Annotated in this window: 94 protein-coding genes and 2 tRNA genes (1 of these 96 cut by a window edge); 44 read left to right on the top strand and 52 right to left on the bottom strand. The window is 45.3% G+C overall.

Annotated elements, in window-relative coordinates:
• On the top strand, window positions 1-515 hold the final stretch of the coding sequence (locus tag ACO0KW_RS03300; RefSeq protein ID WP_423050606.1) for a hypothetical protein. The gene continues 754 nt to the left of window position 1, outside the view; the window shows 515 of its 1,269 coding nt (coding positions 755-1,269); its start codon lies off the left edge, out of view; it ends in the stop codon at window positions 513-515.
• A gap of 301 nt (window positions 516-816) precedes the next feature.
• On the opposite strand, the gene ACO0KW_RS03295 is transcribed toward ACO0KW_RS03300, so the two are convergent.
• Window positions 817-3,531: a M1 family metallopeptidase gene (locus tag ACO0KW_RS03295; protein WP_423050604.1), complete on the bottom strand. Its 2,715-nt coding sequence runs from the start codon at window positions 3,529-3,531 to the stop codon at window positions 817-819.
• A gap of 404 nt (window positions 3,532-3,935) precedes the next feature.
• On the opposite strand from ACO0KW_RS03295, the gene ACO0KW_RS03290 reads away from it, so the two are divergent.
• Window positions 3,936-6,632, top strand: coding sequence for a TonB-dependent receptor plug domain-containing protein (locus ACO0KW_RS03290; protein ID WP_423050602.1), 2,697 nt, complete (start codon window positions 3,936-3,938; stop codon window positions 6,630-6,632).
• A gap of 293 nt (window positions 6,633-6,925) precedes the next feature.
• Window positions 6,926-7,744 (top strand): hypothetical protein, encoded by an 819-nt coding sequence (locus ACO0KW_RS03285; RefSeq protein ID WP_423050600.1) that lies wholly within the window; start codon window positions 6,926-6,928, stop codon window positions 7,742-7,744.
• Between the two features lie 191 nt (window positions 7,745-7,935).
• Here ACO0KW_RS03285 and ACO0KW_RS03280 read toward each other — a convergent pair whose 3' ends face one another.
• The 3 genes from ACO0KW_RS03280 to ACO0KW_RS03270 form a co-directional block, all read right to left on the bottom strand.
• Window positions 7,936-9,291 carry a c-type cytochrome gene (locus ACO0KW_RS03280; protein WP_423050598.1) on the bottom strand — a complete coding sequence of 452 codons (1,356 nt, stop codon included), beginning with the start codon at window positions 9,289-9,291 and terminating at the stop codon, window positions 7,936-7,938.
• On the bottom strand, window positions 9,288-10,001 hold the full coding sequence (locus tag ACO0KW_RS03275; RefSeq protein WP_423050596.1) for a c-type cytochrome: 714 nt from the start codon (window positions 9,999-10,001) through the stop codon (window positions 9,288-9,290). Before ACO0KW_RS03275 ends, ACO0KW_RS03280 begins: the two co-directional genes overlap by 4 nt.
• 154 nt (window positions 10,002-10,155) lie before the next feature.
• Entirely contained in the window at window positions 10,156-12,396 is a 2,241-nt protein-coding gene (locus ACO0KW_RS03270; protein ID WP_423050594.1) for a carboxy terminal-processing peptidase, read from the bottom strand.
• 607 nt (window positions 12,397-13,003) lie between these two features.
• Here ACO0KW_RS03270 and ACO0KW_RS03265 point away from each other — a divergent pair.
• From ACO0KW_RS03265 to ACO0KW_RS03255, 3 genes are all read left to right on the top strand, one after another.
• Window positions 13,004-14,926 (top strand): PrkA family serine protein kinase, encoded by a 1,923-nt coding sequence (locus tag ACO0KW_RS03265; protein WP_423050592.1) that lies wholly within the window; start codon window positions 13,004-13,006, stop codon window positions 14,924-14,926.
• 228 nt (window positions 14,927-15,154) lie between these two features.
• Window positions 15,155-16,423: a YeaH/YhbH family protein gene (locus ACO0KW_RS03260; RefSeq protein ID WP_423050590.1), complete on the top strand. Its 1,269-nt coding sequence runs from the start codon at window positions 15,155-15,157 to the stop codon at window positions 16,421-16,423.
• A gap of 48 nt (window positions 16,424-16,471) precedes the next feature.
• Window positions 16,472-18,028, top strand: a complete 1,557-nt coding sequence (locus tag ACO0KW_RS03255; protein WP_423051945.1) for a SpoVR family protein — start codon at window positions 16,472-16,474, stop codon at window positions 18,026-18,028.
• Between the two features lie 195 nt (window positions 18,029-18,223).
• On the opposite strand, the gene ACO0KW_RS03250 is transcribed toward ACO0KW_RS03255, so the two are convergent.
• The 3 genes from ACO0KW_RS03250 to ACO0KW_RS03240 all read right to left on the bottom strand — a co-directional run bounded on the left by ACO0KW_RS03250 (window position 18,224) and on the right by ACO0KW_RS03240 (window position 24,515).
• Window positions 18,224-18,769: a hypothetical protein gene (locus ACO0KW_RS03250; RefSeq protein ID WP_423050588.1), complete on the bottom strand. Its 546-nt coding sequence runs from the start codon at window positions 18,767-18,769 to the stop codon at window positions 18,224-18,226.
• A gap of 519 nt (window positions 18,770-19,288) precedes the next feature.
• Window positions 19,289-20,518: an EAL domain-containing response regulator gene (locus ACO0KW_RS03245; protein WP_423050586.1), complete on the bottom strand. Its 1,230-nt coding sequence runs from the start codon at window positions 20,516-20,518 to the stop codon at window positions 19,289-19,291.
• Between the two features lie 61 nt (window positions 20,519-20,579).
• Window positions 20,580-24,515, bottom strand: a complete 3,936-nt coding sequence (locus ACO0KW_RS03240; protein WP_423050584.1) for a PAS domain S-box protein — start codon at window positions 24,513-24,515, stop codon at window positions 20,580-20,582.
• Between the two features lie 430 nt (window positions 24,516-24,945).
• On the opposite strand from ACO0KW_RS03240, the gene ACO0KW_RS03235 reads away from it, so the two are divergent.
• From ACO0KW_RS03235 to ACO0KW_RS03220, 4 genes are all read left to right on the top strand, one after another.
• The gene (locus ACO0KW_RS03235) at window positions 24,946-25,431 is read left to right on the top strand and encodes a Csu type fimbrial protein (protein WP_423050582.1); all 486 of its coding nucleotides are present in this window, start codon (window positions 24,946-24,948) and stop codon (window positions 25,429-25,431) included.
• 85 nt (window positions 25,432-25,516) lie between these two features.
• The gene (locus tag ACO0KW_RS03230; protein WP_423050580.1) at window positions 25,517-26,248 is read left to right on the top strand and encodes a fimbrial biogenesis chaperone; all 732 of its coding nucleotides are present in this window, start codon (window positions 25,517-25,519) and stop codon (window positions 26,246-26,248) included.
• Between the two features lie 178 nt (window positions 26,249-26,426).
• Window positions 26,427-28,736 carry a fimbria/pilus outer membrane usher protein gene (locus ACO0KW_RS03225; protein WP_423050578.1) on the top strand — a complete coding sequence of 770 codons (2,310 nt, stop codon included), beginning with the start codon at window positions 26,427-26,429 and terminating at the stop codon, window positions 28,734-28,736.
• Window positions 28,733-29,251, top strand: a complete 519-nt coding sequence (locus tag ACO0KW_RS03220) for a Csu type fimbrial protein (protein ID WP_423050576.1) — start codon at window positions 28,733-28,735, stop codon at window positions 29,249-29,251. The genes ACO0KW_RS03225 and ACO0KW_RS03220 overlap by 4 nt, the downstream gene beginning before the upstream one ends.
• Window positions 29,252-29,447: 196 nt before the next feature.
• On the opposite strand, the gene ACO0KW_RS03215 is transcribed toward ACO0KW_RS03220, so the two are convergent.
• The 9 genes from ACO0KW_RS03215 to ACO0KW_RS03175 form a co-directional block, all read right to left on the bottom strand.
• Entirely contained in the window at window positions 29,448-30,311 is an 864-nt protein-coding gene (locus ACO0KW_RS03215) for an alpha/beta hydrolase (RefSeq protein WP_423050574.1), read from the bottom strand.
• A gap of 149 nt (window positions 30,312-30,460) precedes the next feature.
• Window positions 30,461-30,931, bottom strand: a complete 471-nt coding sequence (locus tag ACO0KW_RS03210) for a hypothetical protein (protein WP_423050572.1) — start codon at window positions 30,929-30,931, stop codon at window positions 30,461-30,463.
• Window positions 30,932-30,970: 39 nt separating this feature from the next.
• On the bottom strand, window positions 30,971-31,369 hold the full coding sequence (locus ACO0KW_RS03205) for a GFA family protein (RefSeq protein WP_423050570.1): 399 nt from the start codon (window positions 31,367-31,369) through the stop codon (window positions 30,971-30,973).
• 56 nt (window positions 31,370-31,425) lie between these two features.
• Entirely contained in the window at window positions 31,426-31,971 is a 546-nt protein-coding gene (locus ACO0KW_RS03200; protein WP_423050568.1) for a nucleotidyltransferase family protein, read from the bottom strand.
• A 369-nt stretch (window positions 31,972-32,340) separates the two neighbouring features.
• Window positions 32,341-32,532, bottom strand: a complete 192-nt coding sequence (locus tag ACO0KW_RS03195) for a KOW motif-containing protein (RefSeq protein WP_423050566.1) — start codon at window positions 32,530-32,532, stop codon at window positions 32,341-32,343.
• Window positions 32,533-32,573: 41 nt separating this feature from the next.
• Window positions 32,574-33,017 carry a GNAT family N-acetyltransferase gene (locus tag ACO0KW_RS03190; protein ID WP_423050564.1) on the bottom strand — a complete coding sequence of 148 codons (444 nt, stop codon included), beginning with the start codon at window positions 33,015-33,017 and terminating at the stop codon, window positions 32,574-32,576.
• A gap of 128 nt (window positions 33,018-33,145) precedes the next feature.
• Window positions 33,146-33,571, bottom strand: coding sequence for a hypothetical protein (locus tag ACO0KW_RS03185; protein WP_423050562.1), 426 nt, complete (start codon window positions 33,569-33,571; stop codon window positions 33,146-33,148).
• Between the two features lie 110 nt (window positions 33,572-33,681).
• A complete protein-coding gene (locus ACO0KW_RS03180; protein ID WP_423050560.1) occupies window positions 33,682-35,202 on the bottom strand; it encodes a HAMP domain-containing sensor histidine kinase in 1,521 nt (506 codons plus the stop codon).
• Between the two features lie 7 nt (window positions 35,203-35,209).
• Complete coding sequence (locus ACO0KW_RS03175; protein WP_423050558.1) at window positions 35,210-35,890, bottom strand: response regulator transcription factor; 681 nt, start codon at window positions 35,888-35,890, stop codon at window positions 35,210-35,212.
• Between the two features lie 395 nt (window positions 35,891-36,285).
• Here ACO0KW_RS03175 and ACO0KW_RS03170 point away from each other — a divergent pair, with 395 nt between their 5' ends.
• Complete coding sequence (locus ACO0KW_RS03170) at window positions 36,286-36,936, top strand: energy transducer TonB (RefSeq protein WP_423050556.1); 651 nt, start codon at window positions 36,286-36,288, stop codon at window positions 36,934-36,936.
• Between the two features lie 48 nt (window positions 36,937-36,984).
• A complete protein-coding gene (locus ACO0KW_RS03165) occupies window positions 36,985-38,856 on the top strand; it encodes a vWA domain-containing protein (RefSeq protein ID WP_423050554.1) in 1,872 nt (623 codons plus the stop codon).
• A 194-nt stretch (window positions 38,857-39,050) separates the two neighbouring features.
• On the opposite strand, the gene ACO0KW_RS03160 is transcribed toward ACO0KW_RS03165, so the two are convergent.
• Both ACO0KW_RS03160 and ACO0KW_RS03155 read right to left on the bottom strand, forming a co-directional pair.
• A complete protein-coding gene (locus ACO0KW_RS03160) occupies window positions 39,051-40,100 on the bottom strand; it encodes a hypothetical protein (protein ID WP_423050552.1) in 1,050 nt (349 codons plus the stop codon).
• A gap of 84 nt (window positions 40,101-40,184) precedes the next feature.
• On the bottom strand, window positions 40,185-40,616 hold the full coding sequence (locus ACO0KW_RS03155; protein ID WP_423050550.1) for a diacylglycerol kinase: 432 nt from the start codon (window positions 40,614-40,616) through the stop codon (window positions 40,185-40,187).
• Window positions 40,617-40,880: 264 nt separating this feature from the next.
• On the opposite strand from ACO0KW_RS03155, the gene ACO0KW_RS03150 reads away from it, so the two are divergent.
• On the top strand, window positions 40,881-42,848 hold the full coding sequence (locus ACO0KW_RS03150; RefSeq protein ID WP_423050548.1) for a GAF domain-containing protein: 1,968 nt from the start codon (window positions 40,881-40,883) through the stop codon (window positions 42,846-42,848).
• On the opposite strand, the gene ACO0KW_RS03145 is transcribed toward ACO0KW_RS03150, so the two are convergent.
• A complete protein-coding gene (locus tag ACO0KW_RS03145; RefSeq protein WP_423050546.1) occupies window positions 42,845-44,359 on the bottom strand; it encodes a DUF3369 domain-containing protein in 1,515 nt (504 codons plus the stop codon). The genes ACO0KW_RS03150 and ACO0KW_RS03145 overlap by 4 nt on opposite strands.
• A gap of 445 nt (window positions 44,360-44,804) precedes the next feature.
• On the opposite strand from ACO0KW_RS03145, the gene ACO0KW_RS03140 reads away from it, so the two are divergent.
• Window positions 44,805-45,593: an IclR family transcriptional regulator gene (locus ACO0KW_RS03140; protein ID WP_423050544.1), complete on the top strand. Its 789-nt coding sequence runs from the start codon at window positions 44,805-44,807 to the stop codon at window positions 45,591-45,593.
• 19 nt (window positions 45,594-45,612) lie between these two features.
• On the opposite strand, the gene lepB is transcribed toward ACO0KW_RS03140, so the two are convergent.
• The 4 genes from lepB to tkt form a co-directional block, all read right to left on the bottom strand.
• Window positions 45,613-46,305, bottom strand: a complete 693-nt coding sequence (gene lepB / locus ACO0KW_RS03135) for a signal peptidase I (protein ID WP_423050542.1) — start codon at window positions 46,303-46,305, stop codon at window positions 45,613-45,615.
• Between the two features lie 90 nt (window positions 46,306-46,395).
• Complete coding sequence (gene gap / locus ACO0KW_RS03130) at window positions 46,396-47,409, bottom strand: type I glyceraldehyde-3-phosphate dehydrogenase (protein WP_423050540.1); 1,014 nt, start codon at window positions 47,407-47,409, stop codon at window positions 46,396-46,398.
• Between the two features lie 157 nt (window positions 47,410-47,566).
• Window positions 47,567-48,151 carry a GNAT family N-acetyltransferase gene (locus ACO0KW_RS03125; protein ID WP_423050538.1) on the bottom strand — a complete coding sequence of 195 codons (585 nt, stop codon included), beginning with the start codon at window positions 48,149-48,151 and terminating at the stop codon, window positions 47,567-47,569.
• 54 nt (window positions 48,152-48,205) lie between these two features.
• Window positions 48,206-50,209 (bottom strand): transketolase, encoded by a 2,004-nt coding sequence (tkt, locus tag ACO0KW_RS03120; RefSeq protein ID WP_423050536.1) that lies wholly within the window; start codon window positions 50,207-50,209, stop codon window positions 48,206-48,208.
• A gap of 197 nt (window positions 50,210-50,406) precedes the next feature.
• Between tkt and speE the strand changes: the two genes are divergently transcribed.
• The 9 genes from speE to ACO0KW_RS03075 all read left to right on the top strand — a co-directional run bounded on the left by speE (window position 50,407) and on the right by ACO0KW_RS03075 (window position 59,025).
• Complete coding sequence (gene speE, locus ACO0KW_RS03115; protein WP_423050534.1) at window positions 50,407-51,645, top strand: polyamine aminopropyltransferase; 1,239 nt, start codon at window positions 50,407-50,409, stop codon at window positions 51,643-51,645.
• A 157-nt stretch (window positions 51,646-51,802) separates the two neighbouring features.
• Window positions 51,803-52,252, top strand: coding sequence for a hypothetical protein (locus ACO0KW_RS03110; RefSeq protein WP_423050532.1), 450 nt, complete (start codon window positions 51,803-51,805; stop codon window positions 52,250-52,252).
• A 5-nt stretch (window positions 52,253-52,257) separates the two neighbouring features.
• On the top strand, window positions 52,258-53,388 hold the full coding sequence (locus ACO0KW_RS03105; protein ID WP_423050530.1) for a glutathionylspermidine synthase family protein: 1,131 nt from the start codon (window positions 52,258-52,260) through the stop codon (window positions 53,386-53,388).
• Window positions 53,389-53,482: 94 nt separating this feature from the next.
• Window positions 53,483-53,890 carry a DUF350 domain-containing protein gene (locus ACO0KW_RS03100; protein ID WP_423050528.1) on the top strand — a complete coding sequence of 136 codons (408 nt, stop codon included), beginning with the start codon at window positions 53,483-53,485 and terminating at the stop codon, window positions 53,888-53,890.
• Window positions 53,891-53,987: 97 nt separating this feature from the next.
• Window positions 53,988-54,716, top strand: a complete 729-nt coding sequence (locus ACO0KW_RS03095) for a 16S rRNA (uracil(1498)-N(3))-methyltransferase (RefSeq protein WP_423050526.1) — start codon at window positions 53,988-53,990, stop codon at window positions 54,714-54,716.
• 131 nt (window positions 54,717-54,847) lie between these two features.
• Window positions 54,848-56,224, top strand: a complete 1,377-nt coding sequence (locus tag ACO0KW_RS03090) for a peptidylprolyl isomerase (protein ID WP_423050524.1) — start codon at window positions 54,848-54,850, stop codon at window positions 56,222-56,224.
• Window positions 56,225-56,402: 178 nt separating this feature from the next.
• Window positions 56,403-56,834, top strand: coding sequence for a YidB family protein (locus tag ACO0KW_RS03085; RefSeq protein ID WP_423050522.1), 432 nt, complete (start codon window positions 56,403-56,405; stop codon window positions 56,832-56,834).
• A 219-nt stretch (window positions 56,835-57,053) separates the two neighbouring features.
• On the top strand, window positions 57,054-58,196 hold the full coding sequence (locus ACO0KW_RS03080; RefSeq protein WP_423050520.1) for a methyltransferase: 1,143 nt from the start codon (window positions 57,054-57,056) through the stop codon (window positions 58,194-58,196).
• Window positions 58,197-58,494: 298 nt separating this feature from the next.
• Entirely contained in the window at window positions 58,495-59,025 is a 531-nt protein-coding gene (locus tag ACO0KW_RS03075) for an isochorismatase family protein (RefSeq protein ID WP_423050518.1), read from the top strand.
• 215 nt (window positions 59,026-59,240) lie between these two features.
• Here the strand turns inward: ACO0KW_RS03075 and ACO0KW_RS03070 are convergent, their stop codons facing one another.
• Complete coding sequence (locus ACO0KW_RS03070; RefSeq protein WP_423050516.1) at window positions 59,241-61,424, bottom strand: M4 family metallopeptidase; 2,184 nt, start codon at window positions 61,422-61,424, stop codon at window positions 59,241-59,243.
• A gap of 590 nt (window positions 61,425-62,014) precedes the next feature.
• A complete protein-coding gene (locus ACO0KW_RS03065) occupies window positions 62,015-64,324 on the bottom strand; it encodes an NADP-dependent malic enzyme (protein WP_423050514.1) in 2,310 nt (769 codons plus the stop codon).
• Window positions 64,325-65,019: 695 nt separating this feature from the next.
• Between ACO0KW_RS03065 and ACO0KW_RS03060 the strand changes: the two genes are divergently transcribed.
• From ACO0KW_RS03060 to ACO0KW_RS03045, 4 genes are all read left to right on the top strand, one after another.
• A complete protein-coding gene (locus ACO0KW_RS03060; RefSeq protein ID WP_423050512.1) occupies window positions 65,020-65,511 on the top strand; it encodes a DUF6882 domain-containing protein in 492 nt (163 codons plus the stop codon).
• 83 nt (window positions 65,512-65,594) lie between these two features.
• On the top strand, window positions 65,595-66,563 hold the full coding sequence (gene thiL, locus ACO0KW_RS03055) for a thiamine-phosphate kinase (protein WP_423050510.1): 969 nt from the start codon (window positions 65,595-65,597) through the stop codon (window positions 66,561-66,563).
• Window positions 66,564-66,568: 5 nt separating this feature from the next.
• A complete protein-coding gene (locus tag ACO0KW_RS03050) occupies window positions 66,569-67,081 on the top strand; it encodes a phosphatidylglycerophosphatase A (protein WP_423050508.1) in 513 nt (170 codons plus the stop codon).
• A gap of 125 nt (window positions 67,082-67,206) precedes the next feature.
• On the top strand, window positions 67,207-67,692 hold the full coding sequence (locus ACO0KW_RS03045) for a CinA family protein (RefSeq protein ID WP_423050506.1): 486 nt from the start codon (window positions 67,207-67,209) through the stop codon (window positions 67,690-67,692).
• 140 nt (window positions 67,693-67,832) lie between these two features.
• On the opposite strand, the gene pyrF is transcribed toward ACO0KW_RS03045, so the two are convergent.
• A complete protein-coding gene (gene pyrF / locus ACO0KW_RS03040) occupies window positions 67,833-68,651 on the bottom strand; it encodes an orotidine-5'-phosphate decarboxylase (protein WP_423050504.1) in 819 nt (272 codons plus the stop codon).
• 143 nt (window positions 68,652-68,794) lie between these two features.
• Window positions 68,795-69,970 (bottom strand): acyl-CoA dehydrogenase, encoded by a 1,176-nt coding sequence (locus ACO0KW_RS03035; RefSeq protein ID WP_423050502.1) that lies wholly within the window; start codon window positions 69,968-69,970, stop codon window positions 68,795-68,797.
• 346 nt (window positions 69,971-70,316) lie between these two features.
• On the opposite strand from ACO0KW_RS03035, the gene ACO0KW_RS03030 reads away from it, so the two are divergent.
• Together ACO0KW_RS03030 and ACO0KW_RS03025 are read left to right on the top strand one after the other, a co-directional pair.
• On the top strand, window positions 70,317-70,670 hold the full coding sequence (locus ACO0KW_RS03030; RefSeq protein WP_423050500.1) for a hypothetical protein: 354 nt from the start codon (window positions 70,317-70,319) through the stop codon (window positions 70,668-70,670).
• Window positions 70,671-71,924: 1,254 nt separating this feature from the next.
• Window positions 71,925-73,112 (top strand): hypothetical protein, encoded by a 1,188-nt coding sequence (locus ACO0KW_RS03025; protein WP_423050498.1) that lies wholly within the window; start codon window positions 71,925-71,927, stop codon window positions 73,110-73,112.
• Here ACO0KW_RS03025 and ACO0KW_RS03020 read toward each other — a convergent pair whose 3' ends face one another.
• The 4 genes from ACO0KW_RS03020 to ACO0KW_RS03005 all read right to left on the bottom strand — a co-directional run bounded on the left by ACO0KW_RS03020 (window position 73,113) and on the right by ACO0KW_RS03005 (window position 75,967).
• Window positions 73,113-74,747, bottom strand: a complete 1,635-nt coding sequence (locus ACO0KW_RS03020) for an N-6 DNA methylase (protein ID WP_423050496.1) — start codon at window positions 74,745-74,747, stop codon at window positions 73,113-73,115. It lies immediately after the preceding gene.
• Complete coding sequence (locus ACO0KW_RS03015; protein WP_423050494.1) at window positions 74,744-74,923, bottom strand: hypothetical protein; 180 nt, start codon at window positions 74,921-74,923, stop codon at window positions 74,744-74,746. Before ACO0KW_RS03015 ends, ACO0KW_RS03020 begins: the two co-directional genes overlap by 4 nt.
• Window positions 74,924-75,030: 107 nt before the next feature.
• Window positions 75,031-75,393 (bottom strand): H-NS family nucleoid-associated regulatory protein, encoded by a 363-nt coding sequence (locus tag ACO0KW_RS03010; RefSeq protein ID WP_423050492.1) that lies wholly within the window; start codon window positions 75,391-75,393, stop codon window positions 75,031-75,033.
• A gap of 94 nt (window positions 75,394-75,487) precedes the next feature.
• Entirely contained in the window at window positions 75,488-75,967 is a 480-nt protein-coding gene (locus ACO0KW_RS03005) for a hypothetical protein (protein WP_423050490.1), read from the bottom strand.
• A 61-nt stretch (window positions 75,968-76,028) separates the two neighbouring features.
• On the opposite strand from ACO0KW_RS03005, the gene ACO0KW_RS03000 reads away from it, so the two are divergent.
• Together ACO0KW_RS03000 and ACO0KW_RS02995 are read left to right on the top strand one after the other, a co-directional pair.
• Window positions 76,029-76,103: transfer RNA gene (locus tag ACO0KW_RS03000), tRNA-Arg, on the top strand.
• Between the two features lie 529 nt (window positions 76,104-76,632).
• On the top strand, window positions 76,633-78,549 hold the full coding sequence (locus ACO0KW_RS02995) for an ATP-binding cassette domain-containing protein (protein ID WP_423050488.1): 1,917 nt from the start codon (window positions 76,633-76,635) through the stop codon (window positions 78,547-78,549).
• A 95-nt stretch (window positions 78,550-78,644) separates the two neighbouring features.
• On the opposite strand, the gene murJ is transcribed toward ACO0KW_RS02995, so the two are convergent.
• On the bottom strand, window positions 78,645-80,195 hold the full coding sequence (gene murJ / locus ACO0KW_RS02990) for a murein biosynthesis integral membrane protein MurJ (RefSeq protein WP_423050486.1): 1,551 nt from the start codon (window positions 80,193-80,195) through the stop codon (window positions 78,645-78,647).
• 191 nt (window positions 80,196-80,386) lie between these two features.
• Between murJ and ACO0KW_RS02985 the strand changes: the two genes are divergently transcribed.
• Both ACO0KW_RS02985 and ACO0KW_RS02980 read left to right on the top strand, forming a co-directional pair.
• Window positions 80,387-80,477: transfer RNA gene (locus ACO0KW_RS02985), tRNA-Ser, on the top strand.
• Window positions 80,478-80,876: 399 nt separating this feature from the next.
• The gene (locus ACO0KW_RS02980; protein ID WP_423050484.1) at window positions 80,877-82,715 is read left to right on the top strand and encodes a M61 family metallopeptidase; all 1,839 of its coding nucleotides are present in this window, start codon (window positions 80,877-80,879) and stop codon (window positions 82,713-82,715) included.
• 211 nt (window positions 82,716-82,926) lie between these two features.
• On the opposite strand, the gene ACO0KW_RS02975 is transcribed toward ACO0KW_RS02980, so the two are convergent.
• Window positions 82,927-84,546, bottom strand: coding sequence for a M1 family aminopeptidase (locus tag ACO0KW_RS02975; RefSeq protein WP_423050482.1), 1,620 nt, complete (start codon window positions 84,544-84,546; stop codon window positions 82,927-82,929).
• A gap of 291 nt (window positions 84,547-84,837) precedes the next feature.
• Between ACO0KW_RS02975 and ACO0KW_RS02970 the strand changes: the two genes are divergently transcribed.
• Window positions 84,838-85,476, top strand: a complete 639-nt coding sequence (locus ACO0KW_RS02970) for a response regulator (protein WP_423050480.1) — start codon at window positions 84,838-84,840, stop codon at window positions 85,474-85,476.
• Between the two features lie 52 nt (window positions 85,477-85,528).
• On the opposite strand, the gene maiA is transcribed toward ACO0KW_RS02970, so the two are convergent.
• On the bottom strand, window positions 85,529-86,185 hold the full coding sequence (maiA, locus tag ACO0KW_RS02965) for a maleylacetoacetate isomerase (RefSeq protein ID WP_423050478.1): 657 nt from the start codon (window positions 86,183-86,185) through the stop codon (window positions 85,529-85,531).
• Between the two features lie 25 nt (window positions 86,186-86,210).
• Window positions 86,211-88,712 (bottom strand): DUF349 domain-containing protein, encoded by a 2,502-nt coding sequence (locus ACO0KW_RS02960; RefSeq protein WP_423050476.1) that lies wholly within the window; start codon window positions 88,710-88,712, stop codon window positions 86,211-86,213.
• Window positions 88,713-88,946: 234 nt separating this feature from the next.
• Here ACO0KW_RS02960 and ACO0KW_RS02955 point away from each other — a divergent pair, with 234 nt between their 5' ends.
• Window positions 88,947-89,393: a hypothetical protein gene (locus ACO0KW_RS02955; protein WP_423050474.1), complete on the top strand. Its 447-nt coding sequence runs from the start codon at window positions 88,947-88,949 to the stop codon at window positions 89,391-89,393.
• A 40-nt stretch (window positions 89,394-89,433) separates the two neighbouring features.
• On the opposite strand, the gene ACO0KW_RS02950 is transcribed toward ACO0KW_RS02955, so the two are convergent.
• Entirely contained in the window at window positions 89,434-90,096 is a 663-nt protein-coding gene (locus ACO0KW_RS02950; protein WP_423050472.1) for a DUF1345 domain-containing protein, read from the bottom strand.
• 205 nt (window positions 90,097-90,301) lie between these two features.
• Between ACO0KW_RS02950 and ACO0KW_RS02945 the strand changes: the two genes are divergently transcribed.
• The 3 genes from ACO0KW_RS02945 (at window position 90,302) to ACO0KW_RS02935 (ending at window position 92,593) form a co-directional block, all read left to right on the top strand.
• On the top strand, window positions 90,302-90,634 hold the full coding sequence (locus tag ACO0KW_RS02945) for a hypothetical protein (protein ID WP_423050470.1): 333 nt from the start codon (window positions 90,302-90,304) through the stop codon (window positions 90,632-90,634).
• Window positions 90,631-91,497, top strand: coding sequence for an HDOD domain-containing protein (locus ACO0KW_RS02940; protein WP_423050468.1), 867 nt, complete (start codon window positions 90,631-90,633; stop codon window positions 91,495-91,497). The genes ACO0KW_RS02945 and ACO0KW_RS02940 overlap by 4 nt, the downstream gene beginning before the upstream one ends.
• 115 nt (window positions 91,498-91,612) lie before the next feature.
• A complete protein-coding gene (locus ACO0KW_RS02935; RefSeq protein WP_423050466.1) occupies window positions 91,613-92,593 on the top strand; it encodes a GGDEF domain-containing protein in 981 nt (326 codons plus the stop codon).
• A 136-nt stretch (window positions 92,594-92,729) separates the two neighbouring features.
• Here the strand turns inward: ACO0KW_RS02935 and ACO0KW_RS02930 are convergent, their stop codons facing one another.
• Window positions 92,730-94,076, bottom strand: coding sequence for a porin (locus ACO0KW_RS02930; protein ID WP_423050464.1), 1,347 nt, complete (start codon window positions 94,074-94,076; stop codon window positions 92,730-92,732).
• A 410-nt stretch (window positions 94,077-94,486) separates the two neighbouring features.
• Between ACO0KW_RS02930 and ACO0KW_RS02925 the strand changes: the two genes are divergently transcribed.
• A complete protein-coding gene (locus ACO0KW_RS02925; protein ID WP_423050462.1) occupies window positions 94,487-95,722 on the top strand; it encodes an SGNH/GDSL hydrolase family protein in 1,236 nt (411 codons plus the stop codon).
• 92 nt (window positions 95,723-95,814) lie between these two features.
• Here ACO0KW_RS02925 and ACO0KW_RS02920 read toward each other — a convergent pair whose 3' ends face one another.
• Genes ACO0KW_RS02920 through ACO0KW_RS02905 form a run of 4 tightly spaced genes read right to left on the bottom strand, consistent with a single transcriptional unit; the run spans window position 95,815 to window position 98,273 of the window.
• The gene (locus ACO0KW_RS02920; RefSeq protein ID WP_423050460.1) at window positions 95,815-96,279 is read right to left on the bottom strand and encodes a DoxX family protein; all 465 of its coding nucleotides are present in this window, start codon (window positions 96,277-96,279) and stop codon (window positions 95,815-95,817) included.
• A gap of 30 nt (window positions 96,280-96,309) precedes the next feature.
• The gene (locus tag ACO0KW_RS02915) at window positions 96,310-97,104 is read right to left on the bottom strand and encodes a putative DNA-binding domain-containing protein (RefSeq protein ID WP_423050458.1); all 795 of its coding nucleotides are present in this window, start codon (window positions 97,102-97,104) and stop codon (window positions 96,310-96,312) included.
• A 4-nt stretch (window positions 97,105-97,108) separates the two neighbouring features.
• Window positions 97,109-97,948 carry a DUF692 domain-containing protein gene (locus tag ACO0KW_RS02910; protein ID WP_423050456.1) on the bottom strand — a complete coding sequence of 280 codons (840 nt, stop codon included), beginning with the start codon at window positions 97,946-97,948 and terminating at the stop codon, window positions 97,109-97,111.
• Between the two features lie 52 nt (window positions 97,949-98,000).
• On the bottom strand, window positions 98,001-98,273 hold the full coding sequence (locus tag ACO0KW_RS02905; protein ID WP_423050454.1) for a DUF2282 domain-containing protein: 273 nt from the start codon (window positions 98,271-98,273) through the stop codon (window positions 98,001-98,003).
• A gap of 226 nt (window positions 98,274-98,499) precedes the next feature.
• On the opposite strand from ACO0KW_RS02905, the gene ACO0KW_RS02900 reads away from it, so the two are divergent.
• The gene (locus ACO0KW_RS02900; protein ID WP_423050452.1) at window positions 98,500-98,718 is read left to right on the top strand and encodes an RNA-binding S4 domain-containing protein; all 219 of its coding nucleotides are present in this window, start codon (window positions 98,500-98,502) and stop codon (window positions 98,716-98,718) included.
• A 65-nt stretch (window positions 98,719-98,783) separates the two neighbouring features.
• Here ACO0KW_RS02900 and ACO0KW_RS02895 read toward each other — a convergent pair whose 3' ends face one another.
• From ACO0KW_RS02895 to edd, 7 genes are all read right to left on the bottom strand, one after another.
• Window positions 98,784-99,224, bottom strand: coding sequence for a hemerythrin domain-containing protein (locus ACO0KW_RS02895; protein WP_423050450.1), 441 nt, complete (start codon window positions 99,222-99,224; stop codon window positions 98,784-98,786).
• Window positions 99,225-99,514: 290 nt separating this feature from the next.
• Window positions 99,515-99,718 carry a YjfB family protein gene (locus ACO0KW_RS02890; protein ID WP_186944117.1) on the bottom strand — a complete coding sequence of 68 codons (204 nt, stop codon included), beginning with the start codon at window positions 99,716-99,718 and terminating at the stop codon, window positions 99,515-99,517.
• Window positions 99,719-99,832: 114 nt separating this feature from the next.
• Window positions 99,833-100,372, bottom strand: coding sequence for a molybdopterin-guanine dinucleotide biosynthesis protein B (gene mobB / locus ACO0KW_RS02885; protein ID WP_423050446.1), 540 nt, complete (start codon window positions 100,370-100,372; stop codon window positions 99,833-99,835).
• A 132-nt stretch (window positions 100,373-100,504) separates the two neighbouring features.
• Window positions 100,505-103,261: a phosphoenolpyruvate carboxylase gene (gene ppc / locus ACO0KW_RS02880; protein ID WP_423050444.1), complete on the bottom strand. Its 2,757-nt coding sequence runs from the start codon at window positions 103,259-103,261 to the stop codon at window positions 100,505-100,507.
• A 294-nt stretch (window positions 103,262-103,555) separates the two neighbouring features.
• A complete protein-coding gene (pgi, locus tag ACO0KW_RS02875; protein ID WP_423051943.1) occupies window positions 103,556-105,169 on the bottom strand; it encodes a glucose-6-phosphate isomerase in 1,614 nt (537 codons plus the stop codon).
• 53 nt (window positions 105,170-105,222) lie between these two features.
• Window positions 105,223-105,861, bottom strand: a complete 639-nt coding sequence (eda, locus tag ACO0KW_RS02870) for a bifunctional 4-hydroxy-2-oxoglutarate aldolase/2-dehydro-3-deoxy-phosphogluconate aldolase (RefSeq protein ID WP_423050442.1) — start codon at window positions 105,859-105,861, stop codon at window positions 105,223-105,225.
• A gap of 61 nt (window positions 105,862-105,922) precedes the next feature.
• Entirely contained in the window at window positions 105,923-107,770 is a 1,848-nt protein-coding gene (edd, locus tag ACO0KW_RS02865; protein ID WP_423050440.1) for a phosphogluconate dehydratase, read from the bottom strand.
• Window positions 107,771-108,092: 322 nt separating this feature from the next.
• Here edd and zwf point away from each other — a divergent pair, with 322 nt between their 5' ends.
• The 4 genes from zwf (at window position 108,093) to ACO0KW_RS02845 (ending at window position 112,334) form a co-directional block, all read left to right on the top strand.
• Window positions 108,093-109,550 (top strand): glucose-6-phosphate dehydrogenase, encoded by a 1,458-nt coding sequence (gene zwf, locus ACO0KW_RS02860; RefSeq protein ID WP_423050438.1) that lies wholly within the window; start codon window positions 108,093-108,095, stop codon window positions 109,548-109,550.
• Window positions 109,537-110,322, top strand: coding sequence for a 6-phosphogluconolactonase (pgl, locus tag ACO0KW_RS02855; RefSeq protein ID WP_423050436.1), 786 nt, complete (start codon window positions 109,537-109,539; stop codon window positions 110,320-110,322). Before zwf ends, pgl begins: the two co-directional genes overlap by 14 nt.
• 134 nt (window positions 110,323-110,456) lie before the next feature.
• Window positions 110,457-111,359 (top strand): SIS domain-containing protein, encoded by a 903-nt coding sequence (locus ACO0KW_RS02850; RefSeq protein ID WP_423050434.1) that lies wholly within the window; start codon window positions 110,457-110,459, stop codon window positions 111,357-111,359.
• Window positions 111,360-111,494: 135 nt separating this feature from the next.
• Window positions 111,495-112,334 (top strand): HDOD domain-containing protein, encoded by an 840-nt coding sequence (locus ACO0KW_RS02845; RefSeq protein WP_423050432.1) that lies wholly within the window; start codon window positions 111,495-111,497, stop codon window positions 112,332-112,334.
• Between the two features lie 41 nt (window positions 112,335-112,375).
• Here the strand turns inward: ACO0KW_RS02845 and ACO0KW_RS02840 are convergent, their stop codons facing one another.
• From ACO0KW_RS02840 to ACO0KW_RS02825, 4 genes are all read right to left on the bottom strand, one after another.
• Window positions 112,376-112,828, bottom strand: a complete 453-nt coding sequence (locus tag ACO0KW_RS02840) for a flagellar basal body-associated FliL family protein (RefSeq protein WP_423050430.1) — start codon at window positions 112,826-112,828, stop codon at window positions 112,376-112,378.
• A gap of 15 nt (window positions 112,829-112,843) precedes the next feature.
• On the bottom strand, window positions 112,844-113,473 hold the full coding sequence (locus ACO0KW_RS02835; protein ID WP_423050428.1) for a lysophospholipid acyltransferase family protein: 630 nt from the start codon (window positions 113,471-113,473) through the stop codon (window positions 112,844-112,846).
• 338 nt (window positions 113,474-113,811) lie between these two features.
• The gene (locus tag ACO0KW_RS02830; protein WP_423050426.1) at window positions 113,812-114,426 is read right to left on the bottom strand and encodes an AAA family ATPase; all 615 of its coding nucleotides are present in this window, start codon (window positions 114,424-114,426) and stop codon (window positions 113,812-113,814) included.
• Between the two features lie 81 nt (window positions 114,427-114,507).
• Complete coding sequence (locus tag ACO0KW_RS02825) at window positions 114,508-115,233, bottom strand: pseudouridine synthase (RefSeq protein ID WP_423050424.1); 726 nt, start codon at window positions 115,231-115,233, stop codon at window positions 114,508-114,510.
• Window positions 115,234-115,343 lie beyond the last annotated feature (110 nt).

Here is a 115,343-nt window from a genome sequence, read left to right as displayed (position 1 = left end):
CGTTAGGTAAAGTAGATCGTGGTGACTTGTACAGCATTGCTGCGCGCTTACTGAATATGAAATCGGATCAGCAGTCCGACCCTGCTTTGGAAAAGTACAGAGAACATTTACTCGCTGAAACCACACGGATTTTCGCTTGGTGTACGCCACCCTCATTGCTGCCTTATCCTTTACTGGCATCGACTACTATTTTTAACAGCGAAATAAATTTTCCTGGATATGCCATGGTTAACCCGGTCATCCCCATTTTGGTCAGTGACGAATGCCCAGGTTGCATTATCATCGCACCTTGGCAGCTATGGCCAAAAGCAGTATTCGATGAATGGAATGAGATGCTCCGCAATAAATTTGGCAGCGGCGCTAAAATGCACAACCAAGCGCCCAAGAAACACAATCCAGAAAGACCAACTCCGAAGGAACTATCTTCAGACTTAAATGCAAGAGCACAAGCAATCATTGATGCCAATCGCTCGCAACCCAGAAAAAGCTTTTGGAAACGACTTTTTGGTCGGTAATGTCGACTTAGACTCCTAGAACGATAATCGCGACGAATTACACCGATCTCATATTTGATCTCATATTTGATCTCATATTTGATCTCATATTTGATCTCATATTTGATCTCATATTTGATCTCATATTTGATCTCATATTTGATCTCATATTTGATCCCATATTTGATCCCATATTTGATCCCATATTGACGAATAGAATATCCTGCCTCAATCGTTCGCTGCGCACTGTCACACATAAAAAACGCCGCAGAACTTAAGTCTGCGGCGGTTCTTATTGAAGCAAGCTAACTTACCTACGTAATTACTTCGCTTGGCTATCCAACCAGACGCGAATCGCAGGCATGCGCTCTTGCCTGACTTTGATGCGATAGTTAATTCCTGCGATCACCGTCTCCAGTTCACGCCGTGCGCTTGGGTCTAAATGGGCATTTGCATAGGCGTTCAGTTTATCGATCATCTTGGGATCGGTCGATGTACTGCCAAGTCCTGGAAAGAAACGGCTGCGTGATGTGGCATCAACTCTCTCATTGACTTTCGCCATATTGGCAATCGCAAAATCAAATGCTAAGTCAGCATGATTGCTCGCAACTTGACGTATCATACCGGCGCTAACCGTAAGGCCTGGTTCTTCGGTCAGTGCTAAATCCAACGCACGTTGTGCTAGTGCCTTGTCTTCGCTAGAAGCTAACAATGAATAAAGACTCTGGCGTATCAACGAAGACTTTTCCGCAGCCGCTTTGGCATGCAAAACATCCCACGTTTTTTGATCGGCATTTTCTGCAACGATGCTGAGGATTATTATACGTAAAGCGGCTGGTGCTGCGCTTGGGTCACTGTCCATGAGATGAAAACGTCGTTGCGCTTCAGCTAGTACACCTGGTTCTCCGAGAGAACCTAATACCCCAATCAGATTGGTGCGGAAGCTTGAAATATACTCGGCTTCACCTGCTTTTGCGTCCCAGCCCAGATTTTGCATGATGGGTGTTAAACGTTGCAGAGCAAATTGTTTGAACGCTTTTTGACGCGTAGTATCGTCTTTCAGGATATCTCGTACACTCGCAAAATTTCCAGCGATATTATCCCAAACCTGAGTACTTGCCGTCACTGGCGTTACTTTCGCCAAGTCCAGATAGGCAGTGATGTCTTGCTGACCTACCAAGCCTAAAGACCAGCTATCGGACAAAATACCGACTTGATCTATCGCAGCAACCTGTGAAAAATTCTGCGCCAATTGTGCAAATACTTTAGGCGCGTACAAAGTACGGTAGTAACCTTGTTGTCCCGCATTCACCACCACCGTGCCACAGGCTGGCAATTGCAAACTGCCCTTGCCATTGACCACCAAGGTATTGCCGATGATTTTTGTACCGGCGATTTGTGCTACGACAGGGACGCGCCAGTGCAGAGGCTTCTTATTCGGTAGATCTTTAGAAAACTCCCCCTGACGCAAGCTCACGATCGCTTTGCCATTTTTGCACACCACATCATCGACATAAATCAAAGGTACGCCAGCTTGTTCAGTAAAATCTTTGGCAATCGCAACGATAGGTTTGCGCGCAGCTTTTTCGACCTGCACCCACAAATCACGAGATTGCGTGTTGCTGTAAGCATGCTTCTTCATATAGGCACGTACCGCATCACGCCAAGCGTCAGCTCCCACGTAATTCTCTAACATGCGAATCACCGCTTCACCTTTTTGATAAGTGATGGTGTCAAAGGCTTGACTAGCTTGATCGACAGTCTTGATTTTTTGCACCACAGAATGCGTCGTCGCCAGTGCATCGCGACCTATCGCCTGTTCACGTACCGAGATTGCATTAAATTCTGGCAGCCATTCTGGATGCAAGCGCATCATAGTACGGTTTTCCATCCACGAGGCAAAACCTTCGTTCAGCCACAAATCGTCCCACCATTGCATCGTTACTAGATTGCCAAACCATTGATGGGCGGTTTCATGGGCGGCCGTAACAAAGGCTAATTCTTTGTTCGCGTGAGTAGAGATACTCGGGTCTAACAGGATGGAGCTTTCGAAAGTAAAGATCGCACCCCAGTTTTCCATCGCGCTAAAAAATTGGCTGCTGCCAGGTGCCGCGATGTTGTCTAATTTTGGCAAAGGGTAGCGCGTACCAAAGTAGTCATTAAATTCACGCAAAATTCCTTTTGATTCTTCCAACACGTATCGCGCCTGATCGAGACTTCCGCGTTTCGCGATAACGCCAATTTCTGTGCCTTCGGCCATCACCGTTGCGCGCTCAAAATCACCGACACTCAAGAACAGTAAATACGTCGACATCTTAGGCGAGGTTCCAAACTTCACCAGACTAGTGCCATTACCCAGATCTGTCTTTGATAGCACTGGCATATTACTCACCGCCATTTGTTTACTTGGCACTATCACTTCCAGATTAAACGTCGCTTTAAAAATCGGTTCATCCCATGACGGGATCACGCGCCGTGCATCTGAATTTTCAAACTGTGTGTAGAGTGCACGTTGTTTGCCTTCAGCGTTTTCATAGTCGAGTGAAAACAAACCGACGGCCTGTGTCCCGATTAGGCCATCGTAGTCCAATTCCAGTTTGTATTCGCCTTTCTTCAATGGCTTTGAGAAATGAAAGCTCGCTGTTTGTGCTTCTTTGTCGAGCGTGACTTTGGCGTCGTCGAATTGCGTTTTGGTTTTCAGTTCAATCAAACGTACTTTTTTAAAACTGAGATCGGTCGCATTCAAAGTAATGCTATCGCTCGCTTGCAACAGCGATAAAGTAATTGTGGCTTTACCAGAAAAACTGGCATTCTGCGCGTTTGGCGTTAAAGCGATATCGTAATGGCTAGGCCGTATACCGCGTGGTAATTGGCTTGTGACCTTGCTGTAGTTAATTGAAGGTGCATCTTGATGTCGGTGCAATGATTGCGTCACTTGTTGCTTTGCTTTGGCTACATCTTCTGCAGCCCATGTGGCCAATGGCAAACTACCGCTGACGAATGTCGCGATTGCCAGTGAAATCAAACTTGGTTTCATTATTTTCCCTCACATCTGTTCTTTATAACACTTACGCCTTGAATCTTGCGATGGATCGCAACTGTTGGCGTGTGTTCTGATTTTTATAATGGTAAAGAATTTCGCATTCTTTATAGCTATTTATTAATTGCCAACTCTTAGTCTACACGAAGGCGAAATTAGTTCCGCATTGTGAAGAGATTTACATTTTATTTTGCGTAAAATTTGTTTCCGGCTTTGCTCCCTAAATCCACTCACAATTACTCCGACAAGCTTGGCGGCGACATGTTAACAAAATCTCACATTTCAGCAACTGACAGCCGTTTTGTATAAATTCAGCAGAATTTGGCATGCTTGACTTGACGACTAGTACCACACTCTGCCCCTGAACCGGATGGCCGGGAAAATTATCATCAGGAGTAAACATGCTACAACGACGTCCGATAGCACAAGCTATCGCCCTATTATTTTCTGGTTTTGCAGTGATGCCAGTGAGTGCCCAACAAAGCGACGATAAAACTACCAGTAACACTAACCAAAACGCAACCCAGCGGGTCGAAGTAACCGGCAGCCGGATCAAACGTGTCGATGCAGAAACTGCTTCAGCGGTACAAGTCATCAGCAAAGAAGAAATTATTCGTAGCGGCGCGGTTACCTTGACCGATGTCTTACGCACGATACCTGCAGGTAACGCCGGCGGTTACAACACTGAAGGACCACCAACCCAAGCTTTCGGCGCAGCGGGCATTTCTTTGCGCGGCTTAGGTGTTGGCTCAACCCTGGTATTAGTCAATGGCCGTCGCACCGCCCCGTATGGCTTCGGTACAGCATCTTTTGTTGATACGAATTCGATACCTGTCGATGCCATCGAACGTATAGAAACTTTGCTCGATGGTGCCTCCGCAATTTATGGTGCCGACGCGATCGCGGGCGTCATCAACATCATTTTACGCAAAGATTATCAAGGCAAAGAAGTTTATGGAAGCCTCGGCACCAGTGGCTATCGTGATGCAAAATCCCGTTCTGCTGGCATCAGTTGGGGACAAGGAAATCTGGCCCAGGATGGTTATAACTGGATGATCAATTATGGCCATCATGAACAAGATCCCGTCTTAGCCAATGCACGACCTCGGACGAAAGATGCTGATTTCCGTCGTTTCAATATGACAGATTCTCGCTCTAGTTTCTATCGCAATGTGTATCAAACGGGCGGCTATTATGGAGGCAGTTTTATTGCGCCATTAGCTGGTTGCATCCCAGTCAATGACCCAGCAACGCCCGCATTGAATGGTCGCTGCGTTTTGGACAATACAAAAAATGTCAATGTCGTTTCCGCCTCAACCAATGATGCCGTGTACGCAACCGCTAATTTAGCGCTGGGATCCGATTGGCAATTATTCAGTGATGCCTCATTTAGCCGAGTCAAATATGCGGCCAATACTTACAGCTATGGTACGTCCGCCTACGCTGCTTACACCTATGATTTAGTCGATGTAAAAGGTGAATTCGGCAATGCCCCAGGATCCCCAATTGCCTATCTGGTGCTGCCCGTTGGCCATCCACAAAACCCTTTAATGGATAAGCCTGTAGCGGTACGCTATAACTTTGACGACATTCAAAATCGCATTCATTCTGCCAATGACAACTCGCGTTTGACATTAGGGATACGCGGCAATCTCGGTGAATGGGATACAGAAATTGGCGTGATGGTAGCGAAAGCCAAAGGAGCAATTCGTTACCGAGGCTATATTCAAGATGCAGTGCTGACGGGTGAGGTGTTAGACAAAAACGGCTACGTGAATAAGAGCTTCATTTTAGGCGATGCCGCCGCGAATGATGCTGCGCTGATGGCACGACTCTATCCAGCCATGCGTAATGTATCCGATACCAGCACCGCATTAATTGATGTAAAAGCCAGCCGGGAACTGTGGCAATTGCCTGGGGGGCGGGTTGGTGTGTCCGTGGGTGGCGAATTCCGCCAAGAAAAATTCAGCTCGGTTCCTGATGACTTATTTTCTTCCGGTGCGATTCAATTATTTTCGATTACCGGCTCCGTTGGGCAGCGTAATGTCGCCGCGATGTACGGGGAAATTGTGGCTCCCGTCTTGAAAGAGTTGGAGCTCAACGCTGCCGCTCGCGTCGATCGATACAATGATTTTGGTGCAGCAACAACACCGAAACTGGGCATCAAATGGAAAGTTTTGCCGCAATGGGCTGTGCGTTCGACATTTGCACATGGTTTCCGCGCGCCGACTTTGCCAGAAATGAATTCAGGCACCATCGCCGGTTACATGAAGGTACAAGATCCTAAATTCTGCCCGACACTGAGCTCTGACAATCCGCAATGTGATAGATACGTGCAATATGAAATTGGTCAAAATCCCAATCTAAAAGCAGAAAAGTCCAAGAGTTATACCTTGGGAACGGTCATTGAGCCGACTACGGGCTGGTCACTTGCACTCGATTACTACGCGATACAACGACGCGATGAAGTATCACAAATCAGTGCGAAGTATTTGTTAGATCACGAGAGCGCGTATCCAAATCTGGTGATTCGTCACGCTGGTACAAATGTCATCGACAAACTTCTATTACTCACTTCCAATCTGGCGCAGACCGAAGTTCGTGGGATTGATCTGGATGCACGCGGCGAAGTCAACATGGCTGACTACGGAAAGCTACGTCTGAACGCGAGCTTGAATAAAGTACTAAGCTATAAATCAGCGGAAAATTCCAGCGTCGACAAAGTCGATTACGCCGGTTATTACACAGTCCCTAAAAATCGTGCTCGCTTTGGCTTAGGCTGGGAACAAGGCAATATGAATATGGGCTTTAGTTGGAACTATGTTGCAGGCTATTCTTTAAAAGCGACACCAGAATCGAATTGTACTTATCAAGAAAAAAATCCTTCGTATTGCCAAATTAAGCCTTGGCTGACGACCGATGCCTATCTAACTTATCGCTATCAGAAAAATCTTAATCTCAGCTTGACGGTGCAAAATCTGGCTAACAAAGAAGCCCCATTTGACGCATCGATGATCGCCTATCTGCAAGGTTTTAATGCCGCCTTTCACAATCAATTGGGGCGTTTTGTGCAAATTAGCGCTAAGTATAGTTTTTAAGTCTTCGAGCTTAAGGATGAAAAATCATCAACTCACAACGCTGAGGCGCTAAGCCGCTATGCCGCTGACTCGCAAAGAATCAAGAAAGCTCATAGAAAGTCTCGACGAGCGCTTACATCGTTTCCTTGCATATTTTATCGCTGCTTCGACTTCTCAGCGTTGTGCCTCTTTATTTCTTACTTAGTCCACACGGAACCAGCACCGACACATTCAGTGCCGGTCTTTTTGTTTATCGATCTATGTCACATCTACACAAAAATAATTCACCACTATCTACAACGCTAGCAAATCAGATGGCATTTGCCACCGCGTTGATTTTAAGTGCCTGTAACACCGCGCCACAAAATCAGCTTATTCCTAACCCAGCGCACAATGACAGTATGCGCACAGAATGCCCTGGTGTCATACGTGCATACACCGAATTGCCTGATCCGACTACTTTGTCTGCACTAAAAATTCGTGCCGAGCAGGCATTGGCAAACCACGGACTGCGCGTTCTGTGGGAACTACACAGTCCCCACGGACAAGGATTGGCATTCACCGAAGAACTTAGAGATAGACAGCGTTTAACCCGCTTACTCGATGCCATACTGCCAGCCTTTACTCGCTATCCGTCCAATTTTTTTCAGCGCATGCAAGTGCGTGACATTGTCCTCGTCAAAGATTTTCATGTCGGTGATCAGTTTCGTTTAGCCATGCCTGCTCCAGAAAGCGACAGCTTAGTTTATGCCGATAATGGTCATCCACAACTTTGCATGGTCGGCATGGAAATGCGCGCGCATCATGAGTTTTATCATTTGATCGAACATCGTTTAAATAAAGATTTCTATTTTCGCGATCCTGCCTGGCTAGCTTTAAATCCGACAAATACCAATTATGGTCAAGGCGGTGCAACAGCTTATGGCAAACAATTTCAAAACCTCGGTCATCCACGCGCTGGGTTGGTGAGTCTGTACGCCGGTTATGGCCCTGAGGAAGATAAGGCTGAAGTATTTGGCTGGATGATGACACCTGGCTATACAGAACGTCTGAATGACTGGGCTCAGCAAGATAGCTCGCTAGCGGAAAAACGCCAGTGGATGCAGAAGTTATTAACTAGTCCATCGCGCTGACTTTTCAACTTCGTTTGCGCTCTCGAGTGAAGTGAAATGACTGAACATCTGAAATGACTGCGTTCGCTTCTGAGCTCTTAGAGACACGGGTATCTACGCAAACTCAATAGCTCAACAAAGACGCATATACTCCCTTCTTCCGCAAGCGGGAGACGAGAGTATTCCCCATCTCGACTTGGGTATTTTCGTCCTTAATCCAGAGCCGCCGTGCGATAGGGATTGATCTCTGAAGCGCCAATTACACTGCCCTGATTCCCCCAAGCATTACGAATATAGGTCAATACCAATGCTACTTCAGTATCGTCGAGAAATGGTGCGAAGGGTGGCATGCTATACGGGCGTGGATTGGCTCGAGTTGCAGGAGAAAAACCACCCGCCAAAATCACTCTGACGGCGTTACTGATATTCGGCATCTGTATTGATCGATTTCCGATCAATGCAGGATAAATTCCAGTCTTGCCCTCACCCTGTTTGCCGTGACAATCTATACATTGCGCGCGATAGATGGTTTCACCACGCAGCATAATGTCTTGCATCTGCTCTTTGCTCACACTTGATCGCGCCAGCGCCTGATCAAACATATCGGGAGTATTTTGTTTCTGTTGCGGTAAAGCGTGCAAATAACTAGCAATCGCCTGGGCGTCTTGATCTGTCAAATACTGCAGACTTTCTTTGACAACTTCTGCCATTGGACCATTCACACTAGAAGATGCATTCACGCCATGCTGCAAGAGCTGCGCGATGTCGGTTGTTGTGACAGACAGATTTAATTCTTCCTTCGCTGTGAAGGAAGGTGCGTACCACAGCAAACCTGCCATCTCGCCACCGGAAAAATCATCACTGCCGCGATTCGCACCTAAACTATTGCGCGAACTATGACAAGCACTGCAATGTCCCAAACCACGCACTAAGTAAGCGCCGCGATTCCACTCTAGACTTTGTGACGACTGTGCAGGCAAAACTCCCGGCTCAAAATAAAAAGCGCGCCAAATCGCCAGTGTGCCCCGCAAACTATACGGAAAACCTAATTGATGCGACGCATTTTTCTGTGTTACTGGCGCCTGAGTCTGCAAATACGCAAACATTGCATCGGCATCAGTTCGTGTGACATGGGTGTAATTCGGAAAAGGAAAAGCCGGGTACAACAAGCGCCCATCTTTACCCTGACCGTTATGCATTGCATTCCAAAAATCTTCTGCCGTCCAACTACCTATGCCGGTCTGTTTGTCTGGCGTGATATTAGGTGTAATAAACTGACCGAACTCCGATTGCATGATTCTGCCACCTGCAAATGATGCGCCACCACGTGCGGTGTGACAAGCCATACAGTCGCCGAGCTTTACTAAATACGCACCACGTTCAAGCACAGACTCGTTAACCAGATTTGAACTACCTAAACCTGTCGGTGCAAGTTCACTCGTGTTGGAGGCAGACTGATAGGTATCTCCTACGCGATAACCATACCATGCCAGTAACAGGATAGTAACGACTGCCAAGGTGAGGAATAACAAAATAAACTTACCGATTTTTTTGGCAGAAATCTTCATGGCAGCACACTCCCGCAAGCAAGTGGCAATTTGAAGTCTTGTGTCGCGAGTGGTGCTTTGGTATCGACTGGTAAGTTCTGAATCGCGAGCCAAGCAGAAACCGCAGCGATATCGATGGCATCCAATTGTTTTGCCACGCCTTGCATACAATCAGGTGCTGTAGCATGTCGACTACCGGTCTGCCAGGCACCTAATTGGGCAACCAGATAATCACGCGGCAAGCCCAATAGACCAGGAATAAAAGGTGCGAGGCCAGTCATTTTGTCACCATGACACGCGATGCACGCTGGCAATTTCTTACTCGTATCACCCAGTTTTACTAACACACGACCTCGCTCCATCGCTGCGGCGGATATCTGACTCGGCTGTGGTGCGGCATACGGCGGATTTAGGCTGGCAAAGTATTCCGCAATTTCTTGCAAATAACTTTCATTCAAATGCGTGACCATATACGTCATCATCGGGTAAGTACGCTTAGCATCCCGAAAATTACGCAGTTGATTTAGCAAATAACCAGCAGGCTTACCAGCGATACGTGGATAAAAACCATCCGTAGTGGCACGGCCTTCTTGACCATGGCAGGCAACGCAGGCCTTCACGCGTTGCGCCAAAGTATCTGGCACAGATTGGGCAGCAGCTATATTGAAAGTGCCGAATACAAACAAGACACTCCATAATCCTGTTCGACTATTTTTTAAAAAATTTTTCATCGTCTTCTTTAATGTCAAAGACGCTTGCCGTTTGCGCCGATCCCATCGATCCGATAGAAAAGCACATCCTGCAAGCGTCTTTAAATTGCGCTAGGAGCAAAGCAACAACCTACAATTGTTGCCAGAAACTTTCTCCTTTATTTATCCCAACTAGCTATTCCATATCCTTCGCTTTAGCACTCGTACTTGCTTTTGAAATCGTTTTGTCAGCTAAACGCTTACTCGACTTTATCAATTCAATTTCATCACTCAAGATATGCGCCGCTTCGATCAAGAAGACATCTTTCGCTTCCTTACTAGCTTTTTCCGCTGCTAATTCCGATGCTAAGCTGCGTTCGCTGCCTTGCAAACCATCATCTTGTGCAGACAATTTGCTGGCATCATTTTTTCCACCGACCTTGACTTTGCCGTCTAAAGAAGCACGAACTGCTTCACGCTCTTTATTTTTCTTTTCACGCAGATCACGCTCAGTGCGGCGTTCTTCTTCATTCAAAGAAATCACTTTCTTCTCTTTTTGTTTTTGGAACTCGGCTATATCTTCTTTGATGAATTGAAATTCCTTATCCTTCGCAATGCGCATTTCGTGACGTACTTGCAGCATTGCTTGCACATCTTTCAAATTGCCCACGGCATGATAATTTGCTGGCTTAATCTGCACCCAAGGCAAGGCATTGTCATAGCTCGATTCGCCATAACTATCCGCATCCACAAAACTAGGATAGGCAATATCGGGCGTCACGCCACGCAATTGTGTAGTGCCACCATTGACACGGAAGAACTGCGCAATCGTCATCTTCAAATCACCATATTGCGGCTTATCGCTACGTGCCATTTGATCGAGGCTAATCACCGTTTGTACTGTCCCTTTTCCGAAACTGTTTTCACCAATAATTAGGCCACGACCGTAATCCTGAATCGCAGCAGCAAAAATTTCTGAAGCCGACGCAGAGCCACGGTTAATCATCACACCAAGCGGGCCATCCCAAGCCACCACACCAGCGCTATCGCTTTCGATATGCACTTTACCTTGCGAATTGCGCTGCTGTACCACAGGACCTTTACCAATGAATAAGCTAGTCAATTCCACTGCTTCATTCAAGGAGCCACCGCCGTTATCGCGCAAGTCGATTAAGACGCTATCGACTTTTTCTTTTTTCAACTCCACTAGCAACTTCGCCACATCGCGGGTTGCACTCTTAAAGTCTTTATCGCCGCGACGGCGCGCATCGAAGTCCTGATAAAAAGTCGGCAAGGCAATCACGCCAATTCTGCGTGTTCCTTCAGCGGTTTTCACTTCCTGAATAGTTTTTTTCGCCGCTTGTTGTTCCAGAGTGATTTTATTACGCACCAACACAACTGATTTGTGCGCACCATCGGGACCCGCATCGGCTGGCAAAACATCTAATAACACGGTCGTATCTTTAGGGCCACGAATCAGTTTCACGACATCATCTAAACGCCAGCCCATCACGTCGACCAGCGTACTACCAACGCCTTGGGCTACACCGACAATACGATCACCCACTTTCAACTTACCAGATAAGGCCGCCGGACTACCGGGAACAAGCTCACGCACTGTCGCCATTTCATCACGGTCTTGCAATGTTGCACCGATACCCGTCATCGACAAACGCATAGAGATATCAAAATCTTCTGCCGCCTTAGGTCCGAGATAATTCGTATGTGGCTCAACCGACATCGCATAGGCATTCATGAAAAGTTGGAAGACATCCTCACTCTTCAATTTATTCATCCGCGTTAAAGTGGTTTCATAACGCTTGTCCAAGGTGGATTTAATCGCGGCAGCATCTTTGCCAGCCAGTTTCAAACGCAGCCAGTCATTCTTAACGCGTTGACGCCATACATCGCGCATTTGTGCTTCGCTTTGTGGCCATGGTTCTTTATCACGCTGATAGCGATAGGCCTCTTTTTCAGAGAAATCAAAATTGGAATTCAGAAGCTCACGTGCATAAGTCAAACGTTCGCGGAAACGTTGGTGATACAAGTTAAACATTGCGAAAGGTGTCGTCAAATCCTGACCCAAAATCGCATCGTCCATCTTGTCACGCGCAGCGGAAAACCGATCGATATCCGATTGGATGAAAAAAATCCGGTCGCCATCCAAGGATTTCAAATAACGATCAAAGATTTTTTCTGACATCGCATCATCCAAAGGCACTGCTTTGTAATGGAAGCGTGTAAAAAATTCTGCTGTCATATTCGCGGCCTGGATTTGCTGCGGCAACGGTTGGAAATTTAGTGCGGTCTTTGGATTACTGGCAGCGGCACTATTATCGGCAAGTGGCGTAATCTGCGATGAGCCAGAATCTGCAAGCGCAAAATGGGTAGAAACCGCTAATGCCGCAATCGCTAAGCCGATCAATGTTTTCTTCATGTTCATTCTCCAATTATTCGTATTGCTATGAGCATTCATCATGTCTATGCGAAAAGTCTATAAACATGCTCTAAAAATCAATACTTTTAAATAGCAAAATACGAATATATCTCAATTTTTACTGCGCAGGCATCCAAAACGAACAGCATCTGGATCTTTGCATTACGTGTAGCCAGCATATCACTTGTTTACCTTTAATACAGCCCGTGAGCCCTGACTAACCCTCTTTTTTGGCGCATTTTTTGTAACGATTTGTTGTTCTGACCACCATCGGTATTTTAAGTTCCAAGCTGAAGTTCGCAGCACTTAGGCGCAAAAATAATAAAGTTATTCTGAATCCGTGTCATCGCGAGATATGGGTCAGCGCGTTATTCACATAAATGCACAGGCTTTTCCACTCTTTTCATCGTATGAATGTCACAAAATTTTGCCTGCAGATTTTTATTTTTCGCCTACACTAAATCTAACTGCTAGTTTTCCTCTCGGCAACGAGCTAGAAGAAAAACTCATTGCAAGTAATCGATCAACCCAAAATCGCAACGCAAATAGCAACCGAAATCGCAACTGAAATCGCAACGCAGAATGTGCACGCTTACAGGAGATCAAAATGACTATTTTTGACAACTATGCAGCCCGCTACGAAAAGACCCGCGAAGAAGAATATTCGTTGCAAGAATTTTTGGATCTCTGCAAAAAAGACCCACTCGTCTATGCCTCAGCGCCAGAACGCATGCTCGCGGCCATCGGTGAACCAGAGCAAATCGATACTCGCAACGACTCGCGACGTTCGCGCATCTTCTCCAATAAAATCATTAAAATCTATCCTGCCTTCCGCGAATTCTACGGTATGGAAGAAGTGATAGAACAAGTGGTCGCCTACTTCCGCCACGCTGCACAAGGGCTAGAAGAGCGCAAGCAAGTGCTGTATCTGCTCGGGCCAGTCGGCGGCGGTAAGTCTTCCATTGCGGAACGACTTAAATATTTGATGGAAAAAATTCCCTTCTATTGCATCAAAGGTTCCCCCGTCAATGAATCACCACTGGGTCTGTTTAACGAAGAAGAAGACGGTACGATTTTAGAAGAAGATTTTGGCATCCCTCGCCGCTATCTCAGGACGATCCCTAGTCCCTGGGCAGTCAAACGTTTGCATGAATTTGGCGGCGACATTAATCAATTCCGCGTCGTGCGGCGCTATCCCTCGGTCTTGAAACAAATCGCCGTGTCCAAAACCGAGCCTGGCGATGAGAATAATCAAGATATTTCCTCATTAGTCGGCAAAGTCGATATCCGCAAACTCGAAGATTATTCACAAGACGATCCCGATGCTTACAGCTACTCCGGTGGACTCTGTCTGGCGAATCAAGGATTGATGGAATTTGTCGAGATGTTCAAAGCACCGATTAAAGTGCTACATCCTTTATTGACTGCGACGCAGGAAGGGAATTTCAAAGGCACGGAAGGTTTCGGCGCGATTCCATTCGAAGGCATCATCTTGGCGCATTCGAACGAATCGGAATGGAAGACCTTTAAAAATAACAAAAACAACGAGGCGTTCTTAGATCGTATCTACATCGTCAAAGTACCCTACTGTCTGCGCGTTTCGGACGAAATTAAAATTTACGAAAAACTGATACGCAGCTCGTCTTTGTCCAAAGCACCTTGCGCACCAGGCACCTTCAAAATGATGGCGCAATTCTCGATTTTGTCGCGCTTAGTCGAGCCAGAAAATTCCAGCATCTTTAGCAAAATGCTGGTGTATGACGGCGACAATCTCAAAGACACCGATCCCAAAGCCAAATCGCGGCAAGAGTATGTTGACTATGCTGGTGTCGATGAAGGCATGAACGGCATCTCTACCCGTTTTGCTTTTAAAATTTTGTCTAAGGTCTTTAACTTCGACAATACCGAAGTCGCCGCCAATCCAGTGCATCTACTCTACGTATTGGAACAACAAATCGAGCGCGAGCAGTTCGCACCAGAATTGGAGCAAAAATATCTGTCCTATATCAAAGAATATCTGGCTGCGCGTTATGCCGAATTCATAGGCAAAGAAATCCAAACCGCCTATCTTGAAAGTTATTCTGAATACGGACAAAACATTTTCGATCGCTATGTCACCTTCGCTGACTTCTGGATACAGGATCAAGAATTCCGCGATCCCGACACTGGCGAAAGCTTTGACCGCGAAGCTTTGAATAGCGAGCTGGAAAAGATCGAAAAACCAGCGGGCATCTCGAATCCCAAAGACTTCCGCAACGAGATCGTCAATTTCGTTTTGCGCGCCAGAGCACAAAATGGTGGCAAAAATCCGACCTGGACCAGCTACGAAAAACTACGCACAGTCATCGAGAAAAAGATGTTCTCCAATACCGAAGAGCTCTTGCCGGTCATTTCATTCAATGCTAAAGCCAGCAGTGATGACGCCAACAAGCATCAGGAGTTCGTCAACCGCATGGTGGCAAAAGGCTATACCGCGAAACAGGTTAGATTGCTGTGCGAATGGTATTTAAGGGTGAGGAAATCGTCTTAGAGAAATATTGGGCAGGTACAAAATAGCCCCTCTCCCGCAAGCGGGAGAGGGGTTGGGGTGAGGGAGGTTGAGCAAGACTGAATTTATTCTCAATGACTAAAGTTTCAGCGACTGAAGCTTGCAGGCAATGGGGAAACGGATATCTGAATCCCCCTCATCCCCAACCCTTCTCCCGCCTGCGGGAGAAGGGAGAATGCCAAGCAAACAGAACTTGTTCGGGAGCACAACGTGGTACATCTAATCGACAGACGAGTTCAAGGTAAAAACAAATCCGCCCCGAATCGCGAGCGTTTTTTGCGTCGCTATAAAGGTCAGATCAAAGACGCAGTCACACGCGCGATCAAAGGTCGCTCTATCACCGATATGGACAGCGGTGAAAAAATCGCGATCCCCGTCAAAGACGTCAACGAACCCAACTTCGGTCACGCTCACGGCGGCGTATGGGAAAGCGTCAACCCCGGCAATCAAGAATACCAAACCGGCGATCAGATAGAACGTCCCAAAGGCGGCGCGGGTAAAGGCAAAGGTCAGGCTGGCAATAGCGAAGAGATCAGCGAAGACGAATTTGTATTCCAAATCAGTCGCGAAGAATTTCTGAATTATTTTTTTGAGGATTTAGAACTGCCCAATTTAGTCAAAACCCAGCTCACAGCCATCACCGATTTTAAAAATCAACGCGCAGGCTATAGCACCACGGGCACAGCGTCATCATTACACGTATTACGTTCATTACGCGGTGCTTTAGGCAGACGCATCGCAGTGGGCGGCAAATCCAGTAAGCGTTTAAAAAAAGCCGAAGAAGAACTCGCTGAATTATTAGCTGAAACCAGTGATAACCAAGACCCCAGAATTCTCACACTGCGCCAAGAGATACATCATTTACGCACACGATTACTGGCGATTCCTTTTATCGACCCTTTCGATCTGCGCTACAGTAATCGCATCAAAGTGCCCAAGCCCAGCACGCAAGCTGTGATGTTTTGCCTGCTCGATGTATCCGGCTCTATGGATGAAAAGAAAAAAGACATCGCCAAGCGTTTCTTTATTTTGCTTTATCTATTCCTGCAACGCGCTTATGAAAAGATCGAAGTTGTCTTTATTCGCCATCACACCGCAGCCCTCGAAGTCGATGAGAAAGAGTTCTTCCATTCGCGCGAATCAGGCGGCACCATCGTCTCCTCTGCCCTGCGCTTATTAACCGAGGTGATACAAAGCCGCTATGCCTCCAGCGACTGGAACGCCTATGTCGCGCAAGCATCCGATGGCGACAATTGGGACAATGATTCTGTCATCTGCAAACAAATCTTAATGAACACCATCATGCCCGTGGTGCAGTACTACGCCTACGTCGAAATCACCGAGGGCGAGCCGCAAAATCTGTGGCATGAATACACGCAAGTCAAAGAACAAAAGCCCCACTTCGCTATGCAAAAAATCGAGGAGCCAGCCGACATCTATCCTGTGTTTAGAGAACTCTTTAAAAAACAAAGCAAATGAGGCTGAGAGGACATCCGTATGAATTGCCACAATGCCAATCAGGAAACCATGAGGGATGCCGAATTGAATAAGGTCACGGTCAAGACGCACAATCCCCGACGCTTACCCGATCAATCCGAATGGACCTTCGAACTGATAGAACAAGCTCACGAAGAAGTCGCACGTGTGGCTAAAAATTTCCAGTTAGATACTTACCCCAATCAATTAGAAATCATCACCGCCGAACAAATGATGGATGCCTACGCCTCAGTCGGCATGCCGGTGTCCTACAACCACTGGTCTTTCGGAAAACACTTTTTGTCCACAGAAAAAAGCTACAAGCGCGGTCACATGGGACTGGCGTATGAGATCGTCATCAACTCCAATCCCTGCATCGCCTACCTGATGGAAGAAAACAGCCTCACTATGCAAACCCTGGTGATCGCCCACGCCGCTTACGGGCACAACTCCTTCTTCAAAGGCAATTACCTGTTCCGCACCTGGACTGATGCTGACGCCATCATCGACTACATGGTCTTCGCCAAGCAATACATCAGCGACTGCGAACAACGCTATGGCATAGAAGCGGTCGAGCTCTTAGTCGATTCTTGCCACGCTCTACAAAACTATGGCGTTGACCGCTACAAACGTCCCGCCAAAATTTCGCTCGCCGAAGAAAAAGAAAGGCAAGAAGAACGTGAGCGCTACCTGCAATCACAAGTCAATGATCTATGGCGCACCGTTCCTCGGCGCGAAGATGTGGTCAGTGAAGAAGAAGTACGCCGCTTCCCCGACGAGCCACAAGAAAATCTACTCTACTTCATCGAAAAATATTCGCCACTATTAGCGCCGTGGGAAAGAGAAATCGTTCGCATCATCCGCAAGATCTCACAATATTTTTATCCGCAAAGACAAACGCAAGTGATGAACGAAGGCTGGGCGACGTTTTGGCATTACACCATTTTGTATCAGCTGTTTGAAGAAGGCATCGTCGGCGATGGCTTCATGATGGAGTTTTTACAAAGCCACACCAATGTCATCTACCAACCGCCCGTCAGCAGCAAATACTACAACGGCATCACCCCCTACGCGCTAGGCTTCGCCATGATGAGCGACATCCGCCGCATCTGCGAACATCCGACTGAAGAAGACAAGCAATGGTTCCCTGATATCGCAGGCGCAGACTGGCTAAAAACCCTGCACTTCGCCATGCGCAATTTCAAAGACGAAAGCTTCATCGCCCAATATCTGTCACCCAAACTGATACGCGATTTTCATTTCTTCGCAATCTTAGATGACGACAGCAAAAAGACTTTAAGCGTCTCCGCCATCCACGACGAAGCCGGCTACCGCAGCATACGCCAACAACTGGCAGGCCAATACAATCTAGGCAACCGCGAACCGAATATCCAAGTCTGGTCAGTCGACCTACAAGGCGACCGCGCCCTCACCCTACGCCACAACCAATACTTGCGCAGACCATTAAATAATCAAACATCAGAAGTCTTAAAACACGTAGCGCGACTATGGGGATTTGACGTGTATCTAGAAACCGTGGATAGCAATAATCAGATTATTGCTACGCAGGAGTGTAAGTTGGAGAAACGTAAGGGGCGGAGGGGGTGAAGATTCAACAGGCTTTGTTCGACCATTTGAATTTATGAAAATCCATCGCAAAAAACACCTCTATAAATATTTCATCTTTATGCTCCTCAATCGATTCCACATAACGAACCAATCCTTTGCGAAGATCTCCATCTTAAATTGAGAACACATCCGTAATCTTAGGTGCCATTTTGCAAGACTAATCGTAATCACCAGCTAAGATAAACGTAAGGTCTCATTCTCAAACCATTCGATGAATTGACCGATTGCCTCGTCAACATCCGATAAATTCGCATACAAAGCGATCTTTTTTTCATCTGGTAATGATCGATTCAAAATCTGAACAAGGTTCCCTGGTCGACAAAAGATAAACGACTTACCATCGCGATCAAACTGCTCGCCCCAACTCGTCAGAAAGTTAAATTCGCCATACTTGTCCCAATCACTGCGGCACTCCTCCACAGTTCTTGTGTCTTCCAGATCCAAGTCACCATGATAGCCATACAAATGAGCGTCCAAGTGATTCCACAAGTCTGTATTTTCCAGATTCTCAAATTCGACACGCCAGAGATCAGGAAGGAAATTTCTTAAGCTCTTAAACTCACTATAAGAATCAAACAAACCACAATGTTCTTCAGAATAATCGCCAATCGATACGCCCTGACACCACACTTGCATCCGTCCCCAAACACTCGATGGTCGAACCAAATGCGGTTCAACCATTGCCTCAATACCGAATTTTTCTTTCGATCCAAATAGCATGTTTAGCTAGCCTCTTACTTAAGCGTTACAGGTGCGATTAGCATCATGTATTCGCACGCAAGTCATCTCTCACTCTCGGTCATATTCAACAGAACATGGCAAACCGCATTCTAAATCAGCTTCTCAAACTAACCTCATTAAATTTCACTAATTGAAACATCGCCGTTATGCCGTTGCTTTAAATAAGCGCACGAAATTGCCCGATCCACAGGTAATGCTGTTCAGTTAAGCCTAATTCCATGTATCGTCATTCCCGCGGAGGCGGGAATCGAGCGGCGTAAAAGCCTAAAGACACTGGATCCCTGCCTTCGCAGGGATGACGCCTCGATATTTTGAGCTAAACTGAACAGCATTACCGATCCTCAGGTGTTTTTCAGTGTTGACACCGAATTGATTTTCAATTTGATGTATCAGATTTTTTCAAAAAATCCAAAAAAGCGTACCGTGCCGTCATGGCTCAGGGCGGCAACTAAAGTCGAAGCAGAAATCTCAGGAAAGAACCCAATAGCAAGTGGCAAATTAACAAACCACTTGTGCAGTCTGACATAGCTCAGGCCTACGTGCTTCCCATGAGAGCAACCACGATGGTATCTCGCCAACCGGTAGTGCTTTTGAAATGAAATAGCCTTGGGCGACGTCGCAGGCTCTATCTTTTAAGAAGTCCCAATCCGCCCTATCTTCAACTCCCTCTGCAACAGCTTCCATGTGCAATTGCTTCGCCAGACCCAAACTCGCATCGAAGGCGGCGCAACGGGTTGCGTCGATGTGGGCACCATGAACGAATCGCTGATCAATCTTTAATTCGTCGAAAGAAATTGCCGTCAATTGACTGAGCGAGGAATTGCCCGTCCCAAAGTCATCGATCGACAAGCGAAATCGATTGATATGCAAGCGCGTTAGTATCTCTAAAGGTATTCTCAAGTCTTCTGCGCGGTAGCTCTCTGTTACTTCAAGCTCCAGCATCTGTGGTTCAAGACGTGCTGCCAACGTCATCGACAAGATTTGATCCAGAAAGCGCAATGAGGCGAGATTTTTCATGGAGATATTGACAGCAACGCGCCATAAATAGCCAGCATCTTGCCACTCTCGCGCTTGTTTCAAGGCGCTCTGCAGCACTTGCAAGGTCATGTCGTTGACCATATCAAACTCTTCAGCAACACTAATAAATTGGTCAGGAAAAAGTAGGCCTTCGCTTGGGCTATTCCACCGCACTAAGGTTTCGAATCCGACCACTGCGCCGGTCTGCAGATTGACCTTAGGTTGATAATAATTGATTAGTTCACCATCGGCGATGGCGGCGCGTAATGTCTCTGGTTTCACTTTCGAAAGCGGTGCAATTTCTTCGCTCGGTACCGAGGTCGACCATGTCTCAAAGATGTCATGCAATGCGACGCGGTTGATCGGCTTCATGAGGATACCTATGCAACGAAGATGATGCGCCGCTAATAGCGTTTGAATGGATTGCAAGACCCGTAAATCCTCCCCGCTGACTAAGATGATCGCGCCATTGTATTGGTAGCCCACAAGATGTCGTATGAATTCGATGCCGTCCATACCGGGCATGCTGATGTCTAGCAAAATGACCTGCGGCTGCGCTGCGCCTTGACCCAGGATCGCCAAGGCATCGGCGCCATTGTCGCAAAGATCAATGCACGCATATCCCAATTGCGTCAGTAGCGTGCGAATAATTTTCAACATCAACACATCGTCGTCAAGCGCCAAGATTCTGATCTTTAATTTGTCTATCACTTTAGTTTCCCTATGTGCCTGAATACGCTTTATTAGATGAAATCAATGCCTGTATTTGTTCTTAATATTCGCGAAGAAAAATTTCGACCTTAGCGAGCTCCTTCTTAAGTGCAGCGATGAGTTCGGTTTGCACGATTGAGGGCTCTGCTTTGCCGGACGTCTCAATTGCTTGGCAGATATCGCCCAATGCCATCGCACCGATAGACCGTGAGGATGACTTCAATTTATGGGCTAAGGCCGCAGCCTCTAACCCTGACCCTGACTGCGCTTTTATACAAATCTCAGAGCCGATCAATACAGCGCTGGCACGAAAATCTTGTAAAAATTCGCGCACCAAGTCTTCATCATTCCCAATCAGTGCTCTTAAGACGCCCACATCGATAACGCTGTACGCAGCGCGTTCATCAAGCGTTCCTGCGCTCATTCCAAGAATAATCGGTACTGATATAACTACAGGCCGCCACTTTTCCAACATCATTTTCAAACTCTGCAATTGCACAGGCTTACTTAAAAAATCATCCATACCAATTGCCATACAACGCTCAGACTCACCTTTTAAGGCGTTCGCAGTAAATGCGATGATAGGAACATGGGCATTCCCCATTTCCTCCGCGCGAATCGCTAAGGTCAGCTCATATCCATCCATTTTCGGCATGTGTAGATCAGCGAAAACAATTCCGTAATCACCACTACGCCAGTGATGTAAGGCTTCTTCACCGTTATTGGCAATATCCGCGGTCTGCCCCAGCAACATCAGTTGTTGCAAAATGACTTTTTGATTGATTTCATTGTCCTCTGCCACCAAAATTAAGCTGCCTTTCAAACGCGCTTCTTCCCGACTCAGTTGCTTAGGGGCTGCTTGCATTTCTTTAAATGCCGATTCTCGTATTTCGACAGAGCTGAGATTGGCAGCGATGGCAACCGCATCGAGGAAAGCCTTCTCGGTGAGAATATTGGCATCGACGATGACTAAATCATAGTTTTCTGGTCGCGGACGGCGGCGGCGGCCTCTGCCGATTAAGAGAAAGTGAACAGGAAATTGGGGACATTGATTGGCAATCTTACGTAATTGCGTGAGTTCACTTTGTCCATAAATTGTGTTATTCGACTTTTCATGCTCTGCCTCATCAAGATCGACCATATCGATCACAATAACCCGCAGTTGTTCCGACCCTTGTGCGATCCATGCATTCGCGGCGGCAATTGTTTTTTCGCGCTGCACCTGCACCTTATGGAAACGCAGGTAGTCGCTCAGATCGTCAGCAAATCGGTCTAGATCACTCAACACCAGACACTGAAGATGATCCAACTTAGGTAAAATCGAACCAGACTGCTTGCCGCTCTCGCCACTTTCCAGCTCAGTCAATTCTGTTTGCGTAGGCAAGCCAAAAGGAATCAGTACAGAAAATTGACTGCCTTGATTCACTTCGCTATCAACCCGAATCGATCCGTGCATGAGTTCAACCAATTGACTCGTGATCGCCAAGCCAAGCCCAGTGCCGCCAAAACGTCGTGTGGTCGAGGTGTCTGCTTGAATAAAGGCACTGAATAGTTTGTCCCTGGTAGCAGCATTGATCCCGATTCCATTGTCGGTGATCTGAAATGAGATGACCGTGCGATCAGGCGAGCTTTCCGCTAGTAAAGCTCGAACCGATACTTTGCCTATACGCGGTAGTCCGGCAGAAAATTTGATGGCATTGTTTGCGAGATTGATCAAGATTTGGCGCAGTCGACCGGGATCACCAATCACCAAGGCAGGAATTAATGGGTCTACAAACAAAGTGAGTTCAACGGACTTTTTAAAAGCCAGATGTCCCATGTTTTCGCAGGCTCTCTCAATCACATCGGGAATCGATAGAGGAATAGCCTCGACTTCCAGTTTATTCGCTTCAATTTTTGAGAAGTCCAGAATGTCATTGATGACGGTCAGCAGCGCATAAGCTGATTCATGAATAATATTCGTCATCTCTAACTGTGCTTGATTGAGTTTGCTCTGTTGGAGCACATCGATCATGCCAATCACGCCATTCATCGGCGTGCGAATTTCATGACTCATCGTTGCCAAAAATTCGGATTTGGCAAAATTAGCGCGATCAGCAGCGTCGCGCGCTTTTTCAAGCTCCACATTCTTTTCTTGCAAAATAGCTGCAAGGCGTTTTCCTTCCGTAATATCCCGTGCGACTGCTACCACGCCTTTCAATTTCCAGTCTACATCGTAAAGCGTACTGGCATTATAGGACACGACGGTTTCCACACCATGTTTGGCATGCGCGGTGAGTTCAAAATCCCGCACCATTTTTTCTGTCAATACCTTTTGTATGCCAACTTCAGCGCGCAGAGGATCGGTGAAATAGTTTTTGAATGGTGTACCAATCAAGTCGCTTTTTTCATAGCCTGTCAACAATTCCATTTGATGATTCACATCGGTAATCTCGCCTTTGAGATCGGTCGTGATCATGGCATCGATATTGGTTTCGATCAGTGAGCGTGTATAGAACTGCAGGTCTTTTAGATTCTGGTCCATTACCCGTTGTGCTTCCTCCATTGAGGCGCGTGCGGAAATATTCCGCAGAATACCTGTGAAGTATCGCTCACCACCAATCGACATTTCGCTTATTTCGATTTCGAGAGGAAATTCAATACCATCAACGCGCCGCGCCACATAGGTTTTTGGTATCGTCGGCAAATTCATGCCTAACTGGTCGGCTTGAGTGAATGAGGGAAAACCAGGAACCAAGGCTTCTATGGTCGTTTGCTTTAGATTTGCTTCGCTCTCGCCAAATAAATGCAACATCGCAGGATTCACCGTGTTGATCTTGCCATCAGATAGGCGAACCGTAACGATGCCATCGGCCACCGTATTGAGGATGGTTTGCATCATGATGGTGTTATCGAGATCTTTCTGACGCGCAGCATATTCTTCCGTCACATCTCGAAACACCAACACTGCGCCGACGACACGACTGTCCTTATCCCGGATAGGCGCGCAACTGTCTTCGATCGCGTACTCTTCACCAGATCGTGCGATTAATAAGGTGTGATTGGCTAAGCCTTGTATCGTGCCCGCTTCTAAGGTTTCCCGTACTGGAATAGTCGCAGCTTGTCGCGTGGTCTGATTGATAATATGAAAAACTTCCTCGATCGGGCGACCTCTCGCTTCGGTCAGACTCCAACCAGTAAGTTTCTCTGCCATCGGATTTAAGAGAGTGATGCAGGTCTGATCATCGGTCGCGATCACCGCATCGCCTATCGAATTGAGTGTCACAGCGAGTTTTTCTTCGCTGATACGCAAATTCAAATAGCTGTCACTCAATTCTTGATTGGTGAGGCGCTGCAAGTCGAGCATGCGTTGCGTTTCGAGATGGAATTTGTTCTGTTCACGTTGCTTCCATTCCTTATAGGCGATATAAGTAAACATCAGCACCAAACCCATGATGAGTGCACTTGCACCGATGATGATGATGAACAAAAGGCGCATCGTTGATTGAAATGCCTGCTCCTCTTGCCTGAGTACCCGATTCTGCTCTTGAACGAACTTCGTTATTTCAATCCGTATTTTGTCCATCAAGCGTCTGCCGTAACCATCACTTAAGCCTGAAATCGCCCCCTTCGTATCGCCTAAACTTCTTAGTTTGATGGTTCTAGCCGACTCCGCCATTTTCTCATCGATCAATGGCGCGAGATTATCCAGGCTAACATGACTGACCTTGGTAATATTGGCTTTTCGCAAAGCCTTAAAATCCTTAATAATATTCGGCAGCACCGCGTTGTAGGGCTGCAAATACAATTCATCGCCAGTAATGATATAACCACGCTGGCCTGTCTCTGAGTCCCTCAATTTGGATAATAATTCTTCGGCGTCGTTAATCAAATCCGCCGTGCGTTCCCGCGAAGCGCCCAAAGCTTCAATGTCTTTGAAAGTTGAAATCGTCAGAGCGATCCCAACCGATACAAGTATCAAAGGGAATAGCAACCACAAAACAATGTTTCTTTTCATCTTCTTCATTTTCATCGCTAAGAACAGTTCTGTTAATTCTCACAATCTATATTGAGTGGGCGCTGTCCATCTGTGCGTTTTGACACAGATGGAAGATAGGAGGGAATTGAAATGACTGATTTCTCAATAATCGTGCATCGCGCTGGTCACCCTTCGGTTCACACCTATATTTGCATGGCCCTTGTTGCGAAAGCTCGCCAAGATAACCATTACGCTTATACGAACACTCATCGCTATCCTTACAGAGGCGATGTATTTCCGCGACTTGGTTCGATAGCGAACAGAATGAAAGATTTAGCTCGGAGAAAATACGATCAGAATGTGTGTTGATGCTGATCACACTCAACTTGAAGTAAAACAATCAAAAGGTGAAAAAATGCAAGCTCGACTTCTTCGGATAAACAAATCTGTCTTCACGAATAAATTCAATATGCGTATTGTCTACTTACTCTCGCTATTCATCGGCCTCAATCAACAGGCTTTCGCCGCGACGGCCACGGGCGTGATGACGGTGACGGCGACGATCACTTCAACATGTGCGGTTGGTGCTTCGAGTTTGGCGTTTACCAGTGCGACTAGCGCTGCGATTGCTGCTGGGAACGTGGACGCGATTGGCACCGTATCCGTTAACTGTACGACAGGTTCGCCTTACACCATAGGCCTCGATGCTGGCACTGGGGTAGGCGCTACGATCGCTAGTCGAAAAATGAGCGCGGGCGCGCAACTACTCTCGTACACGGTGTATACCTCCGCCGCACGCACCACAGTATGGGGTGATGGTACGGGCGCAGAAAAAGTTTCTGGGATAGGTAACGGTGCGGTTCAATCAATCTCCGCCTACGGACGCATCTTTGCAGGGCAAGTTGTACCCGCTGCTGCCTATGCTGATACGGTCAATGTGACGGTAACCTATTAGTACTCTGCTTGCTCTGCGCATATTTCACGATTGGCTCAATCGCAGTTGCAGGGCAAATTCTAAAAATTTTCGAAGGTAAAAAACAATGTCTATTCAATCTCGCTTGTGGTGTGTCCTCGCACTGTTACTTCCTATCCTACCGGTCTCGGCAGGGTCCATACAATTAACGCCAGTGAGTCTCAAATTATCACCCAAGAGCAATATTGCGGTGCTGACGGTGATAAATACCGGTACCGAGGAATCGGTCATGCAGGTGAGCTTAAATAAATGGACGCTTCATGAAGGTCAATATCAATATCAACAGACACAAGACTTGGTCATTACACCAGCAACCTTTCGATTAGCACCAGGTGGAAAACAAATTGTCCGGGTTGGTCTGCGCAATCACAAAAAAGTAACCGAAGAAATCGCTTATCGCATGTTGGTCGAAGAAGTGCCAAAACCAAGTACTACTAACTATCCACAAATGCAATTGGTGGTACGGCATGATTTGCCAGTCTTTGTTGCCCCAAATGAGGTGAAAGCCGTTTTAGACATGAGCTTGATTTGCAAAGCCAATGTGCCCAACTTACGAGTGACAAACATCGGCAATATTCACTCACAGATAAAACAAATCTCAATAAAAGATAGTACAAAAAAACAAGAGCTAGGAAAATGGAATAGCGCAGAATATCTGCTGGTAGGCGCGCAAAAATCTTGGGATGTGAAGGCACAATTTGGATCCAAAAACTATCCATTGGATCAAAAGACCTATGCCGTTACCGCCTTGACTGATGTCGGCTCGTTTACAGCAAATGTCGACAACACATGTCTTTAATTTTTACTTGATTGGTCGCCTTATTGGTCACCTTAATGGTTTCCTTAATGGTTACCGCAATAGTCGCCTCAAAAAGCGACTTAATGGAGACCTATACAGGCGACTGAACAGGCCAGAAATCAGAAAGCTTTATGGCCTTTTCTTAACTTCTATTTTTCTCTCAATTTCGGGTGCTTTGATGTTGCCAGCCGCGGCAGCGTCGAATATAGCCTTCAATAATGCAATTCAATCGAACTCTGCGATGCAGACCGTTTTGTTGGCGGTAATCATTAATGGCTTGTCGGTTGACTCTGGCGCGCTATTTCTAACTGACGGTCAAGGACGTTTGTTGGCGCCACGATCTTTTCTCAATCGTTACAATTTTAATCCTATCGATGACGCCTTAGAAATCGTCGAGGGAATCGACTATTTCGATCTAGAAAAAATCCACGGTTTGCGGTTTACTTGGAATCATGAACGGGAAGAAATTACGATCGTGGCGAGTCCCGATGCCTTTTCCAAAAACAAACTCAATATCGGTGCTGTAAACAAAAATCGCCAATCACCTAGTCTATATTCTCCTGGCGCATTTCTGAACTATGACTTTTCATTCGCCAGAAGCGCTGGCGTGATGTCGAAACAAGCCCTGATCGACGTCGGTGTTTTTGGTGGAACGGGTTTATGGACTTCTAGCGTCAGTTTGAATGACCTCGCTTTAAAGCGTTTAATGACCACCTATTCCGTCGATGATACCGACAAGTTGAGAACGCTCAAACTCGGCGACGCGGTGAATAATACGGGCACATGGGGTCGTGCCTTACTGTTTGGCGGCATACAGTACAGCACGAATTTTGCGATCCGTCCAGACTTCATTTCAGTCGCTATGCCTAGTATTTCTGGGAAAGCTATATTGCCGTCAACCGTCGATGTCTACGTCAACAATACTCTCCGCACCCGACAAAAAGTCGACGCGGGTCCATTTTCTATACAAAATCTCCCACTCATAACGGGAACAGGTGAAGTGCAGCTAGTCGTCAGAGACCTGCTTGGACGTGAACAGGTGATCACGCAGTCATTTTTTTCCAGTCCCAATCTGCTGCGCGTCGGCTTAGTCGAGGACGCGTATGAATTAGGTTGGGTGAGAAAAAATTATGGGCAGGCCAGCAATGACTACTCGAATCCATTTTTTGCCGCTACTTACCGAAAAGGTGTAAGTGATACGTGGACAGGTGAAGCTAGGATAGAAGTGCAAAAGCAAGTGCTGACCAGTGGAGCCAGTCTCGCGACCACACTGCCGACGATCAATAGCACGATCGAAACCAATCTAGTTGTGAGTCGCGATAGTAGCGGCCAAGCTGGCGCCGCAACATTGACGGGTAGCGCCGTTGGTACAAGCTTTAGTTATCTTGGGCGTCGGTGGTCCGCGAATACCAAAGTCCAATGGAATTCGATGGGATTTCGTCAGCTCGGTAGTGATACCAATCATCTCATTCAGCGGGTAACGAACGCGCAGTTTAATGTGCCTTGGGGTGGCGGCATTATGGCGCTCAATTATTTTCAACAAAAAAATTATGGATCATCTTCGTTGAAACTAATTAACTTAGCTTATTCGCGCAGTATCAGTAAAGAGATATACGCTTCAGCAATGGTCGTTAAAACTTTCGGTGAAGTGTCATCTCTTTCAGTTGGACTGGGAGTGACCATTATTTTGGACGCGCGCCACTTTGCCAGTGCCACTACCCGCTTGTCAAAAGGGGCAAATACTTTGTATGCCGATGTACAGCAGTCAACACCACATGATCATGGGATCGGTTACCGTTTGGCAGCGCTGTCCGGCTCAGGTGTGACGAGACAGGAAGCTAGCCTCAATATGAATCAATCTTTTGGCGGTTTCCAGGCGGATGTGGTGAATCAATATGGCACCTTAAGCACGCGAATCGGATTGCAAGGCGGTGTCAATTACCTGGCTGGCGATATTTATTTTTCCCGTGGATTTGATGATGCGTTTGCAGTCGTGCGAACTGAAGGTTTGAAGGGGATTCCGATTTATCTCGAAAACCAAGAAGTCGCGCGAACCGATAGCCATGGTAAAGCGATTGTGAGTAATTTACAGTCCTATCAAAGAAATCACATTCGCATTGATCCCTTGAGTTTACCCATCGATGCCTCGGTAGAACAGATGGAAAAGACCGTCATCCCCAGATTTAAAGGCGGCGCGATCGTCGATTTTTCAGTGCAAAAAGTACGTGGCGCTACACTGATCTTGCGCTTAAAAAACGGGGAACTACTGCCCGCTTGGAGCACAGTCGAAGTCAATGGACTTGAACGTCAATATGTTTCTGGAAAACGAGGCGAGGTTTACGTCGAATTCTTAAAACAGAAAGACAATCATGTGAACGTCAGCTTGCAAGATGGGCGTCTGTGTGAACTCCGTGTTGATTTGCCAGAAGATGCAACACTCATCCCTTATCTGGATAATTTAATCTGTTTGGAAGTGGTGCAACAATGACATTGACTACATCTAATAACGCTAACGCCGTTCTTGCAGTCGATAGCAGGCGTTCAAGCCTGCATCAGCTATTTAAGTACATGTTAGGCTTGGTCCTGTCAATCGGCAGCATCAATGCCTACGCTGATAAGTCTTGCTCCGTCACTGCCACAATTGCGTTCGGCGCTTACGATCCTGTTGGTAACATCGATCTCAATTCGATTGGCAACATCGATTTCTATTGCGACGGGAATACCTCAGTCGTACTTAAATTGGGTCTAGGAAACGGGCAAGGTGCCAGCTTTTATGGTGGTCGCCGTATGAGCGCTTCAAGAGGTAGTTCACTGATCTACAATATTTACACCGACGCGGGGCATCGCCATGTATTAGGCGATGGAACCGGTGGAAGTGTCACCCTCGCTGTGCAAGGAAAATTTGGTTTCTCGCGTGCTATTTACGGTTCAATCCCTGCAAATCAAACGGGGCTTTTGGCGAACAATTATTCAGATATGCTGGTCATCACCATCGTGTATTAGAGTTTAATAGCAGGTAAATCGGGAGCCTTGAAAAGTACGCACGCTTTTTATACCAACACGGTTTGCATAGTTTGCCGACAAAACTCTCTCCTTGTGTTTTATGCTTTTCGCCTAATTCATCCCTAACGCGTGGACACGGTAAGGCCGCACCCGCCCCACGATTCCGCTCTCGAATTGGTGCGCATAAAAACCAACATCATGGCGCTTTACCCGTCGCAATTTCTGCTTCAAACAACCAAAGCATAGCTCGCCGATAGATCTCACCTATAGTCGCAGCATGCGTGCCGCCTTCCAGTCTGATCGGTTTGACAGCCCAAGGCGCATCAACACGTGATGACCATGTTGTTCCCCACTCCGTCGCATTACGCTGTCTTTGTTCGGTATCTCTTGTGCCGGAGGCGATGACGAGCTTTAAATCTTTCTTGGTGTGTCTTGCAGCTGCTTCAAAAAAACGCGCGCGGCCTGGCGTTAAAGCAGGATTGCTAGCGATGCGCCCCCAAAATAAGTCGGGATCCTCCAGCGCCGACCATAATACAAAATAGCCGGCGCGTGATTGTCCGACCAGAACGCGTTTCGCAGCATTGGCGAGAAATTGATTTTCGATTTTTGGAATCAATTCTTTTTTCAAAAAATCTAAAAATCGCGGCGCTCCATCTTCGCCCAGAACGGAGTCGGCCGCGGGTGCTGAGAAGTCGGTGTTGCGTTTATTGATCACCGGATCAAAGCTTCCATAACTGATCCCTACCAAAATTGCTTCAGGAAGTTTTTCGTCGTAATGTAGAAAAAGATGGGTTGGTGCCAGCAACGGAAACAGACTATCGCCATCCAGAACATACACCACCGGATATGTCTTGGCATCCGTAGCTTGATAGCCTTCAGGAAGTCGAACATTGATATGGAACTCTCTACCTACATAGGTCGATTTGATTTTGAAATAATCGCCTTGTAGTGCTGGTAGATGATCGTAAGCTTGCGTGGCTTGCGGCAGTGTTATCGTTTGATTGTTGAATGTACATGCGCTAATGCAGAGGCCGAAAACGAGGGTGAGAAAGATTTTCATTTTTTTATTTATCACGATGAATGATTTTTTTCGCAAGAAAAATGTGTAGGCGGCTGCAACCCGCGTTGATCATAGGAGAAGCTAGCGCACATGACGTTCTGGCGGCGTGGTTGCCTCCACTGCGAAATCTGACTAGTACATGGACGCCATTAAGTTTCAACATTCTCATCATCACTGCTGAGGCTATCCTGGTTTTGTGCATGCACCAGACGAAACCCAAACACAAACCCGACACCAGCCAATCCCCACACTATTGCCGCCACGATCTCGAAAGTATTGCGCAATTCTGGGTGATTGATCATCAAGGGCCACAACACCAATGCACGTAGCAAGCAGACGATCGCAATGCCAGCAAGACCCGTGCGTAGCAATGGCAAACGGCGTATTACGCCGAGTGCAGAAAATGCGTAGGCAGCACAGATTGCCATTAAGCCCGCAATGATGAGAGCACCGACAGGAGCGAGCAAGGTGCCTTCACGAGCTGATCGCACAACGCTAGGAGGCGCACCAAAAAACGCATACCAACTAGGACCACCGAAAATCGCCACAATGTGGATCGCAACACCGATCAACGCAATGATGCCTGCTAAGTAAATCCAATTTTTTTGAGAATTTTTCATGTAGTTTACATACCGAAGGAGAACGCTGCCTAGCGCAGATCAAAACCAATAATCAACAACGCATTTTCCATCACGCGGTAAATCATCAAAAGTATCAAGTCCATCAAAGTGATCAATGGGAATGAGCGCGACAGCACCTGGCTCGGCCAATCGTAAATTGACTGCGATACGCCGGCGCCCCTCTTCATCCAATTGCAAACCGCGCCAAAACGCCATACATCCACAACTAGGGCAAAAATGAAATTCAAGCGCTTTGCCGCGTACATAGGCTTGTGTTTCTCCGCGAATATGTACGCCCTCATTTTCGTAGTCATAAGCCCACAACACGCCATAGCGCCGACAAGCAGTGCAATTGCACGCAGTCGCGCCATCTGGCTCGCCAGCGAAAGTCCAATGAACCGCGCCGCACAAACAAGAACCTTCAAGTAGATGTTTCATTCTTAACTCCTCCTGTGTGATGTTGAAAATTGATGCTGATACGCTTTTTTAGACGCTCATTCTATACACTGCAACCACGGCCAGCGTTGCTGATACGAAAGTGCTTTCTGTTCGTATAAAGGTCGATGCGGCGTATGCGGGTTCATACGCAATACACCTTGATACAAAATATCAAAACCATTCGGCGCATATACTTCAAGCGGATTCATACCAACGCAGGTTGAGGGAATCAAAAAACGATCGATGCCGTCTTGTGAGCTGCTGAGTTTGGGATAGCGATGCCCGAAGTGCGATTCATACCAAAGATGTACTCTGGCTTGGTTACATACTTCCAAAGTGATGTTCAAATCGGCAAACACTTCTTCGGCGCATTGCTGCCTGGCTTGTTCGGCTTCTGCGGACAGATCGCTGGGGTCGTAATAGAAGATGTCGTAGTCTTTGATGCCGGATTCAGGGGGCTGATTTGAAATACAGTTCCAAATAGTTTGAAATAAACATCCGGCAACTAGCCAGCCATCAGGTAACGAAAGCGCATCCCAACGCGCTAGGATTTGTGCGTTGTTGTAGTTGGTGAGTACGTCTTTGATGAATTGCTGTTTCATGGGTCAATCGATGGTTTATGGGATGAATCATGTTGGGCGGGTGAAACCACGCCACGCAAAATCGGCTTCATGTACACCACGTTCTGGCGGCACGGGTTGCACCCGCCTTACCAAACTAGGACAGCACTTATTTTCGCCAATAAAAATATAAAAATGTTGCCATTGGAAAGCCCAAACCACTTACCGAGATGATGATAGTAAGTACACCATTCACGGTTGGATCTAACCAATTCTAGATCATCGGTGACGACAAATAATTCAGCCTAAGAAACGGTAATGTTGCCCACGCCAACATGAAGATATCCATGCAATTTATTTTAAGCAAAAGACGCATAATTATTGTAGAGTCAGCGTGACCGAATAGTGACTTCAAGCTTGAACGACAACATTTTTCGCCAAGGTTTTAAAACGTTCGCCACTTTCTTGCACAACCGTAATCGTCAAATGACCTGTCTTGCTGGTGTTAATATCACGCACGGTGCCGGATTTTCCCTTGTGCGTTCCACCGACAACCTTGCAATAATCGCCGTCATTAATGGTGTTTTTTTGATCGCTAGCCATATCGATGGTTCCTGATTTTATGTTGATGTATTGACGTCCGATCACATATCGCTTTTAGCTCTTTCCAAACTAAAACTCACTTCACGTTGATTCTTCATTTCACCTCTGATCCATCCTTGTGCCAGATAGAAACGCTCTGCTCTTGAATTAACGCTAGTACCAAGATTGATGGAGGTCGCACCAGTTTCAAACAACCAGTGAGTCGCCAAATGAAGCAATTTCTTGCCTGCACCCAGGCCTTCAAAATCGGGGTCAACAAACAGTGCCCAAATCGAATGATCTAAGATGGCGGCATACGAGAAACCTATGATGCGTCCATCGAGCTCGCAGACCCAACCGCGCCCTAACAATTCCAAATAATCCTCATACATTTTTTGCGTGACGAAGGCTGGATTGGACAAAACATTTTCACGTACAGATAAACGGATCTTTGACATTGCCGGAATATCTGCATTGGTGGCAGTTCGAAACGTGAGCTTATTCATTGTTACTTTTGATTCTTTCAAAATGGTAGTCATGTTGAGCAAAGGCAAGCTTCACTGGTCTCTTGTGTTCGCCAATAGGCTTGAGTCTGGTGGCGCTGGCCACCTCCTCCCGACAAAATTATCTCACTTTATAATGGATGCTTTGATGCGAATTCAACTTCGCCAATCAAGTTGATGTCTTCATCGTTCGCTCGATAAAACACTTTGCGTCTTCCCTCTACCGCTGATCCGACGACCGCATGCCCACATTGCGCTGTGCGACCAGATCCAGCCGATGTCACGAAAATAGTCAGATAAATCGACTCTCCTTCAACCACAGCACTTACGCGCTGACATGCAAGTCCTGAATTCAATGTGCTTGGCGTGGTTGTGACTGTTGTTAGTCCACTGATATCAACCTGAATAGGTAAACGCCAAAGCTCTCCTGTCTTGACTGGCATACCAACCGCTATACCCCCAACAGATTGAAGAAATTGCCAATTCACAGACTGCTCTAGTAAAGAACACGCAATGCAGACAGTTCCCAACAATAATACTAATACGCATTTTTTCATTGTATATTCCATTACGCACTTGCTAGCATAAAAAACAAAGGGAACTTTGTCCAAGCCTAGCGGCCATATTTTCTTTTTATCCGCATTACAAAACTGCGTCAATTTTATGCCTACGACGTCACTGGCAAAGTAATCTCAATACGCGTACCTTCACCCACCTTACTGTCCAATTCAAATTCACCACCCCAAGCCAGCACGCGTTCACGCATGCCGCTGATGCCGATTCCAGCGGCGACTTGTTCTGTCTCGAAGCCTATGCCGTCATCAATTACCTTGATCAACAGATGAGATTGATCAGGGTTCATTTGCAGCGTAATCTCGACATTTTTTGCCTGAGCATGTTTCAAAATATTCGAACAGGCTTCTTGCACGATGCGGTAGGCAGAGATGGCGAGGTCGCCATCTAATTGTGCGAAGTCACCTTCAGACGCGAAGTCAAAATGGCAGTCTTCATGAGCAGCGTTATACAGGCGCAGCATTTCTTCAATCGCGCCTTCCAGACCAAGCATGTCTAAGACTTCGGGGCGCAGGCGACGCACCAAATTTCTGCCGTTGGCGTACAAATCCAAGGCGAGCTTGACCACGGCTTTCGCTCTTTCTTGAATTTCTTGAAGCACAGGTGCGAAGCGCTCATCGTGCTCGGCTTTGGCAGCAATCTTGGCGATGCGCTCTGATTCCAATCGTACGGCGATCAACGAGGCATTTAGTTCGTCGTGAATTTCTACCGCGATGCTCTGACGTTCGTTTTCGACGATGGCGTTAACTTTGTGTATCAGTCGACGCTTTTCCGCATCAGCTTTCAATGCGTCGTTACGCGAGACGATTAGTTCTTTGGTGCGTTCGGCAACGGTGTTTTCTAAATGTGTTTGCGATTGATGTAAATTGTGCGCCATCTCGTTGATCGAGCTTTGCAACTCGCCAATTTCACCGCCATGTGAAATCGCGATTTGGGTTTCAGTACGACCTGCGCTGATGTCGCGCAAAGCTTCAATTGCACCATGCAAGGGTCGCGTTAAGCCTCTGGACAAGAACCACGCCAACCACGCACTAACTGTCAGTGCGAGAACTGACATCAAAAGTTCTATCGAAAAGCGATAGCGCTGTTTATCGAGTAAATAAGTCTTTGTCATCGTCACCCGCACATACCCTAAGACAGCCTGATTTTTTTCTTTTGCCGGATCAAGTTTGTATAAAGAATCGTGTATTTCGGTATGTAAGTTGACCCAGACCATGTGGCGTTTGATCGGCAGTTCCACATAATTTTTTTCAGGTTTCGCTCGGCCCGCATTTTCTACATGGCTGAGTTCTTGTTTATTCGCATCAAAAATATCAATACGATAGACGCTGCGATCGGTCTGAATCACACCATAAATCATTTGCTTAATGCCTTGCACATTCGCTGCAATGACGTTGTATTCGACGCCTTCGGCTAAGGCAGTGGTAATGGTTTTGGCACGCGCAGTGAGTTCTTCTTCGACTTCTTTCAAGCGTGCGTAGTACGAATAGGAAATCAAGGAGAAGAATAGATAGACGACTGGAAAAACGGCGATCACCAGCAAACGCGTGCGTATGCTCCAACTGCGCCATTGCAATACACTGCCAACAAAACCAGAGGTATTTTTGATTGCCATCGCTAACCTATGGCTCAATCAGGCCATGTTTCATCGCCAACTTCGTGATTAAAGCTGGTCGATGGATCCCGAGTTTTTCTTTGACTGCCTGACTGATATTGCTGATGGTTTTTTGCGAGAGATCGAGTTTTTCGGCGATCTCGACGTTGGTCAGCCCTTCCGCCATGAGCTTGAATATCTCCAAGCTACGTTCATCCAACAAGGTCTGTGGCGAGGCATCACCGCGAACTGAGAGATTTGCCAGGCGCTCTGCGATCTGCGGCATGAAATATAACTCGCCGTCACTCGCACGGTGTACCGCCACCGCTAAGTCTGCAGGATCACAATCTTTGGTGACAAAAGCTTTTGCGCCTAAACGATAGGTTTCTTTAATTAAGGCATCTTGATCGAATTGACTTAAGAAAACGATTTGGGCATCAGGCTGTTTTTCCAAAATATGACGAGCGGCATCAAGCCCCGTCATCTCGGCCCCAAAACGAATATCCAAGACGACTACATCTGGCTGCAGCGCCATAAATTGTTCTACCGCCTCTTGCGGTGTCTTCGCCTGCCCGACCACTTCCATCCCCTCGGCCGCTAACGACATCGCAAAACCTGTCATCACAATGGGATGATCATCTGCTAGCAAGACCCGTATGGGTTTCCTCTCTGGATTTATTTGCACCGCGGTTGGCTGCATAGTTGTCATTCATTACTCCCTAAAAATGCCGTTTTGCACATCTGGATACGTACACATAGAAACCATTTTACTAGCAAATAGCAATCTAGCTGAAGTATTTTTGCTAGTGACTGGCAAATATTTCACACATACTAAGCACACCTAAGTCCTTGATTTATTGCAAAAAAATAGTGATAGGCAATCAAATTAATACACTTAAGCAGAATAATTACATAAATTTTCCTTTTATTTTGCTAGTTACTAGCATATTATATTTCCAACGATGTGCAACAAAAGATCGAAGCGCACCGTCACATTGCCAATAGCTGAGTCAGCGGCTGAGTTTGTAGATAAATGAGCAAATGAAGTCACAGGCGATACATTTAGTAGTCAACCGCAACCTTTCACAATTTCGGGAGTTCATCATGAGCACGTACAACTATGGACAAGCACCAAAAAGAAAAATGTCCTCTTTATTGATTACGGGCGTCTTGCACGCCGTCGCCTTAGGTTTAGGTTTACAGGCAACGAATGTGATCGATTTTCGGCAACCCCGCGTGATCGAGATGACGCCCGTTGCGCCGCCACCGAAAGTAGAAGAGCCACTCAAAATGCAAGAGCCAACCAAGACCATGCCTCTGCCGACTTTTATTGAGCCACCAATTATTCCCACTATTTTCGATGACCGCGCCATTACGGCAGTAAAACGCGATCCAATAGAAAAGCGCGATTTTGAGCCGACCAAACCTACGGAAACAGGCTTAGGTAAGACGGAGATCGCACAACCACGCGCTCCCGTCCATGTCGCAGCGCAAGTCGACTCGAATGCCTGCGAAAAACCAGAATATCCGGCCAGTTCAATTCGTACAGGTGAAGAAGGCACGGTGAATTTAGCAATGTTGATTGGTCCCGATGGCCGCGTATTAGAAAGTCGCGTCGAGAAATCTAGCGGTTCACGTGCGCTCGATAAAGCTGCAATGCAGGGTTTGAGTTTATGCAAATTCAAACCTGGCTCAATCGATGGCGTGCCCGAAAAATCTTGGGCGAAGTTGCAGTATGTCTGGACGATTAACTAAAACGACTTTCAAAAACTGACCTTCAAAAACGAAACACGAGGACACATCATGAAAAACTCACATTCTCCAATACCAAAGCATCGTGCACTTAGCTTGATCATCAGTTGCGCGTTCGGCATCAGTCTGATCGCTTGCAGCTCTTCGAGCAGAGTGGAAACGCAGAATGAAGCAAAAGCAGATCTCGCCTTGCAGATGCCTGCCAAGACCCAAATAGCAGAGATGGTCGTCGCTGAAGCCAAACCCAATGTGTATATGCCACAGCCATTGGAGGCACCTATGGCTGCCATTCCTCCACCTGCCCTTATCGTCAGTACTAGAGAAATGTCGACAGTCAGCAAAGTTGTAGATCAACAAATGCAACAGATGCCAGCCTACGTACACAGTAATGCCGGAATGGATAGTGCGCACGCGCCAATTGTCAACACCGCCAAGTATCAAAAAATCCAAGAAAATAGTTGGAAGTTGGTCACTGAAGAACCCGTTTCTACTTTTAGTGCCGACGTTGATACTGGCAGCTATGCGAACGTGCGGCGTTTTATTCAGCAAGGACAATTACCCAATCCCGACGCGATTCGCGCCGAAGAAATGGTGAATTATTTTTCGTATGACTATGCCCTACCGAAGAAAGACAATGCGCATCCATTTAGTGTGCATACCCAATTAAGCGCCTCGCCGTGGAATGCCTCACGTCAGTTATTAAGAATTGCGATTAAAGGCAAAGACCTCGCGAAAGAAACTTTACCTGCCGCAAACCTAGTTTTTCTGGTGGATGTTTCTGGCTCTATGGATATGCCTGATCGCTTACCTTTGGTTCGTTCATCGCTTAAGCTCCTGGTGGCACAATTGCGTCCACAAGATCGTGTGAGTTTGGTCACTTATGCCAATGGCACACGCGTCGTACTGCCCGCCACGGCTGGCGATAAAAAAGCCAAAATCAATCTGGCGCTTGAACAACTTACTGCAGGCGGCGGCACGAACGGTGAGGCAGGCATCAAGCTGGCGTATGCACAAGCCCATGCGGGGCAGATTCAGGGTGGCATCAATCGCGTGTTACTCGCCACCGACGGCGATTTGAATATCGGCGTCACGAACGACGGCGATTTAAAAGCGCTGGTCGAACGTGAGCGAAAAGCCGGCATTAGTCTGAGCACACTCGGGGTTGGTGATGACAACTACAATGAAGCTTTGATGAAAAAGCTGGCCGATAACGGCGATGGTAGTTATCACTATCTCGATAGCTTACAAGAGGCGCACAAAGTCCTTGTGAATGAATATACGTCGACCTTGGCGACCATTGCACAAGACTTGAAATTGCAGGTGGAATTTAACCCTACACTAGTCAAAGAGTATCGTTTAATCGGCTATGAATTACGTGCTTTAACACGCGAGCAATTTAACGACGACAAAGTGGACGCTGGCGATATTGGTGCAGGTCATACTGTCACTGCGCTCTACGAAATTGTTCCTAAAGGTAGCAAGGGGAATATGGACGCACTGCGTTATCAGCCAAGTACGAGTGACAAAATGCCAGCCAAAGAATCTACTAGCGATGAATTGGCATGGTTAAAATTGCGCTACAAAACACCGGGCAGCGATCAAAGTCAGTTAGTAGAGACACCGATTAAACAGGCAAATAGGGTCGACAACATCAACGTAGCCGATCAAGATTTTCGCTTTGCGACAGCAGTCGCGGCATGGGCACAATGGTTACGTGGTAGCAGCTTGATTGCGAACTACGGCCCTAAAGATATCCTGGCATTGGCGAATTCAGCGCGCGGCGATGATCGCTTTGGTCATCGTGCAGAATTTATACGCTTGGTAGAATTATCTGCAGCCTTGCATCCAGCGCAAGTGAAAAAAATGAGGAATAAGCCTGCCAAGCCATCAGCTGCTGAAACCGCAGTCTTTGAAAGTGACTGAACGAGAATCCGATGAAGTCGATTGCTCATCAGGCGAGTAAATAGATGCTTGCATGAGCGACACAGATTTTTAAAAATCAACAGGGCAAAAATATTTGCCCTGTTGATCTGAAAGGAGGATAAAAATATCTTAAGTTTCTTAAATACTTGGTGTTCCAATGTTCCGATCCAAGCACTGCAATACAAAGTATTTAATTACCGTGGCAAGCTCAACCATGCGCGTTCTTCTACCCGGACAGTCTGTGAACGACCACCACCCATGGAGTAAGTTACCCACAAAGTTTTTGCCACGCCAGGTACCGGATCTCCGCTTCCTAGGCTGTCATTTTCCACTTTCAGCTCCAAGCGTCCATCGCGAACATAAGCGCGCACTGCGCGACTGACATCAATCTTGCGAGACTCCGTTCCATAATAGGCACTAACAATAGTGAGTTGCGCAAACTGACCTGATTCGTTGCGTGCTTCATCACCACGGCGGTTGCCTTGAGAACGTTCGTTGTTGTTCCCGTTACCATTGCCCCAGCCACCTTTGTAATCACCACGATTGCCCCAGTCGCCGCGCCCCCAGCTCTTAAACAAAGCTCCATCAATCACGCTGCCCTCGGTATATTCAAATGTACGTACATCACCCCGATTACCACGGGCATAAATGCGCAGTGTTTTAACGCGATTTGGATGTGGATCTATGCCAAAACTGCGATTACCCATACGGAAATTACTATCACTACGCGCTAATTCTTTCAAACGATCTGTGACGTCAACATTGCGCTGCTCTGTGCCATAACGTGCACTGAGAATCACATATTCGCCGTCATCACGATTGTCTTTGCTGGCTGCGTTTGCCCCCTTCGATCCGCGATCTTCCCATGCGCCGTGATAATCACCAGAACGTCCCCAATTACCGCCACCCCAACCTTTGAACAAACTGCCATCGATTAAACTGCCTTCACGATATTCAAAGGTGCGAGTTTCACCACGATCACTGCGCGCATATATCCGTAAAATTTTGATCCGGTTAGGATGTGGATCGATTCCAAAACTGTCATTCCCCATCCGGAAAGTACGATCACGACTCGCTAGCTCTTTCAAAGTCTCGGTGACATCAACATTCCGTTCAGCGGTGCCATAGCGTGCCTGTAGGATCTGATATTCACCGTCGTCGCGGTGAGCAAAAGCGGAACTCATCACGCCGCACAACAACGCGAACAAGACCAAGCTCTTGACATACATTTTTTGGAAAGTCATTTTAAGCTCTTTTAAAGTAGGGGTAGGTTCATAACGCGTGGCCCAATCAATTGGTGCACCTGTCTGAATTTATTCAAGAAATATTCAATAATAGAATCGATCAAACAGGATCACCGTCCACGTTGCTACTGCCATCAAAAATGTCAGTAGGACTGCCGCGCTGCCAAAGTCTTTTGCATTCTTTGAGAGTTCGTGACGCTCTAATGAAACACGGTCGACCACAGCTTCTATCGCCGAGTTGAGCAATTCGACAATCAACATCAACACCAACACTGCAATCATCATCAATTTTTCAAATGCCGAAACTGGCAAGCTCAACGCGATAACGGTACCAATCACGACCAATATCAGCTCTTGCCGAAACGCATGTTCTTGACGCCATGCTGCTTGCAAGCCTTCTAATGAGTAAAAAAATGCCGAAAAAATTCGTTTCACGCCACTTTTACTCTTGAATTCGCTCACTTGGTTTTCCGGTTGGGCACTGCCCTGCTCTTGCGGTTGCTTTGATTCACTCATGCAAACTTTCCTTATTCTTCACTCTATTGATCGGCTTGATGGACGCGTCGATTCTATCAGGTGTCTATGACATAGAGAATAATTTGCGGCGCGTACCGACGCCAAGTCAAAAAATATGCCAGCGCCGCCAATATAACAATCAAACACCACGAAATATGTACGAAAGCCCACATGTCATTTCTTTTCAATTAAAAGTAGTCTAAGCTTGCTTTACAACAACGAAATAACTCACTTGCTCCGCCAAATATAGCTAAGGATGTGCGAATGGAAAACCGCTTACAGCGTCTGGAAGCCGTGCAAGCCATGGTCTTGGAGATAGGAAAAATCTCAGCCGATACGAATGATTTGCGTGAATTTTTGCACGCGATTCATATCGCATTGAGTCGTATTATGTATGCGAAAAACTTCTATATCGCGCTCTACAATCCCGATGATGCGTCAATCCAATTCGCCTACTTTCTGGATGAAGTCGATCCGTCACCAGATCCCAATAAGCGCTTCAAGTTAGAAGCGCCCGGCTCTTCCTTAACCAAGTGGGTAATACTGAACCAAAAGCCCTTGACAGCAGGCAGCGCAGAAATGGCGCGCATCACCGCGGAAGAGGAAAGCACCATAACAGGTGCACCATCGGAGCACTGGATGGGCTATCCCTTAGTTGACCATCAAAAGCGCACTCTGGGTGCGATGGTGGTACAAAGCTACGATAAAGACGTTTTATATTCTGAAGAAGACCAAGCCCTGTTTGAATTGATTGCACGGCATGTTTCCAATGCGTTGGAAGTGTTTCAAAGTGTTGATAAACTTGAACGTGCCGTGCAGGAAAGAACTGCATTGTTAGCGCATGAAATAGCAGAACGACGCCGTTCGGAAAAAATTCAAAGCGCCCTATATGCGATTGCTGAGTTGTCTTTTTCAGGTGAAGAAGCGAGTAACTTGTATCGAAAATTACACCTCATTGTAGAAAATCTCATTGTTGCGAAAAATTTCGTTATTGCGCTTTACCATACCGAGACAGAAGAAATTAGTATCCAATATTTTGTCGATGAAAAAGATATCGTCCCTAGCCATACGCGTTTCCCACTTGGCGTCGGCATGACCTCGTTTGTGATTCGCAGTGGTAAAGCACAATTGATTGATAAAAATCGTTTACATCAATTAATCAACGCAGGTGAAATCAAGCAAGTCTTAGGTGGGCAAGGCGTAGAAAGTTGGATAGGCGTTCCCATCCTGATTAAAGACAGGATCTACGGCGTCATCATTGTACAAAGCTATGACCTTAATATAACCTATGGCGATGCTGATCTGGAATTACTGGCCTTTGTTGCAAGCCATATTGCAGTCGCGATTGCAAGGATGAATGCCGACCGTGAACTACGCCAAACCAAGGTCAATCTGGAACATCAAAACAATGCTTTAAACGAGGCCTTGCTGGCGTTGCAAGAAGCGCAGACTGAATTAGTCAGGCAAGAAAAACTAGCTTCATTGGGCAGCCTAGTCGCTGGCGTCGCACATGAAATTAATACGCCCTTAGGGATTTGTGTGACCGCGACTAGTCATCTTCTAGAAGAAGTCCGACTCACGCGCAAAGATATTCTCGCTGATGTCTTTGACACTCAGCAACGCGATCAGTTTTTGGATATTCTCGATCAAAGCTTGCGCATCTTAGGTACGAATACGAAACGTGCTGCCGCATTGGTACGCAGCTTCAAACAAGTTGCCGTCGATCAGACTTCTAACGACAGGCGCAAATTTCAATTGCATCCGTATCTAAATGAAATTTTAGTATCACTGCAACCTAAACTAAAAGGTCGTCAAATACAGATTGATATTCAATGCCCTGAAGATTTGTTCATCGATAATTATCCGGGTGCAATTTCGCAAATTCTGACTAACTTCGTCATGAACTCACTAACACATGGATTTGAGAATTTGCTTGAGGGGAAAATTGTTATCCGCTTTGAAGTCGAGGGTGAGGATTTACTGTTCCACTATGAAGACAATGGTCAAGGGATGGAAAAAGAAGCACTGGGCAAATTGTTTGATCCCTTTTATACGACTAAACGCGGCCAGGGTGGCAGTGGTCTGGGAACCCACATTGTATACAATTTAGTCACAGGATTATTGGGTGGCACGATAAAAGCGCAATCCACGCTACAACAAGGGCTGAGCTATCAACTCCGTTTTCCTGCCAATATCAGTCACAACACCAAAGTCAACATCAAGCCCAACTAAGCATCTGGATAGCGCATATTGATATCAATTGCCTTATCCACATCTTGAACCAAAAGGTTGACGAACTGGGGGTCGAGATGACTACCGCTGACGCTTTTTAGATGTGCAATCACCTGCTCTACTGGCCAAGCAGTTTTGTAGACACGAGCATGCATCAAAGCGTCGAAAACGTCAGCCACCGCCACGATACGCGCATAGACATGAATCTCTTCTCCAGCTAAACCTTGCGGGTATCCGGAACCGTCATATTTTTCATGATGCTGATGCGCGATAATCGAAGCAGCGCGCAATATGGGGCGGTGCGATCCATCTAATATTGACATTCCGACTTCAGGATGCTGCTTCATGATGTCCCATTCAAGCTGATCGAGCTTACCGGGCTTCAGCAATACCGCATCCGGGGTCGCAATTTTCCCTATGTCATGCATAGGCGCAGCTTGCTTCAAAATAGCCGCTTCATCGGGATCCATGCCCGAAGCGGTTGCAATCAAATAGCACACTTCTGCCATGCGTCTGACATGATTGCCCGCTTCTGAAGAGCGCGACTCAACCACATCGCCAAGTCGCATAATCAGCTCGCCTTGGGTATCACTGATTTCTTGATTAAGCAAAATATTATCGAAGGCAATCGCCACACCGGATGAAAATACTTCTAACAGTTTCGCATCGATTTCACTGACGCTTTCAACCCCTTTTAGGACCAGCAGGGAAGCCTTACCACTTTCATTCGGAAAGTAACCAACGTAAGTGTCGCCAAACAAGTGCGAGATGCGATTCACCGTGACTTGATGTAGGTGATCGAGCAATTCTTGATTAAATAGTTTATCGTCGTCATCAAAGTTACCAATCTTTGCAAGAACCTCATATGACTTTTCACCCGAGACACCACTTGCACCTCGTAAGCGCAGCAACATGCTTTTTTCCAATCGCAACAATGCAACCACTTGTTGCAGCAAACCATTCGCAAAATCATGCATATTTCTTTGCTGATAGATATGCGCCGAGGCTTCAATCACACGCTCTAAACCTTCGCGATAAGTCACTTGAAAGCGACGTGCTTCTTCCACTGTGTAAATATCACGATAGGCTCGCAAGGCCGCAAAAGTCGTGGTAAATAATTTGGTGCGGTCGAGTTCGGTCTTCTCTTTATAATCATTGATATCGTAATCAACGATGACGCTTTCTTCGGGTGCCTGACCTGGCTGTCCAGTACGTAACACAATACGGGTAAATTGATTTTTTAAATCTTGGCGCATCCAGCGTGCGACTTCCAATCCGCTATTTTCGGCTTCCATCACAACATCCAAAAATACGAGGGCGATGTCCGGTTCTGTGCTCAGAATGGCCTTTGCTTCCGGCCCGCTATACGCATCAAAAAACTGTAAGCGCCGACCATCCAATTCAAACCGATGTAGTGTCAACTTGGTGACATCATGAATATCCGGTTCATCGTCAACCAACAATATTTTCCACGGTGCAGATTTAGATGAAGCTGGTGAGGTATTCGACATAAACCGCATTTCCCTGAATAAAAATGAAGCAGAAGAGATGACCCGGATGAAAAATCGACGTAGAAATCAGTATGTTGAAATATTGTCCTAAACGAGCTGAAATCTCGCTATTGATAGTACACCGAAGCAATACTCTGGCGCCAATAAATTCCAGTAAGCAAGAGGACTTTTCATAAGTTAACAATGTAAATACACACAATAAATATTAAGCCTTCTTTATTTAACACTAACTTTGGCATTGACACGGTTCATTTGCAATGTAGTTTTTACTTATTTGGAACTCAGTTGGAGCTTAGTTACTACTTAGTTTTAGTTCATTTGTGCAGTACTGCGGCTTATTTGAGCTCAAAATCACGCAACAATTCCAAAAAATAGGATCGTTACTTCAACACAGTCATTTCACATCATGGTATAAAGAGATTTATTGCAATGCACCATCCACATTATGAAAAACGACGCTCCTATTTCTGCTGAAAAAACATCGATTCAAGTCATCGAGCGCATGGTCTCGTTATTAGATGCACTGTCTCGCTATCACGATCCAGTCAGTCTGAAAGAATTAGCTAGTGTGACGGGCTTACATCCATCGACCGCGCACCGCATTTTGAATGACTTATGCATCACACGTTTTGTCGATCGCGCAGACACTGGCACGTATCGACTTGGCATGCGTTTGCTGGAGCTGGGCAATATTGTGAAAAGCCGGCTCGATGTACGAGAAGCTGCATTGGAGTTTATGCGTAATCTGCATAGGATTACCAATCAAACCATCAATTTGTCGGTTCGTCAGGGTGATGAAATTGTCTATATCGATCGTGCGTTTTCTGAACGCTCAGGGATGCAGGTTGTGCGCGCGATTGGTGGTCGCGCCCCACTCCATTTGACCTCGACTGGAAAATTATTTTTGTCGATTGATGAACCGAAGGCGCTACGTGCCTACATCACGCGCACAGGCTTGGCGGGACACAATAAAAACTCGATAACCGATGTCGCAAAATTAGAGCGCGAATTAGCCTCGGTACGCAACAACGGCTATGCACGCGACAATGAAGAATTGGAATTGGGTGTGCGTTGTATGGCTGCGGGAATTCGTGATGACAGCGGCAAGATGATCGCAGGTTTATCGATTTCGGCTCCTGCGGATCGCCTGCAAGAGGCATGGTTAAGCGACCTGATCAGCACCGCTGATCAAATTTCAGCGGCACTTGGCTACGTCGCTAAGCCAGTAAATTAAGGCCTCTTTAGATAACTAATTAGGGATTTAATTTAGCGCCGGTACGCTCAAACCGCGGGATATAGTAATTGTCATAATCGAGCGAGAACATCAGGCGATTGACGCGTCCTGTGATTAATTCTCGCTTCACAAAACCATAAAAACGCGAGTCATTACTGTTATCGCGATTATCACCCAACATCATGTAGTGTCCAGCGGGAACGGTCACAGGATCAAAAGAACGCAAAGCCGAACGTTCTGGCATCACGATAATATTGTGCTGAAAATTCCCTAAGGATTCGGTGTACATCAATTGCTGATTCGGGTATTCACGCTTTGGTGTGAGGAAAGTTGGATCAGGCGCATCGACTTGAGCATAATCAGCTGGCTGCCCATTAATAGTCAATTTTTGATCACGCATTTCGACCACATCCCCCGGCAATCCAATCACACGTTTTATCAAACGTACGCCATCGGCGGGAGAACTGAAGGTCACTATATCACCACGCTTAGGCTCGCCGACGTGCTTCAAAATCACATCGGTGAACGGCACTTTGATGTCATAGGCAATCCGGTTAGCAATCACACGATCACCTTCCAACAAATGCGGATACATCGAGCTCGACGGCACCACATACCAATCAGCAAGTGCGCTACGCATCAAAATCATGCCCGCAACGAAGAACAAGAAAGTCTTGTTATCGGCGATTAATTTGCGAGGATTTAAGTCCATGATGAACTCCTTAAGTGAATAGCACATTCATATGACAAGCAAAAGCCCCGAAAGTTCGGGGCTCTTAAATTTACTTCAATGCGTTGCTAATTACTTAGCGTGCATCAATGCAACCGTCGTATCCAACATACGGTTGGAGAAACCCCACTCGTTATCGTACCAGCTGGATACTTTGACCAAACGACCATTTACTTTCGTCAATGTTTCGTCATAGGTAGACGATGCTGGGTTGTGGTTGAAGTCAACAGAGACCAAAGGCGCTGTGTTGTAATCCAAAATACCTTTCAAGGCACCTTCTGACGCTTCTTTCAATACTTTATTGATTTCTTCAACAGTCGTATCGCGTTTTGCGATGAAAGTCAGATCAACTACAGAAACATTGATCGTTGGCACGCGCATCGCATAGCCATCCAATTTGCCGTTCAACTCGGGCAAGACCAAACCAACTGCAGCAGCTGCGCCAGTTTTAGTTGGGATCATGCTCATGGTTGCAGAACGCGCACGACGCAAGTCTTCATGCATCACATCGGTCAACACTTGATCATTAGTATAAGCGTGGATCGTTGTCATCAAACCGCTTTCGATACCGATCGCATCGTTCAATGGTTTTGCCAATGGTGCTAAGCAGTTCGTTGTGCAAGACGCGTTAGAGATAACGGTGTCAGTTGCTTTCAATACGCCGTGGTTCACGCCGTAAACTATCGTTGCATCAACGTCTTTACCGCCTGGTGCTGAGATGATGACTTTCTTTGCGCCACCAGCGATGTGTGCAGATGCTTTTTCTTTCGTTGTGAAAAAACCTGTGCATTCCAACACGACGTCCACGTTCAATTCGCCCCAAGGAATATTCGCTGGATTACGTTCCGCAAATACTTTGATCTTGTCGCCATTGACGATCATCGTGTCGCCTTCGACCGTGACTGTGCCTGGGAACTTACCGTGGGCTGTGTCATAACGTGTCAAATGCGCGTTAGATTCTGCGTTACCCAAATCGTTAATCGCAACGATTTGAATTTCATTTTTAAACTTACCACCTTCGTAATGTGCACGAAGGATGTTACGACCGATACGGCCATAGCCGTTAATTGCGACGCGAATCGTCATGGTTCAATCTCCAAAAAGACAAACAGCAACAAAAAATAAAACACAAAAAAATCTTAACATCTCGCCGCACAGGCGCAGAGCAAGCAGAGAATTACTTAAAAAAACTCTGCATGCTCTGCGCCTCTGTGGTTAAAAGTTTTTCCACTTCAACGACAAATCATTGAAGCGCTTTCGGAAATGGCAAGGCATCCGCCGATGCCATCATCACATTCAAATCATTCCAACCATAACCAACTTCGGTCAGGTCTAATCCATCCCAGCTAAAATCTTGCTCGATGAGGATCTCTCCACCGAGTTCTTCGTAAAAATTGCGCGCCTGTGCATTGCCATCAATGACCCAGATCACACAACTAGTGCAGCCCATCGCTTGTAGGGAGCGAGCCGCTTTATGCAACATACGTTTGCCTATCCCACAACGTTGCCATTGTGGGCGAATGTAGATCGCGTTAATTTCACCATCTTTATCCAACTTCGGCTCAGACAACTTTATCGCCGAGACAAAGCCAACTATTTCATCTTCACTCACAGCAACATACACGCACAAACTGTCTTCTTTCACTGGCAATGCCTGCAAAATCGTGCGCCAATGGAGTACGTTTTCGTTCATGTCCATCTCATTGAGATAGCTATCAGGGATCATGCCGCGATAAGTCGTGCGCCAACCTTCAATGCGGATCGCTGCAATCGCTTCAGCATCAGCGACTGTGGCACGACGTAATTGGATTTCCTTGATTTTATTCATATTGAGTCTGGATCACTTGCGTTCGGTCAAAACAATGTAACTTTAAAAAGAGACTTAAGCCAAAACCGATTTGACTTTCGCCACCACGTTCTCGACCGTGAAGCCAAAGTATTTAAACAAAACGCCCGCTGGTGCAGATTCACCGAATGTATCGATACCGACCACAGCGCCTTCTAAGCCAACATATTTGTGCCAGAACGCCGTAACACCAGCTTCAATTGCCACGCGTGGCAAACCTTTACCCAACACGCTCAATTGATAAGCCTTATCTTGGCGATCAAATACGTCAGTTGAAGGCATGGATACGACACGCGCTGAAATGCCTTGTGTAGCTAATTCAGCAGCAGATTTCACTGCGAGTTCAATTTCAGAACCGGTCGCGATCAACACGACTTTGGCATCTGGCGCATCTTGCAGAATATAACCACCACGTGCGATATCTGCGATTTGTTGCGCAGTACGTTCTTGGAACGGCAAGTTTTGACGAGAGAAAATCAAAGTCGATGGGCCATCAGCACGTTTGATAGATTCAGCCCAAGCCACTGTCGATTCTGTCGTATCGCATGGACGCCAGTTATCCAAATTTGGAATCAAACGCATGCTGGAGATATGTTCTACGGATTGATGTGTAGGACCATCTTCACCCAAGCCGATTGAGTCATGCGTGAACACGAACAGCGTGCGAATTTTCATCAATGCAGCCATACGAATCGCATTGCGGCTGTAATCAGAGAAAGTCAGGAAGGTCGCGCCAAACGGTAAATAACCACCATGCAAAGCGATACCATTCATGATCGCGCTCATACCGAATTCACGCACGCCATAATTGATGTGATTGCCGGCTTGGTTTGCGCGTACAGCCACGCACTCTTTCCAGTTGGTCAAATTCGAACCAGTCAAATCGGCAGAACCACCGAGGAATTCGGGCAAGCTTGGGGCAAAAGCTTGAATCGCATTTTGACTAGCTTTACGCGTTGCGATCGTTTCTTTTTTCTCGACTACTGTTGCTAGAGCGGCTTTAACGACTTCGTCGAAATTGGCGGGCAACACATTGTTCATACGACGCGTCAATTCAGCCGCTTTCGCTGGTTGAGCCGCGCTATAAGCAGCGAATGCAGCATTCCATTCCGCCTCATCTTTTGCGCCATTTGCTTTCGCATCCCATGCGCTGTAAACATCTGCTGGCACTTCAAATGGCGGATAGTTCCAATCTATATTCGCACGTACAGCAGCAACTTCTTTATCGCCCAATGCAGCACCATGTACATTGTGCGTCCCTTGCATATTCGGCGAACCTTTACCGATGATCGTACGGCAGCAAATCAATGTTGGTTTATCAGACGCTTTGGCAGCAATGATCGCTTGGTTCACGGCATCGACACTATGACCATCAACAGCGCGAATCACATTCCAGCCGTAAGATTCAAAACGTGCTGGTGTATCGTCAGTGAACCAACCTTCCACATGACCGTCAATCGAGATACCGTTGTCGTCCCAGAAGGCCGTCAATTTATTCAATTTCCACGTTCCTGCTAAGGAACAAGCTTCATGGGAAATACCTTCCATCAAACAGCCATCGCCCATGAATACATAAGTGCGGTGATCTACAATATTCGCGCCATCCACATTGAATTCTGCGGCGAGTAATTTTTCAGCCAATGCCATGCCAACGGCGTTCGTAATACCTTGACCGAGTGGACCGGTCGTTGTTTCCACGCCTGGCGTGATGTGAACTTCTGGATGACCCGCCGTCTTAGAATGCAATTGACGGAAATTGCTGATCTCTGACATAGGTAAATCATAGCCAGTGAGATGCAATAAGGAATAATGCAACATCGAGCCATGACCATTCGATAAAACGAAACGATCACGATTGACCCATTTAGGATTAGTTGGATTATGGCGATAGTGACCTGCCCACAGTGCCACTGCGATTTCGGCCATTCCCATAGGAGCACCTGGATGACCAGAATTAGCTTTTTGAACAGCGTCCATAGACAATGCGCGAATTGCATTGGCCATCTTAGAGGTATTTTCAGGCTGGAAAGTGGATGTCATAGTGGCAGAGGAGATAGGTTTATAAAATCGTGCAGGAGAATAAAACGTGTTTTAGCCGAGATGCCAAGCAAAATTATTACTTTATATTGCTTAATATTGCCTGACGACATCGTTTTATTCTATAAAGTCCGTTATTTTACCAGAGCAGCGCGCCACAGAATACAATTGCGACTTTCACATCATTTTTAGACGGATTTATGGAAGGTTTGCACCTCACTGCAGATTGCTTTGATTGTCTATGCAATCCTATGCTGTTATTTGAAGAAAATCGCTTAAGCGAATTAGTCCGAGCGCTGACGAATCAAGCGGGCTTGACTATCGTAGGAGAAAAATTTCATGCATTTAGTTATGCCGATGGTAGCGCTGCGGGTGTCACGGGCACCTTGCTCCTGGCCGAATCCCATGTCGCCATTCACACCTGGCCTGAACGTCAGGCAGTGACGCTGGACGTCTATGTCTGCAATTTTGAAAACAATAATAGCCAGAAAGCACGGCATATCGTCGACCGGTTGATCGCAGCTTTTCAACCGCAACAGGTTTCGCGTCAAGAATTACAACGCGGCTCACGACTAGCGAACACAGCTGGACAAGCCGTAGAATATTTAAGTCCTTACACGACGATGCAAACGCAAATTGATCAAGTGTTGGCAGAAGTTCAAAGCCCTTATCAGCACATACAAATCGCCGAAACGCCTGAATTCGGCAAGATCATGCGTATCGATGGCGCCATGATGACGTCAGAAAAAGATGAATTCTATTACCACGAATGTCTGGTGCACCCAGCTGCAATGGCTCACGGCAAGCCACAAACTGCGCTCATCATAGGCGGCGGCGATGGCGGATCGACCGAAGAATTATTGAAACATTCGAGTATACAAAAAATCACGCTGTGCGAAATTGACCAGGAAGTTATCCAGCTTGCACGTGAACATTTAGTCTCCATCCACAAGAACGTTTTTGATTCGCCAAAAGTACATCTGATTCATGCCGACGGCTTCGCTTTCGTTCAAGAGACCAAAGAAACATACGACCTAATTCTGCTGGACTTAACTGATCCTATTGCACCCAACGGCACTAATTTGGCTGAATCATGTATGAGCGAAGAATTTTTTCTGGCTTGTCATACGCGATTAAATTCACATGGTTCTCTTGTTCTGCATTTAGGGAGCGAGTTTTATCATGCTGAGCGTTACCAAAGCACACTCTCCCATCTAAATAAAGTTTTTGAGCTAGTTCGGCCCTATGCCGTTTTTATTCCTTTATATGGCGCCTTATGGAGCATGGCGATCGCCAGCAAACCTGATGGTTCTGGGCATTGCATCGATCCCGGAAAATTAACAACTGAACAAATTGATACCGCACTCAAAACTAAGGAAATTTTTGATTTGCAATACTACAAACCTGAAATACATGTGGCTTTATTTGGGCATAATTAAGCCCTATCGAGCACGTAATCCAACTAAGAAACAACAAGCCCGCCGCAACGGTAAAACAAAAGAACGAAGACCATTACAAGCCAGCTGCACGGTATTACAATGGCAACGCACTGAATTTAAAACTACTTAAAAATCCTTGAAAATAGCAGGAGTGCTGATGAGCAGCAAACAAAAAGCGCAGCGTCGTGTCTCACAATCCCTCCCTTTAGTATTAGTCACTTCAGCCGCCGTAGCTGGGCTGACTGCGTGCGGTAGCAATGATCCGAATGCAGGACTCGGTAGCATCCGAGATGAATATAAGAGCCTAGAAGATTGTCAACAAGACTGGGGCAGTACTGATCCCTGTCAGCCACAGCCTGCCCCACCAAATAGCAATACGATTGCCCATACCGGCAATTCTTCCGGTGGTCATATTTATAGCGGCCGCTATTGGGGGCCAAGTTATTACGAAGGCCAGCGAGATACTGCACAACGTAATTTTTTAGGCAGCCGGTATGTGGGAAACAGTTCACAATTAAACGATCACGCCGTCAGTCGCAGTATCACCCGAAGTGTCAGCCGTGGTGGTTTTGGATCAAGTTCGCGCGGTTTCTCTGGTGGAGGTTAAGCCGTATGATTCGTGAATCATTAACACCAAGGTCTGGCTGGCAACGTCAATTTGAAGACCTAGGATTTAGTTATCATTCAATCGACGGCTTGTATTGGGATGAACGCTACGCCTATCGCTTCAATAGCGCGCAAATCGACACATTGGAACAAGCCACCATCGATTTGCATGACATGAGTTTGCAAGCCGTCGATCACGTCGTTCGACATGGACAATATGAGCGCTTTGCAATTCCTCAAAGTTTCTGGTCACAAGTAGAAGAAAGCTGGCGCGAGCAAGAATTTTCTTTGTATGGTCGTTTCGACTTGAGCTGGGATGGTACGGGCGCACCGAAAATGTTGGAGTACAACGCCGATACGCCGACAGGTCTGGTTGAATCGTCCGTCGCTCAATGGTATTGGTTGCAGGATGTTTTTCCCAACGCTGATCAATTCAATTCTCTGCACGAAAAATTAATTGAACAATGGAAGAAGTTTGAAGGTAAAGGTGTCGTGCATTTCGCTTGCGCTGACAGCGAGGAAGACATAGGAAATCTGTCTTATTTACGCGATACAGCAATTCAGGCGGGCTTTGCCACTAAACAATGTCTGATCGGTAATTTAGGGTGGGATGATGCGAATGCGGAATTAGTCGATGAAATGGATGTAAAAATCGACAATCTGTTTAAATTGTATCCGTGGGAATGGCTGTGCCGCGAACAGTTTTCTGCACATTTACTACAACGCCCGGCACGCATCATAGAACCAGCCTGGAAAATGATTTTATCGAATAAGGCTATATTGCCCGTGCTATGGGAATTATTTCCAAATCACCCTAACCTGTTACCTGCCTATACTGAAGCATGGCGTATCAGCGGCAATTTCGTAAAAAAGCCACTACTGTCTCGCGAAGGTGAGAACATTTCCATCTACGCTGATGGAAATGTCTTGCACACAGAAGGCGAATACGGCCATGAAGGCTTTGTCTATCAAGCTTACGCACCGCAACCAAAGTTTGATGACGGCATTACGCCCGCCTTTACGTCTATCGGTGCGTGGGTAGTGGGGAATGAAGCTGCGGGTATTGGTATCCGCGAAGATGAAAGTTTAATTACCAAAAATACCAGTCGCTTTGTGCCTCATTATTTTGTCGACTAATATCGAAACAACACCTGTGTAAGATCGTCCTGAGCTGAGTACATGCGTAACACCAGCTCTAAGGATTCGAAGAACTGCAATTTGAAAGATTACTATGGATATTCAATTTTTAGCCTATGGCGTTCCCGCATTTTTCAGCCACTTCGGTGCGGCGCTCCTATTTCTATTTATCTTTATCGCGATTTACGTACACATCACCCCTTACAAAGAAATTACCTTGATCCGCGAAGGGAATGTAGCCGCGGCTGTCAGCTTATCTGGCGCGGTTCTCGGCTATTGTATAGCGTTGGCGTCTTCCATTGCGCATAGTGTAGACTTGCCTGACATGCTCATTTGGAGCGCTATCGCTTTGATCATTCAGCTGTTAGCCTTTTTTGTCGCAAGAGTGTTATTACCGGATTTGGTCAAAGATGTGCCGAATAACAAACTAGCCTCTGGTGTGTTCTTAGGTGCACTAAGTCTGGGCATGGGCATCTTAAATGCTGCCTGCCAGTCGTATTAAAATGTTTTTTACTGAAGTCGATGTATTGCCGTTTGTCGACGTCACTACTGATAAAAAATGCCTTTTTTAACTAATCCTGATTACGCGATTCACACTCATGCCAAGATTTTTTTGCCCTCTCACGCTCACTATTGGTGCACAACTGGAATTACCTGCTGAAACTGCGCATCATATTTTTGTATTACGTTTAAGTAGCGGTAATCAAGTGACTTTATTCAACGGCGAAGGCGGATGTTATCTAGCAACGCTGGTGACTGTCGGCAAAAAACAAGTGGTAGCCGACGTCAAAGTGTTTTTGCCAGACGAAGTCGAATTGCCATTTAACCTCACCTTGGCACAGGCTTTGCCAGAGGGTTCAAAAATGGATTGGATTATTGAAAAAGCGATTGAATTAGGTGTCAGCCATATTCAGCCACTAGCGGCGCAACGCTGCGTAGTCAAACTCAATTCAGAACGCGCCGAAAAGAAAATGCAGCACTGGCAAGGTATTATCCAATCCGCCAGCGAACAATGTGGACGTAACCGCCTAGCGCATCTTGCCGAACTAGAAGACGTGCAAAAGTGGCTCGCCCAACAAGATCTACATAAACGCATATTGTTATCGCCACGCGCAGAAACTTCCCTAGCAGATTGGGCACGCCATCACCCACCGCAAGCAATAAGTTTAATGATAGGCCCGGAAGGCGGTTTTTCAGAACAAGAAGAACAGGCTGCGATCCACCATGGTGCATTAGTTTTGCGTTTGGGCCCACGTGTTTTACGTACAGAAACGGCTGGATTAGCAGCAATTAGCGTACTTAGTGCGGCCTGGGGTGGATTATCCTAATCCTTTGTACGTACAAACGTGTGCGCCACTTGTTACAACTTGGAACATTTATAAGACTATTTTCCGCAGATTCACCAGCGATTCATCGCTATAATGTGCGCCTTATATCAATTTAATGCAGGTGATCAGCAATGAAATTAATGAGCAAAAACAATATCTTAGCAATTATCATTTTAGGATTAACGCTGACACTCAGTGCCTGTGGCGGAAACAGTCAAACAAGTACGTCACCATCGGCTTCCAATCAACTCAGCGGTCCACCTGCTGCAGCACCAGCGGACACAATTGCCAACTTCAATGCATCGCGTAATTCTTTTGTTATTAAGCGCACTGGCCTCAGTTTCACTGTAAGCGATAAAGCTAGCACTCCGAATGTGGTCAATTTGCAGCCCACACAAACAACTGTAAAATTTACGGATTTTACAGTGAGCCTGCTGGTCGGAGACAAGTCAAAAACTATCGCGGCTACAGACTTAAATACCTTGATCGAACTCTATATTGCGTTCTTCAATCGCGTTCCTGATGCCGAAGGCATGATCTATTGGATCTCCGAAATCAAAGCAGGAAAAAGTATTGAGCAATTGGCGGATAATTTTTATACTGCTGCGATCGCCTACTCTGACTTAACCGGTTACTCGGATACCATGTCGAGTACTGATTTCGTCAGAAAGATCTACAAGAATGTGCTAGGGCGTAACGAAGTTGATCAGGATGGGCTAACTTACTGGAGCGGCGAAATAGATAGTCGTAGAAAATCACGCGGCAATTTAATTCGTACTATCATCAACTCTGCGCACAGCTTTAAGGGAACTGCGGATTATGGCTGGGTTGCCGATCTGCTAGACAATAAAGTTACAGTGGGCAACTATTTTTCGATTCAGCAAGGCTTGACTTACAATAACCAAACGGATTCAATCACCAAGGGAATTGAAATTGCAGCGGCAGTCACTGCGACCGACGTAAACACTGCAAAAAACATCATCGGTGCGACTGATACTTTGCTCGATCTCAGAACGCCACCACCACCTGTAGTCAAAATTGCGACATCTCTCGGCGATATCTTGGTGGAATTAAATCCAAGCAAGGCACCAATTACTGTAGCGAATTTCTTGCGTTATACCGACGTTGGATTCTATAGTAATAAAATCTTTCACCGTGTCATCAGCAATTTTATGATTCAAGGTGGTGGCTTCAATGTTGACTTGGTACAAGCATCAACCTATTCACCGATCACATTAGAAGCAAATAATGGCTTAAGCAATGTGCGCGGCAGTATTGCAATGGCACGTACCAGCGTACTTAATTCAGCAACTTCGCAGTTTTTCATTAATGTTGTCGACAATGTGTACCTCGATACCAGCAGTGGCGGCTATGCCGTTTTTGGTCAAGTTATTTCTGGTATGGACATCGTCGATAAAATTCGTGTAGTACCGACTGCAACAAAAAATGGCTACACCGACGTACCCGTCACAGCAGTGATGATTACATCGGTCACAAGAGCGAATTAAGCTCATAACAGACTAAAATAATACTTACGCGAATGCAAGTGACGGGCAGATAATTCAGATTATCTGCCCTTTTTTATTAGGTCATCCACATGCTTAGGTGCAAAGCAAACATTGTTCACATTTCATATTTTCAGTATCGCATATCATAAGAACCCTATTCATTCAGAAAGGAAATACCATGGGACTTTTAGACACAGCTTTAGGTATGCTAGGCAACACCCCATCTGCAACAGAGAATTCGAGCAACCCACAGCAGATGTTGATACAAGCAGCGTTAAGCATGCTCACTCAATCACAGAATGGAGGATTACAAGGCTTGATTGGCTCATTCCAAAATGCCGGGCTCGGTGAACTCGTAGGCAGTTGGATTGGAACGGGTCAAAATTTGCCAGTATCGGCGGAACAAATTCAACAAGCCTTGGGCGGTTTACATTTGGATCAATTGGCACAAGCAAGCGGGCTTTCACCTTCTGCTACTGCTGGCGGTCTTGCCGATGTTTTACCTGGGCTAATAGATAAATTAACTCCCAATGGCAATGTCACGGATGCTGAAGGATTTGACTCCAGCGCAGTATTGCAACATTTTTCGTCTTTATTTGGCAGCCGTTAAATCGTCCTATGGGCACATTTTCCAGTAAGGATCGACAGTACATGACGTTAATATAAACAATGACAGAGGTGGGAATCGACACAGAGCATTCACATTTTCAATTCCTGTGATATTAAATCGGCTCTTTTGTCTTTTTCGCCAGCTGATTTGTTACACTGCCGCCTATTCGCTTCAGTATGTTTTTCTCCATACAGGCTTTCATCTTAGAATAGGCATCACATGGACTCTTCATCACCCGTCATACAATGGACAGAAAATCAAGGCAGCCATAGCCTGCCTTGGCATTCCGAAAATGCCTCACCAGCACCTAAGCGGGTGCAACTCGCCGATGATACGATGAGTGCAGAGACCGCATATCGTCTAGCTTGCGAAGGTACCGCCCTATTCTGGCGTGGTGATTTTCAAAACGCGAAAAACCTCCTACAAGCAATTGCTCGTCGCATTGACAAGAAGCCAGCAAAAACAAAAAAGACTTCCAAATCGATCACCACGGGAGCCCAAGCTTTTCATTTACACCGACAAGCTCAAGCTCAACGAGCTCGGGTATTAGCGATGTTGATTATCCAGATCAATTCCGACTTTTCTATTCCACTACGACGAGCACCAGATGTTTCAGAAGCCTGTCATGAAGTGTATGGTGAGGTCGAGCAAGCATTTGCAATTTCTCTCAGGGAATTACTAGGTATCATTGGCGCCCATGAATGGCGCAAAAATGGTGTGCAGATTCCTGCATTGGCGGCCAAAATTCATCCTCATTACGGCGTTTTTTCACCTGTACGGGGTGAATATCTTGATTTGATAGCCAAAGCCCCCTTACCTACCGATCAGCTTGCTTTCGATATTGGTACGGGTACAGGAGTCATTGCGGCCCTGCTCGCTCGCCGCGGCGTCAAGAAAATTATCGCCACCGATCAAGACCCACGAGCATTGGCTTGTGCGAAAGAAAATCTCCAAAAATTGGATGTTGCAGATCAGGTCGAACTACTCAAAGTTGATTTATTCCCAGAGGGACGAGCACCATTAGTGATCTGTAACCCACCCTGGATTCCCGCCCGCCCAAATGCGGCGATTGAATACGCAATCTATGACCCTGATAGTCGTATGTTAAAAGCATTTTTGATGGGTGTCGCCAATCACCTTACTCCATATGGTGAAGCTTGGTTAATTATGTCAGATCTAGCTGAACATTTAGGCTTGCGCAGTGCAGAGGAGTTCTGGGCTTGGATTGAAACCGGTGGTTTGACGGTTATTGGCAAAATGGATATTCGACCACAACATGCAAAAGCCAACGACGCCAGCGATGCTTTGCATCTAGCTCGCGCAGCAGAAATTACCTCATTGTGGCGCTTGCGTCTTGCATAATTATATGTGTGCCTCGTGACAATTATTTTGTCTTTACTTAATAGACCTTCTCGCATCCTCAATTTCAAATGCAAAAAGTACAGCAAACAAGAGAAAGTAGTTCTACAAAAAGTGTCTACCTGCCATACATTCAGTCATATCAAGGTCTCTGCGATTATGGTGAAATAATGAAACACTCAGCTGGTAACGAGGAGGCGATCGAATCGTACGTCGATTCAAGTGATCTCCAATAGTCACATCACCATTTAGTCAACGACAAAGCACTTGAAACTTACTTCATTTATCACCTGTAAAATCTATGCAAACATTACTCATAATTGACATGCAAAATGCCTGGATCGATGAGCATCCTCGCTTTGATCTCACCGCAATTACTCAACGAATAAATCAACTTTCAGAAAAATTTCGCCAATCAAATCTTCCTGTTATTTTTGTACAGCATCAAGACGCAGATGTACGACCAGGAACCAAACCATGGGAGATATATCAGGGTCTTCATCAGGAAAGTAGTGACCATTCCATCAATAAAACTGCATGCGACGCTTTTGCCGATACTGATCTAAAACCACTTTTAGAAAGATTGGGAAGTACGGCTTTGGTGGTTTGTGGTCTTGCCACAGAATTTTGTGTGGACACAAGTTTACGTGCTGCTCTTTCTCATGGATACGATGCGATTGCGCTGTCTGATGCACATACCACAGCAGACCGCCCGCACATGAAAGCTGAAGATATCGTTCAACACCATAACTGGGTGTGGGCACACCTCGCAGCACCGCATAATCGTCAAATTCAAGTAATCAATACGCATGACTACTTAAATACGAGGTAAGAAATTACAATCAAATCTCAAGTGCCTCTCAGTTGTTGTTGAGGTCTCGCGTTAGACTATTTCTGCAGCACAAAAAAATAAAAAAGCCATCGAAAAAAATCGACGGCTTTTTGTTAATTCATGCAAAAAACTTAATCAGACAAATGCACGATCCAATTATTTTTCACATCAAGCAAGCCCAATGACTTGGACCTGCTTGAATCCTACTTCACATTTTATTGCACTACAGCTTTCACACTTGCAGCACTTGTTGCGGCATAAGCATTCACTAACAAATAGTAAGTACCAGCTGCTGGAGCACTGAACGTGATCGTTTCTGTATTAGTGGCACCATCAGATTTCTTAGTGTAGCTAGTCGTTGTTGGTGCTGTTGTCATACGAGCATACAAATCAGAATCACCTGTACCGCCAGACAATGTGAATGTCAAACTAGTTTTACCTGATGGAACAGTAATGTAGTACAACTTCGATGCATTCGCAGCCAGAGTCACACTTTGTGCTGTACCACTCACCAATGCTGTACCAGTCGGCGTAGTACCAGTTTGGTAACTAGCAACGATAGAGGCGCCACTTACTGCAGACGCTGCATTTGCCAACAGGTAGTAAGTACCAGCTGTAGGTGCCGCTACAGTAATCGTTTCTGTATTTGTAGAACCGTCAGATTTCGCCAAATAAGACGTTGTCGTTGGTGCAGAACCCAGTTTTGTGTAGATGTCGCCATCGCCCGTTCCACCTGACATCTTGAATGTCAAATTCGACGCGCCAGTTGGTACAGCAAATGTATAAGTCGCGGATTGACCAGTTGCGCCAGCGAATGTCACTGCAACATCTTTTGTCAAAACACCGCCAGCTGGTGGCGTTGTAGTTCCACCGCAACCGCCATTAACACCAACTGAAGCAAATGCAGCAGTGACATCAGCAACTGTATAACCACGGTTGATAGCTGCTTTTTCTACACCACAAGCACCTTGATTAAATGTGCTGTTCGCAGTCCAATACAAACGATTCGCGTCAGCCATAACTTCAAATGCTTTACGTGTATTCCAACCAGCTTTTGTTGCCAACAAATAGAAAGCTTTATTGAAAACACCGCTAGTATTGTGTACATCCTTACTACTAGTGTACTGACTTGCGTTATCGATTGACGCACCGTCTAATGGTGGGTTGTACATGTAACGCAATGCACCGCTTGCTTTGAAAATATCTGTACCAACTTTAAAATCGTTAGTGCCGAGTACATAGTATTTCGCAGCTTCACCAGCCATATCGGAGAACGCTTCGTTCATACCACCAGACATGCCTGAATACACCAAACCAGAATTTTGTTCTGTGAAACCATGGCTAACTTCATGGCTAGTCACATCCAATGAAACCAATGGGTAGAATGTCGTTGCGCCATCACCGTAGCTCATTGCAGTACCATCCCAGAATGCATTTTCGTAGCTTGAACCGTAATGCACTTTCATGACCAATTTTTGACTAATTGGACGGATACCTAAGTAATCCATGTACATGTTAAATACTTTGTTGCCATAGTAGTGTGCATCATTCATTGGAGAGTACGCTCCGTTGATCGATTTCACTGTGTTACGTGGGCAAGTAAAGGAATGCAAAGTACCAGCACCGCTAGTTGCGCCGTTCATATTGTAAGTATCTACGTTAGTGCTGCTCAACTTACAAGTAGAGCCACTAACAACGACGTCTAAGAAACCGTAACCGGCTGTAGTGCCGAATTCATGTTGGCCAGTTTTTGTGTTACCGCCAGGACCTGTGCCAGTTAAGGAGTGCGTAATACCTTCCCATTGTTCCAACACTGCACCTGTATTTGCATCGATTAATGCATGTGGGCGGCTTGGTGTGCCATCAGCTGCAATTGTGACGTAAGAAGACAAATAAACTAGTTTTGCAGTGCCATTAGCAGCTTGTTTTACGAACAATTTTGATTGTTCGTTAGATGTGCTAATTGCGCGCTTAGCATTTTTTAACAAACCGAGGGCTTGCGTTGCTGAGTACAATGGCTTGACTGAAGGTAAGTCATTTGCCAAGTTAGTCAACATTGCGCCGTGAAAAGAACGAGCTGCAGTACCTGCTAAGGATGGTGTGCTATCTGTATGTTCAACGATGGCCTCACCCCAAACTGGAACGCCTTGGTATGACTGTTCGTAGCGAGTAACAAGTTTGTTACCATATTTTTGGCTACGCACGGCTTTCAGATCATTCGCACCCAAACCAAGCGCTTCGTGCGCTTTGCCAGAGGATGCTGTTAATGAGCGATTTGCACTTGTGCTGTTTGATTGCAATTCGATACGGTCAGCCGCTGCTACGCCGAAAGAAGCCGCGATCAATGTTGCTAACAACGTTGGACGTACTACTGCTTGTAATTTCATACTTTTTTTCATCTTGATTCCTACCTTCTAGTCGAAAAACTCCCTAAGTATTGAATTGACCAAAGCTTTTGACTTTAGTCTCCATTTTTCTATTGCCAGTTTTACTACAGTTAGTATGGGTTGTAGTGGCAATACGCTCTTTTTATTTGAGTTTGTCGTTAATTTCTAGAATTTTTGACAAACCTCAAGCGGCAGTGCTAGTAGAACAGAGCAGGAGCTGATTGAAAACATACATATTTGACTATACAGGTAATTTTTACACTAGATTAAAAAATAACAACAGAATTAAATGCTGAAATTTTTCAAAAAAATAAACAAAACATTGAATAAAGCCGCTATTTCTTACTTTTTAAATTTATATAATGCATATTTTTATCATAGGTGTTTATACTAAAAAATACGGATCAAAAATACAACAGCGAAAGTGGTATTACCACAATTGAGAAATACAAACATTTCCCCTTGGGAATTTAAAAAAATTTCCGTAAAGAAATTACAAGTGGTATTGTTGACGTATTTAACACACCAAAACTAGTAAGGCATTTTTGACACGAAAAAAAACCGCCAAATAGTTGGCGGTTTTAAATGATTATTTCTGTCTTTTAACGCTGAGCCACCGCATCAACAACACACAAAGCTGTCATATTCACAATTCTACGCACCGTTGCAGACGACGTCAGAATATGGACTGGCTTTGCGCACCCTAACAGAATTGGTCCGATTGCGATATTGTTTCCGGCAGTGGTTTTCAATAAATTATAGGCAATGTTCGCAGCATCAATATTAGGCATTACCAATAAATTAGCATCGCCTTTTAATGTCGAAGTTGGCATCATTTTTTGACGGTAATTTGAATCCAAAGCCGTATCCCCATGCATTTCACCATCGATTTCCAAATCGGGGGCATCGCGTTGAACGATCGCCAATGCTGTTCGCATCTTTTTCGCTGATTCACTGTTACTCGAACCAAAATTAGAATGTGACAACAATGCTGCTTTTGGCTGCAAACCAAAACGGCGCATTTCTTCGGCAGCTAAGATCGTGATTTCAGCAATTTGTTCTGCAGTAGGATTTTCATTAATATGGGTGTCAACTAACACCAATTGACGGTCAGGTAGCACTAAACCATTCATTGCAGCATAGACGTTGACGCCCGCGCGCTTGCCGAGCACTTGATTAATATAAAACAGATGCAGACTACCTATACCAAAGGTTCCGCAAATCATCCCGTCCGCATCGCCCTTGTGTACCATCATCGCGCCGATTAAGGTATGACGGCGACGCATCTCCAACTTGGCATATTGCTCGGTGATACCTTGACGGCAAGTCATTTGATGGTAAGTTTGCCAGTAATCACGATAGCGCGCATCCATCTCTGGATTGATCGCTTCAAAATCAACACCCGCGCGCAAACGCAATCCAAATTTTTCTATGCGTTTTTCTAAAATATGCGGCCGTCCAACCAGAATCGGTTTCGCCAGCTTTTCATCGACGACAACCTGCACCGCACGCAATACACGCTCTTCTTCGCCTTCAGCAAAAACAATACGTTTACGAGCATCGGGTGCCTTCTTCGCAATTTGAAACAGCGGCTTCATGAAAGTGCCGCTGTGATAAACGAACTGCTGTAGTTTGTCGCTATAGGCTTGCATATCTTGAATTGGTCGCGCAGCTACGCCACACTCCTCTGCCGCTTTTGCAACGGCTGGCGCGATCTTGATCATCAAACGCGGATCAAATGGCTTCGGAATCAAATATTCAGGACCGAACGACAAATTAGAAATACCGTAAGCAGAAGCCACCACATCAGATTGTTCGGCTTGCGCTAAGTCGGCGATTGCATGAACTACGGCGATTTCCATTTCGCGTGTGATTGTCGTTGCACCACAATCTAAAGCGCCACGGAAAATATATGGGAAACACAAGACGTTGTTGACTTGATTTGGATAATCAGAGCGCCCAGTTGCCATCACGGCATCATCACGCACTGCTTTGACTTCTTCGGGCAAAATTTCTGGCGTCGGATTTGCTAACGCTAAAATCAATGGGCGTTCGCCCATGGACTTGACCATGTCTTGCTTCAATACACCGCCAGCGGATAAGCCCAAGAAAATATCGGCACCCACAATTACTTCTTTGAGGCTTCGTGCAGAAGTCTCTTGAGCAAATCGCTCTTTATCCGGATCCATCAACTCCACGCGGCCTTTATAAACGACGCCAGCTAGGTCGGTGACAAATATATTTTCAATTGGAAAGCCCAGATCAACAATCAAATCAAGACAGGCCAGCGCTGCAGCGCCTGCACCAGACACGACCAGTTTGCAACGATTGATATCTTTTCCGACGACTTTCAAACCATTCAAAATCGCCGCACCAACGATAATCGCAGTTCCATGTTGATCATCATGGAACACGGGAATTTTCATGCGATCACGCAATTTTCGTTCAATATAGAAACACTCTGGTGCTTTAATATCCTCTAAATTAATACCACCAAACGTTGGCTCTAAGGAGGCGATGATATCGACTAATTTATCCGGATCAGATTCACTAATTTCAATATCAAAAACATCAATACCCGCAAATTTCTTGAACAAGACACCTTTACCTTCCATCACCGGTTTGGACGCCAATGGACCGATATTTCCTAGGCCTAGCACTGCTGTTCCGTTCGTGATGACACCGACCAAATTGCCGCGTGCTGTGTACTTAAACGCCGCTGCGGGGTCAGCTACAATTTCCTCACATGGGGATGCTACTCCCGGCGAATACGCCAACGCTAAGTCACGCTGATTTGTTAATTGTTTAGTTGGCGTGACGCTAATTTTGCCCGGAGTCGGAAACTCGTGATACTCCAACGCTGCTTGACGCAATTGTTGACGAAGTAATTCTTTTTGATCTGCTGAATCCATGCGAGTTGATTCCTTCTTATGCTAACAAATGAGGGGGTTAATGATTCTAGCAGACAGGCAACAATTGCTTCATACGTATTTATACGCGTTCCATTACTTTTTTGCATAAGCAATCACGATTATTTGTTAAAGTTAGACAAGAAAATGACTTTTGATTACCAAGATAATAAATTAGAATCTCTTATTAACATGATCAAGCGCGCGCAAATCAAATTTATTATGTGACTTGCTGAATAACGAACCCAAAGGTTTCATCGAAACTTGGGTGCATTCGGTTTTTTAGGTCTCACTTTGAAGCGCGTATGTGTTGTTTTCAATTTACATCTGCACAAAAACTTCATTTGCGTAATCGACAAATTTACAGTATTTTCCATTACTCAATTCCTATTGCCAAGAAACCAATCTTGGCAAAATCAATAATGATAAAAAGATTTCCTTTCAAGCCTGTTTTTCCACGGTCATGCAAAGATCTTACAGAAATTAGCGCCAATCGCAGCTTTGCCACAAATAGCTAATTTCAAGACAAATGACATAAAATAAATAGAGCAAGCGATGAAAGTCAGCGAGGTGAGAGATGTACACAATTAATGTAACGAAAACACAACCCCAGGGTGAAAATCAATTCACCGACCTCGCCAGTGCCAACTGCAAATGCATAGCCGTCTCAAACATGACATTGAGAATGGTGTAGCCCGATGGTCAAATTATTCAACCGAGAGAACAACCTGGATGCCTACATCGCTGCCAGTGCTGACGAAGCACAGGTTGCGAATATGCTGCATAACTCCACTTGGCGGCTGGGAGAAGAAAAATCTTGGCACCTAGACCAAAATAATGGACAGCTGCTTTTAAGTTTTGAAGATGGCACGTTCGCTTTGGCAGCAGCACAAATCGTTGGCACTTTTCATCATAAAGATAGCACTTTTATGTGGGGCTGGAATCATCCTTCAGTTTTACCAGGGCTAAAGCGAAACGCCAGCATAGTTAGAGAATTTGGTAAAGAACAAAAAGCTAAGGAGCTGACGCGTGGAAGCGTCACTTGTACCGAACATCGCGCCTGGGAATTAACCGCATTGGCGATGCGCTTAAATAAAGCAAAAGGTGCATATCGTGTCGAGGTGAAACCTGGCGTCAGCATGTTCTTAAATTTTAGTGACATTCAAATTGCGCATGAAGCACAAACTTAAGCACGCTTCGAAATAATGGTTTTTGACTTCAGACCTCAATGACATTTTCACCCGTGCACGAAAAGCTTTAGTTACAATGCAGGATGCTTTCAGAATTCGACCTCATCAAACAGTATTTTGTGCAGGATTACTCTAGTGATTCCCGCTTTGCGTTGGGCATTGGTGACGATTGTGCGTTATTGAATCCCAGTACAGGTATGCAATTAGCGATTTCTAGCGACATGCTCGTATCTGGCCGGCATTTTTTCCCTGATGCAGAGGCGATAGGCCTAGGACACAAAAGCTTGGCGGTTAATTTATCTGATCTTGCAGCCATGGGCGCTAAGCCACTGGCATTCACTCTAGCGCTGTCTTTACCTGAGGCAAATCCAGCCTGGTTAGCTGGATTTTCACAAGGATTACTGGACTTAGCAAGGCAACATCAGTGTCGTTTAATCGGGGGGGACACGACGAAAGGCCCGCTCAATATTTGCATCACTATATTTGGAGAACTACCTCCGGCTTCTGCATTACGCCGCGATGCTGCGCAAGTAGGCGACGACATCTGGATCTCTGGAAATTTGGGCGATGCACGCTTAGCCTTGGCATCCTATTGTGAAGAAATAGCACTTTCTGAAGAGGACCATTTGCAAGCTGCGAGCCGCATGCATCGACCCACACCAAGAATTGCACTAGGCATGGCTCTACGTGGAATAGCGAATGCGGCATTAGACATTTCAGATGGATTAATCGGCGACCTCGGCCATATTCTGGAACGCTCACATGTGGGTGCCAGTTTGGATGTGGATGGTTTGCCTGCTGGCCCTATATTAGAGAAACAAACACAAGAAAAACGTCGGGAATTTACGTTGAATGGTGGTGATGACTACGAACTATGTTTCACCGCGCCAAGCGATCAGCGTGAAGCCATCATTGCAGCTGGCTTAGCAAGTCAAACCGCAGTCACTCGTGTTGGCATAATTGAGGCAGAAATTGGCTTACGTTTGCGTGATATGAATGGCGAAACCATAAACTTGTCTTTAAATTCCTTCGATCACTTCACCACACCGTAACAATTATGGACGTCAATCCTAATCCCATCTTAAAACCAACACCGGCATTTATGCTCGCCCATCCCGCACATTTGTTGTCGCAAGGATTCGGAAGCGGTCTGTCGCCTATCATGCCGGGCACTGCAGGGACACTATTTGCTTGGTTAAGTTTTGTCGTTCTTAGTATTCGTTGGCCGCAGCTATTCACTCAACTTAATTGGGGAATTATTATCGTCATTGGTTATTTCGTAGGTGTATGGGCTTGCGAAGTTACCGGAAAAAATCTCGGTGTTGCTGATCACGGCAGCATGGTTTGGGATGAAATTATTGCATTTTGGCTAGTCTTACTCTTGATTACACCTGCGCCAATCACAACCCAATTCTGGGCCTTCATTGCTTTTCGTTTTTTTGACATGGTCAAACCGCCGCCGATTGGCTATTTTGATCGCCAATTCAAAGGCGGATTTGGCGTGATGTTTGACGACATCGTCGCAGCCTTCTTCGCACTATTAGTATTTGCATTTTGGCGAGTTTGGTGAACAAGCAATTGATTCCAAGCAGGAAAAATACATTCGATAAATCACCTTAAATACAGTGCTAGGTGCTAAAGTATTCCCTGAGATAGTAGATGTAAATGGTCAGACTAAATTCAAGGAGACAATTCATGGCGGACATGATTGAACTAGCAGAAAAAGTAGGCAATGCGCTCAAATCTAAGAAGCTATTACTTTCGGTCGCTGAATCTTGCACAGGGGGCGGTGTGTGCTGTGCCCTGACAGAAATCGCTGGCTCTTCCGAATGGTTTGATTGCGGTTTTGTGAGTTACTCCAATTCGGCGAAGACTGAGATGCTGGACATTTCTGCCTCGCTAATTGCGCAACATGGTGCAGTTAGCGAAGAGATCGCAGCGGCAATGGCCGAAGGTGCATTAGCGAATTCTGAAGCACACGTTTCTTTATCTACCACCGGCATTGCCGGGCCTGGCGGCGCAGTACCGGGAAAACCCGTTGGTACAGTGTGTTTCGGCTGGCGCGTGGGTGGTGTGACGCATACTGAGCGTAAAGTGTTTGCGGGTGATCGACATGCAGTACGGGAGCAAACCGTGGCACACGCACTCAATAAATTACTACGGTATGTCGATGAGATTTAGTTTCGGGAAAAACTGAACTGAAAAGCATCATTTAAGAACCAAAAAGGCGCGAAGAAATTATTCTCCGCGCCTTTTTAATTTTTTATTCTTAAGAATTACGTCTATCAAATTTGATCAATGCACTTGATAAACTAAGATTATTAACGGAACAAATTAATAGCATCCCGCGTTTCCAATGCAACACGGCGTGCCGCCTGTGCATAAGTTTCATCAGCTACCGGCTTGGCATATAAAATCGCCCGAGAGGAATTAATCATCATTCCCGAGCCGTTTGCAGTACGACCAGCTCGCACCGTCGATTCAACATCGCCACCCTGCGCACCGACACCAGGAATCAATAAGGGCATATCCCCTATCAAAGCACGCACTTGAGCAATTTCATTGGGAAATGTTGCACCGACGACGAGCGAACATTGGCCATTGGTATTCCATTTATCCGCCACCAATTGCGCCACATGTTGATACAAAGGCTTTCCACCCACATCTAAAAATTGCAGATCAGAGCCACCCGCATTTGAGGTACGGCACAAGACAATAGCACCACGGTCTTTCCATTCTAAGTACGGCGCGACTGAATCGAAACCCATATAAGGATTTACCGTGACCGCATCAGCATCATACCGCTCAAAAGCTTCACGTGCATATTGCTCAGCAGTGGCACCGATATCACCGCGCTTTGCATCTAACACAATAGGAATATTCGGATAGGTCGTTTTGATATAACGACAAATCGCTTCCAACTGATCTTCGGCGCGCAAGGCGGCGAAGTAAGCGATCTGGGGCTTGAAGCTACAAGCTAAGTCGGAGGTTGCATCAACGATCGTTTTACAAAAAACATAAATCGCATCGGACTGCCCTGCCAATTCCGCAGGAAATTTATTCACATCAGGGTCTAAACCCACGCATAACAGGGAGTTATTGGTGGTCCAAGCATTGGAAAGTTTTTGTAAAAAAGTCACGGTATATCTCTATCGTCTGTAATGAAATCGCGGACGTGATCTCAATAAAAAAGGGACAAAACCCGTAATTTCAACAGGTTTTCATCCCTCCATTATAAACCATGACTTTTTCATTCCCGCCAAATGACAAGATCAACACCAATTTAGAAAGCAGCAATCCCTGTTTGCGCACGCCCTAAAATTAAAGCATGAATGTCATGCGTACCTTCATAGGTATTCACCACTTCCAAATTAACCAAGTGACGCGCGATACCGAATTCATCCGAAATCCCATTGCCACCCAACATATCACGTGCTGTACGTGCGATATCTAAAGATTTGCCACAAGAATTGCGCTTCATAATAGATGTGATCTCGACCGCAGCCGTGCCCTCATCTTTCATACGACCAAGACGCAAGCAGCCTTGCAAGGCCAAAGTGATTTCGGTCTGCATATCAGCCAGTTTCTTCTGTACTAATTGATTTGCCGCCAAAGGCCGACCGAACTGGATGCGGTCCATCGTGTACTGACGTGCTGTATGCCAGCAAAATTCAGCAGCCCCCAACGCGCCCCAGGCAATACCGAAGCGTGCAGAATTCAAACAAGTGAATGGACCCTTCAAACCTTCAACGTGTGGCATCAGATTTTCTTCCGGCACAAAAACGCCGTCCATCACAATCTCGCCTGTGACCGACGCACGCAATCCCACCTTGCCATGAATCGCTGGTGCCGTTAAGCCTTCCCAGCCTTTTTCCAAAATGAAGCCACGGATACGACCATCATCCGTTTTGGCCCAGACCACAAACACATCAGCGATCGGACTATTCGTGATCCACATCTTCGCGCCGCTTAGCAAGTAACCGCCATCAACCGTCTTAGCGCGTGTCACCATACTGCCGGGATCAGAACCATGATCTGGCTCTGTCAAACCGAAACAACCAATCCACTCGCCAGTCGCAAGCTTAGGCAAATATTTGCGCTTCTGCGCTGCACTACCAAACTCATTAATCGGCACCATCACCAAGGACGATTGCACACTCATCATAGAGCGATAGCCAGAATCAATACGTTCCACTTCACGGGCTACCAAGCCATAACAAACATAGTTCAAACCTGCACCGCCGTACTCGGCTGGGATCATTGATCCAAGCAGACCGAGTTCACCCATTTCACGAAAAATAGCAGGATCAGTGCGCTCGTTGCGGAAAGCATCCAAAATTCGCGGTGCCAATTTTTCTTCGCAATACACGCGCGCAGCCTCTTGTACCATGCGTTCATCATCGCTCAATTGCGAACTCAACAACAGTGGGTCTTCCCATTGAAATGATGCTTTTGCCATATCAATCTCTCAAATTCTTGTGGTTTGTCTTAACGTGATCGCGATTGGGATATCCAAGGGCATCATCGATTGTTTTCTTAGACCGACATGCTAACCGATTTAGGCGAACGTGGAAATTTGAACTGTGCCAATTTACTAACTGAAACTGACATAAATGTGGAAAATGTGAAAGTTTGGTCCCTCCGACAAGAATCGAACTTGTATCCCACGCTTAGGAGGGAACACTAACAAGTTAAAAAACTACTTATACAGCAACTACTTACAGTGGTGATGTACGCTATTCTAGCCATAATGTTCCAAATTTGTTCCAAGTTCCAACTTGGACGTTCTAAAAGGAGTGGTGAAGATGGCGGGGAAGTTGATCACTGAACGTGTTGGCGTCAATGGCGATGTGTCGTTCTTGGTGCGTGTGCGCGAAGCTGGTGTTGCTGTAAGCAAGACCTACAAGACAAAAAAAGAAGCTGAAAAATTCATTCGTGAAGTCAAGTCAAAAATTGATCGTGGTGAGTCGGTAGACATCACCAAAATCAAGAAGCTGACTTTGGCTCAAATTTTCACCGAATATTTAAAGCACAACACAGTTGCCGATGGCAAGCGGTATGACCTTCAAAAATTGAAGTTGGAGATTGGAAAAGTTCCGCTTGGAAATTTCAAATCTGGGACGTTTGTCAGTGAAGAAGGTACATGCAGTGGCACGTGAGGTCCTAACGTCTCGCGTTAGGTCGAAAAAAAAGCACCTTATGGCGCTTTGTCTTGGTTGATTAAATTTTCTCGCAGGATTTTTATTTACTATCGTAAATCTCTGACGAGTTAATGATTGTTTGAGGATTGTTAATCTAATTTGCTGATGTACCATTCATCATTTATTGGTTTTTGATAGTACACAGCTTTGTATTTTTCTAAAGAAAAAGACAAAGCCTAACCCTAACGATCTTGAGAAAATCGTTTTGCTTTTGTCTCTTTTCATTCAGTTGAAAAGACCCCAGTAAGCGGTTAGCAACTCACTGAAACCGTAGTCGTTTTCTGCCAATCTAACAGCAGTGTGCAGGATCTCCACGGCATCCATATTTCTATGAACTAAGCTTTAACCTTTTGCTTTGCACAACCCAACTTCTTGCCTTGAGGAATCGGCATGAATAATTCCTCATCAGTAGTCTGAAAGAAACTCCATTGTTCGCAAACAATGGCATTTGTGCTATTGGGCTCGTTCATTTGGCGTGGTTGCAACTTCTCGCCAGTTGCATTCGGACTTATCTTATGCCGTATCGCTGTAATTTTGCCAAACTACTACACTCTAATGAGCCATGCTATTTTCGTCACACAAATGACTGATTAAATACTTTCAGGATTTTGAGTCTGCTTGTTGTTATAGGCGCATGGTTGTTATTAAGTGCCTAAATCATTCAAGTTCTGCATTTGTTCGTCGCTGTATTATTCAACCATGAACAAGCATCCTCTATTTTCCTAACTTCTTCCTGGATTGATTGAATGCTGATTCCAAGGTCTTATGGTTGCCTTGTGACATATAACATATCAATCCATCTTTCATTCAGGCATAAAAAATGCCCTTGTTTTACCAAGAGCAAATAATCAGTTTCGAGTTATTGACAATTAAAAAATATCTAATATGATTAGTTTGTTCGCGGTAGTACACTTCTAATAAGAATTTCTTAATTGTCAAGTGTACTGTTAGAAACCGGGTGGTGCCGAATCTAACGACAATAAAAAGGCTAGTCTTAATGACTAGCTTTTTTACTGTCTATTATGAAAGAGTAGTGCGGTCGTAAAAAATTGCGGTTCCAGATTGTCATTGAATAAAATTTAAAATAGCTCTGTAGCCTGCTCTACTTTTGAACCTAAAACTAATTCCTTGAAAAAAAATATTGTGACGTTCTGATCTATACGAGACTGCTGTATGTTGATATCATTTCCCCATATTTTTTGGGAGATTGAAATGGCTAAGGCTAGGTTTTTGCTACAGGCAGTGACAGAACATGATCACTCTTCACTCATCAAGGCAACGTTTGATAGAGAGTTGGATAAATTACTAATCAGTGTTGCTTTTGCGAAGAGTCAAGGCGCTGCTGTAATAAAGTCAGCACTAGAAAAGAACAAGGAAAAATGTTTTGTCTTTGTTGGAGTAAGAAATGATATTACTTCTTATCAGGCACTTGAGATTATCCTTGAAACCGGTGCAGCACTTTATGCCGTTGATACTGGTTCACGTACTACTATCTTTCATCCAAAAATCTATCTATCTAGATTTAAAAAATCTGCTACAGCGATAATTGGAAGTGCAAATTTAACTTTTGGTGGTCTTCATAATAATATTGAATCAAGTTCAATTCTTGATCTTGATTTGAATTCAATTGAAGATAAAACGTTTGTTGATGATGCAGAAAGAAATTTTAATGACTTGATTAAAAATTATCCGAATCACGTAATTAAAATTGGTGACAAGAATGATATTAAGTCTCTTTTTGATACCGGAAGAGTTGTTGATGAAACTGTTTCTATAAAGCAGAAAAACTCTAGATCATTAAAGGATAATGGCGATAAGCTACCTTTGATGAGTTTGCATAGAAAATTTCCTGCACCAGTCAGTAAGAAAAAGAGTAAGGAGGGTTTACTTGATGCAATTGTTTTTAATGAAGATGGTCAGGATAAAGCAACATATCTTCCAAGTATTGGAATTCCAAACATAGATGACTATTATCTAGTCTGGCAAAGCAAGGAGTTAAAAGAAAGAGATTTGAATATTCCAAAAGGTGGAAATACAAATCCAACTGGTTCTATGCTGTGGAAAAAAGGGGCAATGGATGGAATTGATCAAAAGCATGACTTTCGTGATGACATTTTTTCTGATGCAAATTGGACTGTAGATTCTGCGTTGCCGCATTATGAGCGTGCAAAAATAATTGTCCATATATTTACAAAAGGTGAATATAGAGGGACTTTTAATTTAAAAATTTCTCATAATACTGATGCAACTTCAAAGTCGTATATGCAAAATAATGCGATGACTAATATTAGTTGGGGCGATGCAAAAAGTCTTATAGCTCAAGAATACTTGTTGGGTAGAGTTATGACTTTGCACAGGAAAGACACAACTCCACCTGAATTCATGATTGAAATTGATTAATCAATCACTGATTCGTTGCCGCCTATTTTTCAACCTCTTCCAAGCATTCAATAGCATTGCTTGTTGATCATTGGTAACACCAAGTGCTCCTAATACAATTCTTGACTGTTGTTCGAGAATTGTGGGGGCACTTTCCTTTTTGTACGTCGAATTTAATGTTTCTAAATCAAATTCAGAAAGATTTTTTGGATAGGCAATAGTTAGCTCTTCAATTTCAGAAGGAACTAATTCAAGAACACCACCGCCATAATGTCGACCTTCAAGTTCGGCACTTAAAGCAGTCAAAGCTGTTCCAAAGCAAAAAACGAGTTTTTCACCATTAATATCTTGCTTGGCTGTAATCCGATATGCGGTATCTGTCGTGTATGCCTCAAGAGTATTGAGAATTAATTTAGGTATATCATGGCAGCGTTTCAACATACCAATTTTTGTTGAATGCACAGATGGAACTGTATACCAAGGCTTCCTAATCCTGCATTTGTAGCGCTTATGTAGTTCTTGTGACTCACCGAATGCAATGTACTCTTTGACTTTTTTGGGCAATTTAGAAAGTTCATCCTTAATGAGAATGAAATTTGTTGGATTGCCTTTAATGGCATTTTCACGATGTTGCACTTCATCATAAATAAGTCCCGGGCAGTGTCCACTTCGTCCAAACATCGGGTGAGCATAGTTCTTCAAGTCATATTCTTGAACTACTTCATTAGTAACCAAGAAAAAATTATTTGCTCCCGTAACAATTCCAACGTCTACTTTTGCGATGTCGTGAAATTTATGAACATCATCTAATTTTAAAAGTGATTTAACAAGTTCTCGTTCTTCTTTTGTTAACAGAGCTTGCGTCCATTTACCTTCAACAGTTTCACCATTGATACGTGGTGTTTTATTGAATACTTCTTCTGGATCTTCTTGGAGGAAATGTTTTCCAACAACTTTGTAAATTCCCAGTCCATAAGAATGATCCTCAATTTGTTGCTTTTTCTCAGCAAACAAAATAATGGCACCTTGGAGTGTGCCCTCAAACCAAATTTCTTCTGGATCAATAATAAGAAGTTTACTGCATTGTTCGCCAAGATAAGTTCTTAATGATTGTGCATGCATTACGTGAATAATTTCTGCTGGCAAAATCATTCCAAACCTGCCGCCGGGTTTAAGAATTTTGATGGCTGCGATTACAAATGGGACCCATGCATTTGTATGCTTAGTAAATTTTAGATTTTCGCTTTTAAAGATGATTTCAGATTTTTCTTGAGACTCTTTAGGTAAGTATTGATAGCGAATAAATGGGGGATTTCCAACAACTGCATCATATTTTGATTTTCCAGAATTCATGACCTGAATTGCATGATCAAGAAAATCACTGCAATTTATTGTGCTTTTGATTTTTAAGTCATCGGCTAGTTCTTTTGCTTTTTGAGCTTCGCTGTCTAATAATTCAAAACCATGAAAATGTAATTTCTTTTTGTATTCAAGATTTTTAATTGCTTTAATAAAAATTCCATCCCCGCAGCTTGGTTCTAGAATGTTGCTTGGAGAAGAATTCGTAACCCATTTTGCAATGTATGTTGCTAAATCTTCGGGCGTATAATATCCGCCTCGAAGTTTCTGCTCGGATTCATTTTCAATGAAATTCATTTTTTATTGTTATTTAAGGTGTAGATTTCTGGATGTTGATTCTTCATATGCTCTTGCGCAGTCTTGATGAACCAATCTTTCAATGTCATTTGTTCTAGTGCTAAACATGCATAGAGCTTTTTCTTAAGTTCAGGTTCTATTTCTAGAACTATTCGCCCTGAATCACCGATGGCCATTATGTGCCTTATGTTATGTTACATAGATCACATGATCATAGCGTGTGCTGTGTGTTGCGTCAATAAAAAAAGCACCTAAAGGTGCTTTGATTTTTCGTTGCGTCTAATTAAATACGGTATTTTTCAAGGTCTTCACCTGCTGCTTGTGCTGCCATAACCCATTTGGGCTTTCTTCCACGTGCCGCACCTGACCAAGTTAAATTACCATTCTGATACATAACAACGGCTTCTTTGGTGGAAGAAGAAGCCTTCTTGATAGTCTTCTTTGGTGCAGTGGTAAACCCCAGTTGATCAGCAGTCAGACCATACTTTTCAATATTGGCTTTCATGTCTTTCAAGACAGTTTCAATCTCAGTCTTCTTAACGGCTTGGGCCTGTTCAGTAAGCTTCTTGATCTGAGCTTGAAGTTCATCAAAGGTTGGGGTTGCTGTTGCCATTGGTTTTGTTCTCTTGGAAGTTGATTCGTTCATTTTGACATCCTTTTATCGGTTTGATGCGATAGAAGGAGTTTCATTCGAAAGTTCTCCAGCGTCCAGGATTAAACGTGTTCTTTTCAGCTTGATCCTACTTTTTTACAACAGGTTCTTTTGAACCTTTTGTTGGGAACTTCAGTTCAAAGCGATCTTTCATTTCTTTCTTGTTGGCATAGTCTTTTAAGTTCTCTGCCAAGTTCAGCATAGCCGTTGCACGTTCTTCCAAAGACTTTGCAAAAGCTCTGAGCATGAAGATATGGGATAGGTCCTGAACTGGTGCTGTGGACTTGGTTGGCTTCTTCTTGACGGTGATCTGTGGTGCTGGCGCTTCTTCTGGAACTTCTTTAGTTGGTGTGGTTTCACCATTCAAAAGGAAGTTAGCCACGTCATAAACTGAGTAATAAACGAGTCGTCCAATGTTCTTGAAGGGGATTGGAAAACGGTTTTCTTTTCGCAACTTTGATTGCTGCTTGGAAGTAAGTGGAATTACTTCAGACAGTTGTTCAGGTGACATCAACAACTTGCCTTTGGTCTTTTCCTTCAAATTATCAATAAGTTGTTGACTTACCATTTTGTATATCACTTCTTGTCTAAAGACTCGCACACATGCTACAGTAGTTGGCTGATCGTGTGTCCCTGTAGTTCAATGGATAGAACAGGTTCCTCCTAAGAATCAGATCCAGGTTCGATTCCTGGTGGGGACACCACCGATTGACGCCACATAAAAAAACAGGTAGCTACATGCTACCTGTTGTCGTTTCTGGCCCTTACTTTTCCATCTTCGTGTGCCAAATTTGTTCCAAGACTACCTTGGATCAAGGTGGATTTCGAGGGATTAGCAGAGCCTGCTTTCCATATAAATCAACAACTTAGCTTTGGTTTAGCACCCTACCAAGTCGCTTAGGAGGCATGTGCACTATCCATTGTGCTACGGAGAGACTTTCGGACTGCTCGCAAACCCCTTAATCGGGCACAATTCTGCGTTGGTTGTCCTCGCAATACTTGTGTATTGCTGCGGGAACCGCCTTGCCTTGCATCCCGATGAAGGGCTTTTCAAGCCGCCCTCGTTTCGTTAACGTCTATGTCAAACGAAGCCAGACATCTTACCTGACAGAGCAACAACAATCAACGCAAACGATGAAACCGAATGCAACTAGCGTACAATAGCGCCTTTCCTCGTTTTTAACGATCTTCATCTACACGCATCGGCTCTTTTTAGCTCGACAGAAGTTTTTTATGGCAGTCATCTCTCTCAGTAACGCGCAACTGGCATTTGGTCACGTCGCCCTCCTCGATCACGCAGAATTTTCCATCGAAACCTCAGAACGGGTTGGTTTAATTGGGCGTAACGGTACCGGTAAATCCTCTCTTCTCAAAATTATCGCAGGCACCTTCAAGCTTGATGATGGACTTTTGGTGATGCAACAAGGCATCAAGATCGCCTATGTCGAGCAAGAGCCGCAATTTGACCCTGATCAAACCGTGTTTGACGCGGTGGCATCTGGATTGGGTGATTTGCCTCAATTGCTGCAAGAGTACGAAGCGATTACTGGCCAATTTGGTGGCGACAATGATGACGCTTTAATGGAGCGTATGCACGACATTCAGGTACAACTTGATGCAGCCAACGCCTGGAGCTTGGGCAATACGGTTGAGACGACTTTGGAAAAATTGAATTTATCCAAAGACGCGATCATGAGCACCTTGTCTGGCGGTATGAAAAAACGCGTAGCCTTAGCTTGTGCTTTAGTCAGTGCGCCTGACGTTTTATTGCTCGATGAACCGACCAATCATCTGGATTTTTCTTCGATTAAATGGCTAGAAGGCTTGTTAAAAGACTTCAAAGGCAGCGTACTGTTCATCACGCATGATCGTAGCTTCCTCGACAATGTAACAACCCGCATCATCGAATTGGATCGCGGCAAGATCACTTCTTTCCCTGGCAATTTTACGACCTATCAAGTACGCAAAGAAGAACAGTTAGAAATCGAAGAAGTCGAAGCGGCGAAGTTTGATAAATTCTTGGCGCAAGAAGAAGTCTGGATACGTAAGGGCGTGAAAGCCCGTCGCGTGCGTGATGAAGGTCGTGTTAAACGCCTCGAACAATTGCGTCTGCAACGTGCAGCTCGTCGTGATCAACAAGGGCAGGTGCGTCTCGATGTCACGACTGGTGAACGCTCGGGCAAGATCGTGGCGGAACTCGAAAACGTCTGCAAGAGCTTTGGTCCTAAAAATATCGTTGATAATTTCTCCAGCATTATTATGCGTGGCGATAAGATCGGTTTGATCGGTCAAAACGGTGCGGGTAAAACCACTTTACTGAAAATGATTTTAGGTGAAGATCAACCGGATAGCGGCACTGTGAAACAAGGCAGCAAATTGCAGATCGCCTACTTCGATCAGATGCGCACGCAACTCAATGAAGAAGTCAGTCTGGCAGAAACAATATCTCCAGGTAGCGATTTTGTGGAGATCAATGGTCAGCGCAAGCACGTCATGTCTTACCTCGGCGACTTCTTGTTCGCACCAGAACGCGCCCGTTCACCAGTAAAAACCTTGTCCGGTGGCGAGCGCAATCGTCTCTTATTAGCACGCTTGTTTGCTAAGCCAGCAAACGTCCTAGTGCTCGATGAACCGACCAATGATCTCGACATCGATACCTTAGAATTATTGGAAGAACTGCTGGAAGATTACGACGGCACCGTATTCTTAGTCAGCCATGACAGAACTTTCCTCGACAATGTAGTGACCCAAGTCATCGCTTCCGAAGGTGATGGTCTCTGGAAAGAATACATCGGTGGTTATACCGATTGGGAAACTTACAAAAATTCGCCTGCAGGCAAGGCAGTAGCTGCACCGGCTAAACAAAAAAGCGAGAACAAGTCACCAGTCAGTAGCATGACTGCACCAGCAGCTAAAGTTGAAGCCAAACCGAAAAAGCTCAGCTACAAAGAGCAAAAAGAATTGGATGAATTACCGACTTTAATCAGCAATTTGGAAGCCGAACAAAAGACGATTTCTACAAAACTTGCCGATGGCGATTTCTATAAAGATGCAACACCAGACGCTATCAAAAAACTCAATGAGCGTTTCGCAGAAATTGATGAATTGTTGATGGCCGCATTAGAAAAGTGGGAAGCCATCGGTGGGTAAAATCGCCTGATTACATTCATCCGCTCCAAATAAAAAGAGAAGCCAATTAGCTTCTCTTTTTTTACGTCAGATCTAATTGAAGTAACAACCTACTACTAACGCGAGACTTTTCTAAAATCCCGGACACGAAATCCCATCACAAATAAGGTAGCAAAGTAAATTAGCATACAAGTGGCGATCACGCCCCCCATCAATCCTGCCCGCATCCACTTATGACCTTGAATACCTAACCAATCAACCTGCATCGATAATCCCAACGCCACCGCTGCCATCAATCCCAGCGCGACAAGCAATTTCAAAAAGAATGTCAACCATCCAGCCTCTGGCACATAAATCGCCCGTTTGCGCAAACCGCGATACAACAAAAAAGCGTTAACACAAGCGCCCAAGCCGACCGACAAGGCTAGTCCCGCCTGCTGAATGAAAGGCACAAATAGCAAATTCAAAACCTGCGTCACCAACAACACAATCAGCGCAATTTTCACGGGCGTACGAATATCTTGCTGCGCATAAAATCCCGGCGCCAGAATTTTCACTAAAATCAAGCCCGCTAAACCTACACCATAAGCCGATACCGCTTTTGCCGTTTCATGCACCGCATGCGCATCAAATTTACCATTATGGAATAAGGTCGCAGTTAAGGCATCTGACAAAGTCAGTAAACCCACGGCCGCGGGCAAAGCCAATAAACAGGTCAAACGCAACCCCCAATCGAGCAGTGCGGAATACTCTTTCGTATCTGCATTCGCTTTGGCGCTCGACAAACTCGGCAGCAACACGGTTCCCAAAGCCACACCTAACATCGCAGACGGAAACTCCATCAAGCGGTCGGCAAAACTCAGTTGAGAAGCGCTACCATCGGGCAACCAAGACGCCCACGTTGAATTAATCATGATACTGATTTGCGTCGCAGACACCGCCAATACGGCCGGCCCCATCTGACGCAAGACCCGACGAACTTTAGGATCGCGTAGAGCAAAGGCCGGATTCGCTGTAATTCGCGGCAACATGCCGATTTTGATCAAAGAAGGAATTTGTATCGTCAGTTGCAAGACACCGCCAACAAACACCGCAATTCCCAAAGCATAAATCGGTTGGCGCAAATGACTAGTCAGCAATAAAGTAGCACTGATAAAAGAGAGGTTCAACAGAACAGGCGTAAAAGCCGGAATTTTAAAGCGACGCCAGGTATTCAATATCCCGCTAGACAAAGCCACCAACGACATGAATCCAATGTAAGGAAACATAATGCGCGTCAAATTTACCGTCAAATCAAACTTGGTCGGGGAATTCAAGAACCCCGAAGAAAACATCACGACTAAAACAGGTGCACCGACTACACCAATCACGCAAGTAAACAGTAAAGCCCAGACCAATACGGTTGCCACATGATCGATCAGCTCTTTAACCTCTTCCTCTCCCTTTTGATTGCGATATTCAGCCAAAATCGGCACAAAAGCCTGAGAAAAAGCACCTTCTGCAAATAAGCGCCGAAAGAAATTAGGAATTTTGAATGCCTGTACATAAGCATCCATCATCGCGCCGGCACCAAAATACCAGCCAAACAACACGTCACGGATCAAGCCAGTGATACGTGACAACATCGTCATGCTGCTAATCGCAGCGAGTGTTTTTAATAAGTTCATGGGGCGAGATTATAGCCTTAGGCCCAACGAATTCAGAGGTGAAACCACAATTAAAAATCCATCGCAAATAGATCGACCTCAAGCACCGACGCTTAGCTCCTTGGAAGAAAGGTTTTACAAACGGCGTTTTGACTGCTATACTCTCGAGCTTCCCAAATGGCTTATAGCAATCTAAGGCGTTTGACGAATTCGGAGAGATGGATGAGTGGTTTAAGTCACACGCCTGGAAAGCGTGCGTAGGTTCATAGCCTACCGGGGGTTCGAATCCCCCTTTCTCCGCCAGAATTTAAAAAGCCACGTAAGCAATTACGTGGCTTTTTTATTTCTTAAGCCAAAAGAAGTCGTGACTGATATTTATTGAAAATATATTTTCTAAAAATGCAGACACCTTCAACCTCTGCCATCAATTTCGTGAATTTGTATTTTCCACAAATTACGCCAACTGATACGCTAGCTCCTTAATTTCGCAATGCCAAAACTCTGCTGTCACGCCTGATATCCCCATTCGACACAACTTTAATCTGAATATTTATTGATTACCAATTTCAATTTCATTCGGCCTGGCAATAAAAATAATTTTTCATTTTATGCTCTTCGTTGACAATAAATAAGTTTGCATTCATGCTTGCCGTGCAATGCTTTTTTTCACAGAACAACTTATTTAGACAAAGTAAATAGACAATGAAAAAGATTCTTTTCAGTACGCTCGCACTGACTTGTGCGTTAGCGGCACCAGCGGCATTCGCCGATGTTCAATATCAAATCAAAATCACCAATCCGACCCAGCATTTGGCCGAAGTTAAGATCGACTTCCCTGCTGTCAGCGGAAAAACCTTGGATGTGCAAATGCCGATTTGGCGCACTGGTCGCTACGAAGTGCTCAATCTCGGTAAAAATGTACGCCAATTTGTAGCGACCAACAGTAATGGTAAGCCTTTGAGTTTTGTAAAAACGGACAAAGGGACATGGCAAGTTAAAACGCAGCCAGGTGAAGGCGTGAAGATTTCTTATGAAGTGTATGCGAACGCACTCGGTGAGCGCACGCAACATATTGACGATACTCATGCTTATCTGGATGCGAGCGGAATCCTAATGTATGCGGCACCATTTCGCAGTCAGGCAATCAAAGTTAAATTAAATACGCCAACGACCTGGATTTCTCGTTCTGGTATGGACAAAGGCGATTGTGACCATTGCTTCGTCGCGAAAAATTATGATGTTTTGATCGACTCCCCTATTGAGACTGGTGAACATGAATTCCATAGCTTTGATGTAGAGGGTCACACGATCGAATTAGCCATCTGGGGGCGCGGAAACTATGATGGAAAAAAAATGGCGATTGACCTAAAGAAAGTGGTTGAAGAAGGTCGCAAGTTATTCGGTGCCTTCCCCTTCAAACGTTATCTATTCATCGTGCATGCGACTGATGGCGTTGGTGGTGCAACTGAACATATCAACTCCACAGTGATTCAAAAATCACGTTGGGGATTTGCGCCACGCAAAGAGTACCTGGGCTTTATTCGCACTGCGGCACATGAATTTGTGCATACATGGAATGTGAAAGCTTACCGCCCCAAAGAAATGGTGCCATACGAATATCAAAAAGAAAATTACTCACGCTTAATTTGGATGGCAGAAGGCAATACTTCCTACTTCGAGGAGCTATTAACTTTACGTGCCGGTCTACAAAATCGCGATGAATTTATGGAAGAGTTTGCTAAGGCCTTGCAAGCTTACGAACATCAGCCCGGGCGATTCCAACAAAGTGCCGCGGAATCGAGTTTTGATACTTGGATAGACGCTGGCGGTGAGCGTGCCCGCAATGCCTCTGTGAATATTTACAGCAAAGGAATGCTATTGGGATTGGCAATGGATATCGAGATTCGCCATCAAACCAAAGGGACGAAAGGTTTTGAACATGTACATCAATTTTTATATCAACACCATACCGCGGATAAAGGTGGCTATTCCGAAGCCGATGTCCGCACTGCTCTCAAGCATGTTACGGGTAATGATTGGGCAGGCTGGTGGGCGAAATTTGTCGACAGCACCGGAGAAATCCCGTTCGCGGAACTATTACCGAAAGTCGGTCTACGTTATCTCGTAGAGGGTGGTAAAGAGGACGAGCAAAAAGAAGAATGGTTCACTGGCTGGCGCACCCGTGACACCGCGGATCATCCAGTCGTGATCGAAGTCGAACGTGATAGTCCAGCGTGGAAAGCAGGCGTGGTGGCTGGTGATATTTTGGTCGCCGCGAACGGTTTGCGCCTGACGCCGAAAGACATTAACGACAAGCTTTGGCTGTTACAACAAACACCGATCAAACTGAGCGTATTCCGCCGCGATGAATTGCGCGAGATAAGCTTCGCACCTAGTCGCCAAGTAAAAGGGAAAGCAAAACTTAAAGTGGTCGATACCGTGACGGATGAACAAAAAGCCCTGAACGCCAATTGGACAGGTATCGCGTGGCCAGCCACAAAACCGATATCAAGTACGGGCACCGAAAAGGCAAAAGAGTAATCGCAAATCACTAATTATCATATTAGCGTTAACAAAAAAACGTCGGCAGATGCCGACGTTTTTTTTGCACATCACATATAGTCCGTTATTTACTACGCATCATTTACTACGCATCATTTACTACGCATCATTTACTACGCATCATTTACTACGCATCATTTACTACGCATCATTTACTACGCATCATTTACTACGCATCATTTGCCACACATTATTTATTCTCTATTTTTGCATCAAATAGTAGCTTTACCAATGGATCAAGATTGATACCTTTTGGCTCGAATTGCAGAGGAATACTAAAGTCATGCTGCCGCTTATTGATCCTCACAGTGTGCAATTCCAGCATTGCGTCGCGAGACTGCAGCGCAATGTCTAATGGAAAGTCGAATTGTACCTGAGATTGCAACTGCTCCACGTGCAATGTTAAGGTTTTCGTAGCCTTATCAAATTTCCATTCGACGGCTAGATTCGGATAGCCAGCCTGATACAGCCATTGTTGAAAAAATGCCGACAAATCCTTACCTGAGACCTGCTGCATAACTATTTGAAAATCTTCACTCAGGACATTTTTACCAGAAAATTTCGCATAATAACTTCGTATTCCTTCCCAAAATATACGATCACCCAATGCCTGTCTGAGCATATGCAGCATCCATGCGGCCTTCTCATAGGTATTGGGACTCAGAACTAAATTGGGATCTTGAATCGTGGTATCAATAATCGGTCGCATCACTTTTTGATGATAACGAATCACTTTTTCACGATTTGCTAAGAGTTGCTTGACGAACACTTCGCGACCAAAGGTATGTTCGAGATAAAGATTCGCAAAATAAGTCGCAAATCCCTCACTTAACCAAACATGATGCCAATCGTTTTCTGTGGTGGAATTACCAAACCATTGATGTGCAATTTCATGCGCAATTAAAGCCTCTTGTTCTCCCTTACCATTTACGGAGTTTTCAAAATAGAAAATCGTATTGGCATTTTCCAATCCGCCAAAACGCGTCTTTGACTGTACATTGGCTAATTTCTTGTAAGGATATGGTCCGACATTTTTTTGAAAATAGTCGAGCGCCTTGACTGCTACTTGGTAGTCGTGAAAACCTTCTTGTCGATTCTGCGGAAATACCCAGCTAGTCACTGCAATGTCGTTCAAACGAGCACTCTCTTGCATCGCAAATCGCGCCACACCAATCACCATGACTTTTACTGGAATCGGCACATCCTCACGCCAGTGTGTGAGCTTACGATTACCATCTAGGCTGCTCTCCTCAACTTTCAAACCATTGGCAACCACCGAGTACTGCATCGGTGCAGTCACAATAAATTCCACCGCGGCTTTGTCACTTGGATGATCTATGCTGGGTAACCATTGATGGCCGTGATCCGGCCAGTTATCGGCAAAAAATACACGCTCGCCAAATTTATTATTACTGATAAAAAGACCCGACTTTGGCTCACCTTGATAATTGACTGTGATTTCAAACACCGTATTTGCTGCCTGAATTTCTGGCAACTTGATCGTGAGTTTATCTTGTTGCTGAGTTGTGACCAAAACGGTTCCTGCCATGGTCACTGTAGAAACTTGCATCCCTTTGCCGGTCTCATCACGTTGTCCCAAATCGAGATTAAATTCGCTCAGCGCACTAAGTGCATGAATACGAATAATTGCTGTTCCCTTGATTTGCGCATTTTCATCATTCAATTCAAGAAAGTATCGGTAACGCTCAACATCGATCGCAGAATTTTTGACATAGAAGTCTCTGGCCGATGCCAGTTCAAACGCACTCAGCAAAGGAAAGCAAAAAATAATAAATAATAGTTTTTTCATAAATGAGACAGATATTTAAGTAGTTCTTGAATTGATTGAACAACAAGTGAATGAAAGTTACTGGGTACACTGAGCCAACATCCCAAATAATAATGATTTATGTGAACTTATCAGAGATGATTGACTCAAAGTAGTAACAATTAATTTCTTTGATAGACTGCAAATTTAGTCGCTCATGTACAATCTCTTCAGATTTTACTTTTTTTCACAACGAAAGACTTGTCTAGGCACCTCGTATCACATATTATTAATTTGAAGTTTGTAAAAACATCCACGTTCAGGGAGCTACTGATGGAAACTCGCCATAGCAGTAAACAGCCCGGCTGGAATTCGCACAAATCGCGCCCGATGTATTTCAAGCAAGGTGTGATGTCAAGTGATAAACGAGCTAGACTCTATACTTCAGCAGACATCTGTGAAGAAAACATTTTGCTGTCGGATGAGGACAGCGAAGACAATATCGTTTTTTTAACCGAAACCGATGAAGGAGGCTCTGCTAAGTCGACGATCTCCCCATGGAAAATTCTGATCGCGGATGACGACAGTAATGTGCACGACACGACGGTCTTAGCTTTAAGTGGTGTTGAAATTCACGGCAAACCACTTGAGTTTTTACATGCCTTTTCAGCAAGAGAAGCACAGCAAGTGGCAGAAAACAATCCTGATACTTCGTTGATTTTGCTAGACGTTGTGATGGAAACCGTTGATGCAGGACTTAAACTCGTGAATATTTTGCGCGACGATTTATCCCGCAAAAATTTGCGTATCGTATTAAGGACAGGCCAGCCTGGCTACGCGAAAGAAAATATCATGGGTAGCTATGCAATTGATGGTTATGCAACAAAATCGAAGTTGACGCGATCCATCTTGATTAGCATGCTCAATGAGGTGCTTGATTCAGACGTCGACTCGGACACACTTCCCAACTAAGGTGCCTTAAAGTCACCAAAGTCAGGAATAGCCGTAACGATTCCTGACTTCATTATTCTGCGTCAGGCTGCGCTGCTGGTGTAGCGCGTTGGAAGGCATCTAACTCTAAGCATCGTTGGTTGATGCTCATAAGAATCGGCATACCACTTAAATCGCATTGAAAGCGTTGTGCATTGTAAATTTGAGGGATCAAACAACAATCTGCCATAGTCGCTTGATCTCCAAAGCAAAACAAACCTCGCCGCGCTTCTTGCTTCAGGCGCTGTTCAAAAGACTGCAAACCCAGTTCACACCAATGGCGATACCAAGCATTTTTTTGTTCATCGGTTGCTGCAAAATTCGCGCTCAAATATTTCAAAATGCGCAAATTGTTGATGGGATGAATATCGCAAGCAATTGCCAACGATAAAGCGCGCACATAGGCGCGATCAGCAATATCTTCTGGTAATAACGGTTGCATAGGATACTTTTCTTCAAGATATTCAATAATCGCTAAAGATTGACTTAAAGCGATCTGTTGACCTTCATGATCATCCACTAAAGCTGGCACCAACGATTCAGGATTTACAGCTTTGAATACGTCAGAAAACTGTTCTCCACCATTTTTCACCAAATGCACCGGGATTTGTTCGCAACTCAGACCTTTTAGATTGAGTGCAATGCGCACACGGTAGGACGCAGAACTACGAAAATAACTATACAACTGCATAATATTCCTTTCCAAAGCACTAAAATCAAGCGTTGATTTGAGCTAAATCCAAGTTGGTCATCACCTTATGCAGACGCTCCCTGCGCGTCTCACTTTGAATTACTGGCAAACCTAGAAGTTGAAGCAGTAGCTCCTGTAGTTGCGATTTACCGTCCGTGCTTTTTAAAGCTGACTGTAGCACTTCGACTTGTTTCTTCAAGCGTTCCTGACTCGCGACCGTTGTGCTTTCTATGCCCAACAATATTTCGATATGCAAACATAAGGCATCGTATTGTTGCATGTTCCCTTGCAATTCCTTCTGGTACAGCGGCAACTCGGTCGAAGTTAAGTTTATTGCGCGCTCATAGCGGGAGGTCAAAGTCTTTGCTAATTTGCTGTTTGGCAAACTCAGCCCTTGCCAATCAGCGATCAAACCACTCTGAGCCTCCGTTGACAACGCATCGCCTTCCAATACGGTATCGAGCTTTTGACAAGTCGCTATCGCAACGCCGATTTTTTGTTTTTCCAATTGTGACTCTTGCAATTGCAGTTGACCAATCTCGGTTTGTAAGCGCTGTAGGTGCCGTTGAAACTCATTCTCAATAGCATGTTCTTGCGCACGCGGTACATGGCCAACTTCACGCCAGGCCAAGTTTGCGTTATCAATCGCTCGGCGTAAACCGGATTGGGTTGAACAGTCAATACTTGTCAATTCCTGACAAATTGCCTGTTTTGCTTTGAGGTTAGTCTCACGCTGCTGATCGGCTGACTCAGCAAGTTGGCGCTTCTTCTCGAATACGCCATCGCAGGCTGCGCGAAAACGTTCCCATAATTTCTGCTCATCTCTTCGTTGCAACGGCACAGCAATCGCTTGGACCTGCCAACGCTGTTGCAGACTTCTGAGTTGATCCTGCGAAGATTTCTGAAAAATATCTAAGGCCTCGACCTCTGAGATCATTTTTTCACGAGATTGAATTTCCTCTTGTTGCCTTTGTTCTAAAGGTGCCTTTAATGAAACCAATAGATTTTCAAATTCTTTATCCAGACGTGTCCGTTCTTTGCGATCGACATGGCCTATTTTTTTCCAGGTCTGCTGCATTTCCAAAACCCTTGAACGTAACAATTTCCAATCATGTAGATTATTTAATATTTGTTCGGCATCTTCGGCATACTGACTTAATAATGCCTCCGCCTTAATCAAATTGTCTTTGCGTAACTCAGACTGCGATTGAAAGTAAGCGGCAGCGGGCGCATACACTAGCTTACAGGCCGCATCAAAGCGTATCCATAACTCCTTCGGCCCAGCATTGCCTGTACTTTCCATTTGTTTCCATTGTTCACGCAAAGCAGAAACAGTATCGACGATTTCTTGCGGACTAAGGCTAAGCGTGGTCAATTTTTCCGCTGTCGCAATTAGCTCATCACGCGAGACAGCACCACTCCATTTTGCCCAAGACATCAAATTCGCGAGCTCTTTTCGAGCGATATTTAGTCGCTCCTTCAAACTATCACTGAGAGGCAAACGACGATCAGGCCTTTTCGTATCAATCTCACGCAATTCTTTTTCAATTTGACGAGCGCTCTGCGCACTTCCCTGCGCTAATGCAGCTTCAAAGCGACTCAACAAATCTTCGATTTGAGCCAACGTGAGACTAGGCGTCGGGACTGCAAGGGGCATGACTGGCGTCTGACTGGTCAATGTAATCTGCGCTGGGTTGTTTGGCTCAACCGAAGCTGCGGTGTCAACATTCACAAACTCTTGTTTGGTCGATGCTGGTATTTTCTGTAGCTGTACAGATCTGTGTTTCCACTTTTCCCATGACGCTCCAAATTGTGCCAGCTTATTTTGTGCATCCTGCAATAATGCTTTAGGCAAAGCACCTGCGCCAGGGCTGGAAAGAGAAGTCTGCAGGATTAGCGTCCACGATGCCAAAGCAGCATCTCCGTCAATTTCAGATAAATCCTGTCCGCGTTCAATATCGTGAACCAGTTGCAATAATTGTCGTTGCAAATCAGCTTGCGCATTTAAACGTTCTTGTAGAGCTAAGCGCTTTTCCTCAAAGGAAGAAAATAATTCTGCGGGAAAAGTACGAACCGCTGACGCTTGTTTGTCCAGCTCAACCAGCTGGTTAGCCAATACTATTTGTTGCCCCAACAAGCTTTCCGCCTGTTGCAAACATGTCTGCGCGAGGTGCTGTGACTCTTGTTGTTGTCGAATTTGATCTAGGCGCGTTTGCATTAATTTGAACACACGGTTATCTTGCTTCCGGGTGATGAGCAATGCTTTTTCCAAATATTCTTGCGTATGTATATGTTGTGCTGCCTGAAATCGTCCATCTGCAAAATCACAGGCAGTTAACAAATCTAAAAGATTTGCCTCGTTGTTGATACTGGCGGATATTTTTTGAAGATACTGTTGTCGCTCATGCTCTGTTGTTTTTTTCTTTATCTCATTGATATGCACTTGCGATATCGTTTGGGCAGCGATCTGCGCCTTGGATTGATCGGATGAACGGCGAGAAACCAGTTTAGATAAAAATTCAAACATAATAATTTTTATGAGTGCCTGAGAATGAATAAAGTAAACATCATAGCAAGACTTACACCATTCCCGCAAAATTCAATCACTTAAATAATGAAGTAAAGCTCTTTGAAGTGCACAAATTCCATGAAGACTAGCGACAAGTATTGAAACATCTTGTTGCAACTTCACTAGAAGTTCTTGTCGGCGAATTGGGAGCAAAGCCGTTAAGGATAGACCTAAGCCTTTTTGGAGCAAGAAATGAAATCGAATAATTTCAAACAAAGTCTGATGTGCTTACTCGTGATTATGAGCAGTTCAATTTGCTTACAGGCTGCAGCGCATGATCGCAACGACTACAGATCAACTTATACGCCTAGCAACATTCGCACATACGATCATATCTATTACCCAGAATATCGCAGCTATTATTCGCCACATTCGCGCACATGGTTTTGGTTGGACGGTTCGCGCTGGAATTCTGGATTACGATTACCATTTGGCATCAACATGCGAATTGGAGGCATCCCAATTTCACTCAATTCAGCCATTCCTTACTACGAGCACAATTACGTCGAAACCCGCTACGCTCAGCCTATCTATGTTATTCGCCATGGTCGTCGTCATGATTACCGAGGCAATCGCAATTACCGTGAACGTGATGATGACAATTACCGCCAGGGTGGTCGCGAACATCAACGTTGGTAAATTGAAAAGCAAGCAGTATCAGCTCCACCTACTTGCTTGTTTAATTACCAACGATACCAGCGGCGATGTTAATAGAAAATCCCAAAATCGCCGCATTAAACATGAAACTTAAAATCGAATGCGCTAGCACAGCACGGCGCATTTCACGAGAAATGACAACGATATCCGAAGTTTGCATGGCAACTGCAATCGTGAAAGAAAAATACAAGAAATCCCAATAATCAGGGTGCTCTTCCTGATCAGGAAACCCAAGTGCACGTTTGCTTTTCGGTGATCGGTAATACAAAACTGCATAGTGAAAAGTGAATATCGTCCCCAACAAAAACCAAGCTCCAAGTACTGTCACGCCAGCAAATAGATATTTCATCAAACGCAATTCAGCAGTTAATTCATGCAATTGCGTTAATTCAACAACGATCGCAAGCAAACTGACCGTGGCTGCTGTCACCAAAATCAAGAGCACCGCCAGTGCACTACTGTCTTCACGTTGCGCAATCTTGATGACACTTTCATGGTTAGAACCAAGAAACAAAAAAGTCAGTAAGATTAAATAAGTCCAAATAGCAAGATTCCATCCTAGTAGCGAGCGGGTGATAACACTCCACTCATTGGGAAAAATGAAATAGCTTACAACCCCCAAGATGAATGTAAATATAAAACGTGGGCGATGTGCGATAAAGTCTCGAAAAATAGTAGTAATCATTACTTTTTAATTTATATTGAAGATAGCAAGAAAAAATATCAGCCGACGCATAGTGTTCATCAAAAGCATCAGAATACATGAGGCCAACCGATAACTAACTTAGATATCGTATGCAAAACACTTGTTTCAACCTCACCAAATTACAACAATGTTTCATATTTGAACTTAAAAATCATTACACTAGCGTAACAGGAGATTTCCCCTTATGAACAAGAAACTTCTTTACGTCGCATTGGAACGCATCAAACCAGGCGCTATCCTCGCGGAAGAATTGCTGGACAAAATTGGTCACGTCTTACTTCCAGCAGGAACAGAATTGACTGCGTCAATGCTGAAAGCTATTAGCAACCATAATATTCATCAACTCCCGATACTAGATCCCGCAAACACCGACATCAATACTGTTGAAGAGTCCAACGCAAATAAAGAGCATCAATTCGAGCGACTTAATCGCTTATTCAGGCACATGCCTTATGACGGCCCCACTGAAGCGTTAAGAACATATGTCGAAAAATATCGTCAAAGGGAACAATCATGACACCATTCCTAGGCGATTCAAACGACGATCAAATCTCGATTGAAGAAGTCATCAATAAGATTAATACGCTACCAATGTTGCCCGAGCTTGCTCGTGAAATGTTAAATGACTTGAACAATGATGACATCAGCTTGGAGACGATTGCGGAAAAAGTCTCCATGGATCCATCAATCGCTGCAAAAGTAATACAACTCGCAAACACCTCGTATTATGGGAACAACTCCAAAGTCGTAACGATTCAACAAGCCGTGTCGATGTTGGGAACAAAAATTCTCAAAAACCTGATTCGCACCAATATTTTCACCAATAATCTCCCAGTCGCCCGTTGTCGCGGATTTGATAACAAGGCATTTTGGCGCCATAACATTGCCACGGCGATTTGCGCAGAATTAATATCGCGCACGCTGCACATGAAACAAGATTTCGCATTCACAGCAGGTTTATTGCATGACATAGGCCGACTAGTACTGGTGTCGAAATTTCCTCAAAAATATGAACACGTTATTCGCTGCGCCAAAGAAAATGACTGTAGTTTGCTGGACGCCGAACGTGCAATCTTGGGTGTTGACCATGTCGGTGTTGGTCTGATTTTGGCCTTACAATGGAATTTTTCTGATGCAATTCAGGATGCAATCAGAGGACATCATGCGCCCGACGATAAAGAACTCAATTCTGTCGCATCCATTATCCACGTCGCCAATTCTATTGTACATGCGCTCGATTTGAGCGAATCGGAAGACGACTTGGTGCCAATTATTTCCCAATTTGCTTGGGATACTGTTGGTCTTAATGAGGATGCTTATCTCGCTATTTTCCATGAAACTGAATTACGCTTCAATGCGATGAATCAAATCCTCCAGTAATGCCTCACCTGTACAAAAAAAATTTGAACATTTGCTGACTGGTGCCTGAGGTTTGCACATAAGATAGAATATCAACAATGAAGAAAAAATTAACTGCTAAAAATTTGAGGTTATTTTGGAACATATAAAGGATTTTAAGCACACCGGTTTCAAAGTAAGCGATATCCAACTTTTCAAAAACATCAATAAAGATGAGTTAAACCTGATCAAACAACAATTAGATTCCTGTCCTGTTGTTCGTGTCAAATCAGGAGAAATCGTACTCGACAGCCATAGCTCCGGGGCTTGCTTATATGTTGTTTTGTCTGGAACACTTGCATTAAGCTCAAACACCGCGCGACGCCAATTAGAAAACGCGAGCACACAATATTTTGCTGGCGAATGTGTCGGTGAAATATCCGTATTGGATGAGGAGGCCAGCACCGCCACGATTGCAGCAATGACCGACGCAGAATTATTGCTGATCGATGCGGTCGTGATGTGGCGACTGATAGACGAAGCGAATGGCGTGGCCCGAAACCTTCTACAACTATTGTCTTTCCGTATCAGAACGACTAATGCTCAGTTGCGAAATCGTCAAAAAGTTGGTGAGTTCTATCGCCAGCTGTCAATGGTGGACGGCTTAACCGGACTCCACAACCGATCTTGGTTAAACACACAATTACCAGGCCTGATCGAGAATGCACACGCAACTGAAACTGAGCTCAGTATCATCATGCTTGACCTCGATCATTTCAAGAAATTCAATGATCAGTTTGGCCATGTGATGGGAGATGAAGCCTTACAAGCAGCTTCAAGAGTTGTCAGCGCTGGCTTACGCCCAAGTGATTTTGCTGCACGTTATGGTGGTGAAGAGGTCATAATTATCTTGCCAAACACCAGCAAAGAATCTGCGTTGATTGTGGCCGAACGCTTATGCGACCGCATTCGGCACACACAAATTTTCAAAGACAATACAAAACCAATGCCGCATATCACTGCGTCATTAGGCCTCGCGACACTGAGCGCGGGACAAGATGGCTTGGCGGTAATTGCGACTGCGGATGCCGCCTTATATCGGGCAAAAGAACGCGGACGAGACCAGGTCGCTCTGTAAGGCCTCGGCATTGACCTAAATCAGCCTCAGTCAGGCTTAGGCAAGTACGATTTATTCTAGAATAAAAAAAGAGCGCATTTAATTGCGCTCTTTTTTATAGTGGCTACACACAAATCAATTCATCTAAATCCTTACATCAGAAGCGATGACGAATACCAAATTGAAATGCACGCCCAGGTTGTCCTGGTAACTCTGTAAAACCACCTGAGGCACTAGCTGCACCTGGCGCATACTGACCGTCATTTTGATTCTTAACGTATCCATAAACGGCGTAGATATCAGTACGCTTAGACAAATTGTAATCGTAGCCTAAACCGTATTGAGTCACATCACTGTTTGACAAAGTCTTGTCATCTTGGTGACTGTAAGAAGCCATGACACGACCATTACCCACTTTGTAATGCATACCCAAGCTGTAGGTGTTCGCGTTCAGCTTAAAGTTCTTAACAATATTTGTTCTGAAGATGCTCGTCCATGCTGCAACAACTGGCGCTGGAACACCACCGGCTTTCAAACCAGGTGTAATTTCCAAATCCCATGCATCAAAGAATACTGGCAACAAAATCGAATTTTCATTCTTCATGATTTGATAGCCAGCAAAAAATTTGAAAGCATCAACACTATAAGAACCACCAATGGTTGTTGTCTCCAAGCCCGTAGTACCGTCGGTATTTGTTCCACGGTTATAACCGATACCAACGTCAAAACCATTTGCTTTGTATTTAATGTTACCGGCCAAGAAATCCTTATCTAAACCAATATAACCTGAATTTTTAAAACCATACATCAACGCGCCGCCAATGCCATTGGGCAATTCAATCCGATATTGCACAGATTTGTTTGAGCGAATTGCCATACCGGTTGTCAGCAGGCCACCAGTGCCGCCTGTAATGCCACCCCAGCTGCCTGCCATTCCACTCTCAAATGCGTCTGCCGCATTAAAGACTTCGTAGGCTGGTGTATACATACGGCCCGCTAACACAGCGCCAACCGGAGTTATCAAACCAACCATCGCAGTACGATCAAAAATACCACCATCTGGACCACCGCCACGCGACAATACCAATGGAGAGGTCGCATTCACGTTGTACTTTGGTTGGAGCGCTGAGCGTACGCCAGCCAAAGTCTGTGCTGCTGCGCCTTTTAAGGCGGCACTACCAAAGTCTGGGAAGTCCATTCCTTTTGTTAAAGCATAACCTTGGTAATCACTTAAGTTACCTGCCTTATTGCTGCCAGTATCAACTTCAACACGTGCTTCTAAATTAAAAATGGCCTTGTAGCCACCGCCCATATCTTCAGTGCCTTTAAAGCCGATACGAGAACCATCAGCAATACCGCTCACCATTTTGGTTTGCGTACCCTTACCATTATTGCTTACTTGAATACCAGCATCGAGGATGCCGTATAAAGTCACATTGGTTTGAGCCATAACAGGCGCTGCAAAGCAGGTTCCTAACGCAATCGCCAAAACTTTAATTTTCATTTTTTTGTCTCCATATGGGTGCTTGAATCAATCTAAAACGAACGTACGTACTAATTTCATTTGTCAAAATATGACATTGATCTAAGTGCTTGTATAGGATCTTAGTCAAGTGATTGTCGCTTGTCGCAATTTTTACATAGCAAAATAAACAATTTACTTAAACACGATTACCCAGCTCAAAATACCTGCGTCTTCCTATGAAAAACACGATGTTTTCGATTCTCAACTGGACTTCCAAGGGACAGAAAACAGGTCAATTTCAATTGTTTTTTTTCGAATAGTTCTTCTAATTTTTGGTGTCGTTTAATTGCACTTCGTTTCCCCCTTTTCTATTTCCATGACATATAGTGAAGCTCTCAAAAAGCACAATCGTTCGTTTAGCATTAATTCATAATAGACCAGGAGACAAAATGCGCCATTTACCTTATTCACTTTCACTTGTTGCAGCAGCGATTTTAGTTGGTTGCGGCGGCGGTGGCAGTAGTGCCACTGATCCGGCACCGAAAATTAAATTCAGTGCACAAGTGACATTTGGCGATAGCCTTAGCGATGTTGGCACTTACAAAGTTGGTACCGTTGCAGCATTAGGCGGCGGTAGATATACGGTTAATAGCGCGACCGCAAGAAACTGGACAGAAATCGTGGCTTCTGATTTGGGTTTATCCGCTCCATGTGCAGCCCAGACAGGTCTCGATGGTTTAGCCTCTCAAGGTTTTAGCGTTCCAGTCAAAAACAATGCCGGTTGTACTGGCTATGCACAAGGTGGTGCACGGGTCACCAACCCAGTTGGTCCTGGCAATAAATTATTAGGCGGCAACAATGTCATCCTAGGTCAAATGACAGTACCTGTTATGAAGCAGATTCAGAACCATTTGGATGCAAATGGTGGCAAATTTACAGGAACTGAAGTCGTGTTCGTCAGTGGTGGTCCAAATGATGCATTCATTCAAGCTGGCACTTTGTCTGCAGCAGCAACTGCAGCAGCGACAGCAGCAGTGACAGCAGCCGTGCCTGGGCAGATCCAAAAAGATATCGCCAGCGGTGCTTGTAAACCTACTGATGCGCAAGCGAGCAATTGTATTCCTGGCGCAGTCGCCGCATTAACTCCTACCGTTGGAGCAGCTGCTGGTGCAGCCTATGCGAAAGCCAATGCACAAACCTATGTTGATGCTATGGGAACTGCAGGCACTGAATTGGCAAGTTACGTCAACAACATGATTCTGGCGAAAGGTGCAAAATACGTTGTTGTCGTAAATATGCCAGATCTGAGCAAGACTCCAGATGCATTGAAACAATCTGTAGATACACAAACCTTATTGAACGGTATGACGGTGACATTCAATGCACGCTTGTTGGCTGGATTGGCAGGTAACGACAATGTATTGTTCGTCGATTTATTCACACGTTTCCGTGATCATGCTGCGAATCCAAGTGCCTATGGAATTAGCAATGTCACGACACCGGCCTGTGACTTAACACCTGCAAAAAATCCATTGGGTTCTTCCTTGGTGTGTAGTGCGAATAATTTGATTGCTGGTGACACGAGCAAATACTACTTCGCCGACAGTGTGCATCCAACACCGCTAGGCCAATCATTATTTGCTAGTTATGTCTCAGAAGAATTGGCAAAACGTAAGTGGAAATAAAATTAAGGCCTGCGTCTAAGCATTGAAAATAAAGGCTAAAAACAAAAACGGGAAAATTAATTTTCCCGTTTTTTTATTTCTAAAGTCGATTATTAACTCTTAAAAAGCTTCGCCAGCCAGTAGTCGATACTAATGCGTCCGGCGCCAAAAACTATGTTTACACAAAGTAAGATGCCCCAATAGAAATGATCATTTAATGCTGCGGGACAATCGAGATTCCAGAGTATCGGATAAGACACGACCGCCATAATATTAACCAATAGCAAACCCACAGCTGACAGCCGAGCGAACACACCTACAATCAACAACACAGAAAATATTAACTCACCCGCAGTTCCTGCGAACGCAGCAAATTCTGGCGATAAAAAAGGAACCTGATATTCATCTCTGAACAATTCTATCGTTGCAGTCCAATCGCCTAATTTAGCAACGGCAGATTTCAGAAATTGCCATGAGATGAAAATACGTAGCCCAAGACTGAACATGTCAGGACAATATTTTTGCAAAAAGCGATCAACATGAAGGCTGACTTGGTGTACTCGTAAGAATGATTTCATAAGTTTTGAAATGCGTAAAAGTTGAGTTACTTAGTCGCCTGAAGGCCCTGAATCCTTACAACGAAATTCAATAAAAATACCGCGTTGAAACCAGTTTTGCAGCGCCGCTGCTATGTCAAACTCTGGATCAAGTTCCAACGCTTTTTCCAATGCGGCGCCTAGACTATCGCTTGCACGCAGCGCTAGCAGGGCGACATATTCTGCCTGACTTAATTGCGTCAAATCTACTCGCCAATCTTTGCGGCTGACTAAGGCATAACTTGGCGTATTAAGTGGTAGATCAAACTCTTGCGTCAGCCCAGCTTGATGTGCAAGACAGATCTGAACGGAAGGGAAATTTGACTGGACCAAAGCAACTCCAGGATGAAAGTCAAAACGATACTGTGCTGCTTTATCGCCTGCAATTGATAGGAAGTTCGTTAGATCAAGCGCAACCACATCGGCAGCGTAATATGCCAAGTGCTGTTGCCACTCCAACACCGCGACAGCCGTGAAATACGGAAACTCAATCACACTAACTTCATCACGCAAAAAATCAGCAAAGTCTTGACCGAAAATATTCAAATCACCGGACCGCGAAGGAGATTGAAATCCATACAAAATCGATAACTGCTCAAAAAACGCATCGCCAACTAATTGGTATATGACGGGATAGGCATTTTTTAGCGCATTGGTCCACACCGCATGCAAGTTTCCACGATATATACGCAATCGCTCTGCGCACATTGCCTGGTCGCCAGAAAACATTTCAGTCGGAAGCGTTTGTTCGCGATCCAGCAATAAATCTACAAATACTTCCTGGGCGGATTGTAGAGAAAGAGGCACTTTATTAACCATGATGCAAGCGGACTTCTTGGCGTATTATTTCAAGCTTTTGTGCTTCGCCAAGCAAAACCGATAACTCAGGAATGTGCGTGTCCCACTCTATCAATGTTGGTATGTTGGGACTAATCGTGCGACAGAGTGTGTAATACAAATCCCATACAGCGGGATCGACACAGCTGCCATGATCATCAATCACGCAAAGCTCAGTCTTTGTATGCCCAGCCAAATGGATCTCACCGATAATATTTTGAGGCAATCGCGCAAACGCGGCAATTGCTTGTTGGGCATCTTCCTCGTGATTGCATTGGTTGACGTAAAGATTATTTACATCCAACAAGATGCCACAGCCTGTCTTTTGGCTAAGTGCAATTAAGAATTCCGCTTCCGACATTGCATCATCTGCGAAGCGAAGATAAGTCGAGACATTTTCAACCAATATCTGTCGTTGTAAATAGTGCTGCAAAAAATCGACTCGCTCACTTACCAGATTCAAGGCTGACTGCGACAAAGTGAGTGGCAGCAAATCATTCATGTGTCGATGCGCGATACTGCTCCAACATAAATGTTCTGACACTAAGATAGGTTGAACTCTATTCACAAGACGTTTAAGCTTCTGCAAATGCAACTCTTGCAAAGTAGTCGCAGAACCTAAACCCATTCCGACGCCATGTAAGCTTATTGGATAGCGCCGTGCTAGCTGATCCAACACATGCAAATCAAAACCACCATCACCGAAGTAATTTTCTGAATGCACTTCTAGCCAGTCAATGGCGACGGGTTCTTGCAAAAAATGATGGTAATGCGGAGTGCGCAATCCTATGCCATTACCCCTTAGCGCATGCATAGGATTGCCACGATTTTGGCTAATTGAATTCAAAGAAGCCGAACTCAACAAATTAGGCGCTCGGTGGCGTTAATTTCCCGCCCATTTTTTCACATGAGCCTGATGGTACTTTCTTCCACTCATTGGGATCCATATCTTTCTTGCCTTGCCCAGCGCAAGAATGACTACCATTCTTAGTTGCACAATCATTTGCGCCAGCCTTTGCTACACCGAAACACTTCTCCGTCTTCGCTGGCGTATCCATTTTTTTTGCGTCTTGAGCCAATACATTTACAGAGCCAACCAAACCCGCTAAGGCCATTGCAATCATCGCTTTGTTACTCATGTGCTTCTCCTAAAAATAAAAATAAAAATCAAATTAAATTTGTATTACATGTCTCATTGAAGACATTTCTAAAAACTACAACTGGTAGTCGGAGCAATTACAAGAACCTTACAGATCACACAAAAAAATTTCTGTTTTTTGATTCTGCCTCGTTTTCCACAGAGAGTAAAGAACTGAAAATGGTGTATCCTGCCATTTTTATTAGTTGAATTTGGATTGGGTAATCATGCAAGAAATTTCATTCACCGTAGAAGGCGAATTTGTGGAATTAAATCAACTTCTTAAGTTAGTTGGTTTATGTGATAGCGGCGGTGCAGGCAAAGTCATCGTCGCCAGTGGCGATGTGACCGTGGATGGTCAGCAAGAATTACGCAAGACAGCCAAAATTCGCCCAGGGCAAAAAGTACGATTAGGCGATATTTGCATCCATGTTTTAGCGCCATAAATTATCAGTAAATTTTATAAAGAGCCGAAAAAGATCAATCCACCTCAGCTCTTTATCTCTAATTGTTATCCAGCGAGCGAAGCACTCAACTTGCCCTCTTCTTTGCCAGCAAGTTGATTATTAATCAAAAATTGCGCCAGCATATTATCCATCGTATCAACATGATGTTCGAACCACAGCGGCAGCTCCTCAGCCAAACTTTGTCCTAAGTCACGCTCGCCTTCCATATATCGTCGACGGACTTCTTGCATTACTTGCAAAACCGCATCATGCTCCCCCTGATGACACCCGGCTGGTGGAAATGCAAAATCGCGCATCCACGCATTCTCTTGTTCAAAATGTTCGATTGAATGGGCGATCAAAGCATCAAGACGGGTCAGAAATGGGGAATGTTCTTCCGTTAGTGAGAGCGCTGCACAAAGTTCGACAAATTCTTGATGGGTTTCATCCATTAATTCATGTTTTAGGCTCAAACGATCAGACCAAGCCCACTGTTGCGTTGACATAAATACCTCTTTTTGACAACTGACCCACACTAAGTGTTCAGTAAAATGATGAAGGCAACATTATTACGTATTGTGACGAAATCCGCCTAGCTTTAAGTAGAGGCAACTGATCACGCTCAATTCAAAACCGCTGTATCAGAATTTGCCCTGCTCCTTAAATTCTTTTCATTTATTATGACGAACACCATCCACAGGTTCGCAATACAGCAATTCTTTACAGCGCACACAAACGATTTGCACAAACAAAAACAGCGCTAAAAAGCGCTGTTAGGTATTCAGATCAGAATTTATTATGCGGTCGTATTGATATTGCGACCAAGATTAGCGGGCAGATTGGGTACGTTGGCACTAGAATTAGGAATCGCCTCAATCAAAGAAGTCGCACTCTCCTTGCTGACATCGAGCGCTTTTTTCAATACCGCAATGCTGACTTCTTGACTTACGCCAACATCAGCCATTGTTGTTGATAATCTTGCTACACTAGACACATCCATGACAATACTCCTTATCTACACTTCTGATAACGGCCAGAAATTAAGGATACTTTAGGCCTTTACGAAAATATTTATGCTTGATTGAATTCGCTCGCAAAAAAACATTCTAATGTGTTAAATATTTCCCAAATCACAAAAAAAATCATTTTTGTCTAGACCATCTTGTATCCAGAATAGGACTTCTTCGGGGCAGTTTAAATTTAGCCAACGTATTTCAGCGGGACAATCTGCAGGTCTCCCCAGATCCGAGGCAACCGCGACAATATGCTCATCGTTAGAGTAAATCGCCGGTTTACCCAAACTTGGTCGATACACTTCCAACTTGCTGAGCTTGGACCATTTATAGCCTTCAACCAAAGTGAGATCTGCAGGATCTAGCTTCACCAACAAGTCACTTAAACTTGGCTCTGGAGTAGCGCGTAATTCCTGCACAATCGCATAACGAAATGGCGAAGCCAATAACACCTGACCTGCACCGGCTTGACGTAATCTGGCGCTGTCTTTATGCGCAGGCTCTATAATCACGTCATGATGGCTATGCTTAACGACATTGATTGATTTTCCTGATAGCGCCAATGCCTTAATGAGATATTCAAGTAAAGTTGTCTTACCACTGCCTGACCAACCAACCACTCCTAAGATCGCCGCGCGCATAGTTATGTCCATAAAAATAAAGGGGAAAGTATACCGAAATACTTTCCCCCGTTTGCAATACGTACTTAATTCACATCAAGAATTGAAATAAATCGCGCATGTGTTTACTTATCTACTTGCCTAACTTCTGACCTATCCACTATTTCGTAAACCTGCGGCGATGCCATTGATAGACAGGTGAATTCCGCGACGCACCCTTTCATCTTCATCACCTTGGCGATATCGCTTCAACAATTCCACCTGCACGTGATTCAAAGGAGACAGATAAGGGAAACGATTGACGATAGAGCGCTTGAGCAATGGGTTGTCAGACAGCAAATCGTCACGACCTGAAATCTGCTTCAAGACCGCGATCGTCAAAGCATGTTCTGCTTCCAGACGCGGGAAAATGCGATTGCGTAATTCTTCGTCTTTGACTAATTGCGCGTAACGACTCGCAATGCCGATATCACTCTTGGCCAAGACCATTTCCATGTTCGACAATACCGTTGAGAAGAACGACCAGTCTTTAAACATCGCTTGCAAGGTCTGCAACCCGTCGTGAGGATTAGCATCTAAGAACTGCTTAACTGCACTACCAAAACCAAACCAGCCCGGCAACATCAGACGGCATTGTGACCAGCTAAACACCCAAGGAATCGCGCGCAAATCTTCAATCGCCGTCGACTTCTTACGCGATGCTGGACGACTACCAATATTCAAGCCTGCGATTTCAGAAATCACGGTCGATTCCCAGAAATATTGTTCAAATCCATCAGTCTCATAAACCATGTTCCGATAGGCTTTAAAGGCGTTTTCCGATAAAGCTTCCATAGTTTTGAGAAACTCTGGACGCGGCGCGACTTCAGTATGTGAGAGCAAACTTGCTTCCATCGTTGCAGCTGCTAAGACTTCCAGATTACGACGACCTACTTCCGGATTTGCATATTTAGCGGTAATCACTTCACCTTGCTCTGTCAAACGAATCTGACCTTGAACCGCACCCGCTGGTTGCGCCAAAATCGCTTGGTAGCTAGGGCCACCACCACGACCAACTGAACCGCCACGGCCATGGAATAAACGCAGACGTACTTGATGCTTAGCGAATACCTCAACCAGATCGATTTCTGCTTTATACAATTCCCAACCAGAGGTTAAGAAGCCACCGTCTTTATTGCTATCAGAATAACCGAGCATCACTTCTTGCGCATTATTCCGACTAGCCAACAAGCGTGCATAAGCAGGAATACCAAACAATCTATCCATCGCTGGCGCGCTATTTTGCAAGTCACCAATAGTTTCAAACAAAGGAATGACATTCACATCTAAGCGACCTTCGGCCGGGTGTAATAAGCCAGACTCCTTCAACAGCAAGGCCAATTCCAACATATCGGAAACACCATCCGTTTTAGAGATGATGCAATTGGGGACAGCGCCTTTTCCGTAACGCTGCTGTGCTGTACAAGCGGCGCGGTAAATCGCCAATTCGGATTGTGTTTCTTCAGAATACGTCAAATAGGGCGACGCTAATGGGCGCGACGAGCTGATTTCTGCGACCAAGACTTCGATACGCTGATCTTCATTCAATTCTAGATACTTCAATGAAGGATTAGCAGCTTGCAATAACTCAGCGACGACGCGTTCATGCACGTCAGAATTTTGACGCAAATCGATAGGTGCAAGATAGAAACCAAACACGCGAACCGCACGACGCAAGTGACGCAAACGGCCGCGTGTAATGCCGACCGAGCCATTGTCGGACAAAGATTGATGAATGGTGTCGAGATCTGCCACCAAGTCCTCGGCACTTGCATACGCATCAGCAACACCGCACGGAGCGATCACTGGATCTAGTCCCAACAAGTTCTTAAAAGTGCTAGCCAAACGTGCATACACGCCACTTACTGCCAATCGATATGGCTCATCCGCACGATGTGGAGAATGATCAGGAGACCGTTCAGAAAGTGCGACCAACTCTGGAGAAACCTTTACCAGCAGAGTCGCCATCGACAACTGTGAACCCAAGGTATGCAATTCTTCCAAATAAAATTTGAAAGCACGCGTGGATTGCATCGTTAAGGTTTTTTCTAGAACGCTTGCGGTCACAAATGGATTGCCATCGCGGTCGCCACCGATCCAACTACCTAAACGCATGAAGCTAGGCAATTCCGTTTTTTCAAAACGCTGATCTTTACTTGCCAGCAAATCTTCTAGGCCTGCATACAAATGCGGCAATTCACGCAAGAATGTGTAATCATAAAAACTCAAACCATTTTCGACCTCGTCTAGCACAGACAATTTTGACATACGCAGCATCCGGGTCTGCCACAGGGTCAAGACCGCACGTTGTAAGGCATCTTCATTCGCGCGTGATTCTTCTGGGGTCAATTGCATACGATCGCGTTCATCGAGTAAGCGCGTGATCACCATCTGGCAATTCAAAATACTCTTACGTTGCACTTCCGTTGGATGCGCAGTCAGTACTGGACTTACTTCAGCGGTCTGGAAAAACGTTTTCAGATCCTCCGCACCATTCTCGCTAGCAAAGAGTGTTTCAATAGTGTGCGCCAAGCTGCCACGACGTGGCGCAGAACCCGCTATTAAGTGAGCGCGTGTACGGCGGATATGATGTTGATCTTCCGCCAGATTCACCAAATGCGAAAAGTAACTGAATGCGCGAATCAAATGCGTGGTTTGATCATTGGTGAGTGTGTCGAGCGTATTTTCCAACTCTGCGCGCGCGGCAACATCGGCATCACGACGAAAACGAATCGAATTTTGACGTACCGTTTCAATGAGAGAAAAAACTTCTTCACCATGTTGGTTACGAACCGTGTCACCCAAAATGCGGCCGAGGCGGCGGATGTCTTCACGGAGGCTCTGGTCTTTATCGTCGGCGATATCGTTCATGATCGTGTTTTTCAGTCAAGTCTAGATGGTGGTAAAACGAGGGTAAATCAGCAAAACTATAAGTGTAGGGGAAACCCTTGCACATAAAAGTCAAAACATCTTAACAAAGCCGATAGCCCTACGGCAGGTTTATCAGCTTCATTCAATATAAATCAAATACCTTCAATTCATGTTGAGGGAAATTGGTGTTCGCTCGGCTCTGTAGGGCGGGTGCAACCCGCGCCGCACAATGGTCAATCACGGTTGCTCTACGATTTGGCGGCGCGGGTTTCACCCGCCCTACATCGAACACACTTAACGATGACGCTTGGTCAAAGCCTTTAGCAAGCCCTTGGTCGAGCTATCGTATTCTTCTTTCACCGCAGCAGGATCAAGACTGATCAACTGTTGAGCAAGTGATTTACCCAATTCCACACCCCATTGATCAAAAGCATTTATATCCCAGATCACCGACTGCACAAACACTTTATGTTCATACAAAGCAATCAATGCACCGAGTGAACGTGGCGTTAAAGAATCGAGCAGCAAAGTGGAAGTCGGACGATTGCCTTCAAACACTCGCGGTGCCAACATTTTTTCTGGTAAATCACCGAGTTCTGCACGAACTTCATCAATATTTTTACCCCAAGCCATCGCTTTCGATTGCGCGAAGCAGTTCGCCAGCAAAGCTTGATTGTGGCCGGGCAAGCCAGCATCATCATCTGCGACCACGATAAAGTCAGTTGGAATAATTGTCGCGCCTTGATGTAACAATTGGAAATAAGCATGCTGACCATTGGTACCAGCTTCACCAAATAGAATCGGTGAAGTCGTGTAATCAACCCTTTGACCTTCGCGTGTCACCGACTTGCCGTTGCTTTCCATTTCCAGCTGCTGCAAATAGGCTGGCAAGCGTGTCATGCGCTGGTGATAAGGCGCAATCGACAGAGCTTGCAAACCGAGGAAATTAATATTCCAGACCCCGATCAATGCCATCAAAACCGGTAAATTTTGTTCCAGTGGCGCTTGCGCAAAATGTAAATCCATCTCATGTGCGCCGGCCAGCATTTCTTCAAAGCGGTCAGCACCGACATACAAGGCAATCGATAAACCAATCGCGCTCCACATGGAATAACGGCCACCCGCCCAATTCCAAAATGGGAACACATTTTCTTCTGCGATACCAAATGCTTTAGCTGCCTTAACATTGGTACTCAACGCCACGAAATGTTGACGGATTTGATCCTCAGGACAACCGTGATTCAACATCCAGTCACGTGCAGTACGTGCATTCGTCAAAGTTTCCATCGTAGTGAAAGTCTTAGACGCCACCACGATTAAGGTTGTTTCAGGGTCGGCATTTTCCAGCGAATCAGCAACGTGACGACCATCGACGTTTGAGACAAAATGCAAGGACAGATTTTTTTGCGACCACGGTGCCAAAGCGATACATGCCATCTGCGGACCAAGATCAGAACCACCAATACCAATATTGATAATCGTACGAATCGGCTTGCCGGTGTAACCTAACCAGCGCCCTTCTCGCACCGCATCACTGAAGCTACGCATTTGCGCCAACACGCTGTGAACATCGGCCGCGATGTTCTCACCGTTCAACATGAACTTCTCGCCCTTTGGTAAGCGCAATACGGTATGTAAGACCGCACGATTTTCTGTGTTGTTAATCGCTTCACCGCGCAACATCGCATCACGGCGAGATTCCACTTCCTGCTGACGTGCCAGTGCTAATAAATTGAGTTTCGCAGTGGTGTCCATGCGTTGCTTGGAATAGTCCAACAACATGCCGCAAGCAGAAGCAGAAAAGTGCGTAAAGCGCTGTGGATCAGCGCGAAACAACTCTTTTAAGCTCGGCATATTATTTGCGCGTTGCTGTAACAAACACCACAATGGAGTACGAGAAACTGAGATAGCCATGATCAAACAACCTGAGAAAAATGAATTGAGAACCAAACTACTAAAATTTACTTACCTGCCCCTGCTGCCTGCGCTGCCAATTGTCCAATTGCCGCCCAATCATTAGCACTGATCAAATTCGCAGGACACATCCAAGAGCCGCCCACACACAAGACATTCGATTGCTGCAACAAGGTCGGCGTCGATTCCACCGTCACGCCGCCGGTCAGACAAAATTTCACATCGGGGAATGGACCGCCAAGTGCTTTTGCCATCTTCACGCTACCGACGATATCGGATGGAAATAATTTGACAACATTAAAGCCATGCTCCAATGCCAGCATCAAATCACTCGCTCCGCCTACGCCCGGAAAGTAGGGCAAACCTGATTCGGCAGCCGCTTTTGCTAATACTGGCGTGATCCCAGGACTAATACCAAACGCAGCACCGGTATTACGTACAGCATCGAGTTGTGCTGGTGTCAAAATCGTACCGGCACCGACAGTCACTGTTGGGCAAGCCTTGATGACTTCTCGCAAAACGGTCATCGCATTTGGCGTGCGTAAAGTAATTTCAACCGCTGGCAAACCATTTTCAGCCAGTGTTGTCACGCAACGAATTGCTTGGTCAACATCATCAGTCACCAAAATAGGCAACACACGTACTTGTGCCAGTTGGGAAATAATCGCGGCGGTCGTCATAGTCATCTTGGTCTCACTTCAAAACGGTAAATTAATAAATTCAAAATTACGATGGATTTTCTTAAAATCAAACAAACAAAGTCGAAGCACCGTGCTCTGGCGATGTCACAACACTACGTTGCGCGACGAATAAATCTCTTCCATAGCCATAGCTACTATCTATACTGACTGTTGGGCTAGTCCGTGCTGCCCAAATTGTTTCTTCGACCAAAGCACGCAATTCGCCGGTGTGTACATTCAATTCAATCATGTCGCCATCGCGTACTTTGCCTAGCGGTCCACCTTGCGCAACTTCAGGACTGACATGCAAAGCTGCAGGAACTTTGCCTGACGCACCTGACATACGACCATCAGTCACCAAGGCGACTTTGTAGCCAGCCGACATTAAACTGCCCAGCACTGGCGTGAAATGATGTAGCTCTGGCATACCGTTCGCCTGTGGTCCTTGGAAGATCACGACGGCGACGAAATCTTGGTTCAATTGCCCAGCTTTGTAAGCCCCCACTAAGGCGTCTTGCGATTCAAATACTTTGGCGGGTGCGCGCACAATCCAAGCATCTTCTGGCACAGCAGATGCTTTAACAATCGCACGACCTAAATTGCCTTGCAATAAACGCAAACCACCGGTTGCGGCGAAAGGTTCGTCTACATTACGTACGACCGTTGGATCACTGGATCTTTCTGGATGCGCGACGAACGCGACTTTTCCATCTTGCAATTCTGGACGTGTCGTGTGCGATGCCAGACCTTGTTTACCGAATACAGTCATCACATCTGCATGCATCAAACCTTGCGACAATAATTCGCGAATCACAAATGTCGGGCCACCCGCCTCTTCAAACGCATTCACGTCCGCTGTACCATTCGGATAAACACGCGTCAACAATGGGATCACCGAAGACAATTCATCGAAATCTTGCCAGTCGATGAGGATGCCAGCAGCACGTGCAACCGCGATCCAATGTATCGTATGATTGGTAGAACCACCGGTCGCCAACAAAGCGATGACGGCATTGACTATGGTTTTTTCATTCACAACATGACCGATAGGACGATAGTCACCACCGGCTTCAGTCAATTTCAATACTTGCTCAACCGCCGCATCTGTCAATGCATGGCGCAGAGGTTCAGAGGGATGGACGAAAGCGGCACCTGGTAAATGCAAGCCCATGGCTTCTAACAACATCTGGTTACTGTTTGCTGTGCCGTAAAAGGTACATGTACCAGCGCTATGGTAGGCAGCGCTTTCTGCCGCCAACAATTCTTCTTTGGTCGCTTTACCTTGAGCATAGCGTTCACGCACAGCGGCTTTATCTTTATTCGACAAACCTGATCCCATAGGACCAGCTGGAATAAAAATCGTCGGCAAATGGCCAAAGGCTAAAGCACCAATCAATAAGCCTGGAACGATTTTGTCGCAAATACCAAGGCACAAGGTCGCATCAAACGCATCGTGCGACAAGGCAATCGCAGTTGCTTGTGCAATCACATCACGCGAGAATAAGGACAATTCCATGCCTGGGCGACCTTGTGTTACACCATCGCACATCGCAGGAACACCGCCAGCGACTTGTGCGGTGGCATTGAATCGTAACGCCGCTTCTTTGATTTGATCGGGATAAGTCGCGTATGGCTGATGTGCCGACAACATATCGTTGTAAGCAGTCACGATACCAATATTCGGTTTCTGCGCCTGATTCAGCCAGATTTTGGTCTTACTATCTGCTGCTGCATTGGCATGTGCTTGATTCGCACATGACAAGCTAGCACGGCGCGGACCTCGATTGCGTAATTGCTCCAAGCGCGCCAAATATTCCGCACGCAAAGTCTTACTGCGCTCAGTAATCCGCTGTGTGACTGCATCAACTACCGTGTTGATTGCAACTTGATGTGTATATTGTCCAGAAGTCGTCATAGTTTTGTGGGGGTATCTAATTCGAATAACTGAAAGATAGCACAAAAACAGAAAAAAACTGTAACAAACTTTCAGAAATACGATATTTTTCCGTTTAAAAGATGAAAACAATCAAAAATATCGTAATGAAACTACATTTTTGAAGAAATATGGTTTAAGCTATGGCATAATTTATTCAATCGAAGAACAATTTTTTAAGCTTAGGTGCATGAAGTAGAACCTCGTAGTAATCTCTGCGATCTCCAAGCCTCTGCAATCAATAAAGCTTTATGTCCTTCAGTTACAGTTTCTTCCTCACTAACTAGAATTATTCGGAGTCCACATGACTACTTTTGTATTGTTTGGCGGTACCGGCGATCTGGCGAAACGCAAGATCATTCCTGCACTGTACAGCGCGTTCGTGAATGGACGTCTCGATCCCGAATTTAGTTTTATTGGCGCAGCGCGTGAGGCGTTGAGCGATGATGATTTCCGTACCCGCGTTGCAGCGAGCATTGAAACCTATGCAGCAAAGGCGAATGGATCAGCAGAACAATTAGCCGCTTTCTTGGCGCTGACAGGTTATTCAAAAATTGACGCGAAAGTGCCGAGTGATTTCGACGCCTTAAAAGCGCGTGTGAGTGCCGATACGACCAAAGCAAAATTATTCTATCTGGCAATCGGCCCAGATATTTTCATTCCGGTGGTAGAACAATTGTCGAAGCACGGTTTAGTGGAAGGCAACGCCCGCGTTGTGGTCGAAAAACCTTTGGGTCGCGACGCGAAATCAGCTAAAGAAATCAATTCGGCTCTGCGCACCTATTTGAACGAAAATCAAATCTATCGTATCGATCATTACCTCGGTAAAGAAATGGTACAAAATTTGTTCGCACTGCGTTTTGCCAACTCCTTCCTCGAACCATTGTGGAATCGTAAGTGGATTCAAGACGTACAAATTTCAATTTCCGAACAAGTCGGCGTAGAAACACGCGGTGATTTTTATGACAAAACCGGTGCATTGCGTGACATGGTGCAAAACCACTTGCTGCAATTGGTGTCTATCGTCGCAATGGAACCACCAGTCAACGCCAATCCCGATGCAATTCGTGATGAGAAAGTCAAAGTCTTGCGCGCTTTGCGCAAATTTACGGCAGATGATGTTGCCAAGAAAACCGTACGCGGACAATATCGCGCTGGAGCGGTCGATGGCAAACCCGTCATCGGTTACCAGCACGAACCAGGCGTCCCGACTTCCAGCCGTGCCGAAACCTTTGTCGCAATTCGCGCCGAGATCGATAACTGGCGTTGGGCGGGCGTGCCCTTCTATCTGCGCACTGGCAAACGAATGGCAAGTCGCTGCGCGGAAATTACGATTAATTTCAAACCGATTCCCTACTCCATTTTTGGTAAAGGCCAAGGCCCATTGCGCTCAAATCGTCTGGTCATCACTTTGCAACCCGAAGAAAGCGTGCAATTGTTTATGAAGGCGAAAGAGCCAGGTGAAGGCATACGCTTATCGGATGTGGCCTTGAATCTGGACTTTGCCGAAGCGTCTAATTTACGCCGCGTCGAATCGTATGAACGCTTGTTACTTGATGCTTTGCATGGCGATCTAACTTTATTTGTACGCGATGATGAATTGGGTGCAGCATGGGAATGGATTGATCCGATTATGTCCGCTTGGGATAATGACGCAGAAGGCTTGAAAGCGTATATCGCTGGCAGCTGGGGCCCTGCAGCAGCTAGCTATTTGTTAGCGCAACATGGAGCAGCGTGGGGCGAAGAGTATGTGGAAGGCTAAGCAGACAATGGAAGCAGTGATGGACTCAGTGGCAACAACAACGCAACGCCTAAAGACTATGAATGCCAATGCAATGACAATCGCCAACCTTCATAGTAAGACTCAATTTCGTCCCTTCGAGAATTTTGCTGAGCTAAGCAAAACATTAGTGAACGAATGGGTCAATCTCATTGATAGCGCAGCAGCTGCGCAGCGCCCTGCCGCTTTTGCGTTGGCGGGAGGCTCGACACCTGCACCTATTTATCGCGAACTCGATCAAGCACTGGCACAGCGCGCGCCATCTGATGTGCGCTTGACCGCCACCGATGAACGCTGGGTGCATGACAATGATCCGCAAAGTAATGAGGGATTATTTAAAAAATGTCTGCCATTAAGTTATGGCAAACAATGGAATTTAGTCTCATTGAAAAATGCCGCGAATACGCCAGAAGTCGCGATGGAAGCCATCAACGAGCGCTTACATCAACAACTGCCTGAAGCGTTCAGCGCAGTCCTTTTAGGCATGGGTGCAGATGGGCATATCGCCTCACTATTTCCGGGTGCACCAGTCCAAGCCGATGGCTTAGATTGCCTGGCCGTGGTGCATCCACAAACTCACCAGACGCGCATTTCTCTATCATTACCGCGTTTATTACAAACTGAAAAAATCTGGCTAGTCATAACAGGCAATGAAAAACGCGAAGTATTTGAAAACGCATTAATGAACAATCTGCCTATCACCAACTTACTAAAGCAGGCACAATGTCAGATTGAGGTTTTTTGGTGTCCGTAAGCACCAAGTCTGTTTTGAATTTTCGCCTAAACAATGTCGAAGGTGCGTCCCATAAGCTCGCACTTTCAATAAACGTATATTCATTTTGACTTGATCAGCAAAACCAATCGCAAGAGACATAAGGCAATCACACTATGGTCAACGTTCTTTCCAGCAAAAATGCAACGACCAACAATCCTCCTGAAAAAGGATTGCTGGCACGCATACGCGTCGCCAGTACGGCATTAAGTCGCGCCGAGCGACAAGTCGCTGATTTTCTTTTACAAAAACCGCATGACGCTTTAGAAATGTCGATTCGCGTGTTAGCGCAAGTTTGCAACGTGAGTGAACCGACGGTGGCGCGCTTTGCTCAGTCCTTAGGTTTTGACGGTTTTAAGTCCTTCAAACTGGCGTTCGCCAAAAGTCTGGCAACCGGCATCCCGTATTTACATCTCGATGTGAATCAAGCCGATCAGGTCAAAGACGTTTTACCAAAAGTGTTTGACCGCACCATCGCAGCGTTGATGGAAGCACGTAACAATGCGAACAGCGCGACGTTTGAAGCTGCCGTGAATTTGCTGGCACGCGCTCGTCGCATTGAATGTTATGGCCTAGGCTACTCTGGCGCATTGGCAATCGATGCGCAGCTCAAATTTTTCCGCTTCGGCATTCCCACCACCGTATTTTGCGATGCTCACTTACAGGCTCAATCAGCAAGTTTACTTAATAGTGATTGTCTGGTCGTTGCCTTCTCTCGTACGGGTCGCACTCGTGATTTGATACGTAGCGTGCAACTTGCCAAAGACACTGGCGCCAAGGTTTTGGTGTTATGCGCAAGTGGCGGTCCTTTAGCGGAATTAGCTGATGTACATATCAGCGTGGACGTGGAGGAGGATCCCGATATTTATACGCCAATGACCTCGCGTCTGGCGCATTTGACCTATATCGATGCATTGGCTGTTGCAGTCACATTATTACGTGGACCAGCGGCAATTGATATGTTAGAGCGAGCGAAAGCCAGTATTTCGGAAAAACGTTTAGTGTCAAAATTGGACTAAGAGCGTTGAGGGCTTAGTCGTGGCTCATACATCGCAAGCCCTGATTACAACAAAGTAAGAAAATTATTCAAAAATCAAGCACTAGATCTGCAATTTCTGGCAAGCTATTCCCATCTACAAAAGAGGCTAGCTTTTATGACACAACTCAGTCTGCAACAAGTTACCGATAATCTGAGAGATTTACCGACGCTTCCAGCCGTCGTCATGGAATTACTCAATAGCCTTGATCAAGAAGACGCAGATATTTCCTTACTGGCAAAAAAAGTAACGCAGGATCTGGCGTTGACTGCAAAAACTCTACGTTATGCCAATTCCCCTTATTACTCCACACTGATTAAAGTAACGACAATACAACAAGCTATCTCCTTGCTGGGAATGACTACGGTAAAGCAGATGGTTTTATCAGCGGCATTATCAGGTTGTTTTCCAGAAAACAACTGCGAAGGCTTTAATCACAAAGCGTTTTGGCGACATTCAAATGCAGTCGCTTTTATTTCGAAGCTGATTGCCCGCAGAATGAAGTTTAACGAAGACGTTGCCTTCATCGCAGGCCTTTTACATGATATTGGATTACTCGCTTTAGTCACTCTCTATCCTAAAGAATTTGAAGAGGTGATTGCATATCGCAAATCCGGCCTGGCAACGCAATTTGAAGCCGAAAGAAAAATCTTAGGAATAGATCACGCTGCCGTTGGTGAGGCTTTAGCTATCGAGTGGAATTTTTCTGATGTAATGAAACATGCGATTAGCGGGCATCATCAGCCCGATAAAGCTGGAGTAGGATTTTTGGCGTCAATTATCCATGTTGCCGATGGCGTTGCTCACATGCTCAATCGTAGCGATACTCCAGCGACACAAACTATTTCTGTGTCGTTAGTTTCATGGAATAGTCTTAACCTTGATCAGGCATCATTGGACACACTAATCGAAGAAGCCAATATCAAACTTAAAAAAATTGATCAGTTTGACCTATAGACTCACTAAGCATTCACTATAAACTCAACACTTAACGCTTGTTAATCACTACGTTGATCTTGCAAGAGTACTTCTGTGACCATGACAGCCTCAATTTTGTCGGTCTTTAATACCTGATTAAACTTTCGCTGCAATTCGCTTTGTAACTCTATTATTCCATCCTTAGTCCGCAAGGTCTCCAGATCAATGACGGTCAATTCTTTTTGAAACTGATCATTTAAAGCAACTTTATGATCTGCTAACCAGTCTTTATCGCCCTCATTGACTTGGATAGAAACCATTAATCTACCCACTAAGCCCCGATCATTCACATACGACTTCTGCAGTTCCAAGTAAGACAAATCTGCCTCGTTATGTCCTGAATTGCGTGCCACATATATAAAGAAAGCAGCGATACAAAAAAATCCCAAAACAACCACGGCCGCATACATCGAAAACCGATCAAATCCTACTTTTTTCTCGCTCTTTTTTATCGTTTTCTGCTCGGGTTTCAAAACAAAACTCCTCTTTTATTTGGGTAATTTTTCCATGCTGAGATCTTTTTTAGCCTGCATCTGCCCGGCATCAAACTGCTGAGGGTTTTTTCCGGTAAAGCCTGCATAGAACTCACGAATCAAAACCATATCCTCTTCAATGTTGCCGCAAGGATAGAACAATTTCCCGACGCCGCCAATCTTTTCTTTGAAATCGACATACGCCAAACCCAACGGTACGCCTGCCCCAACGGCGATATAATAAAATCCTGTTTTCCAGCGAGTCACTTTCCCACGCGTTCCTTCGGGCGGAACAATCACTAATAGTTTTTCATTTTGATTAAACGCATCGATCGTACCTTGCACCAAATTGCCCGATTGTGAACGATCAACAGGAATACCTCCCAACCAACGCATGATCGCTCCAAATATCGGAGGAAACAAACTCGCTTTCCCCATCCAGTAAACGTCTAATCGCAGCACAAAACAAATCATTAAAGCAATCGGAAAATCCCAGTTACTCGTGTGAGGCGCTCCGATCAAAACACATTTCTGCACATCGGCAGCGGTGCTATCGACGCGCCAACCAAGCAGGCGCAAGATCAACGCGGAGATCCAACGCATCACAGTGTTGATCACGGGGGTTTTGAAGATAGTGAAATGCATAAATTATCTCTACGCAAGCGGTTTCAAAACGCGAGAGTGAATACTGTGCGAACACGGCTTCAACCAAGGTTTAGCTTGCCTTTTCAAGGTAAGGAATTTTTATATTTTTTTTGATTCTATGGATTGCCATCTCGCCTCTCGCATAACACGGTGCCGATTACCACCAATTTCTACAATCGGCTCTCCATCTTCATCGAGACGACTTACTTATTGTCCACTTACTTATCGTCCACTTACTTATTGTCCACTTACTTATTGTCCACTTACTTATTGTCCACTTATTTATTGTCCACTTATTTATTGTCCACTTATTTATTGTCCATTTACTTATCTAACATTTACTTCTTACCGATCCACTGCAATAGTCCATCCCATTGCATCAAATCTTTTTCAACTCTAGAAGGTGCAACATCCCAGAGTGTTGCGCCATGTGCAGCCAATTGAATATAGTTTTGTGTATCACGCAAATATCCCAACACGGGCAAACCGAGTTGCTCCACATAATGAGCCAATTGATCAGCGGCCTTGGTGCGTGCATTGACTCGCATTCCTAACACCCCAACATCACACTTCTCTTCACGTTTGGCTAATTTTTTCAAAAAATCTTCAGTTGCCAAAATATCGAACATAGAAGCTTGCAAAGGGACGACGACCTTATGCGCAATTTTTAAAATCGCGTCCAGCTTGTTATCTTTGATTCCCGCTGGGGTATCAATCACTACATGCGTTGTACCCTTTGGTGGTTTAGCAATATGCCCATCGGAGATTTCCCAACCCGTAATCGCCGGCAAATTGGCGGGACGTAGTGAAAGCCAAGCGCGCGACGAGTGCTGCACGTCGGCATCTCCCAACATGACCTGATGTCCTTGCGCTGCAAAATAGCCAGCCAGATTGGTAGAAAACGTGCTCTTACCAACACCACCTTTAGGATTCATTACCGCGATTACTAGCATAGGTTTTCCTTATCGACGGAAACAAGCAAGAAAAGATACGGGCCCAAGTACTCCCAACCTCACCACACTTCAAAAACGCATTCACTTTTCCGCATCGGATATCAACAGTGCCAGATGCTCAGGCTCAAGATAGCACCACTCTCCCTCTTGCAATCCTAAGCTAGATAGATTGAGCTGACCAATAGCGGTGCGGGTTAACGCAGCACAATGATTACCAGCGGCTGCCAACATACGTTTTACCTGATGATATTTTCCCTGTTCCAACACAATTTGCAACTGAAATTCACTCACTTGAACACAACTTTGTGCAGCTAAGGGTTCGGGTTCATCATGTAATTGCACGCCTGACAATAATTTCTCAACAAGCGCTTCTGTGATTGGCTCAGCGGTCGTTGCTACATACAATTTAGGAATGTGACGTTTGGGTGAGGACTGCGCATGGATAAAGGGACCGTCGTCTGACATCAATAACATGCCGGTTGTATCATGATCGAGGCGCCCAACCGGCTGCACATCGCGCCAACTTAACTGCTCAGGCAATAGTGTGAGTACGCCGGGATGATGTGATGGTTTACGTGAACACTCAAAATTGCCTGGCTTATTCAAACATATATAAACATGCTCACGGTAAGTCCACTCTTCATCAAAAATCGTAAAAATCAGGCCTTGGGTTTCTAACAATTCTTTGTGGTTATCATGCACTACGCCATTGATGGACACATCGCCATCGTCAATCAATTCACGACAATATTTACGGGTACCGAAACCTTGGGATTGCAAGATGCGGTCAAAAGACAATTTACTCATGGTAGAAAACTTTAAAATTGCAAGCCTGCATTTTAACCGTTAAGGATGCTCAGAAGCAAAAAAGCCCGAACTTGCTGCGCAACTTCAGGCTTTCATCTTGTTCTTACGTT

The organism is Undibacterium sp. Ji22W, from assembly GCF_049340305.1.
Classification (GTDB): domain Bacteria; phylum Pseudomonadota; class Gammaproteobacteria; order Burkholderiales; family Burkholderiaceae_D; genus Undibacterium.
The sequence above is the reverse complement of the archived record's forward strand: the minus strand, read 5'-3'. Positions and strand labels throughout refer to the sequence as shown.

Bases quoted from the DNA above. Each gene is read 5' to 3' on its own strand.
- ACO0KW_RS03295 (WP_423050604.1), bottom strand. From the start codon at position 3,531: ATGAAACCAAGTTTGATTTCACTGGCAATCGCGACATTCGTCAGCGGT.
- ACO0KW_RS03290 (WP_423050602.1), top strand. From the start codon at position 3,936: ATGCTACAACGACGTCCGATAGCACAAGCTATCGCCCTATTATTTTCT.
- ACO0KW_RS03285 (WP_423050600.1), top strand. From the start codon at position 6,926: ATGGCATTTGCCACCGCGTTGATTTTAAGTGCCTGTAACACCGCGCCA.
- ACO0KW_RS03280 (WP_423050598.1), bottom strand. From the start codon at position 9,291: ATGAAGATTTCTGCCAAAAAAATCGGTAAGTTTATTTTGTTATTCCTC.
- ACO0KW_RS03275 (WP_423050596.1), bottom strand. From the start codon at position 10,001: ATGAAAAATTTTTTAAAAAATAGTCGAACAGGATTATGGAGTGTCTTG.
- ACO0KW_RS03270 (WP_423050594.1), bottom strand. From the start codon at position 12,396: ATGAAGAAAACATTGATCGGCTTAGCGATTGCGGCATTAGCGGTTTCT.
- ACO0KW_RS03265 (WP_423050592.1), top strand. From the start codon at position 13,004: ATGACTATTTTTGACAACTATGCAGCCCGCTACGAAAAGACCCGCGAA.
- ACO0KW_RS03255 (WP_423051945.1), top strand. From the start codon at position 16,472: ATGAGGGATGCCGAATTGAATAAGGTCACGGTCAAGACGCACAATCCC.
- ACO0KW_RS03250 (WP_423050588.1), bottom strand. From the start codon at position 18,769: ATGCTATTTGGATCGAAAGAAAAATTCGGTATTGAGGCAATGGTTGAA.
- ACO0KW_RS03240 (WP_423050584.1), bottom strand. From the start codon at position 24,515: ATGAAAAGAAACATTGTTTTGTGGTTGCTATTCCCTTTGATACTTGTA.
- ACO0KW_RS03235 (WP_423050582.1), top strand. From the start codon at position 24,946: ATGCGTATTGTCTACTTACTCTCGCTATTCATCGGCCTCAATCAACAG.
- ACO0KW_RS03230 (WP_423050580.1), top strand. From the start codon at position 25,517: ATGTCTATTCAATCTCGCTTGTGGTGTGTCCTCGCACTGTTACTTCCT.
- ACO0KW_RS03225 (WP_423050578.1), top strand. From the start codon at position 26,427: ATGTTGCCAGCCGCGGCAGCGTCGAATATAGCCTTCAATAATGCAATT.
- ACO0KW_RS03220 (WP_423050576.1), top strand. From the start codon at position 28,733: ATGACATTGACTACATCTAATAACGCTAACGCCGTTCTTGCAGTCGAT.
- ACO0KW_RS03215 (WP_423050574.1), bottom strand. From the start codon at position 30,311: ATGAAAATCTTTCTCACCCTCGTTTTCGGCCTCTGCATTAGCGCATGT.
- ACO0KW_RS03210 (WP_423050572.1), bottom strand. From the start codon at position 30,931: ATGAAAAATTCTCAAAAAAATTGGATTTACTTAGCAGGCATCATTGCG.
- ACO0KW_RS03205 (WP_423050570.1), bottom strand. From the start codon at position 31,369: ATGAAACATCTACTTGAAGGTTCTTGTTTGTGCGGCGCGGTTCATTGG.
- ACO0KW_RS03200 (WP_423050568.1), bottom strand. From the start codon at position 31,971: ATGAAACAGCAATTCATCAAAGACGTACTCACCAACTACAACAACGCA.
- ACO0KW_RS03195 (WP_423050566.1), bottom strand. From the start codon at position 32,532: ATGGCTAGCGATCAAAAAAACACCATTAATGACGGCGATTATTGCAAG.
- ACO0KW_RS03190 (WP_423050564.1), bottom strand. From the start codon at position 33,017: ATGAATAAGCTCACGTTTCGAACTGCCACCAATGCAGATATTCCGGCA.
- ACO0KW_RS03185 (WP_423050562.1), bottom strand. From the start codon at position 33,571: ATGAAAAAATGCGTATTAGTATTATTGTTGGGAACTGTCTGCATTGCG.
- ACO0KW_RS03180 (WP_423050560.1), bottom strand. From the start codon at position 35,202: ATGGCAATCAAAAATACCTCTGGTTTTGTTGGCAGTGTATTGCAATGG.
- ACO0KW_RS03175 (WP_423050558.1), bottom strand. From the start codon at position 35,890: ATGACAACTATGCAGCCAACCGCGGTGCAAATAAATCCAGAGAGGAAA.
- ACO0KW_RS03170 (WP_423050556.1), top strand. From the start codon at position 36,286: ATGAGCACGTACAACTATGGACAAGCACCAAAAAGAAAAATGTCCTCT.
- ACO0KW_RS03165 (WP_423050554.1), top strand. From the start codon at position 36,985: ATGAAAAACTCACATTCTCCAATACCAAAGCATCGTGCACTTAGCTTG.
- ACO0KW_RS03160 (WP_423050552.1), bottom strand. From the start codon at position 40,100: ATGACTTTCCAAAAAATGTATGTCAAGAGCTTGGTCTTGTTCGCGTTG.
- ACO0KW_RS03155 (WP_423050550.1), bottom strand. From the start codon at position 40,616: ATGAGTGAATCAAAGCAACCGCAAGAGCAGGGCAGTGCCCAACCGGAA.
- ACO0KW_RS03150 (WP_423050548.1), top strand. From the start codon at position 40,881: ATGGAAAACCGCTTACAGCGTCTGGAAGCCGTGCAAGCCATGGTCTTG.
- ACO0KW_RS03145 (WP_423050546.1), bottom strand. From the start codon at position 44,359: ATGTCGAATACCTCACCAGCTTCATCTAAATCTGCACCGTGGAAAATA.
- ACO0KW_RS03140 (WP_423050544.1), top strand. From the start codon at position 44,805: ATGAAAAACGACGCTCCTATTTCTGCTGAAAAAACATCGATTCAAGTC.
- lepB (WP_423050542.1), bottom strand. From the start codon at position 46,305: ATGGACTTAAATCCTCGCAAATTAATCGCCGATAACAAGACTTTCTTG.
- gap (WP_423050540.1), bottom strand. From the start codon at position 47,409: ATGACGATTCGCGTCGCAATTAACGGCTATGGCCGTATCGGTCGTAAC.
- ACO0KW_RS03125 (WP_423050538.1), bottom strand. From the start codon at position 48,151: ATGAATAAAATCAAGGAAATCCAATTACGTCGTGCCACAGTCGCTGAT.
- tkt (WP_423050536.1), bottom strand. From the start codon at position 50,209: ATGACATCCACTTTCCAGCCTGAAAATACCTCTAAGATGGCCAATGCA.
- speE (WP_423050534.1), top strand. From the start codon at position 50,407: ATGGAAGGTTTGCACCTCACTGCAGATTGCTTTGATTGTCTATGCAAT.
- ACO0KW_RS03110 (WP_423050532.1), top strand. From the start codon at position 51,803: ATGAGCAGCAAACAAAAAGCGCAGCGTCGTGTCTCACAATCCCTCCCT.
- ACO0KW_RS03105 (WP_423050530.1), top strand. From the start codon at position 52,258: ATGATTCGTGAATCATTAACACCAAGGTCTGGCTGGCAACGTCAATTT.
- ACO0KW_RS03100 (WP_423050528.1), top strand. From the start codon at position 53,483: ATGGATATTCAATTTTTAGCCTATGGCGTTCCCGCATTTTTCAGCCAC.
- ACO0KW_RS03095 (WP_423050526.1), top strand. From the start codon at position 53,988: ATGCCAAGATTTTTTTGCCCTCTCACGCTCACTATTGGTGCACAACTG.
- ACO0KW_RS03090 (WP_423050524.1), top strand. From the start codon at position 54,848: ATGAAATTAATGAGCAAAAACAATATCTTAGCAATTATCATTTTAGGA.
- ACO0KW_RS03085 (WP_423050522.1), top strand. From the start codon at position 56,403: ATGGGACTTTTAGACACAGCTTTAGGTATGCTAGGCAACACCCCATCT.
- ACO0KW_RS03080 (WP_423050520.1), top strand. From the start codon at position 57,054: ATGGACTCTTCATCACCCGTCATACAATGGACAGAAAATCAAGGCAGC.
- ACO0KW_RS03075 (WP_423050518.1), top strand. From the start codon at position 58,495: ATGCAAACATTACTCATAATTGACATGCAAAATGCCTGGATCGATGAG.
- ACO0KW_RS03070 (WP_423050516.1), bottom strand. From the start codon at position 61,424: ATGAAAAAAAGTATGAAATTACAAGCAGTAGTACGTCCAACGTTGTTA.
- ACO0KW_RS03065 (WP_423050514.1), bottom strand. From the start codon at position 64,324: ATGGATTCAGCAGATCAAAAAGAATTACTTCGTCAACAATTGCGTCAA.
- ACO0KW_RS03060 (WP_423050512.1), top strand. From the start codon at position 65,020: ATGGTCAAATTATTCAACCGAGAGAACAACCTGGATGCCTACATCGCT.
- thiL (WP_423050510.1), top strand. From the start codon at position 65,595: ATGCTTTCAGAATTCGACCTCATCAAACAGTATTTTGTGCAGGATTAC.
- ACO0KW_RS03050 (WP_423050508.1), top strand. From the start codon at position 66,569: ATGGACGTCAATCCTAATCCCATCTTAAAACCAACACCGGCATTTATG.
- ACO0KW_RS03045 (WP_423050506.1), top strand. From the start codon at position 67,207: ATGGCGGACATGATTGAACTAGCAGAAAAAGTAGGCAATGCGCTCAAA.
- ACO0KW_RS03035 (WP_423050502.1), bottom strand. From the start codon at position 69,970: ATGGCAAAAGCATCATTTCAATGGGAAGACCCACTGTTGTTGAGTTCG.
- ACO0KW_RS03030 (WP_423050500.1), top strand. From the start codon at position 70,317: ATGGCGGGGAAGTTGATCACTGAACGTGTTGGCGTCAATGGCGATGTG.
- ACO0KW_RS03025 (WP_423050498.1), top strand. From the start codon at position 71,925: ATGGCTAAGGCTAGGTTTTTGCTACAGGCAGTGACAGAACATGATCAC.
- ACO0KW_RS03020 (WP_423050496.1), bottom strand. From the start codon at position 74,747: ATGAATTTCATTGAAAATGAATCCGAGCAGAAACTTCGAGGCGGATAT.
- ACO0KW_RS03015 (WP_423050494.1), bottom strand. From the start codon at position 74,923: ATGGCCATCGGTGATTCAGGGCGAATAGTTCTAGAAATAGAACCTGAA.
- ACO0KW_RS03010 (WP_423050492.1), bottom strand. From the start codon at position 75,393: ATGAACGAATCAACTTCCAAGAGAACAAAACCAATGGCAACAGCAACC.
- ACO0KW_RS03005 (WP_423050490.1), bottom strand. From the start codon at position 75,967: ATGGTAAGTCAACAACTTATTGATAATTTGAAGGAAAAGACCAAAGGC.
- ACO0KW_RS02995 (WP_423050488.1), top strand. From the start codon at position 76,633: ATGGCAGTCATCTCTCTCAGTAACGCGCAACTGGCATTTGGTCACGTC.
- murJ (WP_423050486.1), bottom strand. From the start codon at position 80,195: ATGAACTTATTAAAAACACTCGCTGCGATTAGCAGCATGACGATGTTG.
- ACO0KW_RS02980 (WP_423050484.1), top strand. From the start codon at position 80,877: ATGAAAAAGATTCTTTTCAGTACGCTCGCACTGACTTGTGCGTTAGCG.
- ACO0KW_RS02975 (WP_423050482.1), bottom strand. From the start codon at position 84,546: ATGAAAAAACTATTATTTATTATTTTTTGCTTTCCTTTGCTGAGTGCG.
- ACO0KW_RS02970 (WP_423050480.1), top strand. From the start codon at position 84,838: ATGGAAACTCGCCATAGCAGTAAACAGCCCGGCTGGAATTCGCACAAA.
- maiA (WP_423050478.1), bottom strand. From the start codon at position 86,185: ATGCAGTTGTATAGTTATTTTCGTAGTTCTGCGTCCTACCGTGTGCGC.
- ACO0KW_RS02960 (WP_423050476.1), bottom strand. From the start codon at position 88,712: ATGTTTGAATTTTTATCTAAACTGGTTTCTCGCCGTTCATCCGATCAA.
- ACO0KW_RS02955 (WP_423050474.1), top strand. From the start codon at position 88,947: ATGAAATCGAATAATTTCAAACAAAGTCTGATGTGCTTACTCGTGATT.
- ACO0KW_RS02950 (WP_423050472.1), bottom strand. From the start codon at position 90,096: ATGATTACTACTATTTTTCGAGACTTTATCGCACATCGCCCACGTTTT.
- ACO0KW_RS02945 (WP_423050470.1), top strand. From the start codon at position 90,302: ATGAACAAGAAACTTCTTTACGTCGCATTGGAACGCATCAAACCAGGC.
- ACO0KW_RS02940 (WP_423050468.1), top strand. From the start codon at position 90,631: ATGACACCATTCCTAGGCGATTCAAACGACGATCAAATCTCGATTGAA.
- ACO0KW_RS02930 (WP_423050464.1), bottom strand. From the start codon at position 94,076: ATGAAAATTAAAGTTTTGGCGATTGCGTTAGGAACCTGCTTTGCAGCG.
- ACO0KW_RS02925 (WP_423050462.1), top strand. From the start codon at position 94,487: ATGCGCCATTTACCTTATTCACTTTCACTTGTTGCAGCAGCGATTTTA.
- ACO0KW_RS02920 (WP_423050460.1), bottom strand. From the start codon at position 96,279: ATGAAATCATTCTTACGAGTACACCAAGTCAGCCTTCATGTTGATCGC.
- ACO0KW_RS02910 (WP_423050456.1), bottom strand. From the start codon at position 97,948: ATGCATGCGCTAAGGGGTAATGGCATAGGATTGCGCACTCCGCATTAC.
- ACO0KW_RS02905 (WP_423050454.1), bottom strand. From the start codon at position 98,273: ATGAGTAACAAAGCGATGATTGCAATGGCCTTAGCGGGTTTGGTTGGC.
- ACO0KW_RS02900 (WP_423050452.1), top strand. From the start codon at position 98,500: ATGCAAGAAATTTCATTCACCGTAGAAGGCGAATTTGTGGAATTAAAT.
- ACO0KW_RS02895 (WP_423050450.1), bottom strand. From the start codon at position 99,224: ATGTCAACGCAACAGTGGGCTTGGTCTGATCGTTTGAGCCTAAAACAT.
- ACO0KW_RS02890 (WP_186944117.1), bottom strand. From the start codon at position 99,718: ATGGATGTGTCTAGTGTAGCAAGATTATCAACAACAATGGCTGATGTT.
- mobB (WP_423050446.1), bottom strand. From the start codon at position 100,372: ATGCGCGCGGCGATCTTAGGAGTGGTTGGTTGGTCAGGCAGTGGTAAG.
- ppc (WP_423050444.1), bottom strand. From the start codon at position 103,261: ATGAACGATATCGCCGACGATAAAGACCAGAGCCTCCGTGAAGACATC.
- eda (WP_423050442.1), bottom strand. From the start codon at position 105,861: ATGACTATGACGACCGCCGCGATTATTTCCCAACTGGCACAAGTACGT.
- edd (WP_423050440.1), bottom strand. From the start codon at position 107,770: ATGACGACTTCTGGACAATATACACATCAAGTTGCAATCAACACGGTA.
- zwf (WP_423050438.1), top strand. From the start codon at position 108,093: ATGACTACTTTTGTATTGTTTGGCGGTACCGGCGATCTGGCGAAACGC.
- pgl (WP_423050436.1), top strand. From the start codon at position 109,537: ATGTGGAAGGCTAAGCAGACAATGGAAGCAGTGATGGACTCAGTGGCA.
- ACO0KW_RS02850 (WP_423050434.1), top strand. From the start codon at position 110,457: ATGGTCAACGTTCTTTCCAGCAAAAATGCAACGACCAACAATCCTCCT.
- ACO0KW_RS02845 (WP_423050432.1), top strand. From the start codon at position 111,495: ATGACACAACTCAGTCTGCAACAAGTTACCGATAATCTGAGAGATTTA.
- ACO0KW_RS02835 (WP_423050428.1), bottom strand. From the start codon at position 113,473: ATGCATTTCACTATCTTCAAAACCCCCGTGATCAACACTGTGATGCGT.
- ACO0KW_RS02830 (WP_423050426.1), bottom strand. From the start codon at position 114,426: ATGCTAGTAATCGCGGTAATGAATCCTAAAGGTGGTGTTGGTAAGAGC.
- ACO0KW_RS02825 (WP_423050424.1), bottom strand. From the start codon at position 115,233: ATGAGTAAATTGTCTTTTGACCGCATCTTGCAATCCCAAGGTTTCGGT.